98 protein-coding genes (2 of these 98 only partly in view) are annotated in these 115,343 nt (G+C 47.6%); 43 read left to right on the top strand and 55 right to left on the bottom strand.

Translation table 11 applies throughout. The features are described 5' to 3' along the window. The 6 genes from PRUB_RS24855 to PRUB_RS24830 form a co-directional block, all read right to left on the bottom strand. A protein-coding gene (locus PRUB_RS24855; protein ID WP_010380733.1) for an Nramp family divalent metal transporter crosses the window boundary here: on the bottom strand, positions 1 to 685 show its 5' portion. Its footprint begins 533 nt before the window's first position; 685 of the gene's 1,218 nt are visible here — the first part of the coding sequence; its start codon is at positions 683 to 685; the stop codon falls past the left edge of the window. A 49-nt stretch (positions 686 to 734) separates the two neighbouring features. Then, the gene (locus tag PRUB_RS24850) at positions 735 to 2,399 is read right to left on the bottom strand and encodes a methyl-accepting chemotaxis protein (protein ID WP_010380732.1); all 1,665 of its coding nucleotides are present in this window, start codon (positions 2,397 to 2,399) and stop codon (positions 735 to 737) included. 27 nt (positions 2,400 to 2,426) lie between these two features. Then, positions 2,427 to 3,248 (bottom strand): substrate-binding periplasmic protein, encoded by an 822-nt coding sequence (locus PRUB_RS24845; RefSeq protein ID WP_010380731.1) that lies wholly within the window; start codon positions 3,246 to 3,248, stop codon positions 2,427 to 2,429. A 98-nt stretch (positions 3,249 to 3,346) separates the two neighbouring features. Beyond that, complete coding sequence (locus tag PRUB_RS24840; protein ID WP_010380729.1) at positions 3,347 to 5,932, bottom strand: TonB-dependent receptor domain-containing protein; 2,586 nt, start codon at positions 5,930 to 5,932, stop codon at positions 3,347 to 3,349. Positions 5,933 to 6,186: 254 nt separating this feature from the next. Continuing rightward, the gene (locus tag PRUB_RS24835) at positions 6,187 to 8,055 is read right to left on the bottom strand and encodes a M6 family metalloprotease domain-containing protein (RefSeq protein ID WP_010380728.1); all 1,869 of its coding nucleotides are present in this window, start codon (positions 8,053 to 8,055) and stop codon (positions 6,187 to 6,189) included. A gap of 220 nt (positions 8,056 to 8,275) precedes the next feature. Further along, positions 8,276 to 9,316 carry a tetratricopeptide repeat protein gene (locus PRUB_RS24830; RefSeq protein WP_010380727.1) on the bottom strand — a complete coding sequence of 347 codons (1,041 nt, stop codon included), beginning with the start codon at positions 9,314 to 9,316 and terminating at the stop codon, positions 8,276 to 8,278. A 539-nt stretch (positions 9,317 to 9,855) separates the two neighbouring features. Between PRUB_RS24830 and nudB the strand changes: the two genes are divergently transcribed. Continuing rightward, positions 9,856 to 10,296 carry a dihydroneopterin triphosphate diphosphatase gene (nudB, locus tag PRUB_RS24825; RefSeq protein WP_040645658.1) on the top strand — a complete coding sequence of 147 codons (441 nt, stop codon included), beginning with the start codon at positions 9,856 to 9,858 and terminating at the stop codon, positions 10,294 to 10,296. Here nudB and PRUB_RS24820 read toward each other — a convergent pair. Then, the gene (locus PRUB_RS24820; RefSeq protein WP_040645656.1) at positions 10,283 to 10,903 is read right to left on the bottom strand and encodes a class I SAM-dependent methyltransferase; all 621 of its coding nucleotides are present in this window, start codon (positions 10,901 to 10,903) and stop codon (positions 10,283 to 10,285) included. The genes nudB and PRUB_RS24820 overlap by 14 nt on opposite strands. Before the next feature lie 287 nt (positions 10,904 to 11,190). Here PRUB_RS24820 and PRUB_RS24815 point away from each other — a divergent pair, with 287 nt between their 5' ends. The 7 genes from PRUB_RS24815 to PRUB_RS24785 all read left to right on the top strand — a co-directional run bounded on the left by PRUB_RS24815 (position 11,191) and on the right by PRUB_RS24785 (position 18,845). Further along, positions 11,191 to 12,300 carry an alanine racemase gene (locus PRUB_RS24815; RefSeq protein WP_010380722.1) on the top strand — a complete coding sequence of 370 codons (1,110 nt, stop codon included), beginning with the start codon at positions 11,191 to 11,193 and terminating at the stop codon, positions 12,298 to 12,300. 58 nt (positions 12,301 to 12,358) lie between these two features. Continuing rightward, positions 12,359 to 13,318, top strand: coding sequence for an SPFH domain-containing protein (locus PRUB_RS24810; protein ID WP_010380721.1), 960 nt, complete (start codon positions 12,359 to 12,361; stop codon positions 13,316 to 13,318). After that, positions 13,315 to 13,779: an NfeD family protein gene (locus PRUB_RS24805; protein WP_010380720.1), complete on the top strand. Its 465-nt coding sequence runs from the start codon at positions 13,315 to 13,317 to the stop codon at positions 13,777 to 13,779. Before PRUB_RS24810 ends, PRUB_RS24805 begins: the two co-directional genes overlap by 4 nt. 8 nt (positions 13,780 to 13,787) lie before the next feature. Further along, a complete protein-coding gene (locus PRUB_RS24800) occupies positions 13,788 to 14,243 on the top strand; it encodes a GNAT family N-acetyltransferase (RefSeq protein WP_010380719.1) in 456 nt (151 codons plus the stop codon). 242 nt (positions 14,244 to 14,485) lie between these two features. Beyond that, a complete protein-coding gene (locus PRUB_RS24795; protein WP_010380718.1) occupies positions 14,486 to 16,888 on the top strand; it encodes a hybrid sensor histidine kinase/response regulator in 2,403 nt (800 codons plus the stop codon). Beyond that, entirely contained in the window at positions 16,881 to 18,113 is a 1,233-nt protein-coding gene (locus tag PRUB_RS24790; RefSeq protein ID WP_010380717.1) for a hybrid sensor histidine kinase/response regulator, read from the top strand. Before PRUB_RS24795 ends, PRUB_RS24790 begins: the two co-directional genes overlap by 8 nt. Before the next feature lie 222 nt (positions 18,114 to 18,335). Further along, positions 18,336 to 18,845, top strand: a complete 510-nt coding sequence (locus PRUB_RS24785; RefSeq protein WP_242065305.1) for a 2TM domain-containing protein — start codon at positions 18,336 to 18,338, stop codon at positions 18,843 to 18,845. A gap of 37 nt (positions 18,846 to 18,882) precedes the next feature. Here PRUB_RS24785 and PRUB_RS24780 read toward each other — a convergent pair whose 3' ends face one another. From PRUB_RS24780 to PRUB_RS24760, 5 genes are all read right to left on the bottom strand, one after another. Further along, positions 18,883 to 21,141 carry an ATP-binding protein gene (locus PRUB_RS24780; RefSeq protein WP_010380715.1) on the bottom strand — a complete coding sequence of 753 codons (2,259 nt, stop codon included), beginning with the start codon at positions 21,139 to 21,141 and terminating at the stop codon, positions 18,883 to 18,885. A 213-nt stretch (positions 21,142 to 21,354) separates the two neighbouring features. Then, on the bottom strand, positions 21,355 to 22,650 hold the full coding sequence (locus tag PRUB_RS24775; protein WP_021032932.1) for a hemolysin family protein: 1,296 nt from the start codon (positions 22,648 to 22,650) through the stop codon (positions 21,355 to 21,357). Between the two features lie 81 nt (positions 22,651 to 22,731). After that, positions 22,732 to 23,469: an AraC family transcriptional regulator gene (locus tag PRUB_RS24770; protein ID WP_040645609.1), complete on the bottom strand. Its 738-nt coding sequence runs from the start codon at positions 23,467 to 23,469 to the stop codon at positions 22,732 to 22,734. Continuing rightward, complete coding sequence (locus PRUB_RS24765; RefSeq protein ID WP_010380710.1) at positions 23,462 to 23,902, bottom strand: carboxymuconolactone decarboxylase family protein; 441 nt, start codon at positions 23,900 to 23,902, stop codon at positions 23,462 to 23,464. The genes PRUB_RS24770 and PRUB_RS24765 overlap by 8 nt, the downstream gene beginning before the upstream one ends. Positions 23,903 to 24,005: 103 nt before the next feature. Next, positions 24,006 to 25,079: an SGNH/GDSL hydrolase family protein gene (locus tag PRUB_RS24760; RefSeq protein ID WP_010380709.1), complete on the bottom strand. Its 1,074-nt coding sequence runs from the start codon at positions 25,077 to 25,079 to the stop codon at positions 24,006 to 24,008. Positions 25,080 to 25,333: 254 nt separating this feature from the next. On the opposite strand from PRUB_RS24760, the gene PRUB_RS24755 reads away from it, so the two are divergent. Then, positions 25,334 to 25,924, top strand: a complete 591-nt coding sequence (locus tag PRUB_RS24755) for a hypothetical protein (protein ID WP_010380706.1) — start codon at positions 25,334 to 25,336, stop codon at positions 25,922 to 25,924. A gap of 156 nt (positions 25,925 to 26,080) precedes the next feature. Further along, a complete protein-coding gene (locus tag PRUB_RS24750; protein ID WP_010380704.1) occupies positions 26,081 to 26,272 on the top strand; it encodes a hypothetical protein in 192 nt (63 codons plus the stop codon). A gap of 420 nt (positions 26,273 to 26,692) precedes the next feature. Here the strand turns inward: PRUB_RS24750 and PRUB_RS24745 are convergent, their stop codons facing one another. The 4 genes from PRUB_RS24745 to ahpC all read right to left on the bottom strand — a co-directional run bounded on the left by PRUB_RS24745 (position 26,693) and on the right by ahpC (position 33,119). Beyond that, a complete protein-coding gene (locus PRUB_RS24745; RefSeq protein WP_010380702.1) occupies positions 26,693 to 30,028 on the bottom strand; it encodes a carboxypeptidase-like regulatory domain-containing protein in 3,336 nt (1,111 codons plus the stop codon). Between the two features lie 10 nt (positions 30,029 to 30,038). Further along, a complete protein-coding gene (locus PRUB_RS24740) occupies positions 30,039 to 30,572 on the bottom strand; it encodes a hypothetical protein (RefSeq protein ID WP_010380699.1) in 534 nt (177 codons plus the stop codon). 295 nt (positions 30,573 to 30,867) lie between these two features. Next, positions 30,868 to 32,439: an alkyl hydroperoxide reductase subunit F gene (gene ahpF, locus PRUB_RS24735; protein WP_010380698.1), complete on the bottom strand. Its 1,572-nt coding sequence runs from the start codon at positions 32,437 to 32,439 to the stop codon at positions 30,868 to 30,870. Between the two features lie 110 nt (positions 32,440 to 32,549). Then, positions 32,550 to 33,119, bottom strand: coding sequence for an alkyl hydroperoxide reductase subunit C (gene ahpC, locus PRUB_RS24730; RefSeq protein ID WP_010380696.1), 570 nt, complete (start codon positions 33,117 to 33,119; stop codon positions 32,550 to 32,552). A gap of 220 nt (positions 33,120 to 33,339) precedes the next feature. Between ahpC and PRUB_RS24725 the strand changes: the two genes are divergently transcribed. The 4 genes from PRUB_RS24725 to PRUB_RS24710 all read left to right on the top strand — a co-directional run bounded on the left by PRUB_RS24725 (position 33,340) and on the right by PRUB_RS24710 (position 36,797). Continuing rightward, positions 33,340 to 33,762, top strand: coding sequence for a DUF3429 family protein (locus PRUB_RS24725; RefSeq protein ID WP_010380695.1), 423 nt, complete (start codon positions 33,340 to 33,342; stop codon positions 33,760 to 33,762). 62 nt (positions 33,763 to 33,824) lie between these two features. Beyond that, on the top strand, positions 33,825 to 34,661 hold the full coding sequence (locus PRUB_RS24720; RefSeq protein WP_010380694.1) for a GGDEF domain-containing protein: 837 nt from the start codon (positions 33,825 to 33,827) through the stop codon (positions 34,659 to 34,661). 170 nt (positions 34,662 to 34,831) lie between these two features. Continuing rightward, complete coding sequence (locus PRUB_RS26670) at positions 34,832 to 35,914, top strand: methyl-accepting chemotaxis protein (protein WP_040645652.1); 1,083 nt, start codon at positions 34,832 to 34,834, stop codon at positions 35,912 to 35,914. 97 nt (positions 35,915 to 36,011) lie between these two features. Next, positions 36,012 to 36,797, top strand: coding sequence for a class I SAM-dependent methyltransferase (locus tag PRUB_RS24710; RefSeq protein ID WP_010380690.1), 786 nt, complete (start codon positions 36,012 to 36,014; stop codon positions 36,795 to 36,797). On the opposite strand, the gene PRUB_RS26535 is transcribed toward PRUB_RS24710, so the two are convergent. Beyond that, entirely contained in the window at positions 36,794 to 37,534 is a 741-nt protein-coding gene (locus PRUB_RS26535) for a metalloregulator ArsR/SmtB family transcription factor (RefSeq protein WP_010380688.1), read from the bottom strand. The genes PRUB_RS24710 and PRUB_RS26535 overlap by 4 nt on opposite strands. 260 nt (positions 37,535 to 37,794) lie before the next feature. Here PRUB_RS26535 and PRUB_RS24700 point away from each other — a divergent pair, with 260 nt between their 5' ends. Continuing rightward, entirely contained in the window at positions 37,795 to 38,643 is an 849-nt protein-coding gene (locus PRUB_RS24700; RefSeq protein ID WP_010380685.1) for an EamA family transporter, read from the top strand. 2 nt (positions 38,644 to 38,645) lie between these two features. Here the strand turns inward: PRUB_RS24700 and PRUB_RS24695 are convergent, their stop codons facing one another. Then, the gene (locus PRUB_RS24695) at positions 38,646 to 41,120 is read right to left on the bottom strand and encodes an alpha/beta hydrolase family protein (protein WP_021032930.1); all 2,475 of its coding nucleotides are present in this window, start codon (positions 41,118 to 41,120) and stop codon (positions 38,646 to 38,648) included. Positions 41,121 to 41,424: 304 nt separating this feature from the next. On the opposite strand from PRUB_RS24695, the gene PRUB_RS24690 reads away from it, so the two are divergent. The 4 genes from PRUB_RS24690 to PRUB_RS24675 all read left to right on the top strand — a co-directional run bounded on the left by PRUB_RS24690 (position 41,425) and on the right by PRUB_RS24675 (position 45,810). Further along, on the top strand, positions 41,425 to 42,438 hold the full coding sequence (locus PRUB_RS24690; protein ID WP_010380681.1) for a LacI family DNA-binding transcriptional regulator: 1,014 nt from the start codon (positions 41,425 to 41,427) through the stop codon (positions 42,436 to 42,438). Then, the gene (locus PRUB_RS24685; RefSeq protein ID WP_010380680.1) at positions 42,439 to 43,674 is read left to right on the top strand and encodes a glycosyltransferase; all 1,236 of its coding nucleotides are present in this window, start codon (positions 42,439 to 42,441) and stop codon (positions 43,672 to 43,674) included. A 135-nt stretch (positions 43,675 to 43,809) separates the two neighbouring features. Next, on the top strand, positions 43,810 to 45,036 hold the full coding sequence (locus tag PRUB_RS24680) for a threonine/serine exporter family protein (RefSeq protein WP_010380678.1): 1,227 nt from the start codon (positions 43,810 to 43,812) through the stop codon (positions 45,034 to 45,036). Positions 45,037 to 45,177: 141 nt separating this feature from the next. Further along, the gene (locus PRUB_RS24675) at positions 45,178 to 45,810 is read left to right on the top strand and encodes a hypothetical protein (protein ID WP_010380677.1); all 633 of its coding nucleotides are present in this window, start codon (positions 45,178 to 45,180) and stop codon (positions 45,808 to 45,810) included. A 179-nt stretch (positions 45,811 to 45,989) separates the two neighbouring features. Here PRUB_RS24675 and PRUB_RS24670 read toward each other — a convergent pair whose 3' ends face one another. Further along, a complete protein-coding gene (locus PRUB_RS24670; protein ID WP_010380676.1) occupies positions 45,990 to 46,466 on the bottom strand; it encodes a methyltransferase family protein in 477 nt (158 codons plus the stop codon). A 184-nt stretch (positions 46,467 to 46,650) separates the two neighbouring features. On the opposite strand from PRUB_RS24670, the gene PRUB_RS24665 reads away from it, so the two are divergent. The 4 genes from PRUB_RS24665 to PRUB_RS24650 all read left to right on the top strand — a co-directional run bounded on the left by PRUB_RS24665 (position 46,651) and on the right by PRUB_RS24650 (position 51,970). Continuing rightward, positions 46,651 to 48,714 carry a S9 family peptidase gene (locus tag PRUB_RS24665; protein WP_010380675.1) on the top strand — a complete coding sequence of 688 codons (2,064 nt, stop codon included), beginning with the start codon at positions 46,651 to 46,653 and terminating at the stop codon, positions 48,712 to 48,714. 233 nt (positions 48,715 to 48,947) lie between these two features. Beyond that, positions 48,948 to 49,463, top strand: a complete 516-nt coding sequence (locus PRUB_RS24660) for an SCO family protein (RefSeq protein WP_010380673.1) — start codon at positions 48,948 to 48,950, stop codon at positions 49,461 to 49,463. 11 nt (positions 49,464 to 49,474) lie between these two features. Then, positions 49,475 to 51,043 carry a methyl-accepting chemotaxis protein gene (locus tag PRUB_RS24655; RefSeq protein ID WP_010380671.1) on the top strand — a complete coding sequence of 523 codons (1,569 nt, stop codon included), beginning with the start codon at positions 49,475 to 49,477 and terminating at the stop codon, positions 51,041 to 51,043. A gap of 240 nt (positions 51,044 to 51,283) precedes the next feature. Further along, positions 51,284 to 51,970, top strand: a complete 687-nt coding sequence (locus PRUB_RS24650) for a LipL32 family surface lipoprotein (RefSeq protein ID WP_010380670.1) — start codon at positions 51,284 to 51,286, stop codon at positions 51,968 to 51,970. Positions 51,971 to 52,231: 261 nt separating this feature from the next. Here the strand turns inward: PRUB_RS24650 and PRUB_RS24645 are convergent, their stop codons facing one another. From PRUB_RS24645 to PRUB_RS24625, 5 genes are all read right to left on the bottom strand, one after another. Beyond that, positions 52,232 to 52,489 (bottom strand): hypothetical protein, encoded by a 258-nt coding sequence (locus PRUB_RS24645; RefSeq protein ID WP_010380669.1) that lies wholly within the window; start codon positions 52,487 to 52,489, stop codon positions 52,232 to 52,234. Next, positions 52,486 to 53,463 carry a sterol desaturase family protein gene (locus PRUB_RS24640; RefSeq protein WP_010380667.1) on the bottom strand — a complete coding sequence of 326 codons (978 nt, stop codon included), beginning with the start codon at positions 53,461 to 53,463 and terminating at the stop codon, positions 52,486 to 52,488. Before PRUB_RS24640 ends, PRUB_RS24645 begins: the two co-directional genes overlap by 4 nt. Positions 53,464 to 53,577: 114 nt before the next feature. Next, positions 53,578 to 54,777 carry a Bcr/CflA family efflux MFS transporter gene (locus PRUB_RS24635; RefSeq protein ID WP_010380666.1) on the bottom strand — a complete coding sequence of 400 codons (1,200 nt, stop codon included), beginning with the start codon at positions 54,775 to 54,777 and terminating at the stop codon, positions 53,578 to 53,580. 89 nt (positions 54,778 to 54,866) lie between these two features. Next, entirely contained in the window at positions 54,867 to 56,078 is a 1,212-nt protein-coding gene (codB, locus tag PRUB_RS24630; protein WP_040644823.1) for a cytosine permease, read from the bottom strand. Between the two features lie 85 nt (positions 56,079 to 56,163). Then, entirely contained in the window at positions 56,164 to 56,622 is a 459-nt protein-coding gene (locus tag PRUB_RS24625) for a DUF4920 domain-containing protein (RefSeq protein ID WP_010380664.1), read from the bottom strand. Between the two features lie 227 nt (positions 56,623 to 56,849). On the opposite strand from PRUB_RS24625, the gene PRUB_RS24620 reads away from it, so the two are divergent. After that, positions 56,850 to 57,368, top strand: a complete 519-nt coding sequence (locus tag PRUB_RS24620) for a hypothetical protein (RefSeq protein ID WP_010380662.1) — start codon at positions 56,850 to 56,852, stop codon at positions 57,366 to 57,368. A 298-nt stretch (positions 57,369 to 57,666) separates the two neighbouring features. Here PRUB_RS24620 and PRUB_RS24615 read toward each other — a convergent pair whose 3' ends face one another. Together PRUB_RS24615 and PRUB_RS24610 are read right to left on the bottom strand one after the other, a co-directional pair. Further along, on the bottom strand, positions 57,667 to 59,649 hold the full coding sequence (locus PRUB_RS24615) for a hypothetical protein (protein WP_010380661.1): 1,983 nt from the start codon (positions 59,647 to 59,649) through the stop codon (positions 57,667 to 57,669). 135 nt (positions 59,650 to 59,784) lie between these two features. Further along, a complete protein-coding gene (locus PRUB_RS24610; protein ID WP_010380659.1) occupies positions 59,785 to 60,246 on the bottom strand; it encodes a flavodoxin family protein in 462 nt (153 codons plus the stop codon). Between the two features lie 68 nt (positions 60,247 to 60,314). Between PRUB_RS24610 and soxR the strand changes: the two genes are divergently transcribed. The 4 genes from soxR (at position 60,315) to PRUB_RS24590 (ending at position 64,694) form a co-directional block, all read left to right on the top strand. Next, positions 60,315 to 60,842, top strand: coding sequence for a redox-sensitive transcriptional activator SoxR (gene soxR, locus PRUB_RS24605; protein ID WP_010380658.1), 528 nt, complete (start codon positions 60,315 to 60,317; stop codon positions 60,840 to 60,842). Beyond that, positions 60,839 to 62,626 (top strand): DUF885 domain-containing protein, encoded by a 1,788-nt coding sequence (locus PRUB_RS24600; protein ID WP_010380657.1) that lies wholly within the window; start codon positions 60,839 to 60,841, stop codon positions 62,624 to 62,626. Before soxR ends, PRUB_RS24600 begins: the two co-directional genes overlap by 4 nt. 172 nt (positions 62,627 to 62,798) lie before the next feature. After that, positions 62,799 to 63,773, top strand: coding sequence for a hypothetical protein (locus PRUB_RS24595; protein ID WP_010380656.1), 975 nt, complete (start codon positions 62,799 to 62,801; stop codon positions 63,771 to 63,773). Between the two features lie 459 nt (positions 63,774 to 64,232). Beyond that, a complete protein-coding gene (locus PRUB_RS24590) occupies positions 64,233 to 64,694 on the top strand; it encodes a GyrI-like domain-containing protein (protein ID WP_010380655.1) in 462 nt (153 codons plus the stop codon). Here the strand turns inward: PRUB_RS24590 and PRUB_RS24585 are convergent. After that, a complete protein-coding gene (locus tag PRUB_RS24585; protein WP_010380654.1) occupies positions 64,691 to 66,184 on the bottom strand; it encodes a DUF3612 domain-containing protein in 1,494 nt (497 codons plus the stop codon). The genes PRUB_RS24590 and PRUB_RS24585 overlap by 4 nt on opposite strands. A 308-nt stretch (positions 66,185 to 66,492) precedes the next feature. On the opposite strand from PRUB_RS24585, the gene PRUB_RS24580 reads away from it, so the two are divergent. Then, entirely contained in the window at positions 66,493 to 66,984 is a 492-nt protein-coding gene (locus tag PRUB_RS24580) for an aldolase/citrate lyase/malate synthase family protein (protein WP_010380653.1), read from the top strand. Between the two features lie 435 nt (positions 66,985 to 67,419). Further along, entirely contained in the window at positions 67,420 to 69,555 is a 2,136-nt protein-coding gene (locus tag PRUB_RS24575; RefSeq protein WP_010380652.1) for a cation:dicarboxylate symporter family transporter, read from the top strand. A 67-nt stretch (positions 69,556 to 69,622) separates the two neighbouring features. On the opposite strand, the gene PRUB_RS24570 is transcribed toward PRUB_RS24575, so the two are convergent. From PRUB_RS24570 to norR, 10 genes are all read right to left on the bottom strand, one after another. After that, positions 69,623 to 70,003, bottom strand: a complete 381-nt coding sequence (locus PRUB_RS24570) for a DUF1294 domain-containing protein (RefSeq protein WP_010380651.1) — start codon at positions 70,001 to 70,003, stop codon at positions 69,623 to 69,625. A 78-nt stretch (positions 70,004 to 70,081) separates the two neighbouring features. Next, a complete protein-coding gene (locus tag PRUB_RS24565; RefSeq protein ID WP_010380650.1) occupies positions 70,082 to 72,262 on the bottom strand; it encodes an exonuclease domain-containing protein in 2,181 nt (726 codons plus the stop codon). A gap of 78 nt (positions 72,263 to 72,340) precedes the next feature. Continuing rightward, complete coding sequence (locus PRUB_RS24560; RefSeq protein WP_010380648.1) at positions 72,341 to 73,033, bottom strand: hypothetical protein; 693 nt, start codon at positions 73,031 to 73,033, stop codon at positions 72,341 to 72,343. A 151-nt stretch (positions 73,034 to 73,184) separates the two neighbouring features. Next, a complete protein-coding gene (locus tag PRUB_RS24555) occupies positions 73,185 to 76,508 on the bottom strand; it encodes a response regulator (RefSeq protein WP_010380647.1) in 3,324 nt (1,107 codons plus the stop codon). Next, positions 76,505 to 77,719 (bottom strand): ABC transporter substrate-binding protein, encoded by a 1,215-nt coding sequence (locus PRUB_RS24550; protein ID WP_040644799.1) that lies wholly within the window; start codon positions 77,717 to 77,719, stop codon positions 76,505 to 76,507. Before PRUB_RS24550 ends, PRUB_RS24555 begins: the two co-directional genes overlap by 4 nt. 83 nt (positions 77,720 to 77,802) lie before the next feature. Next, positions 77,803 to 79,059: an adenylate/guanylate cyclase domain-containing protein gene (locus PRUB_RS24545; protein ID WP_010380643.1), complete on the bottom strand. Its 1,257-nt coding sequence runs from the start codon at positions 79,057 to 79,059 to the stop codon at positions 77,803 to 77,805. A 42-nt stretch (positions 79,060 to 79,101) separates the two neighbouring features. Continuing rightward, positions 79,102 to 79,938: an ATP-grasp domain-containing protein gene (locus PRUB_RS24540; RefSeq protein WP_010380641.1), complete on the bottom strand. Its 837-nt coding sequence runs from the start codon at positions 79,936 to 79,938 to the stop codon at positions 79,102 to 79,104. Positions 79,939 to 80,089: 151 nt separating this feature from the next. Beyond that, positions 80,090 to 80,575, bottom strand: a complete 486-nt coding sequence (gene bfr, locus PRUB_RS24535) for a bacterioferritin (RefSeq protein ID WP_010380639.1) — start codon at positions 80,573 to 80,575, stop codon at positions 80,090 to 80,092. 3 nt (positions 80,576 to 80,578) lie between these two features. Further along, positions 80,579 to 81,049 (bottom strand): bacterioferritin, encoded by a 471-nt coding sequence (gene bfr, locus PRUB_RS24530; RefSeq protein ID WP_010380638.1) that lies wholly within the window; start codon positions 81,047 to 81,049, stop codon positions 80,579 to 80,581. Between the two features lie 198 nt (positions 81,050 to 81,247). Next, positions 81,248 to 82,876, bottom strand: coding sequence for a nitric oxide reductase transcriptional regulator NorR (gene norR / locus PRUB_RS24525; protein ID WP_040644798.1), 1,629 nt, complete (start codon positions 82,874 to 82,876; stop codon positions 81,248 to 81,250). A 120-nt stretch (positions 82,877 to 82,996) separates the two neighbouring features. Here norR and PRUB_RS24520 point away from each other — a divergent pair, with 120 nt between their 5' ends. The 5 genes from PRUB_RS24520 to PRUB_RS24500 all read left to right on the top strand — a co-directional run bounded on the left by PRUB_RS24520 (position 82,997) and on the right by PRUB_RS24500 (position 88,101). Continuing rightward, a complete protein-coding gene (locus PRUB_RS24520; protein WP_010380634.1) occupies positions 82,997 to 83,221 on the top strand; it encodes a hypothetical protein in 225 nt (74 codons plus the stop codon). Further along, positions 83,221 to 84,438, top strand: coding sequence for an NnrS family protein (locus PRUB_RS24515; protein WP_010380632.1), 1,218 nt, complete (start codon positions 83,221 to 83,223; stop codon positions 84,436 to 84,438). Before PRUB_RS24520 ends, PRUB_RS24515 begins: the two co-directional genes overlap by 1 nt. 60 nt (positions 84,439 to 84,498) lie before the next feature. Next, the gene (gene hmpA, locus PRUB_RS24510; RefSeq protein WP_010380629.1) at positions 84,499 to 85,677 is read left to right on the top strand and encodes an NO-inducible flavohemoprotein; all 1,179 of its coding nucleotides are present in this window, start codon (positions 84,499 to 84,501) and stop codon (positions 85,675 to 85,677) included. A gap of 96 nt (positions 85,678 to 85,773) precedes the next feature. Then, complete coding sequence (locus PRUB_RS24505) at positions 85,774 to 86,262, top strand: low molecular weight protein-tyrosine-phosphatase (protein ID WP_040644818.1); 489 nt, start codon at positions 85,774 to 85,776, stop codon at positions 86,260 to 86,262. Between the two features lie 246 nt (positions 86,263 to 86,508). Continuing rightward, on the top strand, positions 86,509 to 88,101 hold the full coding sequence (locus PRUB_RS24500; RefSeq protein WP_010380625.1) for a polysaccharide deacetylase: 1,593 nt from the start codon (positions 86,509 to 86,511) through the stop codon (positions 88,099 to 88,101). A 55-nt stretch (positions 88,102 to 88,156) separates the two neighbouring features. Here the strand turns inward: PRUB_RS24500 and PRUB_RS24495 are convergent, their stop codons facing one another. Further along, positions 88,157 to 89,968 (bottom strand): ATP-binding protein, encoded by a 1,812-nt coding sequence (locus tag PRUB_RS24495; protein ID WP_010380623.1) that lies wholly within the window; start codon positions 89,966 to 89,968, stop codon positions 88,157 to 88,159. Positions 89,969 to 90,090: 122 nt separating this feature from the next. Here PRUB_RS24495 and PRUB_RS24490 point away from each other — a divergent pair, with 122 nt between their 5' ends. Beyond that, positions 90,091 to 90,441, top strand: coding sequence for a hypothetical protein (locus PRUB_RS24490; RefSeq protein ID WP_040644797.1), 351 nt, complete (start codon positions 90,091 to 90,093; stop codon positions 90,439 to 90,441). On the opposite strand, the gene PRUB_RS24485 is transcribed toward PRUB_RS24490, so the two are convergent. The 6 genes from PRUB_RS24485 to PRUB_RS24460 all read right to left on the bottom strand — a co-directional run bounded on the left by PRUB_RS24485 (position 90,403) and on the right by PRUB_RS24460 (position 97,772). Further along, the gene (locus tag PRUB_RS24485; RefSeq protein ID WP_010380621.1) at positions 90,403 to 91,719 is read right to left on the bottom strand and encodes a sensor histidine kinase; all 1,317 of its coding nucleotides are present in this window, start codon (positions 91,717 to 91,719) and stop codon (positions 90,403 to 90,405) included. The two genes, PRUB_RS24490 and PRUB_RS24485, sit on opposite strands and share 39 nt — an antisense overlap. Beyond that, entirely contained in the window at positions 91,720 to 93,057 is a 1,338-nt protein-coding gene (locus PRUB_RS24480; protein ID WP_040644815.1) for a sigma-54-dependent transcriptional regulator, read from the bottom strand. A gap of 196 nt (positions 93,058 to 93,253) precedes the next feature. Then, complete coding sequence (locus tag PRUB_RS24475; protein WP_010380617.1) at positions 93,254 to 94,459, bottom strand: ABC transporter permease; 1,206 nt, start codon at positions 94,457 to 94,459, stop codon at positions 93,254 to 93,256. 12 nt (positions 94,460 to 94,471) lie between these two features. Continuing rightward, positions 94,472 to 95,785 (bottom strand): ABC transporter permease, encoded by a 1,314-nt coding sequence (locus PRUB_RS24470; protein ID WP_010380615.1) that lies wholly within the window; start codon positions 95,783 to 95,785, stop codon positions 94,472 to 94,474. Position 95,786: 1 nt separating this feature from the next. Then, the gene (locus tag PRUB_RS24465) at positions 95,787 to 96,500 is read right to left on the bottom strand and encodes an ABC transporter ATP-binding protein (RefSeq protein ID WP_010380612.1); all 714 of its coding nucleotides are present in this window, start codon (positions 96,498 to 96,500) and stop codon (positions 95,787 to 95,789) included. Between the two features lie 15 nt (positions 96,501 to 96,515). Beyond that, positions 96,516 to 97,772, bottom strand: a complete 1,257-nt coding sequence (locus tag PRUB_RS24460; protein WP_010380610.1) for an efflux RND transporter periplasmic adaptor subunit — start codon at positions 97,770 to 97,772, stop codon at positions 96,516 to 96,518. A 336-nt stretch (positions 97,773 to 98,108) separates the two neighbouring features. On the opposite strand from PRUB_RS24460, the gene PRUB_RS24455 reads away from it, so the two are divergent. Then, the gene (locus PRUB_RS24455) at positions 98,109 to 98,582 is read left to right on the top strand and encodes a SixA phosphatase family protein (RefSeq protein ID WP_010380608.1); all 474 of its coding nucleotides are present in this window, start codon (positions 98,109 to 98,111) and stop codon (positions 98,580 to 98,582) included. Between the two features lie 31 nt (positions 98,583 to 98,613). On the opposite strand, the gene PRUB_RS24450 is transcribed toward PRUB_RS24455, so the two are convergent. The 3 genes from PRUB_RS24450 to pdxR all read right to left on the bottom strand — a co-directional run bounded on the left by PRUB_RS24450 (position 98,614) and on the right by pdxR (position 101,220). Continuing rightward, positions 98,614 to 98,985, bottom strand: coding sequence for a hypothetical protein (locus PRUB_RS24450; RefSeq protein ID WP_010380606.1), 372 nt, complete (start codon positions 98,983 to 98,985; stop codon positions 98,614 to 98,616). Positions 98,986 to 99,080: 95 nt separating this feature from the next. Then, positions 99,081 to 99,452, bottom strand: a complete 372-nt coding sequence (locus tag PRUB_RS24445; RefSeq protein WP_010380605.1) for a hypothetical protein — start codon at positions 99,450 to 99,452, stop codon at positions 99,081 to 99,083. Positions 99,453 to 99,780: 328 nt separating this feature from the next. After that, entirely contained in the window at positions 99,781 to 101,220 is a 1,440-nt protein-coding gene (gene pdxR, locus PRUB_RS24440) for a MocR-like pyridoxine biosynthesis transcription factor PdxR (RefSeq protein WP_010380602.1), read from the bottom strand. A 125-nt stretch (positions 101,221 to 101,345) separates the two neighbouring features. Between pdxR and PRUB_RS24435 the strand changes: the two genes are divergently transcribed. Both PRUB_RS24435 and PRUB_RS24430 read left to right on the top strand, forming a co-directional pair. Beyond that, the gene (locus PRUB_RS24435) at positions 101,346 to 101,921 is read left to right on the top strand and encodes a GNAT family N-acetyltransferase (protein ID WP_010380600.1); all 576 of its coding nucleotides are present in this window, start codon (positions 101,346 to 101,348) and stop codon (positions 101,919 to 101,921) included. After that, complete coding sequence (locus tag PRUB_RS24430) at positions 101,918 to 102,493, top strand: FMN-binding negative transcriptional regulator (protein WP_010380598.1); 576 nt, start codon at positions 101,918 to 101,920, stop codon at positions 102,491 to 102,493. Before PRUB_RS24435 ends, PRUB_RS24430 begins: the two co-directional genes overlap by 4 nt. Here the strand turns inward: PRUB_RS24430 and PRUB_RS24425 are convergent. Beyond that, positions 102,477 to 103,694, bottom strand: coding sequence for a serine hydrolase domain-containing protein (locus PRUB_RS24425; RefSeq protein ID WP_010380596.1), 1,218 nt, complete (start codon positions 103,692 to 103,694; stop codon positions 102,477 to 102,479). The two genes, PRUB_RS24430 and PRUB_RS24425, sit on opposite strands and share 17 nt — an antisense overlap. Before the next feature lie 105 nt (positions 103,695 to 103,799). On the opposite strand from PRUB_RS24425, the gene PRUB_RS24420 reads away from it, so the two are divergent. From PRUB_RS24420 to PRUB_RS24410, 3 genes are read left to right on the top strand one after another with little or no spacing between them, the layout of a single operon-like run. Next, a complete protein-coding gene (locus PRUB_RS24420) occupies positions 103,800 to 104,180 on the top strand; it encodes a DoxX-like family protein (RefSeq protein ID WP_010380594.1) in 381 nt (126 codons plus the stop codon). Then, positions 104,177 to 104,701 carry a GNAT family N-acetyltransferase gene (locus PRUB_RS24415; RefSeq protein ID WP_010380591.1) on the top strand — a complete coding sequence of 175 codons (525 nt, stop codon included), beginning with the start codon at positions 104,177 to 104,179 and terminating at the stop codon, positions 104,699 to 104,701. The genes PRUB_RS24420 and PRUB_RS24415 overlap by 4 nt, the downstream gene beginning before the upstream one ends. Beyond that, positions 104,698 to 105,102 (top strand): hypothetical protein, encoded by a 405-nt coding sequence (locus tag PRUB_RS24410; RefSeq protein ID WP_010380589.1) that lies wholly within the window; start codon positions 104,698 to 104,700, stop codon positions 105,100 to 105,102. The genes PRUB_RS24415 and PRUB_RS24410 overlap by 4 nt, the downstream gene beginning before the upstream one ends. A gap of 48 nt (positions 105,103 to 105,150) precedes the next feature. Here PRUB_RS24410 and PRUB_RS24405 read toward each other — a convergent pair whose 3' ends face one another. The 7 genes from PRUB_RS24405 to PRUB_RS24375 all read right to left on the bottom strand — a co-directional run bounded on the left by PRUB_RS24405 (position 105,151) and on the right by PRUB_RS24375 (position 113,925). Then, complete coding sequence (locus tag PRUB_RS24405) at positions 105,151 to 107,757, bottom strand: serine hydrolase (protein ID WP_162144648.1); 2,607 nt, start codon at positions 107,755 to 107,757, stop codon at positions 105,151 to 105,153. Between the two features lie 236 nt (positions 107,758 to 107,993). Beyond that, complete coding sequence (locus PRUB_RS24400; protein ID WP_010380585.1) at positions 107,994 to 110,522, bottom strand: ABC transporter permease; 2,529 nt, start codon at positions 110,520 to 110,522, stop codon at positions 107,994 to 107,996. Beyond that, on the bottom strand, positions 110,513 to 111,175 hold the full coding sequence (locus PRUB_RS24395; protein WP_010380582.1) for an ABC transporter ATP-binding protein: 663 nt from the start codon (positions 111,173 to 111,175) through the stop codon (positions 110,513 to 110,515). The genes PRUB_RS24400 and PRUB_RS24395 overlap by 10 nt, the downstream gene beginning before the upstream one ends. A 112-nt stretch (positions 111,176 to 111,287) precedes the next feature. Continuing rightward, on the bottom strand, positions 111,288 to 111,644 hold the full coding sequence (locus PRUB_RS24390) for a hypothetical protein (protein WP_010380579.1): 357 nt from the start codon (positions 111,642 to 111,644) through the stop codon (positions 111,288 to 111,290). A gap of 54 nt (positions 111,645 to 111,698) precedes the next feature. Then, on the bottom strand, positions 111,699 to 112,034 hold the full coding sequence (locus PRUB_RS24385; RefSeq protein ID WP_010380577.1) for a hypothetical protein: 336 nt from the start codon (positions 112,032 to 112,034) through the stop codon (positions 111,699 to 111,701). 103 nt (positions 112,035 to 112,137) lie between these two features. Then, positions 112,138 to 113,358, bottom strand: a complete 1,221-nt coding sequence (locus tag PRUB_RS24380; protein WP_010380575.1) for an ABC1 kinase family protein — start codon at positions 113,356 to 113,358, stop codon at positions 112,138 to 112,140. 195 nt (positions 113,359 to 113,553) lie between these two features. Next, positions 113,554 to 113,925 (bottom strand): VOC family protein, encoded by a 372-nt coding sequence (locus PRUB_RS24375; protein ID WP_010380573.1) that lies wholly within the window; start codon positions 113,923 to 113,925, stop codon positions 113,554 to 113,556. A 166-nt stretch (positions 113,926 to 114,091) separates the two neighbouring features. Between PRUB_RS24375 and PRUB_RS24370 the strand changes: the two genes are divergently transcribed. After that, on the top strand, positions 114,092 to 115,343 hold the 5' portion of the coding sequence (locus PRUB_RS24370; protein WP_422624871.1) for a coniferyl aldehyde dehydrogenase. The gene runs 239 nt beyond the window's last position; only the first 1,252 of its 1,491 coding nucleotides appear in the window; the start codon lies at positions 114,092 to 114,094; its stop codon lies beyond the right edge, outside the window.

Genomic DNA, 115,343 nt, shown 5'->3' with positions numbered 1-115,343 from the left:
CGGTATCTGCACGCGCTTGTGGAATATCCTCCGGATTTGTCCAATGCGCTTTGGCGGCTGATGCATGCAAAAACAAGTTGTAAGGCACCACAGTTGTACCTATCAGCGCAATGACTGTCAGCAAAGACCCCTCGGGCAATTGAGGGGTTACCATGCCCTTTAGCAACGCCGTTAAATCTGGGTCAACCAGGAAAAAGGTAACAACAAAAGCCAGCGCCATAATTGCCACCAGCGTGATCAAGATGCGCTCTATCTGTTTGTAAGTGCCGAGAATTAAAATCACGGCACCAACCGCCGTCAATGCAATAATAGAGCCACGAAAGACCCACTTGCCCGGCGTCGTTATAGCCTCAATACCCAGCGCAGCACCCACTAAATTGCCCGCCTCATACGCTGCATTTCCGACACAAATGGCCACAATGATTAAGATAAACAATGGCCATTTCCAAATCGAGTCGGCCAGCGATTGATGGATCACGGCCCCCAGCCCCTGCTGTGTTACTATCCCTGCACGGGCTGACATCTCCTGCAAAATGATGGTCGCCAGGGTTGCAAAAACCAACGCCCATAACAAAGCATAACCAAACTGAGCGCCGGCTAACGTACACGCGGTAATAGTGCCTGGACCTATAAAGGCAGCGGTCACAATCACGCCAGGCCCCAGGTTTTTAAGTTTCTTTAGCATGATTTCACTTTCCTAACAGGTACATTGACATCCGCTAAGTTCCTGCATTTCAGATCTTAAAGCGATTGACGATTGCGGCCAGCTCGCCCGCCTTTTCACTCAGGTTAGTACTGACAGCTAAATTCTCAGTACCAATCGACACCGACTCTTTACTGTGCTGTGAAATAGAGTCAGTGCGCTCTGATACTTCCTTGTCGACGATGTTTTGTTCCTTGGTTGCATCAGCGATATGCTCATTGACGCTGAGGATTTCATTGATAAATTGCACTATCTGTTTGAGCGACTCGGATGCAGAAGCTGCTTTATCAACGGTGGTCGCACTGTAGCTTTTACTCGACTCCATTGCGCGTACCGCGTCTTTTGAGCCGTCAGTGAGTGTGTTGATCACACCCAGGATCTGAGATGCACTTTTTTGCGTCCGGGTAGCCAGCTCTCTGACTTCGTCGGCCACCACAGCAAACCCTCTACCCTGTTCCCCTGCGCGTGCCGCCTCTATGGCTGCATTCAGCGCTAACAGGTTGGTTTGTTCAGCTATTTCCTGAATGATGGATAATGACCCGGAGATCCCCTGAACATCCCCTTCCAACTTTGAGATCACGCTACTGGCCTCATCCAGTTTTTCGGCCAGTGTATTCACTGAGTTCATGGCTTCGTCGACAGAATGCCGGGTATCATTGGCGCTGCTGTCGGCATTTTTAGCCGAGTTCGCGGCCTCATTGGCATTGCGGGAGATTTCCTCCGCAGACGCCGTCAGCTGAGTCATCGCCGTGGCTATCAGCTCGGTTTCCGTTTGCTGGCGCAGTAATATTGAATTGATGTCGCCCGACGCAGTGGAGATTTGGCGCGTTTCATCTACAACTTCATTGGTAAGCTTAGCCACCTTCTTGATGAGTTCATGGAGCTGCCCCAGGAAGATATTAAAATCCCGACTCAGACTATCAAATTCAGGCACGGTAAAATCCGGGATCCGCACGGTTAAATCGGCATCTCTGGCGGCATAAATGTGAATGGTGTCTTCAAATTTAGACAAAGGAACAGTGATGCTTTTACTGATCATCAACCCTAATCCGGCAACCCCGACAGACACCACTAAAGTAAACACCAGTATATTCGCGATACTCTCATAGAGCCGTACTTCGTTTTCGTCTCGCATTGACTTAACCAGCGCATCTACATCGTCCGTGTAAAAGCCGGTGCCCACAATCAGATCCCATTTAGCGATATAAATGCTGTAGGCCAGCTTAGGTAGTGGCTCGGTCTGACCCAGCTTTGGAAAATAGTAAACCGAATAACCATCTCCCGTTTGCGCCGATGTAATGATGTCTCGAACCAGGTAATTACCTCGTTTATCCTGTAAGTCAATGAAGTTTTTACCAATACCCTGATCGCTGTCGCCCTGCATTACGCGCGTCCCGTCGGGCTTAAAGCCAAATAGATAACCGGTCCCGCTGAACTTAATATTCTTAAGCAGTGCAATGGCTTCTGACTCAGCGTGGTCTCCCTGCATGAGTGGCGTCAGGACTGTTTTGGCAATTTCCAGATAGGCTTTTAGCTCAACGCGTTTCATTCGCATCATCTCTTTTCGGCTCAGGTCGACCTGCACTTCATTGAGCTTTTTGGCTTCCAGATACGTGATTAAGGTCACAACCGATGAAATGATGATCACGGGGATCAGTGACAATAAGATCAATCTGGATTTTATTTTGAGTTTCATGTAACTGAGCCTCTTTGTTGCGCTGGTTTAAGAGCGCTCTTCAACTGCTTTACCTGTTTGTGGTGACGTATCGTATATGGACTGTTCCTTGTTGTAGTGCTTCAGGTACTCTTGCAATATTTTGTCGTATGTACCGTCCTTTTTTATTTCTCGCAATGTCTGTTCTACTTCCAGCCTGGTTTTGTCCAGTGTGCGGGTTTTAGAAAACGCAATATAGCTGGGTATCTCATATCGGTAGCTCGGCACTTCTGCAACCAAGTCTTCAATCCCCAGTTGTTTGATGATTTCAAGTGCCCCCAGCCTGTTTATCACGACCACTTCAACGCGATCCGCAAGGAGCAACTCAAAACTCTTTCTGCCCGTGTCCGTTGTAACCACGTTCTCAAACACCCCCCTCTTTAGCGCAGTGTCAATTTCTGAGCCGTAGCTCACTTTGTGCATCACCGCTATCCGATAAGGAGCCAGTGAGTTAAGCCGGCCATCGAAATGAATGTTGTTTTTTCTCAACGTAAACAAGGCAATTGATTGCTCTATCAGGAGTTCGTCCGCATAATCCAAAAAGGTTAGTCTCTGTGGGGTTTTATAAATGGTGAAAATGCCATCATAGCGCCCAATCTCGACTTCTCTAATCGCTCTGCCCCAGGGCAGGATCTCAATTGTGTAGGGCTGCTCCATGCGCCTGAAAACCTCGCGCACTAATTCCACGGCTATGCCACTGGGGCCATTCTTTCCCTGGAATTCATAAGGTGGATATTCCAGTGTGACCAGCTTGATCACCCGCTCTTCTGGCACACTGGCACCCAGCAAACAGAGCATTATCAGAACATGAAACAGCCTGCGAACAATCATAGAGGCACGACTCTCTGCCAGGCTATATGCCACATAACCTGACAAGCAAACCTGACATTCAGTACGCGTTGCAGCCCCCGCACACAGTTAGTCATAGATCAAAAGCTCAGCTGGATTTTTATATAGGCCCGGCGCCCACGCGGATCGCCCGTTCTGGGGTCATAACTGCCGGCAATGGCCACATATGGCGGATCTTCATCGGTCGCATTGACTATGCCTGCAATGAGCCGGGTTTCTGAGTCCTCTCTGACCACTTCACCAAGATTGACACTGTATTGCAGATCAATGGTGTTGAAAGAGCTGATAGATTCACCACTTACATCATTTTCATAGCTGGCAACATGACGAAGATAGATATTTGCACTGTGCTCTCCGTCCGACCAGTTCATACCTATGCTGCCACGTAACCGCGGCGCCGGATTGCCGACCGTATTACGGTTGAGTTTACCCAGTCCATCACTGGTGTTGCCGGATGCATCCATTAAATCGTAGCTCAACAGATAAGAGGCCTTGAGTTGTGGCCTGAAATCACCCAGATCCGTGCGGTAAATGGTCGTTGCGCTGATATCCAGCCCGGAGGTATCAATCGCTTCTGCATTAATAAACTTGGTATTCACGATTGAGATAGTGCCCGCTGACGTACGGATCACCCGAGTCGGATCATTCGGGTTGGCATTCACCACGGCCTGATGGCTCTCACGAGTAAGGACATCTTCAAAAGAAAAATCCCAGTAATCTAAATCAACAGAAAGCTCGTCCAAAGAGAAGGATAAACCCAGATTTACGGCTTGTGAGGTTTCCGGCACCAGATCCGGGTCGCCCACAGTTCGGTTACCACCAAAAGTTGTGGAGCCATCCTCCGGATCTGTGATGTTGGCAAAGTTGGTCTGTACCCCCTGTAACTGGTGAACAGAAGGCGCTCTGAATGACGTACTGTAGGTTCCCCGGAAAGAAAACAAGTCATTAGCAAGCCAGAGGAAAGACACTTTTGGATTGGTCGTATCGCCGCCAAACTCACCGTAGTCCTCATACCGCACCGCTGCACCAATTTCCAAGTCCAGGGTCAGGGGCACCAGTACCTCAGCAAACAGAGCTTTCACATCACGCTCACCGTAAAAATTCTGATTACCAATCAAAAAGGCAAAGCTGTCTTGCTGGGTAAAGGAATCATAGACATTATTGATGGACTCATCCCGGTACTGAAGGCCGAGCGCATACCCAACATCTCCCCCACCGACTTCAAACAACGACTCTCCGGTTATCACGGCTTCGTAAACGCGCATTTCAGACTCGGCATCGCCCAGGTAGTCACCGATAATGAAGTCTCTCAGCAGCTCATTATCAGGGTCTTGAGGGTCAAAGGGGTTGAAGTAATAACACTCCCCTTGTCCAGCCTCAGCGGCGGTGGTGCCACTGCACTTTATTCCACCGAAGCCATGCAATGCAGCTTGAAAATTATCGGTAATGACATCTCTGGGGTTCAGTATGGCGTCATTCGCTGCTGCAACAAACGAGAACTGCCAATATACCCCTTCAGTTAACTCGCCATCACCGCCAAATGCAAACCGAGACGTCGTGTGATCGTAGTAGTTAATTTCGGTTGGTTTGCCTACGCCATAGGGGCGGCCGCGAAAGAAGATATCTTCGCCATAGGGGTTATCCGGATGACTGGCAAGCACACTGGGCGCATTCAACACCGGAAAGCTCGGTGAAACCTCGCGGGTAATTTTGTTTCTGGCATAACCAAATTCAGCCCACAAGCGTGTCGTATCGCTCCAGTCCCAGGTAGCCCGGGCGTAAGCCTGTAGTCGGTCTTCATTTGGGACCGCTGTGATTTGCGGACCGAAATCAAACAGACAGAACGAGTTGCCATTGCTCCCTTCGGAAAAGATCCCTCCATTGGCGACACAATTTGGATCCGCAACCGTTAAACCATTGGGGTTATTTTCATCTGCCATCGACGGAATAACAAAGCTGCCCGGATTACCAAAGCTACTGGTTGCCGGCTGCAGCCAATCGACCTCATCAAGTAACAAGCTTGAGCGCTCAAGAAAACTGACCGCAAATAACATATGCCCGGTATCACCGACATATCCGCCATGGGCAAAATCAATTTTAGTGTCATCCTGATCGCCATCGCTCCAGCGGGTTCGATATTCGTACTGCAGCTCAGTGCCTTCAAGATCATCCCGGGTAATAAAGTTGACTACACCCGCGACCGCATCCGAACCGTAAATGGCAGAAGCCCCATCTTTTAATATTTCGACCCGTTTAATCGCCAGCGTCGGGACCAAAGAGGCGGTATCAACAAAACTGGCGCCCTGGTCGGTCACCACCGCTGACGTAACTTGCCGGATCCCATTGAGTAGTACCAAAGTTGAAGAGACCCCCAAGCCCCGAAGGTTGACGTTTGAGGTCCCCACCGTGAAGTTTTGCGACAAGTTATCTGAGTTGTTCTGAGACCCGGCATTAAAAGGCAAAACTTCAATCAGGTCTCTGATGTTGTTCGCGCCGATATCGGTCAGGTCACTCAGTTCCGTGCTCGATATCGGAGAAGCGCTGTCAGATTGTATAGAACGCTTGATCCGCGTTCCTGTTACTGCAATCGTTTCAATGGCACTTTGGTCTTTAACTGGTGTGTTGGTCTGCGTTTCAGCGACAGCCAACACTGGACAGAGTAGCATAGGCAGAGTCCGCAATAGCACGGATTGGACTCTGAGCGAGGAGTTGCACATGATTTCACCTTATTGTCTCTGACGGTAAACTTCTCAGTGCTATGTGTCCCTGGAGTACAACTCCAACAGCATTTAATATTGCTGTTTTAATAATAGTCGCAGATTTCAAAGCCATGGCAAAACTGGCTACTTTTTTTGCCTGTTATAGCCAAAGCTTAACAGCTTGCCCAAACAAGCAGCCCGGACAAGCTCACAACCTGTGTTTATTTATTCACACGCAACGTATAACTGCCAGCGCCAGAGTAAGAATAAACAATAAATCGATAATAACCCGATGAGGCAGTGTAGTTGATGGACTCAGTAGACGTTGGTGTCTCGGATATGGCCACCTGTTGCCATCTGCCACTCAGCCACTTTTCTATTTTCAGATCGAAGTCAGCATTTGCCGGTCCGCTCAGGGTCAGCGCAATGGCACCGCCGCCATACTGAAACCAGCTGCCATTTGGCTCAATCACACTTTGCTTATCGCTCAGAGTCCCGGTATAGGTGTCCGGATCTGGCTGAGCCTCAGATTCAATGGTAAAAGAGATGGTTTGTGCCGGATCGGAAATGTTGGTAATTCTGAGCCCCGAATCGCTGCCATTCCACCACAGTGCATTGGTACCGCGAGACGTTTGAGAGTTAGGTAAAGCATGGGTAAACTCTCCGGCCACATCGAACAGATCGCTCCCATCGCCGCGATTGCGCTTGTATTCCGGGTCCCGATTACCATCGCCATGTTCCATCTGAATATACGGATACCACTCATTGGAATTGCTGCCACGACTGTCGACGTGCCAGACAGCTAAGCCCTGATCGAGTTGCTCAGAATTCTGACCTGACTTATGAATGGCTTCGATATAAAAGGCTTCATTGTTGTTTGACGGGTTGGTCCATTTGTACGAAGTACCGCTGTGCGAGGTATGACTTAATCGACCTGATGGTGCATTCGCGTTAATGGCCGGGTTTAGCTCTGTGACTGTGTCCCAGCCAGCAATGGCCCGGAAATGTGCCACTGGTGGCGTCGGCTTGTAACGATTCGTTGTCCCGATCGCGCCGTAGCCCATCACACCAAAACTGGCGACAGAGCCCTCGGAGCTGCCATCGTAGTCATAAAGATCAGGCCAGTTAGTGATCAGATGCCCAGACTCGTGGACAAACGTACCAATTGCCAGACTGGCGCGCATATCTGTGATCTGGTAGCGATCGGAGCATACCCCATCAGCGCAAAAACGTGGGCTAAGTCTCGCCATATGAGGCCATAATCCTTTAGACCAGGCACTGTCTGAGTTACCGGCATAAAAGATATTGAGACCACGGATCTGTTTACTACTGTTTGTCGTTAACTGAGAGAAGTCAAACCCCTGCTGATACTCCAGCCATTGTAATGCCTCATTGATGAGTTCCTGAGAACGCACCGTTGAGCTGAGGCTGGAATCGGCATAATATGCTTTGTTCTTTTTCGCCGTGTAATACTGAGTGACTGTATTCGTATAATCCAGTTTATTGCCGGATACTGAGCGAAAGTAGCCCCGGACCGACTGCGCATTACCAAACTCGTTATAATTGAGATCATTCAAAAAGCGCTCGACCTGAGCTTTTGAAATCGTTCCCCGCTCATCCGGAAAATCGATGATAATCGTCAACCCTTTTACCTGACCACTGATCTCCTCAACACTTTGAGTCTCAAACATCGAAGTGTGAAACGCCTCTTGGCTTCCGAGCATCCGTGCGCGCATTTTCTCTACCTGCGCTGCTCTGGCTGCATCCGTCAGGCCTGTCTGAGACTCACTGACTGTTTTTGCCGATATGTTACTCTGATTGCCAACCAGTATTCCGGTAGATACCAGCTCAGTGCCGTCATTACTGACCTTTGCATAAGCCATCCCTTTCAACGTTTCATCGTAGACCACCAAACGGCCGTCTGCGGTCCTTTGCTCTGCATAATAATCATTACCTTGCAGAAACAAGCTAATCACCTGACCGTCAGGCTGAGTGAATTCGTAAGGTGTATTGTTATAGGGTATTGCAGCCTGGACAAGTGCAGCAACGCTCAGTGCACCGATGGCACACAATGATTGTAGTGTTTTCATAATTAAGTTCCTTTACATGTGAGTATTCCTTTTTCATAACAGCAGAGATATGAAAATAGGAACTTAATTATTAACCGTAAATTTACAACTGATCAAATTTAAATTTTCGTTACTATCTCATCAGCAGTCTCACCAGGTGGCACACTCAGAACCAATACTTCTGGTAAGATCATCATAAGACTTGGGGTTTTTTTACATGCTAAGTAACACAGTTCTCTCTTTAACCCCAGCTCTGTGTTGCTGAACTGACACCGCGATTGCACCACCGCTTTATCACAATGCGTCCGCCTTCGGGCTTATTGAACTGCACTGGTTGGTGCTTTGCTTTTGCCTTTCGCCAGGCTTCACTAATGGGCGTATTGTTAAGCAGCTGAACGTATAGATCGACCGACGGAGTCAACTCTGAGCCGATCAGGGTGGGCATGGAAGCAATCAGCTTTTCTTGCGTAGTCGCTTGCAACTGCCGCTTTTCAACCACTGTATCAAATACAGCCAATTGCCATTGATAAAAGTCACTGAATACCGCCTGGCCACTGGCATTTACCTGAACAGCAACCGATGCCTTAAAACGCAAAAAACCGCCCCAGTCTCGTAAATGGATTTGGGTATTCAGCAAATTCAGGCCCGTACCGGCCGCATGGCCAAATTGCTCAGTCTCGGAATGGAATAGAAAGGCCCGAATATACATCAGCTGGGCATTTCGATAGCTGTTACCATCAAAGTAGAGGTTACCCAGGTTGTTTTTAATGTTGGCAATTATCTCCCTGTCATCCGATAACATCATAGCTTCTTTGAGTATGCCGGTTGCCTTTTTATGTTGTCCTGTAAAGCGATAAACCACCGCCAGGTTGTTGGCTATGCGTGCATATTGTTTCTCGTCGGCAACATAATTCAGCGCGCATTTGTTTAACTGCTCAGCATACTCGTAATCATGCATGCGACGATGATAAATGGCGACTGAGCCAATGACATGAATATGCTCTCCCTGTAAGTATGCCTGCCACGAGTCCCGGCTCAGCTGCGCGACAATATCAGACACCGCATCATAGTCGTGCGCCCGAACGCCCGATTCAAGCCCGGCGAGGTAAACCTGTAGCAGACCTTTGCTGGGTTCAGTCGGCAATTTTTCCTGTGCCTGATGAAACAGTGCAACCGCCTGAGCCGGGTTTTTATCGTTCAGCTCTTTCAACTGGTTAAGCGTTTTAAACAGCTCCGCTGGACTTAAGGCGACAGCGGCGGAAAACAACAAGCTTGTGAGCATAAGTCAGTGACACCTCATTACAATCTGGTTAAGCATGGTACAGATACAATTAATATACCAGAGAACAATTTCTCGGCAGATTGGTCAGTATTAATGCAATTCGGTCAAATAAGCCCCAAAAAACCAATACAAAAAAACAATATATGTTAACAATAGTTCTTAGCTACATTCCTACCCACTATGGATACAACTCAAGAAATTATTAATTTTACTGACAAAAAATAGGCAAAAAACACAAATATAAAAATATTAATATGAGAATTCTCATTTTCTTGTTTACATTTGGAAAACACTGCGATAGCATGTGGGTGTTCCTTAGGGCATGACTCATCACACAAGTCATTCCAATTGAACTCCCGAGAAGTAGAGCTTACCAACAAGGATGTTGGTTTATTGGGTATTTCCTGGCACAGTTTTGTTGCTATTGGAGGTTAGGCAGGACATTTCCTGCCTTTTTTTTTGCTTTGCTCCCGGCCCATTTTACTTGCCAACATGGCGTGTATTTGGGTAAATTTGCTAAAAACAGCATGACTAATACCATGACACTCAGACACCCCCACTCAGTACTCGTCATCATCTATAACAGCCACAATGAATTTTTATTGTTACAACGTGCCGACGACCCTGACTTCTGGCAATCCGTTACGGGTGGAATTGACCCCGGCGAAGCGCCCATTGAAACCGCATACAGAGAATTACTGGAAGAAACCGGTATTGACGCCAAAGCACGCGGCCTGGCTATTCAGGATCATCAAAAATGTAATCAGTACACCATCAGAGAGCAATGGCGACACAGGTATATAGCGGGTGCGAATATCAACACTGAGTATGTTTTTAGTGTTTGCGTACCGGTAAATTGTGACGTGCAGCTTGCACCAGGAGAGCATCTGGCCTATCGCTGGCTTACTCAACAAGGTGCTGCTGAGCAAGCCTGGTCAAGCAGTAACAGCCAGGAAATTTTATCGATTAAACTGGCTTAAACAGAAGGGTTTGCCAGGTCACGGATGCCCGGCCTTGCGCGTCCTCTTCAGGCTCGGTGACTTCGAGGCAAGTTAAATCGGCTTTTTGTGCAATATCCAATAAATAATCCACAGCGCAATTTTGCATGCCACGTAATTTGAGTGCTTCTTCATCATTACAGTGGCGCAGCTTAATCACCAGCAGCCCTTCGGGGCTCAGCAAATGACGTAAGGTCAGCATCGCTTGCTGGCCTGAACTGGATTGCAGATAGTTAAATACAGAGCTCACCAAAATCACATCAAAACTGCGGTGATTCTTGCGAACTTTATACAAACAAGGTAGTTCATCCTGATACCAGCTGATCGGCATGTCTCGTGTGTAGGCCTGCCCCAGGCGGTTTAACGAACACACGGGCTCTACTGCCACAACCTCAGCCTGCTCCGCCTGTTCAGCAAAAAACTTTGCGTCTCTGCCTGCTCCGGCACCGATATCCAAAAACTTTAAACCCGATTCTTCCATTAAAGGGGTAACAAATTTTAGCCATGAAGCATGCAGCAGTTCAAAGCGGTAAGACTGATACAATTTCGCTAATTGTAATGCGTTGTCTTCATAATATTGCATAGGCATAGTTGCTACGCTCCAACTAATGTCACTTGTTCCTGATTCAAAACCATCATAGACAATAATCAAGGCACAATTATGACAATTTGGTTAAACATGACTGAGATTCAGTGATGATTAACACTTTGATTTAGGGACAAATGCGTATACATTGGTTGCCACACCTCAGCGTAAATACACAGTGTTTACCAATACAAGTAACCTGGGTCCAGAACATCTGAAAACATGCAGGGATTAGTCCCTTTATAAGCCGAAGTAGTTTGCGTCAGTGATCCATTACACAAGGAGTTTTTATGTCACTCAATGCTTTACACACCCCCTGTTTGTTACTGGAAAAAAAGAAGCTGCTAAACAACATTCAACGACTCAATACACATCTGTCACAGTTTGAGGTTAGATTACGGCCGCACCTCAAAACCCTAAAGTCAGTAGATGTTGCGCGTCATATGCTGGCGGACCAATCAGCCCCCTGCACAGTTTCTACTCTGCAAGAAGCGAAGCAGTTCGCCCAGGCAGGCTTTAAAGACATCACTTATGCAGTGGGGATCAGTGAACATAAGCTTGTGGAAGTGTTGGATATACAAAACCAGGGAGTCACCTTACATATTCTGCTGGACAGTTTTGAGCAGGCACAATTTATCCATGCCTTTTGTCAGGAAAATGACTGTCAACTCAGTTGCCTCATAGAAGTAGATTGCGATGGCAAACGCGCCGGTGTCAAACCCAGGGATCCGCAACTAATAGCAATTGCCAAAATCCTGGACTCATCCGGGCTGTTTACAGGCCTTCTGACTCATGCAGGCGGTTCTTATGACTGCCATGGTTTAGATGAAATTCGTGCTATGGCACAGCAGGAGCAACGCGCAGTGCAAATAGCGGCCGACACGCTGCGCTCGCACCACATAGAGTGTTCCGTCGTCAGCGTCGGCTCCACCCCAACGGCTTTACTGGGAGACGGATTTGAGCACATCACAGAAGTACGCGCCGGGGTATATGCCAGTATGGACTTGGTCATGGCAGGACTCGGCGTGTGTCAACCGCAAGACATTGCTTTGAGTGTACTCAGCCGGGTTATAGGCCACAATCGCGAAAAAAACTGGCTGATCCTCGACGCAGGATGGATGGCGCTGTCGCGTGATATGGGACTTGTATCACAGCAATGCGGTTATGGCCTTGTATGTAATAGTGATGGCGACGTTTTGCCCGGGCTGTGCGTCACGAGTGTGAACCAGGAGCATGGCATTGTGGCGCTTCCGGATACGCTCGACACCAGCCACTTTGCAATCGGTACTTTATTGCGTATTTTACCCAATCATGCCTGTGCCACCGCTGCTCAACACCAGGGCTATCACGTTATCTGTGATGATGAAATGGACTACTGGCCACGCTTCTCAGGCTGGTGATGGTCCACTTTACGCATTGTTGCTATAGTAAATAAATGGATATAAATAGGGAATAAACATGGACCCAATTACGCTCACTCTCGATTACCTGCTAACGGTTGAGGCATTTCTGCTCATTTTTATCATTTTTGTGCTCAAAGGGAGCATTAAATTTGTCCCGCAGAATCGCGCCTGGATAATAGAAAGATTTGGTAAATACCAGTCAACCAAAGAGGCTGGCCTGAACTTTATTGTGCCTTTTATTGATCAGGTCTCTGCCGATCGCAGCCTCAAAGAGCAGGCCGTTGATGTCCCTTCTCAGTCAGCCATTACCCGTGACAATATCTCTTTAATTGTCGACGGCGTTTTGTACTTTCGGGTACTGGACCCCTACAAAGCCACTTATGGTGTCGACGATTACATCTTTGCCGTCACTCAGCTGGCCCAGACAACGATGCGTAGTGAGCTGGGTAAAATGGAACTGGATAAAACCTTTGAAGAGCGGGATATGCTCAATACCAATATTGTCTCTGCCATCAATGCAGCTTCTGATCCCTGGGGTATTCAGGTACTCAGGTATGAAATCAAAGATATCGTGCCCCCCAACTCAGTGATGGAAGCGATGGAAGCACAGATGAAGGCCGAACGTGTTAAACGCGCGCAGATATTGGAGTCAGAAGGTGACAGACAGGCAGCCATCAATGTCGCCGAAGGTAAGAAGCAAGCTCAGGTACTGGCCGCAGAAGCAGAAAAAGCTGAGCAAATCCTAAAAGCCGAAGGTGAGGCAAAAGCCATTATTGCCGTTGCAGAAGCCCAGGCGGATGCCCTCAGAAAAGTCGGTGAAGCAGCCAACACAGAAGAAGGACAAAAAGCCATCCAGCTTGACCTGGCCAGCAAAGCTATTGTCGCTAAAGAAGCCATCGCCCGGGAATCATCAGTCGTACTGCTTCCTGAAAGCGGCACTGACCCCAGCTCTTTGGTTGCACAGGGGATGTCAATTATTAACAGCTTGAATAAAAAACAAAAGGAGCAGCTGTGACACTCTTGGTTGAACACCTGAGTCAGATCCTGATTGTACTCGGATTACTGGCCTTAATTGTTGAAGTTGCCGTGTTGGGCTTTGCCACCTTTGTGCTGTTTTTTCTGGGTCTGTCACTGGTCCTGAGCGGCCTGATGATGTCAGTAGGTTTGCTGGACGCTACGCTGATGAATGCGCTGTGGGTCAATGCCCTGTTAACGGCCGCTCTGGCAGGCGTGTTGTGGCAACCACTCAAGCGCATGCAAGCCAAAACCCAGAGCACAGAAGTAAACAGCGATTTTGCTGATATCACCTTTACACTCAGCGAAGACCTAAACGAGCAAAGCCAGCTCACCCATGCTTACTCCGGGATCACCTGGCAGCTAAAAAGCGAAACGCCTATTGCAAAAGGCACCACAGTCAAAGTGGTCAAAAAAAGCGTTGGGGTGTTATGGGTGGCAGCGCAAGAGCGCCAGGATTAGACGATACAATGCACATAAGACCCGCAAAGCTCGGGGATTTAGATACCCTCAGTCAGATTTGTATGGAGGCTTTTAACACCGCGCTTGCAGCAACATTGTCGAGTGAGGGCTGTGACACCTTCAGGGCTGTTGCCTCGCCAGCAGCCCTAGCAACACGATTGGCAAAAGACAATCTGATATTAGTTGCCGAAATAGCTGAACAGCCCGTGGGCATGATTGAGTTAAAAGCAGGCCGACATATCGCGATGCTGTTTGTCTCACCATCAGCACAGCACAAGGGCATTGGCAAAGCTCTGGTTGCAGCAGCGCTTAAATTGACAACGGAGCCAGGGATTACGGTATCGGCCTCATTGCCATCCGTAGGCGCCTATCACAGCTATGGCTTTACACAGACAGGAGAGATTGCAGAGTCTGGCGGCCTTGTTTATCAACCAATGGAAGTCAGATTAGCTGAGACCCATTAATTGCGCTCAGGTGTTCACCCAGTGTGAACACTGTGAGTCGTTATACTCAGTCGCCTTTATCACTTCCTATGCCGACTAACCTGCTATTAGTGAATCAGTCTGCCCAGCTGATTTCACGTCAAAAATTACAGCGTCACTGATCTCAAAATTCATCCCCTTGTGAGCGAATACATGCAAATCACTGGTCGTTTTTGTTGATCATTCACTACACTTTAAGTTCAGTACGTTAAGTGGGATCTAATATGTTCGACGATGACACGCTCCTGTTTGGCTCAGATGACGAGCCTGAAGAGTCACCCAGCCTGCCACCCTGGAAAATCTTGTTAGTCGATGATGAAGAAGACATTCATCAGATCTCCAGGTTAGTGCTGGAACAAATGGAACTGGATGGCCGGGGTGTTACCTTTCTCAATGCCTACAGCGGTACTCAGGCGCAACAGGTTTTGGCAGAGCATGATGATATCGCTCTGATTTTGCTCGACGTCGTGATGGAAACAGCCGAAGCAGGTCTGGATTTTGCCAAATACGTACGTGAGGAGGCGCAGAATCATAAAGTGCGTATTATTCTGCGTACCGGTCAACCTGGCATGGCGCCGGAATCAGACATTACCCGGGAATATGATGTTAACGACTACAAAACCAAAACGGAACTGACCAGCAGCAAGCTCAAAGCCTCCGTGTTAGTTGCTCTGAGAACCTATTCGCACCTGGATAAAACACAGCAGGTACAATCCGGGTTAGACAAGATCATCACCTGTACTAATGCGCTGCTTAGCGACTCCGAACTGGCTGAATTTGAACTGCGGGTATTCCAGACCCTGACAGAAACCTTGCCGCTAAGCCAACAATTTGAGCCTGCTCCCATGAGTGTGTTTGTTGTCAAACTGGACCTTGCCACTGACACCTTTGAGCAGCTTTTTCCTCAGGAGGACGTAACCCTCACCATACCGGAATCCGTAAAAACACAGTTTATCGCGCAATATAATGCGCAGTCAGAACGCAGTGCCATATTAGAAAACTATGCCGTGTTATTTTTGGGAGATAAGGCAGACGGGTCCCCTATTTTTGCCATTGCCTGCTACAGCAATCCAATCGAGGCACAGGAGGCGCAACTATTACTGAACCTGGGCCATAATTTAGGCATTGCCTGGCGTAATACTCAGCTACAGGAAAGACTCAGCAACAATAATATTGAGTTGGAGAGCTTAGTTGAAGAGCGTACCGCAGAATTACAAGCAGCCCGGGAGCGCGCCGAGCAAGCCAATCTGGCAAAAAGCATGTTTTTATCAAACATGAGCCATGAGATCCGTACTCCACTCAATGCAGTGCTGGGTTTTGCCCAGCTGCTCGAACGGGCAAAAGATCTCAATGCCAGCCACAAAAACACCATGAACAAAATCATCAGAGCTGGCAACCACTTGCTGGACATCATCAATGACGTGCTGGATATCTCGAAGATAGAAGCCGGCTCTAGCAAGCTCAACCCCGTTGACTTTGAGCTCAATGCGCTGCTGGAAGATTTGGGAAGCATGTTCAAACTCAAGTGTGAGCAAAAGCAACTTGCCTGGCAATTAGACAGCACACTGAGTGAACCGACCGGGGTTCATGGAGATCAGGGTAAACTACGACAGGTACTTATCAATTTACTGGGTAATGCAGTCAAGTTTACGGACAGTGGCACGATTAAACTTCGCTACACACAACCAAAAGCAGGTTTACATCGCTTTGAAGTACTGGACACCGGGCCCGGTATCTTGCCTGAAGAACTGGAGAACCTGTTTAATAGTTTTACGCAAGGCAGTGCAGGCGTAGAGAAAGGTGGCACCGGGCTTGGGCTGTGCATTTCGTCCAGACAAGTTGAAATGATGGGAGGTAAGCTAGAGGTGAGTTCTGAGCCCGGCAAAGGCAGCTGCTTTTCTTTTACTTTGCCACTGCAAGCTGCACAGATAACCACAACCCACACTCAAAAACAGACATTACAGCAGATAAGTGTGCGGGCGGACAAAACACTGCGCGCTTTGTGTGTTGATGATGTTGCTTACAACCGCGAAATACTTGGCCAGACACTTGCGGCATGCGGTATTGAGGTCGATTATGCTGAGGATGGTAAACAAGCCATTGACCTCATTCAAAAAAGCGCCTTTGACATTGTTTTTCTGGATTTGTTAATGCCCGTCATGCGTGGTGATGAGGCCGTCGTCGTCATTCGTAATGAGCTGGGGTTGTCTGAACTAAAATGCGTGGCCATTTCAGCCTTTAGCTTACATCATGAAGTACAGCATTATCTCAGTATTGGTTTTGACCAGTTTATTGGTAAACCCTATACAATCGAACAAATTTTCGATTCATTGTTATCTTTCTTCCCGGAACATTTTGAAAGCGCTGAGTTAGCAAGTTCAGCGTCTCCAGATAGCGCGCCATCAGATGAGATTACACTTGCCGATTATTCGTTGCCCGCTGAACAACGGGCTCAGTTGATAAGTTATGCTCAGGTCAATAACAGCTCTCGTATCAAACAAACACTCAAAGAAATTGACGCACAACAGCCAAATAACAAGCAGCTTACGAAATATTTGGCTAAATTTATAAGTAGGTTCGATATGACAGGCTTTATTGCAGCGCTCGACGAGGTGCAAGATGGATGATGATCCGGTTTCACTGAACAATTGCAAGATTCTAATTGTTGATGACAAGGCTGAAAACCTTGAGTTACTGACTGATTTTCTGGAACCCGAAGGGTACGAAGTCGCATTCGCCACTTCTGGTAAAGAAGCCATCAATATCGCAACCATTTTCCTCCCTCATTTAATTTTGCTCGATGTGATGATGCCTGGTATCGATGGGTTTGAAACCTGCCGCCGACTCAAATCTCTTGGCAAAGTTAAAGAGATCCCGGTTATCTTTGTCACGGGTAAAAGTGAGCTCAGCGACATCGTCGAAGCATTCAGTGTGGGCGCCGTAGATTATGTAACTAAACCCATACGGCAGGAAGAGTTGCTGGCACGCGTGACAACTCACCTGCAGCTACAGGCTCTGATCAATTTACGTGACGAGCTCATCTCAACACTCCGAGATAAAACCCTTGAACTGGAAAAGCTCTCCAAGCTCAAAGAGCAACAACTGGAAACTTCTCAGCATTTTAGCCATATTGGCGAGCTGGTTGGAGAACTTACGCACGAGCTAGGCACGCCACTCAGCGTTGTCAAAACCGCTATCTCGCACTTGAATGAAAAACAGCAGGAGCTTGCGCTGCAAGTGCAAAAACAGTCACTGGCCAAGCAAGAGTTAAACGCCTTTATTGATAACACAGCACAAAGCTGTGAAATTGTGCTCTCCAGCATGGACAATGTCATGCACCTCATAGACAGCTTTAAGCACATTGTTGTGGGCGAATTCAGTGGCACAGTCTCAGAGTGTAACCTGCATGATTACCTGCACAATATCCAATATGTTCTGACACCCAAATTAAAACGAACACCGCATACGGTGTCTATCAACTGTCCACAAACATTGCACCTTATTTCTGATACTGGCGCGCTGTCTCAGGTCATCATCAACTTAATCAATAACGCGCTTATCCATGCTTTTGAAGACAATGTCGCCGGTACAATTGATATCCACGTTGAACATCAGGACGGCAACATAGCCCTGTATATAAAAGATAACGGTAAAGGCATTGAATGTGAGAGGACCAGTAAAGTCTTCGATAAATACTATACAACACGCGTCGGTACCGGCGGCAGCGGCCTTGGTTTATATATCGTCAAAAAGCTGGTTGAAACCCGGTTGAAAGGCAATATTGCTTTATCCAGCCAACCCGGAGAAGGTACGGTATTTAGTATTGTGATCCCGCAAACGTTGGAAAACTGATCCGTGTCTGGCTGTTATCTATCCAATGGGCTACCAAACTCGTAACTGCTGCCAAGCCATAAATAGGTCGGTGTACTTAAATTCGCAAATAATATTATACTGTGAAGACAATGTTCACTAGTTAGTGGCACAGAAAAAACATATCACCCTCTACTTAACCTATTGAAATATATACTTTGTCATTGCTATGTCGTTACGCTGACGTACTCTGTCGACGAGAATATGCGTAAAACAGGTGGCAGAGCAGCAAATGGGAAAACAATAATGATTATCAGGAAATTCAGATTACAACGCGGTTGGTCGCAGGAGCAGCTGGCAACGCTTAGCGGATTGAGTGTTCGTACCATTCAACGAATAGAGCGCGGTCAGAGTCCCAGCCTGGAGTCATTAAAGTCATTAGCTGCTGTTTTTGAAACTACTGTTGCAGATCTCAAAGAGGAGCCGGATGATATGAGCCATGAAACGATAATTCATCAGGAACAACGTATCATAGAGCAGGTACGCGCAATTAAAGATTTTTACTCGCACTTAATTACCTATGTTGTAGTCAACAGCGGACTTTTTGCCATAAATATGTTTACCAGCCCTGATTATATCTGGGCCTTGTGGCCTGCACTCGGTTGGGGTATAGGACTGTTCAGTCACTGGGCAAGCGCGTTTGAAGTCTTTGATCTGTTCGGTGCAAAATGGGAGAAGCGCCAGATTGAAAAACGCCTGGGGAGGAAACTCTGAATAAAGACAAACAGACCCAATCGCCGCCTGGTCTCAATTATGCCTGACCTGCGGCTTTGTCCACCAGCATTTTGAGCATTTCTGCTTGCAATAAGTCAGCCTGAATGGGCTTGCTGACATAACCACTCATTCCACAGGCCAGACACGTTTTTCGTTCTCCCTGCATCGCATTAGCAGTCAGCGCAATGATAGGCAGGTCCCGACAAGCTTCCAGCTCCGGGTGAGTACGAATATGCCGGGTTGCTTCATACCCGTCCATCTCTGGCATCTGACAATCCATCAAAATCAAATCAGGTAATCCATGTTCTGGCATTTCCCTCAGCATATCCACGGCTTGCTTACCCGATTCAGCCAGTTGCACTTCCACTTCCCAGGCAGCAAGCATCTTACTTGCAACCACCTGATTTATTGGATTATCCTCGGCGAGTAAAACACGCACGCCCCGCAAAGGTGACACCCCATTAGCAGGTTCTGGTGAGTTGGGTTTATGCTCATCTGTAAACATCTGTACCAAATCTTTGGCTGTGACCGGTGGGTAAACCACTGTAATCTGATGCTGAGCAAAAACAGGGTCATGTTGGATTTCGCATTGCATATTACACAGAGCGAGGATCCGCCGTTTACCCGGCAGATGGCTAAGCGCCTCAATCAGTTTGTGTTGAAACGATGGGTTGCTCAGATCCGCTACCAGTATGTCATGAGTTAACTCTGTTTTAAGTGGTAACATTAATGTCTGTGGCTGGCACCCAAGTACTTCGAGCTGCCTGCACAGGATGTTTGCCAGCCGGGACTGCATAGACAACACCGCCACCTGAGCGTTCTCAGGGGGGATCCCCCTGCCCCATATACCGCCCTTTTGCGCCTCAACCTGAAAATGAAAGCGAAAATGTGCACCAGGCTCGGTACTGTCAACCAGTTCAATATCGCCATTCATTAACTGACACAGTTGTTTAACGATAGCCAGCCCCAGTCCGGTTCCCCCATATTTGCGCGTTGTAGACGCATCACATTGACTGAATGAACTGAATAGCTTGTGCCTGACTTCAGGTTTTATGCCTATCCCAGAATCAATAACATCACACTGCAATACTGTAACCGGATGGCTGACGGCTGTGACATCCACTTCATCGCACTTAACGATAAGCCGGAGTGTACCTGACTCAGTAAATTTAACGGCATTACTCAATAAGTTGGTCAGGATCTGGCGTGCCCTGATCGGATCAAGACGCACAAACCGATGCTTAAGCCCATGACAGTCCACCAAAAGTGTGAGCTGCTTCTTGTCTAATGGAATCGCAAATGATTTTGCCACTGAATCAACCAGCTCATAGAGGTCAACAGAGTCCGGGGAAATCTCCAGTTTGCCAGATTCGATTTTAGAAAAGTCCAGAATATCGTTAATCACTCCCAGCAATGAATGCGCGCTGGCGTCTGCCAGTTTGGCATATTGTTTTTGCTGCGCATCCAGGTTGTGACTCAGCAACAAGTTCAGACACCCAATCACGCCGTTTATTGGGGTGCGGATCTCATGACTCATATTGGCAAGAAACTCTGATTTCATTTTCGAGTGTTGCTCGGCGCGCAGCTTTTCCTGCTGTAACGCCTGATTGGACTCCAGTAACTGGCGCTGAATCTCGCGGTTTTTGGCATTTCGATACTCTCCGGTCATGATCGCAAATGCGAAATTAAACACCAATTGGCTCATAAATAGAGACACAACAAACAACTGAGCCTTTAAAGTGTGATCTTGCTGGAGGCTGGTAGTCCCGGGGTGAGATAAAACATCAAATGCTTTTCCGAGCGCAAAAATAGTAACAAACCCCAGACTCAGACTGATCAGGACAAAAGACTTTGCATAACGAGGTCGACCAAAACGATACAAGCACGCCCAGATCCAACCTGAAGTGATGGTCAGTGTGATCATCCCCAAGATCAGTCGTGACGCGTAATTTGATATGACGTAAGTAAAGATACAATGGATGAACAAAAACGCCGCAAAATAACAGCTGATTTGACGTAGCGGCACCGTTTTCTCACACGCATGATAGCAGCCAATCAACACCAGTACTAAAGCAGCCTGGCCAAATAAGTTTGGCAGCAAAAACCGTACACTCAATGACAGCTCATTTTGCACCCCGAACAATATCATGCTCAATGCCAGACAGATGGGAGACAACGCCCAGTAAAGCGTCGCCTTGACATCTCGGTTTGCCAGCCACATAAACACCAAAGCCAGCGCTGAGGCAACCACCCCGGCACCAGCCATCAGCAGTAGAGAAGGTGTAGATAATTGCACTGCTCGCTCGACAGGGAGCCGGTGATACTGCGCAGCTCCACTAAAATTAACGGATATTCAAAACTCTAGAAGACAGAAGCGGGGTTGTAAAGGCAGTGAAAACGACCATTGCAACTACATTCAGGCGCTTTGATCTATCACAATGTCATGCGACCTGGGCAGATCTCGCGCTCAGACTTTGCAAGATGCCAAGCGCGAATAAAGCCCTGGACTTTACCCACGACTGACCTCAATCTGTTTGATGGCCAGACCTTGTATTTCAGTCACTTTAAACACAAAGCCCTCTATCTCAATGGACTCTCCCTGATACGGAAAGCGCTTACAATGATGAATTAGGTACCCTGCCAGTGTCTCAATACCGTCAACGGGCATAAATTCATACTCAACTACAGACAACTGGAAGTCTTTCATCGACATATCCCCTTGCACCACCCAGCGTGACGCATCTTTTTGGCGAAATTGCGCTTCTATCGCTTCACCATCTTTTAATGCGATAAAATTCAGGATACTGGACAATGTCACCATGCCCACCACAGTTGCAAACTCATTGATTACCACGCCAGTACTGCACGGATGGGCCTTTAACGCATTCAAAGCGTCAGATAAACTCAGTGTATCGAGCAAAATCACAGGTCGTAAAAAAGCCTCATGCTGCGTCTCAAGCAAGGGCCGGCCAGCTATCAGATTACTCAATAATTGCTTAGCCTCTACCACGGCGATCACCTGATCCAGGCTTTCATTACACAACAAATATTGCTGAAAACTGTGGCTTTGAATTTGCTGTGCAAGCACATGTTGATCGTCATGAATATTCAGCCATTCCACCGCATCACGGTTGATCATTGCCTGAGTGATACTAGTCTGGTCCAGGTCAAGTACATTGCCGATGATATTGTGCTCATGTGCCCCAAGTTCGCCCTGCTCGGCACTTTGGTCAACCACCGCAAACAGATCATCCCGGGTGATCAACTCATCGCGCTGAGTCGGTAACTTACATGCCCGGATTATGACATCCGCCAGCAGGTTAAATAGCCAAATCACGGGCTTAAACAGCCACACGCTTGCCAGCATCAGGCCAATAAAGCGCATGGCGATTGACTCAGGGATCACCATAGCAACCCGCTTGGGGAGCAAATCAGCAAACAACACAAACATCGCCGTGATCAACAAAAAAGACAGAACCGTGGAAACTTGCAATAGCAGTGTATGATATTGCGCCACCTCAGTGACAAACAACTGCATAATAAGCAATGATGCCTGATAAAGATATGGCGTAAAGACCGACTCACCGATCATCCCTGCCACAATGGCTAAGGCGTTTAATACCACCTGAACAGCAGCAAAAAACTGATGTGCATTTGCCTGCAAATGCATCACTTTTCTGGCTCGGAGGTCACCCGTATCCAGCCTGCTTTGCAATTTCACTTTACGTGCCGCAGCCAGAGATATCTCGCATAATGCAAATACAGCACTCATACTAATAAGCACAACAACCCATACTAGGTCCAATCACTCACCTGACGATTAACTAGAAATTTGAGCGCGATATATACGCCCAATTTGCGCTGCTGGCAATCGATAAATCGTGACTTACGCAGATAATTGGCGAGCATATTTGCCCGGCGTGATCTTCAGAATGTGTTTAAACTCACGAGTCAGGTGTGCCTGATCAGAAAAGCCGCTTAGCTGTGCCAATTGAGCCAAATCTATCAGTGGGTTATTTCTGAGTTGTTGTTGTGCATGCCGAACCCGGTAGATGCGTGCCAGGTACTTAGGCGTTAACTCAGATTGCGATTTGACTTGCCGTTCCAGCTGACGTATCCCCAGCGGCACGCCGCGATAAGCGTCTTCCAGGGGGAGCAACTGCATCAGCGCACTGATGAGCTGGTAGGTATGCTGCATTGCATAACTGGGGTCAGGCACAGCGCTCGACAAAGTTTGCAACCACTGCTTTAACGTATACAGGGGCGGCGCTTGGCGAAGTTGCTCAGCGAGCGTGCACAATCCGGGTTCAGATAACAAGGGATAAACAGCCTGCTGGAGCGCCTTCAATCTGGCTGGATACAATCGGATCCCGGCAAACTCGGCGTCAGCGCTGTAAGAAAGTTTAACAGCATGCTTTGAAGGTGGCTGAATGTGAAAAGGTGCTGTCAGTTTATGCTCATCCAGTGACACCTCACCTTTGAGCACAAAGACTATCCCTTGTGCGCCATCGCAAGGCAGCCAGCGAGTGCCGGAGTGCAGGCTGCGTGCAAACCATACAGCTTGCACATACCGCTGGGATCTGCCATCCGGTTGATGGCGCTGCAACATTAGTTCGTTATTCATCAGGCTCAGGTTTAAACATTTTGACAACTCGATTCCAGGCATTGATGGCATTAATGGCAACCGTCAGGGTCACCAGTGCATCGTCACTGAACTCCTCAGATAAAGCGCAGTATAAAGTATCATCAATCGGCTGAGCGTTTGTCAATTGTTCACACAAAGTCAGTGCCAGACGTTCTTTTGCAGTAAACCCTGTCATATCCCGCCAGGCATTCAGCGCAATAATGCGCTGGGCGCTTTCGCCCAGCTCCATTGCCTGTCGACTGTGCATGACAATGCAATAGCCGCACTGGTTTAACTGAGACGCTCTGAGTTTAACCAGTTCCCAGAGTTTCGTATCCAGTGTGCGTGTTACTTCTTCATTCAGTAATTGCTCCTGAGTAAACAAATGTTGCATCAGTTTTGGGGCACATTGTAAATAACTTGCTCTTTTCATCATTTTTCCTTAAGTGTCATTCATGGCTTACAGACTACCCAGAGACACCACAACAAGATTGAAGAAAAACGACTTTCGCGCCCCAAAACGTCAGGCAATACACTTAAAGCAAATTGTGCTGCTTAATAAATGTGACCAGTTCACCGGCAATACTCGCATGCTCCTGCGCCGTAGGGTGCCAGATACAACCTTCCAGTGGAGATACAAAAGTATTGGCATACACATCCTCAACCCCCTCATTGGCAAGCTGTCGCAATGCAGCGTGTGTTGCCGGAATAATAAAGTCATAGGGGTATGCAGGGCGAGGCATCACCACAATAGCAACATCCGGATAGCGGCTTCGCAGCGAATGAACAAACTCGACCATGGCTGCTTCCCAGGCCATTTTTACTTCCTCTATTGTTTGCCAGGGTTCGTGTGGCTGAGGATCGGTACTAAAATCATTGGTCCCAAATTCCAACACAATTAACTGAGGAAAGCGTTCCTGATATGGTAAATCATCCTCATATACTGCGGATATTTGATCAACATAATCTACCAAAGTGTGATGTGTTTGGTTGCCATTCCAGTTGCGGATCAAGCCCAGACCAGAATACGACACCTGTGTAAACGTGCTGTTTAGCTGTTGCGCTGCAACATAAGGAAAGGCCAGTCGTGCATTACTGGAATTAACTATCTCCTGCCAGTCACATTGCCGCTTAGTCGATTCGCTGCCGAATCCCGCACTGATAGAATCTCCGATAAACAGTATGTGTGGCTGTGTTTCCCATACCCCCTCCAAAGCCCCATCGACCTCAAATTGCAACAGTTGAGTACGTGCACCATAATGCTCCCAACGCTTCACCACTTCAATAAGCACCCGACCTGGCTCTGCCTGTTCAAACAACACAAAGCGCTGGGCTTCACCCGTTGATGCCGTCACGATTTTTTGGTGCAATCGACCATCGACCAGTACATCGAACTGGTCACCATTACCGACTAAACTAACTGCGATGGACTTACCCACCAGCTGAGTGTGGATGGCCGTACCTGGCCAGTTAAACTCCACACTCCCTTGCTGATAGTTTTTATGTACCCGGCCCTCATAAATAAGCGCATGGTGCGTAGCAGGCAAAATGGTAGCGAAGCAGCTAAGACTGATGCTCAGTCCGAGCAGGATAAGTATTAAGCGACACATAGACAGTTCCTTTTTTGTTAAAAAAGTAAACCTAGTGTTTAAATAGCAACTCCTCAAGCCAGGGAAGTTGAATTTTTCTAAATCGGGTAGGCGCAGCAGATTGCCTTTCTCATCCGTTCATCATGTTCAACGCGATAAATCGCTCTTGCGGACCAGACAGTAAGACAAAATCACTAACTTAAATTTACCAATACTCTTTTATTATGATTTAAAACGCCATATAGTTATTAAAAGTTCGCATTTAAGTTAATATAATGATTGATAAAATTCGAATTGGCGTAGCTGCGCCTCTCTCTTTGCTGATACTCACAGGCTGCAGCCAGCTGCCAGCCCCGACACCGTCGGCAAATGCCAGTGTCGAGACAAGCTGCCCGCTCGTGGAGCTAAAGCACCCAAACCTGGTCCCACTACCAGCCCAGAGCATACCTGAAAACGTGATTGCCCCGCCTGGTCAGGGTGGACTCTGTAACGCACGCAACTATGAAGTGAGCAAAGATCTCATTATTTGGCGAGCCTGGAACAGCACCTACGAAGGCTCTAAATTCGGCAAGTGGTGGTCACTGGAGAAACCACTCGGAGGGGTTGCGCAATACCGGGCCGAATTCAATATTTGTCCCAAGTACTCACCACTGGATATGCTGGTGCGTTGCACTTTGAAAGCAGGCACTCAGGTCGTGATCGGCCCAGGTCAAAGCGCTCAGTGTAGCGACTACTTTACTTATCCTCAGTCGGATACGGATCAGCTTTATCTGGCGAATGCCGCAGAGGTCACCCTAAATTGCACCAACTTTTACGACGAGTTCTCCTGGCATGAAGTCGCACCGGAGACGAACACAGCACAGTAACAGGAATTAATGCCAACCCGATTGATGGCTTACTTTCAAAGGTGGGTGCATTAACGTGCAGGGTTGGTATACATCCTCCAGCTCGCTTCGAAGTGCGCAGGAGGCCAACATAACGGAGCCCGGTATTGGGCTTTTCTCACTACAAAGGAAATGAGCATGAAACTCAATTTGAACAAGAAAAAAATCAAGTCACTGTCCCAAAACAGCCAGCTGTCCCCTCAGCAAACCCCTCAAATTGGCGGTGCTGCAACAGGCTTGCCCAACTGCCCGAATACTAACTTTTGCAATTCAATAAATGCTTGCTGGACATTTAAAGACAATCGACCGGATTGTATTATCTGGGGTTAATTGATGAGTCTAGATGTGTTGTAAACTGTGAAACCCGCCTCGCAATCTCAATTTATACCAATTTGCTTAATTAAGTGTTCTATTTTGAGGCGAGAAAATATCGTCGATAACACCGCTCTCGCGTCCTGCTATCGCTGAGGCACCTACGTCCATGTAGGCGAGGCAAAAATTTTGCTATTTAGTTGTTCTAAATGAGAAATTTTTAACGCCGTTAGCGTCATATTTGCTTCTTCAAATAGACCAGGTATTAAGTGAAATTGGTATTAGATGCAGGCACGACACAGACAAGCAACACATGCGAGGCGTTTGCTCAAGCCAGGCAACACGCTCGGCCTGAGCAAACTTTGGTTACTCCACGGATTACTCCACGGATTACTCCACGGATTACTCCACGGATTACTCCACGGATTATTCCATGGATTACTCCTGATTAAGCGCAGCAACTACCTGCATAATATCTTTGAGATCAATCTCTCCATCTTCGTTTAGGTCAAAGCGCGGATCAAATTGCGTATCACCTGTCGTAGCAGACCACCCGGTTACAATCGTCGTCACATCATCCGCGGATAAAACACTGTCGCCGCTAAAGTCAAATGGGCTGACTTCTTTTAGAACAAAAACCTGTTGTTCACTGATCACGGTTTTGTCCTCACTCAGCATAATTTGCACTGATACCGATGTATCGCCCGGTGCAGATACATCCCACAAGTAGCGACCCTGAGAGAACGCAACGCCAGTGGCAATCTCTGTCGTCTCATCTCCCACCTGATAAACAATATCGACGGTATCTGAATCAGCGATATGTAATCCCGACCAGTTAATACTAACCTGCTGCTCAGAGCCGATGGCATTCTCCACATTGATTAACAGAACCGGAACCGCCACACCAAGCTGACTCACCTGTTGACTCGCCTCGGTCAGATTAACTGCATCGTCTGACACGTCAAAACGGTAAGAAGCGTGACTATAACTGAGCTTATACAAACCTTTCGCCAAATTTGCAAAGCTAAATACGCCATTGGCATCCGTTAGCTGACGCGCAATTTCGACCTGACTCAGGCCAACGCCATTGGTCAACACCACTTCAACACTGGCGATCCCCATTTCACTGGCGTCTGCAACCTTACCGTGCAAGGTTGCCTGGTGCGTATCAACATAGATACTATTGGGCTCAGAAGTTGAATCATCAGCAACCGAATAGACATTGTAGTAATAGCGTGTATTGTCAGATGCACTGTCAACAAACTCCGACTCTAAACCGGTAAAGATCCTGACGCCATCATCTATAGATGTCGGTAAACTGTTCACCGTCCTGGTCACCACCACTTCCTTCAGGTTACTGCCTTGCGGGTTTTGCCAACTCAGCGAAACAACGCGTCCATTCACTATGGCTTTGAGTGCAGAAACCTGCGCCACTACAAAGCTACTTTCCTCAGCATACGTCGGTGCCTGAGCTACGCCGTTAATACTAATATTGGCATTCTCATTTTCCTGACCAACGGTCAGCTGTACAGTGGCACTGTCCTCGTCACTCTGAGTCAGTACATCTTCATAGTTAAGTACCAGTACCTTGCCATTGGTTTGTGGAATGGTGACATACACTTCAACTTCGGGATACTGGGGGTATTTCTCTACCTGAATTGAGTAAGTATCCGTTAAGGGCAAAATAAACTCGGTAACCAGCTCAGCGTTTTTCAGATAGGCTTGCATCGTGTCAGGCTCGTCCAGGATGGGCTGCAATACCACAGCACTTTGGTCACTCACTTTATTGACACCAACGAGCCGTCCCCCTGCGATTAACACCGTAATATGCTGCGGATGTTCCAGCTCAACCACACTGACAGGTGTCTCATCTTCTGCATTCTGAACATCATTGGCACGTTCACTGGCACCCGGTTGGCCATAAATACGCAGCTGATCAGTGACATCGGTATAAGCACCAAATTGCGCATAGCTCGACGCGCTATAGTAATTTGTCAGTTTAAAATCACCATGTTGATCATACTTTTCACTGTCGCTTTGTGGCGCACCTAAGAATATGAAATGCTTCAATGTCAGCCCATTGGTAAATTCCATCATGGTATATTCACCAGGGAAATTATTATCATGGGTAATGTACAAAGACACATCGTTATACTGGATCAAGCCGGCGGCCAGAATAGAATGTCCGCCCCGTCTTTTCGGACGGTTAATGCTAAAGCGCAGACTGGCAATTTTGTTTTCCATAAAATGCGGCGAATAAAACGCATTCATCGCAGATATCCCCGGAAATATGGTCCGCGGGTGAGAACCTATCCAGGCACTGCCTTTAAACGCAGACTGCGACAAAAAGTAATAACCGATTTTAGACAAGCCATGAAAAGCATCCGCAGCATCCGATTTCACATCGTAACTGCCCACAGCCTTAACATAGGGCTTGGGCGACTCACTATTGCGGTTGTCCCAGTGGCTCTGGAAGGTTGATGTTAGCTGAGCACGCGTTAATGTCGCATCAATATTGGCTCCCCAGGCAACCCCTTCGCTGGCATTGTTGTAATTAGCAATCGCTGACGCCGCCATACCATGGCATACACCAAGAAACCGCCGATCAAGCCTGTTCAGCCCCTGGGTATAATCTTCCAGCCGGTAATAACCAATCACATCATACGCCTTGCGTTTATTTGCCGGTGCCAGGAATTGTGCAAAAGACCTCGCGACTTTGCGCATAAAGCCCAGATAAGACAACTGGTCGGGTGTACAACGGTCAAACTTCCAGCACAAGAACGAAGACAAAGAAACGTCTTTTACTTCGGTGAGCATAAAACGGTTCCAGTCGCCATTTTGAAAAGAAAAGCCATCTGTCGACACGTTAAATGCCGTGGTGTACACATTCAAATTATTGACATCATCAATAACTTCACATTCTTCCTCTTTACACACCGAAACCTGAGCGCCGCTAAGGTTATAAGGCGCCTGGGTCAGGGAAAAATCAATTCGGAATGTCTTTTTATCCGTGCTGACATCACAGTTTTGCGCCGTGACTTTCAAACTGCTATCTTCAGCATGAAACTGATAGTTACACACATCTGCGAGCGCCGCGCCGTTAAGTGCTTCCAGGTTTTTAAAATACACAGAGAATTGGTTTGCGCTAAGAGAGCCCGGTGACAAAATCACCTTATCCAGATTAAAGGTATGGTCAAACGCGGCATCCATAAGATTAAATGCCACATTATCAATTGCATAACCGGCGTCTTCCTGGGCAATGATCTCTATCCGGAATGAGGCTATGTTTTCGTCCCGAATAGAAAAGTGCTCTATCCCAAACTGTGAGTCCAACACTTCTCGGATCAAATCACCTTCCGGGTTAAACCACTGTAACCGGGTCGAGCTTAAGTTATCAAAGTAACCGGCGTCCAAAGAAAAACTGTTTACGGTTGTCGGCTCGCCGGTTTGTGGGTCAACAAAACGCCCTTCAATGGCCCCGTTGAACCTCGGTGAGCCCGTTAACACAGGCGTTGTCGGATTAGCACTGTCTGATGTAATGAACGGCGCATCACCACCAAATATAATGCCCCGATCAGCATACTGATTGGTAATCGCTGTACCGTTGGGAAATTCACTGAAAGTAATCGGTGTCATGCCAACAGCCGCAGCTTGTTCAACAGGTACTGGGCGAGCCAGTGATTTGTCATAGTTTTCCCCTGCTGTCGACCCTTCAGTGGCCAAAGCGGGTGCACTCAGTAAACTCAGTAGCGCTATAATATAAAAATATTTCATTGTAACGCCCTCACTGTTCACTGACCGAAATGCTGCAACTTACTTGTTGCGCCAGTCGATTCATGCAAAGTGTTTTACTGCTGGACACTTCAGGCGTCGTACCTGAGTCGACACTGACTTCGAATGTCAACACTTCAGCAGAACCTGTAAAACCACTACTATTGCCATAAGTAAGTGCACCAAAATGCAGAGATTTGCCTTCCTGTGCCGATACAGGGCCCAGGGCAACCAAAGTGCCGTCAGACACAATAAAACTGTTACTCATTGACATTGACCCTTCATTGGGCGCAACGCTAAAGTCGAGTTTTAATTCATAAGCCGATATCGACTGAGTTGTACTCAGTTCTACCTTGTAGCCTTTTGTTGTCGGCGCATCGGATTGAGGTGGATCAGACTGTGGCGGATCTGATTGAGTCGGTGGAGTGTTAGTCGTACTTGAACTGGGGGAGTCAACCCCACATCCAGCCAGCGCAAGTAACAGTGACGAGCAAAAAACCAGACCTAAGGTATTTCGCGGGGCACCAGACGCGATTGAGGTTTTCATTGTTGCAGCCTTGTATACGTATGCAGACTGATATAGCACTGTACTGATACCTTGCTATATCACCATGTTCTTCAGGTGCTGTGCTCACTTTTACTGCATACTGTCCGACCTGCGCAAGCCCAATAATCAAAGTGACCTATCGTCAGCACATAGAAGTACATCCGCAAGTATAGTCGAACCTCAAGGTTGTAAAGCTCAGAGACAAAAAAGCCACAACCAGTGCAAATCCGGTTGTGGCTTAACTGTACTCAGATGAGTACAGGCTTGGGTGTAATTTGGGTTACCTTTGCGCCCTTCAGGCCGCCTCTTCAGCCAAATCAGACTGATGTCTGATCAAATAATCAAATGCACTCAGACTGGCCGTTGCCCCGCCGCCCATCGCAATAATAATTTGCTTAAAGGGCTCAGTGGTTACATCACCTGCGGCAAATACACCGGGCATACTGGTCGCTCCCTTTGCATCAATGGCAATTTCGCCAAATGGGGTCAATGCCATACCGCTGCCTTCAAGCCATTCAGTATTGGGGATCAAACCTATTTGTACAAATATCCCGGCAAGTTCAAGCTGATGTTGCTGGTTACTTTGTCTGTCAATATAGGTCAGCCCGGTGACTTTCTGCCCATCCCCTCGCACTTCGATCGTCTGGGCATTCGTAATAATGGTCACATTGCTCAGGCTGTATGCCTTTTTAATTAACACTTCATCGGCTTTCAACGTATCAGCAAACTCCAGCACAGTGACATGCTCTACCAGATTAGCCAGGTCAATGGCCGCTTCGATACCTGAGTTGCCACCACCAATGACCGCAACAGATTTACCTTTGAACAAGGGCCCGTCGCAATGTGGGCAATATGCAACACCACGCCCTTTATACTCCTGTTCGCCAGGAACATTCATTGTGCGCCAGCGTGCACCGGTCGCTATCACCAAAGATTTGGCCTTTAGTGTCGCACCATTTTCCAGCGTCAGTTCAAGGTTATTGCCCACAGACAAGCCACTGGCACGCTGGTTTTTCATCACGTCTACCTGATAATCGTTCACATGCTCTTCAAGCTGAGCAACCAGTTTGGGTCCCTGCGTGGCTGACACAGAAATAAAATTCTCAATACTCATAGTATCTGCGACCTGACCGCCAAAACGCTCTGCCACAACACCTGTATTGAGACCTTTACGGGCCGAATAAATGGCTGCCGCAGCACCTGCCGGTCCGCCGCCAACAACCAAGACGTCGAATATCGACTTTTGGTCAAGCGCCTGGGCTTGTTGTTCACTCAGCGTGCTATCTAGCTTAGCAAGTACATCACTCAATGTGATGGCGCCCTGACTAAACAGCTCACCATTTAAAAATACACTGGGTACCGCCAGCACGTTGCGCTGGGCAACTTCGTCAGGAAACAGTGCGCCGTCAATCATAGTCGCTTTAATCTTAGGGTTGTGCGCGGCCATCAGATTAAGCGCCTGCACAACTTGCGGACAAGTCTGGCAACTTAAAGATATATAAATTTCAAAATGCAGTTCATCTTGCAGTGACTGGATCACCGCCAGTTCCTGTTCAGACACTTTTGCCTTGTGGCCACCGCTGTGCAGCAGCGCCAGCACCAGGCTGGTAAATTCGTGCCCCATGGGTACCCCAGCAAACTCGATCCGAGTGTCCCGCTTCGGCGAGTATATGGTCATACTGGGTGTGCGCTCACTACTTTGCGCCTGATCCAGTGTGATCAGGTCACTCAGCGAGGCTAACTCCTGTGCCAGTGACGCCACCTCTGCTGACTTGTCACTGTCATCCAGCGCTAAAATCAGCTCAATTGGGTCGGTCAGTGCAGCAAAATGGGTTTGCAGCTGACTTTTAATTTGCTTGTCTAACATTCTGTACATCCTCGAAATTTACGCTAATAGACCGTTTTCTTCGACCACCAGGGGTGAGTTTGCTGCGGGTTAACAGAGTCGGGCCAACTCGGCCCGAACACCGTGACTGATTATAATTTACCAACCAGGTCTAATGACGGAGCAAGTGTCTCTTCACCTGGCTGCCATGAAGCCGGACAAACTTCACCGTCATGTGAGGCAATGTACTGAGCCGCCTGAACTTTACGAACCAGCTCTTTGGCACTGCGGCCAATACCCAGATCATGGGTTTCAACCACCTTGATTTCGCCTTCCGGGTTAATGACGAAAGTACCGCGTAACGCCAGACCCTCTTCTTCGATCATCACACCGAAGTTGCGGGTAATTTTGCCTGTCGGGTCGCCTATCATTGGGAATTGGATTTTCTTGATGGTCTCTGACGCGTCATGCCAGGCTTTGTGCGTAAAGTGTGTATCTGTAGACACGGAATAAACCTCAACGCCCATCTCTTGTAACTGTGCATAATGGTCAGCCAAATCGCCCAGCTCGGTAGGACATACAAAGGTGAAATCGGCCGGGTAGAAAAAGACAATTGACCATTTGCCAAGCAGGTCTTTTTCACTCACATCAACAAACTCACCATGGTGAAAAGCGGTCGCGTTAAAAGGTTGGATCTGGGTGTTAATCAAAGAGGTAGTCATGTTTTTTCTCTCTCAGTTTTTAGGTTAAAGGGTCACAGGCCTGATGCTGTATCAGCCATGTTGTCTCTGTGTGATTACTAAGATAGAGGGGATTTAAATATTATTAAAATGGATTGTTCGGATTACAGTAATCCAAAAAATTGATGAAACTTTGGCAAAGTTTATGCGTATATCAGATATAATTAAAACATTAGTCAGAACAAACTTTTAAGAGACTTGGATGCACTCATACTTTAACCACATTATGCTGGCCTACATTGGCTTTATTCCTTTCTTACTCTGTGTGGCACTCACATTAATGGTTGGCAGCTCAACGGCCGTTATCGACGCGTTTAGCTACTATAGCCTGGGCGTTTTGGCCTTTCTGGCTGGCAGCCTATGGCGCCCGGGTGAGCAATCGCAACAGCGTGCCGTAATCGCCATTCTGGTGATCGTCCCTTTCCCCTTGCTCGCCGTCGCTTCTCAAGTCGTGATGCTAAGCTACCTGTCAGTGGCTTATTGGCTGGTGTTAATTTTTGAACGCAGCGCCCCGGCCTGGCAGGAGACGCATCAGGATTATCAAAAAATGCGCTTCACGCTGACTTCCGTTGTCTTTGTCAGCCATTTATTCATGGTCGCACAGGCAGTCGAACTTGCCGGGTGAACTCACATCGCCACAGCCCGATTAAAACCTGCTATAACTAAAGGGGATACGGAGGGTTGCGTATGCGTCAAAAATTACTACTGGCTCTGATCTGGCTTGCAACAGCTTGTGTCATTATCTTACTCTACGGCAACCATGCTTCTTTTGGGGCAACGGTAGAAGAGCTGATATGGTTTGCCATTTCATTAACTGTGCTGGTGTTCAGCCTGCCTCACCTGCAACATAAGCTGCTGTTATACGCCTGGGGGATCTACTGTATTGGCCTGTTACTGGATCTCCTTGATGATCTGATGACCATTGAGCTCATTCCCGTCAACACCTTTGACACGTCGTTAAAGCATCTGGGCTTTATGTTGGTGTGCTACGGCATGCATACCATTATTAAGCAAAAACGCGAAACCATCAGTGCACTCAACCACGAAATCGAAGAGCGCCAAAAACTGGAACAAAAGTTAAAATTTGATGCAACACACGACGAATTGACAGGGCTGGGAAATCGACGCGCCTGCTTTGAACAATTTGAACGTTTGTGTACCTCCAGTGCTTACCTGTATTACTTCGATCTGGATAACTTTAAGCAAGCCAATGATAAATATGGTCACAATATTGGCGATAAGATACTAAAAAAAGTGGCTGAAGCGATGACGCGCGAATTCACGGCTGATGCCTGCTTTCGGATAGGTGGCGATGAGTTCGTGGCCTTTACCAGTGAAACAGTATTAAAAGAAGATGCCCTGCGGGCACAGTTGTTAGAAGAGGTCTTTGAATATGGTGTTGGGGTAAGCATAGGCAGAACTGCGGCCGACCCAGCTGAAGACCCGGATGTATTACTCCACAAGGCTGATATCGGTATGTATGAGAACAAAGCCAATAAAAGTATCCGCGCCTCCGTCAGATAACACCGACAAGTACTGAGTATTTACTATGTATTTTTCGGTGTTTTAGCCACGGTCAAACCCCGCTCTTTTTACTTATTTTTTATGTAGCTCATTGTTTATTTACATAAATCTAGCACTTTAGTGGCTTGACTGTTATGCTGCTGGCAGTTTTGATAGTCGAGGGAACCTCAGTGTTAAAGAATCTTTTTGCCAATACCAGTCAACAATCGGAAATCCAACAGTTGAAAGCAGAATTGGCCGCACAACGACAGGCATATGAGCAACTGGAGGCAGAAAAACAAGCAATGCAAAATGAGCTTGTTGAAGCACAACAGCAACTAAACGACAATACGGACAATCAGCTTTTGCAATGTGCACTTTCCGGACTTGGTCAGATCCACGAAGTACGTGACGCCGTGCTGCGCAGCCTGCATCAGATAGAGGAAGAAAGCAGCTCAATTTCTCAGGTCAGTGCCTCGTTTGAAACCTCAGAGTCATCATTGGAAAAGATCCTCTCAGGCATGTCCAGTCTGTCGACCAATATGGCCAGCATGACCGACAATATTTCTGGCCTGTCGCATATGGCAGATAACATCAATACTTTTGTCACCACGATTTCAAAAATCTCTGATCAGACCAACCTTCTGGCACTCAATGCCGCTATCGAGGCAGCCCGTGCCGGCGAAGCTGGTCGTGGCTTTAGTGTGGTTGCCGATGAAGTTCGGGCACTGGCAAACAACACCAACGAGTCGGCGAACGAAGTATCAGATCTGGTTAAAAAGATCATAGATACAACCCAGCTTACAGTCGATGGGGTGAATGTCATCCAAAACTCTAACAACGACCTATCCTCAAGTATTGCCCACCTCAACGATGAATACGGTAATATTGTAAGTTGCTGCGGCTCTATGAAGCAGACCATTGTCTCAGCATCGCTGCAAACTTTTGTACAAACAGCAAAGCTCGATCATGTTGTATGGAAGGGTGAAGTATACGGCGTCATTGCAGGCAATAGTAACAAACAAATCACCGAGTTTGCCGACCACACAAGCTGCCGTCTGGGCAAGTGGCTCAGCGGTGAAGCGGGCAAAGTAATGAATAAATCGGGATTACTCAATCGTATTGACGGCCCGCATAGGGAGGTCCATCGTGCCGGTGTCGAAGCAATGACTCTGTTTGTTGCCGGTGAAAAGCAAAAAGCCATCGGCGAGCTTAATCGCATGGAACAGGCCAGCCGTGATGTGCTCAGATTGCTGGATGAAGTAACACACTAGTTTTATCCCGGGTGGCTCAGATCTGAGTCGCCTGGTTTATCCCCCACTGTGCATCTGTTATCATCGCGCCTTTGTTATTTTCCTGGGTAGTAATGTTATGTTAATAGATGCAAATTGGCGCATTTTGACCGTTGGCGATGGTGATCTAAGCTTTTCCTTATCACTGAGCAGACAGTTAAAACCCGGTCATTTATGTGCCAGTATCTATGACGATGAAGCCACCCTGAGAAGCAAATACCAGCTTCATGCTTTGGACCATTTACGCGATTCAAATGTGACTGTGCTGAGCGAATTTGACGTCAATAATCCAAGCTGCTGGGAAGCCTTACAAGGAAAGCAGTTTGACGCAGTGATTTTCCAGTTTCCTTTGATCCCTGCATTTACCAGCAAACAGGCATTTGATGCTCAACCACTATCGACAAACACACTGAATCGACGTTTGTTACGTAACTTTATCGATTTCAGCCACCGCTTTGCACTTGACCCTGCGGGCCCAATGCTCACCCTGATCACCTCGAAAGATGTCAAACCTTATTGCGAATGGAATCTGGAGGACTCGCTATGTAACGGGCTGGACTATCATTATCTGGGCCAGAGTGAGTTCAATATAAATGCATTCGAGGGCTATCGGATCCGCAATGTCGACAGAGATAAACATGTTAAAGATACCAGCGGTATCACTTATTACTGGTCAGCAAAACCTCACACAGCTTTGCGTGAATCGCTTTATCTGCCGCCCTATTTAACACAAAATCATTGTGCTATGTGCCGTGCAGGACCCTTTCTGAGCGAGCAAGATAAACTCGCACATTTGGGGTCAAAAAAGCATGCTATGATGCTCAGGCATGAAAATGATTGGCTCACCTACCTCAAAACGGGCTAGGCACAACAACTTTGTTGACGCGCAGGCCTGTCTCCCATTAGATCTAGCCTGGCCAGTTCCTGCTCAATAATAGCGGGCTCACCAAGCAAAGTACGCTGTAAAACTTGCTGCATCCAGCCAGGTAACTCTGTATTCAATGCATAGTACACCCACTGACTTTGCTTTCGTATAGTCAGAATACCCGCTTTTCTGAGTTGTGCCAGGTGCCTGGACACCTTAGGCTGACTGGGCTCATCCAGTGCCACCATCAACTCACATACACATAGCTCCTGCTCCTGTAAAATCAACAGTAGCGTTTTCAGCCTTAACTCGTCACTCATCGCTTTATAAAAAGCCATTGGGGTAATTGGCTCAATGTGTTGCGGCTCAGCCAACAGATCACGCACTTTGCAATTTAACTCGTACAAAGCTTTACGATACGGATTAAAAGACGTATCAGCGTCCTCTAAATCAAGTTGCCAGAACAATGTTTGCTGTCTCTGTTTCCCTTCCTGTTCAGAGCTTCTCCCATGAGTAAGGTGAAGTATAATATCGCACTCTTCCTCATTAACATCGTTATGGCTGAAGCTCAGATTTCTGCTCAGACCAAACTCGGATAGCGCTTCTTTTGCCCCAAAACTGAGCTGTTGCGTAGTCACCGTATTGCCCAGCAAGACATCTGGATTGTGATGTTTTAATAAAGCACCAACTAACCAAATCAGGTCTGGATTTTCACCTTTCACATAAATACTTTTCACTGCACGGCTCTCCTATATACGAATATGATTATATAATGAAAGTGAGGGACAGTTAATATCCGGACACAAAAATACAAGGCTCTTAAAGTAAAACGAATACACCATTTATAAGAAAAAAATACAATTTGGTAATGATTTTTAAATTAAAGTCACCTCAATTTATTCAATATCGGAAATTACGGAATAATGTATACAAAACTATTGAGCAGTACCATTTTGATAAGTAGACTGGCGGCCTTAATTTATAGCGAGATTTCTCGATGCATGTTTTAAACAAAAGCTTTCTGTATGCCATCGCGTGCTTGTTACTGGCTATGATTACCATTCAGTCTGGTGCTTCAATTGCCAAACAGCTATTTCCTCATGTTGGGCCAGAGGGCACGACGGCTTATCGTCTGGGATTTTCGGCACTGATATTATGTCTGGTCTTTCGACCCTGGCGGCATTTACCCAAAAACTGGCGTCCAGTGATTTTATACGGACTGAGTCTGGGTATTATGAATCTGACATTTTATTATGCAATAGAGCGTATCCCGCTTGGCATTGGGGTGGCGCTGGAATTTACCGGACCTCTTGCGGTGGCATTATTCTCATCGCGTCGTAAACGAGATTACTTCTGGGTAGCGCTGGCACTTGCAGGTATATTGCTATTGCTACCGCAGATGGGCGAAGTAGATGGCCTGGACCCGATCGGCGTATTGCTTGCACTCACCGCTGGTGCATGTTGGGCAGGTTACATCCTGTTTGGCAAAAAAAGTGGCGGTCATGGCAGTGGTGGCGCAACCGTTGCAATCGGTATGAGTGTTGCGGCATTTGCCGTTGTACCGATTGGTGTCATATCACAGGGAGGGGCATTACTCGACTGGTCTTTGATCCCTCTTGGTATTGCGATTGGATTATTATCAAGTGCCCTGCCCTATAGCCTTGAAATGGTCGCGTTAAAGAAAATGCCGGCTCAGGGCTTTAGCATTATGATGAGTATGGAGCCGGCCATCGCAGCGCTAGCCGGCTTAGTGATCTTGGGAGAGCTATTGACTGCCTGGCAATGGCTGGCAATCTTTATGGTCATCGCCGCTTCATTAGGTAGCTCTTTGTCCGCCAAACAATAGAATTACATCGGCCAGGGTGCGACGGTCTCTGACGTCAGCTCAAATCGCAACGCCTCCGGCACCTGGTTGATTTCTTCAATCACTGGCAGGGGATCAAAATGGCGTTGCAGCCAGCTTTGCTGCTCCCACAACATGTGCAACACATCCTGTCGGTTTGTGTAGTCATGATCTGTCTCTGGCAACAGAACCAGGCGCGCGCGTTTACCCAAATCATTCAATGCGCTGAACAAGCGCTCACTTTGCACTGGAAAACGCCCGGGCTGCCTGTCCTGATAGCCATGAATGAGAAGCAGCGACGCGGTAATTTTATCCGCATACGCAATGGGCGACGCGGCCAGATAAGCTTGAGGATCTCGCCATAAAGTGCCGGCTTGTTGTTCATAGGTAAAAGGCGCCAACGTAAAATTATAAGTACCACTGCGCGCCATGCCGGTAACAAATAAATCCGTATGGGCCAGCAAATCAACGACCACAGTTGCACCCGCACCCTGCCCGCCAATGGCTACTTTACTAACATCTGCAATACCTTGTTGTGCTAATACCGCAACCGCAGCCTGAGCCGTAGACTGCCATTGCTTCCTTAACTGCACCGCATTACCCTGCTCACCTGGTAAAGTGAACCCATCAATCTCAAATACCGCATAGCCTTGCGAGAGGTGTGGCAAAGGACCAAGATGATCCAAAGGCACAAAATAATGAGGAGAGCTAAATGCCTCTTTTGTCTGTTCTGGCGACTTTACCCACATCAAGACAGGTATCCGGCCCAGACTGGGATCATAGTTTGCATTCAAATAAAGCGTACCGGTCATTTGTGTGCCATCCCCACGATCAAAACTCAGCACCTCACGGGACAAACCGCGTAACGCAGGGTACGGATGTCTGAAATGTGTGATCTGCTCCTGAGAATTAAATGTCCGATCGTGAACAAAGTAATTTGGCTGGTCCTGCTTCGATTGCCTCAACGTAATGAAGCGCATACCTTCATCATCCAGCAAAGCAACAAACTGTTCAAAATAGGGCGCCTCTGATTGCCAAATCCGGGTACGAGTATTAGCTCTGGCATCAAACCGATCGAGGAAAGGTAAATCCTCGCCCTGTACCCTTTCTACTCCCTGGATAAACAAATATCTGCTGCCCACGACTTTAAGAACCTCGGCACCCAAATCATTGCGTGTCATCAGCCACTGCTCAGACTGAGCATTAGTGACTTTATATCTGGCCACCTCCAGAGGATTGCGTTGCGGTGCCAATGGGTTGATCACAGAAGTTCGCCAGAAGCGCTCACTTTCTGCCTGAGTGAGTAAGGCAATATTGGCATCACCCCAGTCCAGAGACACCAGGGGCTCCTGAAGCGCCATAAACAATCGAGGAGCGCGCTTAAATGGCGACGAGATATGGTACAGACCATACGCGTTCTCAGCATCACCTTCTTGCGCCCACACAACAGTTGCACCTTTGTCTGCACGCCACTGGAAATGGCTACGCATTGGAGCAGCAGGAGGCGTTGAAATAGCCGCTAGCACATTTTGCTCTTCACTCAGCGATTCGGGGGGCATTGCCGGCCGGTAAAGTTCATATAACGCAAACCCAGTCATTCCCCAGACCTGCCAGACACTCGGGTGATTCGCCAGCGTTCGCTGTAACGGTTGTGACTGCTGTGGCGCTTCAAGTAAAGACATCGCCACCAGCAGGTTAGTCGCATCCGGTGAGGGTGTAAAATGGTGGAAATAAGCCGGGCCGCCAATGGCTACAGGCCGACCTTGCAAAGGCACTTTAATTAACTGCCCCTGAGCATAATGCGCAAACGCTTCTGTAGAGAGGTGTTTTGTGGTGTCGGTCACGACACTGAGTGCACCATGTGATTGCGCGACAACCGGTCCGCTCAGTCGAGATTGAAGAGTAGCTTGTTGTCGTTTACCGGTATGGTTTATGGCACTATTGACCACCAGTCCTGAGCTGTCTGGCAGCCAATGATAGGGAACTTCCGTGGTTACCCCATTGAGAGGGAAACGAGACACAGCGCGCAATTCTCGCTGCTTAATGTCATAGACCCATAAACGGCCATCCTGGTCGGTGCGCAAAATAAAGGCCAGATAGCGACCATCTGCACTCCAACGTGGGGCAAATACTTCACCAGATGGCAAGTTTTCTACTTTGACCTCAGCACCTGTCGCAACATGTTTAAAGCTCAGGCCTGAATAGGTCACCACGCCCAGTCGCATAAAGGTAGTGGGATCAAAGTGTAAATCGCCGTAACGCAGGCCAGCTTCATCTGGCTGTTGCACGCTTTTTTGCTTGGTTAGTAGCGCCATCCAGACATGTTGTTCATTGAGCAACACCTCTGGCATTGGCGGCACACCTACCAGTTGCGCCATTTCTTCTCTTGGCACCTGGTAACCATCAGATGCCGCCAGCGCAGTATTAACCCACAGACAACAAGCTAAAAAAAACAGCAAAGCCGGGCTTTTTTTCACCACTTTTCTACCCTTGAATTCTTATCTTAACCTCTCATGATATAACGAAATTACCTAAATGTGCACTAGTTTAATAGCAATCCACTCAATTCCCAGTTCAACCCTGAGCACTAAAACTTTTGTCACTAAAACAACAAAAATATCTGATACTTAGTTGTTCTGAATGAGAATTTTTTAATACCGTGAGCTACCAATTAAAGCCCTCAGATTGGTTATGCACTAATGTTAGTGGTATAACGTGCATCTAGGCGCGAAGTTACGGTAAACTTAGCGTTCGTCAACCGTTTGATCAGCTATTCAGGCCATTATGAACAACAATAAAAAGCCAGACAAAGTAACCATCTTCGATGTTGCCAGAGAAGCGCAAGTATCTAAATCAACCGTTTCCCTGGTACTTACCCATTCCGACAAAGTCAGCGACAAAAGCCGGGAAAAGGTACTCGCTGCTATAGAAAAGTTGGGGTATGTCTATAACCGTGATGCTGCGGCACTGCGTAGTAAGCGCTCCAACCTGGTCGCATTGGTGATCAACGACCTGACTAACCCTTATTCCGCGCAGCTGGCGGTGGGCCTTGAGAAACACATTTATGCACTGGGTATGGTGCCTATGCTGGTTAATACCAGTGAGGATTTGACGCGTCAGCAACAGGTCGTCAATACGCTCAAAGAGTACAACGTCAGCGCATTTGTCATGGTGCCCGCACCGGGCACAACCATGGAGTGGGTTAATAAACTCGTCGATTCTGGTTTCCCCGTTATTAATATCATGCGGGAGATCCCTTACAGTAACGCCCCCTGTATTCTGCCCGACAATCAGAAAGGCACACACCTGGCCACAATGCATTTACTCGAACAGGGAATTGAGCGCCTGGCCTTTGTCGGCGGTACACCCGAGATTTCGGATTATCATGAACGTTTAGCTGGCTTTCGCAGCGCACTCACGTTACGCAAAGTAACCGAGCCTATGCCTGAAATTACCGCTCAGACCAATCGCCAGGGAGGTCGGGAAGCGTTTAATACTCTATATTCGCAATCCCCGGATACTCAGGCCATCGTCTGTTTTAGTGACGTCATTGCTTATGGCGTTATGGAAGCAATGCGAGAGCATGGGCTCACGCCAGGCAAAGACATCAAAGTGGTCGGTTTTGATGATTTGGCCGATTCCAGATTAATGAAACCCGCTTTGTCATCCGTGCGAATTGATGCAGATGACATCGGTAAACGCACCTGCCAGGCACTGGCAGAAATTATGAATAAATCGCAACCTGCGGTACGGACCCTGGTGGATGTATCGCTACAACTCAGAGAATCTTCCATTTAAATGACACAAGTTTTAGTAATTGGTTATGTCTGGCCGGAGCCCAATTCATCGGCCGCCGGCAGTCATATGATGTCCTTACTGCGCTTTTTCCGCGCCCAAAACTGGCAAGTTGAATTTGCCAGCCCGGCCCAGCAAACAGAGCATATGGCCGATTTAAGCCAGGAACAGATCACCTGTTCCCCCATCACGCTCAATTGCAGTAGCTTTGACGACTATATCGCGCAACTTAAGCCTGATATCGTGATGTTTGACCGTTTTATGATGGAAGAACAGTTTGGCTGGCGGGTCGATAAATTTGCGCCCGATGCGCTTAAAATCCTCGACACCGAAGACCTGCAGTGTCTTCGCAATGCCCGCCATGCAGCACATCGCACTCAGCAAACTTTCACCCTGGACAGTCTGCTCGACAGTGAGCTGGCTAAACGTGAGATCGCCGCAATTTTGCGATGCGATTTGTCGCTGATCATTTCTGATTTTGAACACCAGTTGCTCACTACACAGTTTGGCGTGTCCGCCGACCTATTACATCACTTGCCATTTATGGTAGACCTGAGCGCACTTAATAACACAACGCCAGACTTTCAAACCCGCAAGCACTTTATGACCATAGGTAATTTTCGCCACGCCCCGAACTGGGATGCGGTACTTTACCTGCAGCAAATTTGGCCGAAGATCCGTAAACAACTGCCAGATGCGGAATTACACATTTATGGTTCCTACCCGCCACCCAAGGCAACCGCATTACACAACCCTAAAACCGGCTTTTTGATCAAAGGGTGGGCGAAAGATGCATTGAGCGTGATGGCACAGAGCAAAGTTTGTCTTGCCCCATTGCGCTTTGGCGCTGGAATCAAAGGAAAGTTGCTCGAAGCAATGATCACACAGACACCGTGTGTGACCACAGAGATTGGCGCAGAAGGCATGCATGGCGACCTGCCCTGGCACGGTGCGATAAGCAACTGCCCGGAAACCTTTGCAGCCGAGGCTGTGGCCTTGTACCAGGATGAAGTACGCTATCAGCAGGCGCAACAAAACGGGCTGACCCTGCTACAGACGCGTTATGATAAGCAACCTTTAGAGTCTCAACTAAAACAAAAGATTAGCAATCTACTGACCAATTTGGGCCCACACAGGCGGGCAAACTTCACCGGCAGTATGCTGCGACACCACACGCTTCGCAGTACCCAATATATGTCCCAATGGATTGAAGCAAAAAATGCAAATAAAATGCGTTGAATTTACGTGAGAAGTGGTTAGAATTCGCGGCAACTTAGGTTATTGCCTAAACTGGGTGGGGAGGCGAAACAAGCTGTTAGCTTCCTTACTCACTAAGTCGCTGTCGATTTTTACTTATAATTAGGTTACACGCCGTTGAACTCAGCCACCTTTACACAAAAGCGTAAGTTTATTGTTAAATTAGGCAAAATGCTTCATCAATACGGAACCCCGGCTTATCGCCTGGAGGCCCATCTGATGGAAGTTGCCACCCACCTGGGGCTTAAGTCGTCCTTTGTTATGTCTCCAACGTCCGTCACTTTTGTGATCTGGACTGAAGGACACGAGGATGAGTACACCCATGTTGCCCGCGTAGAGCCCGGTGACCACAACCTTGGTTCACTGGCCGATACAGATGATGTCGTGAATCGAATGCTGGCAGGAGAGCTCAGTGTCGAGCAAGCAGATCAGAATCTGGATGCCATAACTCAGGCAAAAGACCCCTACGGACGGCTACTCACGGGTATCGCGTTTGCGGTGTCAGGAGGTGCCTTTGCAATGCTAATGGGCACCAGCTGGAATGATGTGCTTTGGTCTGCTGTGTTGTCGATTCTGGTCTTTATCTTCGTCCTCTGGTCAACTCGCTCAAAGCGCGTAACGCACATGCTGGAGCCCGTAGTGGCAATCGCTTCTGCGCTGGCTGCCTGTGCGATTTCGTCGTATCTGGACCCTATGGTCAATATCCGGCTAGTGGTCCTTTCGGCGATAATCGTATTTATACCTGGCCTGGCACTGGCTCTTGGCTTTGCTGAGCTATCTGCACGCCACTTAGTATCAGGGACAGCTCGGGTCATGGATGCCATTATGTTGCTGTTTAAACTGTACTTTGGTGCGTTTTTAGGTATCAGTATTGGCTTTTTCCTGTTTGGACAGAGCGATTATGTGCAGCCCGATCCGCTCCCGAAATGGACAGCCTGGATGGCAATATTGCTGCTGTGTAACAGCCTGATTGTGATTTTCCGCACTAAGCTGAAACACGCCAGCTGGTCTATCGCATCAGGTTTTATTGCCTATGCTGCCAGCATAGGATCCGCCATCTACCTCGACTATTCACTGGGGACTTTTGTCGGCGCATTTGCTGTAGGTGTGTTCAGTAATGTATTTAACCGCACCGTCAACGCGCCTGCCTCGATTGTCGCGATGCAGGGGTTGATTGTGCTGGTGCCCGGGTCAAAAACCTATATTGGTTTAAACTCGCTAATTGAGGGGCAGAACTTTGTGGCAGCCGATCACATCGGCCAGCAGACCTTTTTGATCTTCATGTCTCTGATTGCCGGCCTTATCTTTGCCAACGTGGCACTGCCACCGAAGAAGAGCCTGTAAATCGTGTTTGGCAACACCTAAACAGTCAAGGTGTTGCCAAATGGCTTCTTTGCCTGTAGTTGCGACTACTCAATCTCTCCTTTGCTTCAAACGCATTTTGGGTGACAATCAAAGTCACACTCGGGTGCAAAGGAGCTCACCATGAACGACAACACAGAACAAAAACTGGCTGCCTATCGACTGGTACTCGATTACATCAAGGTCTTTCTGTGGCCCGCAATATTGATCCTCGCCTTTGCTGTCTATGGCGATAAGCTATTCAAAATCATTGAGCAACGAGAGGTTGATGCGTTTGGATTGAAGCTGGGTAAACAAATTGAAGATATCAGCAGCAACTACGAGGCACAGATAGCACAGCTCAAAAAAGACATTGAGGCCAGCCAGGAGCCGACAGCACTCCTAAAAAAGGTAGACGGCATCCAGGTTAACCTGACCAAGCAACTGTCCAATGTAAAACAAACCGCTTTACTGACAGAGACACCGCTTTTATCAGACACAAAAGCACAGGTAGACCAATATGAGCGGGCTGGATTTAATGCTATCCTGGCACGGGATGCATCCGAAGCGCTCTCACAATTTAGCGCAGCAAAGGCCATTTGGCCCGATTATCATAATGTGTCAGAAATTAAGCGCTTACTCAGCAAACAAATGAACCAGTTAAATGATAGCCAAAGCCCCGCCTGGCAAGCTGTGTTTGATACCATTTTGATGCAGTACTCCTGGGGCATGCCGGATGATATCAGAGCCCAATTCAGGCAAGTCGCAACAAAATAGTCATACCAATTTACTTAATTAAGTGTGCTATTTTGAGGCGAAAAAATAGGATCGATAACCAGACGAAAATTTGTGAATCTTTGTCTAAAGTATCAGATTCTAAAAGAGAAGTGTTTAGCGCCTTTAGCGCCCTATTTCCCCTTCAAATTGAACAGGTAATAAGTGAAGTTGGTATCATGCTAGAGCCAGCGTCGGGTTGTGGTCAGAAAATCTCTGTATGCTTGTCCATAGCTGTTAAGCAAGAAGCGCTCTTCTGGTTTGATTTGAAAACGGGTTAAATAAGCGATAAAACTCAGTGCTGTAAGCATCCCCACTGGCGCAGCGAGATACCAGTTAAAGGCCAATAGTAAGCACAGGAAGCCCAGATACATGGGGTTTCGGGTAATACGATATATGCCGCTGGTAACCAGGGTTGAGGCTTTATCTATATGTACCGGATCAACGCTGGTTTTGTGGCGGCGAAATGCAATCACGCCAGCCAGTGCGACTCCCACGCCAACAGAACTCAGTAGAAAAGCACCACACAGCCTTATCCCCTCACCCAACTCCACACGCCCGAATAGCTGAACCAGCCCCCAACTAAGGATCAGATGCAACAACAGTACAACTACAGGCGGGATCCGGGTATCTAACGGGTGAATCCTGGAATCTGACATACTGGTCTCGTACTCCTTATCAGCAAAATATGTCACTTGATTGATATACCGCAATTATTTATCCCATAAAGCAGACAGTTAATCGCAAACACTGGTTTTCAGTCAGCGCTAAAGTAAAATATTACTCACTAGCACTACACTTCGCGGTCTAGTTTATAAGAAAGCGTAATCCCAGAGAACATTTATGAAACTAATTAAAACCTCGCTCGCGCTTGCCATTGGCCTTGCCAGTGCCAGCACCTTTGCCTCATCGGCAAATGACACAATCACAGTTGAAGATATCCCTACAATTCAACGCGTTATCCAAACAGCCGTTAGCCCTGATGGAGAGTCAGTTGCATTTCGTCGCTCTGTCCCCCGTGAGCTGTATGTAGACAGCAACGGTAAAAACTACAGCGAGCTGTATGTTGTTGATGACGAAGGTAATGAAGTACCTTTCATCACAGGTAAAATCAACGTAGGTAAAATTGAATGGTCTGCAGATGGTAAATTTATTTACTTTACGGCCAAGAAAAAAGCAGACAAATTCACTTCACTTTATCGCATCGCAGTAGACGGTGGTGAGGCGCAAAAAGTGCTGTCTCTGAAAGGCACCTCTATCAGCAAGTATCGCCTGAGTCCCAACGGTAAGCAGGTCGCTATTCTGGCCATGCCGGCCAAAGATGCAAGCGAAAAAGAGCTTAAAAAGCTCGGTTTTATGGCTGAAGTATATGAGCTTGGCCTGAAAAACAAGCAGTTACACTTGGTCGACCTGGCAAAGACAAACAAACCTCTGACTCCTGCCGTGGTCCCTGTTGAAGGTTACGTGAGTGACATCAACTGGTCTGACGATGCCAGTAAACTATTGGTGAAGACACAGCCGACTGCATTGATCGACGACCAATACATGAAGTCCAAGTGGCACGTAATGGACGTAGCGACGCAGAAAATCACCACTTCGTTCAAAACCGAAGGGAAACTGGGTGAAGCTGAATTCTCTCATGATGGTAAGTACATTGCCATTTTAGGCGCGGAAGACAAGCACGACCCGGCCAAAGGCCGCCTGTTCCTGGCCAATGCCAAAACCGGCAAAGTGGAAGAATGGATCCCGAACTTTATGGGCCATTTCAAAGATTTTGAATGGTCAAATCGCAAAAATGTTCTGAACTTTATTGCCGATGTCGGCGCAGAAACCTTCATTGCGCAAGTGAAAGTTGGATCAAGCAAGTACAAAAAGCTGGTTAAAGAAGGTAAGTTTATCGCACAAAGCCTGTCAGTATCAGACTCAGACAAAACCATCGGCGTACGTGCAGAAAGCCCGAAACACCCAAGTGAAGTATTTATGGTTCGCTCTAAAAAGCCAACCCGTTTAACCAACTCAAACCCCTGGTTAGACAACAAACGCCTGGCAAAGCAAGAAGCGATTAATTTCAAAGCCCGCGACGGTGTGGAAATTGGCGGTGTGCTTATCTACCCACTGGACTACCAGGAAGGCAAGCGTTACCCACTCATCATGGCGGTACACGGTGGCCCGGAAAGTCATGACAGAAACGGCTGGCTGACCAGCTATTCAGATCCGGGTCAAATGGGGGCAGCACGCGGCTACGCAGTCTTCTACCCTAACTACCGCGGCTCAACAGGTAAAGGCGTTGACTACTCTAAACTGGGTCAGGGCGACTATGCCGGTAAAGAGTTTGACGATCTGGTCGACATGAAAGATCACCTGGTTGAAATGGGTCTGGTCGACAGCAAGCGTGTTGGCATCACAGGTGGCTCTTACGGTGGTTACGCTTCAGCCTGGGGCGCGACTAAACTGACCGAGCATTTCGCCGCCAGTGTGATGTTTGTGGGTGTGACCAACCAGCTATCTAAGTTTGGCACGACCGACATCTCAAACGAAATGTTCCTTGTGCATGCCCGCTCTTACCCGTGGCAGAAATGGCAATGGTACCTTGAACGCAGTCCGATTTACTGGGCTGGCCAGTCAAAAACGCCACTGTTGATCATGCATGGTAAAGACGACCCGCGCGTTCACCCGGCTCAGTCTATGGAGCTATACCGCTACATGAAGGTACAAGACAAAGACGTACGTCTGGTTTACTACCCGGGCGAAGGCCATGGTAACCGCAAAGTCGCCGCTCAGTATGACTACAGCCTGCGCTTGATGCGCTGGATGGACAACTACCTGATCCACGGCAACAAAGACATGCCGGCGTATGAGATTGACCACGCAGCTAAATTAAAAGCGGTGAAAGAGCAAAACAAGTAACCGTCTGTTTTTGCTATTTAAAAAGACAAAAGGCTTGCCAATCTGGCAAGCCTTTTTCATAAGGGTAAAACGATACAGATGGAATCACACAATCAGAAAACAAAACTTTTCGACAGATAGCAAACCTGGCTTAGAATCTCAGCCGAACAGCTCAAAAAGCTAAACTAAATTGCCGATTTCCCCTTTGCTGGCTACAGTTTAGTGATGGTAGACAGTCCTTTGTCGAAAACTTTATGCTGAAATCATCGTTTATGGTGTTGCTACTTTGCCTGTTACTGGGGATTATTTTTGGACTGCCGTTTTTACCGCTTGAAAGTAACCGCAAAGTAGAGGCGCCATTTTTAGCGCACTCGGGAAGCGATAGAGCCGTGGTATTTTTTGGCTTTAGTCACTGTGGAGGCGTTTGCCCTACGACCCTCCTCATTCTAAAAAGTTTATTAGACAACACAGAGCAGCAAACCCAGTGGCCACACATCGTGTTCGTTGATATAGACGAGAACAGTTCCACCCAACAAGCGCAGCGCCATGCCCGCTCTTACCATAGCGCTTTTTCAGGCGTCCATGCTAACGCAGAATTGCTAACTCAGCTTAGTCAGGATTTTGGTCTGAACATTCAACAAAGTGGTGAGCAGATCAGGCATCAGGGGCGTACATATCTGCTCAATCGCACTCAACAACAATGGCGAATAGTCAAGGCTTACAACCCAGAAACCTTTGACTTTACAACGCTAAAAGATGAGCTTTATTAAAGAGGCACACCATGCTAAAAAATCTGCTAATTTGCTATGACAACAATCTCAGCGATTATATGAAAGCCAGATTTACCGAAGACTTCAAGCGCGCTGATAAGATCGTACTGATGACCCTGCTTGCTTTCTATTTTATGGTGGCTCTGCTAACGCCATGGCAAAATGGCTACTTCACCCTTGGGATCCTGGGTGGCGGTGCGGTTTTTGCTATTTGCCTCGCAGCTTATAAAACCATGCCGGGAGCACTCATAACCCGCATCATTATGGCTGTTGGACTAACAGCGATGATGGCCATTTCGATCCAACAGGCAAACGGCCTCGGTGAGGGCCATTTTATATTCTTTCTAAACTTTACCATTTTGATCCGTTATCGGGATGTCGTTCCGCTACTGACGCTCATTGGTGTTACCGTTGCACACCACCTGACCATGACCTACTGCCAGAGCATTGGCGCACAATTATGGGGCACGCCAATTATTATATTCTCCTGGGGCGATCAAACCGACTGGGGGCTGATAGCCCCCTTGCTTTACCATATTGTTATTGCAGTGATTGGGGCAGCCATCGCCATCTACTACATACTGGATGGCAACATCAAATTCGTTGCCTCAACTCAGGTTATTGGCCTGGTTCAAAAAGGGGCCGATGGCGATCTGACTGATCGCATTGAATCAGCTGAGGAAACCAACTTGTCTCGGATCGTAAATGGCTTTTTTGACAGACTTCAAAATACCTTGCTCGATACAGCCAGTACGGCAAAAACACTAGCGCAACAAGCTGAGGACAGCACACAACAAGCGCACAGAAGCGCCCAGGCTGCGCAACAGCAACAATCTGAGATTGCCAAAATATCGACCGCAGTCGATCAGATGACATATGCAACTGGAGAAATCGCCAGTAATGCAGAGCAGACAGCCTCCGCACTGAGTGAAGCCGTTGAAAGCAGCCGCTCAGGGCAGGCAATGGCGGGCAAATTTGAACAAACTATCGACGCCTTGTCTTCTCGGGTCAAAGAAGCAACTCAAGTGTTAGACCAGCTGGAACAGAGTAGCCAGCAGATAAGTACAATAGTTGCCACAATTAGGGGGATCTCAGAGCAAACCAACTTACTTGCACTTAATGCTGCCATTGAAGCTGCCCGGGCCGGTGAGCAAGGTCGCGGTTTTGCTGTGGTCGCCGATGAAGTCAGAGTACTATCGCAGCGCACGCACGCCTCAACAGAGGAGATCTCGGCAATGATCAATACGTTGCAATCTACCTCTCATTCAGCCGTTGAAACCATGAACCAGTGCTACGAGCTAACCTCAGCCAGTGTCAATGACGCCAGCAATGCATCAAAGAGCTTTCGAGAAATCGCTAATCTGATCAGCGATATCAATGCCATGGCGTCACAAATAGCCACAGCTGCTGAGGAACAATCGGCAATGACAACTGACATACGTCAGAACACCGACAATATTCAGAGCGCCTCCAGCCAATTTTTAAGTAATTCGGAGGAAAATCTAAACTACGCCTCTCAACTCAGTGACATGTCAATTCAGCTCAATCATCAAATTCAACAGTTTAAACTTGTTCGTTAGGGGCCGAGGCTTTGCGCTGCTCATAACCCCCTCAAAGGCTGCGTCCCGGCTTCTGAGGCACCATCAATATGATAGCTGTCAAAAGCCAATTTTCACGGCCCGTGCTTCTCTACTGTGTAAAACTGCTCAGAAATAACATTGCACTGGCTCCATGATAAATGTGTAAAAAATTGTTTTACTTTCTGCAGTACATGCCTATAATTCGAACGAATTTAAAAATGGTGACATGGAGTCAACACAATGAAAATGAAGTTATCCGGAAAGATCCTCCCTCTAATTGCGCTAACCACTCTTGCAGGCTGTATGAGTACTGGTCCACATCTAAAGAGCTCTGTCTCTGAAGGTGTTGCTGGTATAGAAGCGCGTCTGCCTTACGCCAATTACAGTAACTACTTCGGTTACGTTGATAAGTCGGTTGTACCAGAAGGCAAATACAAAGGTAAAGATACTTACTACCTGTATGTCTGGGTCCCTGCAGCAGTCGATGAAATTGGTGTTTCTATGATTTCACCTGCGGTTGCTACGCCAGGTGACGACGACTTTGTTCACGCAAACTTTAAACCAGGTATGGCAAAGGATGCCAATAAGTTTTTCGATACTTATATCGTACTGGATCGCATGAACATCATAGATAGCAACAGCATCTCTGATGGTGGTAAAGTGCTACAAAACCTGGGCCGTAATGACGACAGCAGTGAGCTACCAGCTAACCCAAGTGGCGCAAGCTACAATTCTTTGCTGCGTAAAACAACCTCTATGAATAACCCAACTGAAGCACTGGTCCGTGGTGTCTATCGTATCGGATTTACCTCGTTCCGCTCTTCTGTTGAAGGCTCGTTTGAAGCAACAATCGGTACCAATATTCCGGGCGTAAAGATTGCAGCTTCTCTGTCCGAGCTGGATGCACTGGTAAACAAAAAGCTGTAATCCAGATACATCCCTAGCCAATTAAATTATGCCAGCCGCTGTTTCGTTTTGTCAGGGCTGGCATTTTAGATACCAATTTCACTTAATACCTATAATATTTGAAGGAGCAAATATGACGCTAACGGCGTTAAAAATTTCTCATTTAGAACAACTAAATAGCAAAATTTTCGCCTGGTTACCGACTATATTTTCTCGCCTCAAAATAGAACACTTAATTAAGCAAATTGGTATAATCACCCTCGTACTACTTTATCTTTATGCTCAGGCCTGACATTTACTCAGACCGAACCAGCTATCGACATGACGTAAAACCGCCGAGCAGCCCCCCTGTTTGACCAGTGAACTTCCCGCGGCACGGTTACCATTTGCCCGAGAACGGCCTGAACTGAAGTTTTCGACCCCATAATTCTCAACCACATTTTGTTTGCTCACAAAACTGTCTGCACTGCGCTCAATTTTGCCACTTAACATCAACCCAAACGCTGCGACAATGGCTGTGCCTAGCACTATTTTTTTCATCTTTCCTCCTGTTTAATCATATTGTTACCAAAAAAAAAGGCGTGAGTGCTCTGTTGCGTTCGGTTGTGTTGTGACAATCCAAACAACACTGGCTCCGCACTATCTGGCAAATATAAGGTGCCAAACATCCAATCCCAGATGGCCAGATTACTGCCATAGTTTTTGTTGCGATGCGCCGGCTTGCAACTATGGTGTACCTGATGCATAGCCGGACTCACGATAAGATAGCTAAGCCAGCGAGGAAATCGCAAAAAGATATGTGAATGGACTAACGTACCGCCAAGCAGTAACACGCTAAACGCGAATAAATTGGTGCCCAGAATCAACATTTCTGATGCATCTTGCCCCAACGAATAACTGCATAATCCTGCCACCAGCATGCTGGCAAAATAAGTGACTGGCAAACGAAATATCGCTTCGAGAGGGTGAGCCCGGAAATTGGTAAAGGGCGTAAGATTGGTCGCACTGTGATGGCGGCTGTGAATGCGCCATAAATATGGATACTGGTGCAAAATTCTGTGATACCAGTAGTTGAAGAAGTCGAATACCACAAAAGCAATGAGGGTGGTCACGGCCACCGAGGTCTGCGGTGCCACACTGAACTCACTGGGACCAGCGATCGACTCCAGCCATGCAGAAACAAACAGACTGTCTTTTATCGCTCCCCCGCTCAGATACCTGTCTACCAGCAGCGCAGCACTGGCCAGGCAAAAAGAGTTGACCATCAAAGAAACATAATCAATGCGACTGGATTGACTCCACCAGATCCGGGAGGAAAGAAAGGCCCCCTTCAGAGTTTTCCAGTTAACGCGTCTGTTTTGTTTGCGCTTTTTGTAATACAAGAACACAATCGCAATCAATAAATTGGTTGCGACAAACACACTCTCGTTAGAAAGAATTTCGGCTACAGGGTAGACAAGTAGTAGTTCAATAGCCCGAATAAATTCAAATATCAGCTCCGCCATGTATTGCATTATTATTGTTTTTTTAGCAAAAACATGAGAAAAACGTTACACAAAAAGCATTAGCTTGTCCACAATAATCATGTTCAGGTGAGTTAAGTCTTGGCTTTATCTAACTTTAGTTATCTAACTTCGGACAGCCCTTGTATTGGCAAAACGCCCGTATTGCACCATTGCTGTCAGCAAAATAGCCGCAAACATTATTCCGGCAAAAGGCAATGTGTTATCTGCATGCAGAAGCGCAAGCAAGAGTCCAACCAAGGCTCCACTGCCAAAACGTAAAGTACCGATAACCGCCGTTGCTGTTCCACTGTTTTTTTCAAATTCCAGTAACACCAGGGCATCTGCATTTGCTGCAATGATCCCCAGACTCATCATCAGCGGCGCTATACTAAACACCATATAATACAAGGATAAGTCAAACAGACTGAATACAAGTAACGCAGTGGCACTTGCAACACCAAGCCCTAATCCGAGATAGAGCACCTTTCTGGAACCTAACTTAGGCACCAGACGGGTATTTGCAAAGCTCCCCAACATCAGGGCAACCACATTAAAGGCAAAGAGCACACCAAACAGCTGCTCTGAGACATCAAAATAATCAAGATAGATAAAAGGTGCAGAAGTCAGAAAGCAAAAAAAGCCAAACGAGACCAGCATTGAGCTGGCAATGTCTGGTAGTGCCGCCCGATTAGAAAGCACAGTGGCGTAACTGTCAAAAAATAGATGGAGCCCACGTTTATCACTTTTATAGATGGGTACTTCCACCAGATAGAGATAGGCCAGAACCATAATCACAAGCGCGTAGCTTGCCAGGGTCAGAAAAATCCATTGCCAACTGGCCAGGCCCAGAATAGCCGACCCAACACTGGGCGCAACCAAAGGCGCCAGCATCATGATCATAGAAACATAAGACATACCTTTGGCTGTATTAGCCTGATAGATATGACGAATAATACCAGGGACCACAACCGTCGCAGCAGCACCGGTAAAAGCTTGAGTCGCTCTGAGTCCCCAAAGATGCAAAATATCACTGCTGAACGCCAGCAAAAATGAACTCAGCGCAAAGCCACCCAGTCCAAATAAGGCTAGCTTACGTCTTCCAAGCTGATCGGCCAGGGGGCCATATATCAGCATGCCAAGCGCATAACCTGCAAGATAGATACTCAGCGAGAGCTGCACTTGCGGCATGCTTGTGCCCAAACCGTTTGCAATTACCAGCATTGCTGGTAGATACATATCGATTGCCAGCGGCGTAATTGCCACAATACTGGCAAGCAGAGGGAGTAGAATTCGGGTGTTGAAAACGCGTGCAGAATCGTCCATGAATTTCCAAATACAAAGTTAGGAGGCGTGGATTGTATCAGTTTACGTATCAATCTGCACCTCGCCTCCCGCTGTACTCAGCGCATTAACTACTTCTCCCAGCGAGAAAAAATGCCATAACTCACGGCAGCTCCTAACACTGCGTTTAGCGGAACAATCCCAGGCAGAAAATGACCTGCCAGCACGCCCAAAGCGACCGCAGCAATGGCGCTCCAACGCACACTTTGCCACTGCATGTGCTCAAATGCGTGATAACGCTCCCTGTTGAAAACATAATCTGCGATCAACACCCCCCCAACTGGGGGGATGGCGGCAGACAGAAAAGTCAGCCAGCCAACGAAGTGATTGTATAACCACAATGCGCTAAGCGTACCAATAATGCCGTTAAGCACTGCCAGATGACGACTTGACCAGCCTGTGATATTGGCGAATCCGAGTCCAGATGCATACAGTGCATTATCATTGGTGGTCCAGATATTCAGGCCCAGCACGACAATTGCGGGCAACAATAGGCCTTGTAACATTAATACCTGTGCGATATCGGACTCTCCGGTTGCCGCGCTACCTGCCGCACCAAAAATGAACATCAGACTGTTTCCGAGGAAAAACGCAATCAGCGTTATTAACACGGCACTGGCAGGCTTGCGGGCAAAGCGAACAAAATCAGCAGTTAATGTGCCCGCGGAGATAAACGACCCAACTACCAGTGCAATTGCAGCGCTGATGGGCAGCGGCGTTGTCGGCACAAGCGACTGCAATTGACTGATCCCACCAACATCTTGCACCGCCAGCCATACAGAGTACCCCCCGAGTAACGCAATAGCCGGCACAGCAATCACAGACAACGCCATCAACGCTGAAATACCAAAATACACCGTCGTTGTCATGGCAAGACCCGCCACGACGATCAACACATTGGTATCTATGCCAGTTGCCTTGTGAACAGGAATAGCGAACATGGCTACCCCAACGCCAAACCAGCCAACCTGAGTGCCGCCCAAAAGCAAAGAAGGCAACCAGGATCCTTTAACACCGAATGAAAATCGTGCGAGTAAATGTGTAGACAGCCCGGTCGATGCCCCTATATAACCGAGCGCCGCAGTGTATAAACCGAGTAACAAGTTACCAATGAAAACTGCGAGAAAAAAATCGTTAAATGAGAGCCCGGTACCCAGGGTTCCCCCTGTCCACATACTGGCGGAGAAAAACGTCAACCCCAGCATCAACAAGGATAACGCTACGCCGCCTTTTCTGGCTGAGTCTGGAACGGGCTTGAGTCCATAATTACTGTCTTCAGTCACTTTGTGGCCTTTTTGGTATAACAAACTATTCCCTTAATTACAGCACACAACAGTGGAAAAATTATGGAGTATATCAAGCGCCTGTTCAGAGAATTGTCACTGCACTGGGTTTCAACCGGTATACCGTGATTGGTTTTTTCAAAGCTTTAGAATCAAACACTTCACCGTTTTCTTCCGCTTTATGAGCCAGGTAGCGACGCGACTTTTCTAACGTCAACTTAAACACCTCAAACCGGCCTGTTGCCAGCGCTGTTTTACCAACCGCCGCCATAGGAAATACCATCTCACCATCACGTACTTTCACCGTGATCTGTTCTCCCTTCTCCACCTTGAGTGTCATCCAGCAGCCGCGCTTTTTACACACTTTCGTCACCACCCCTTTCACCGTGACATCAGTTTGATGATATTGCTGCGCCTGAGCTAACAAATGTGTGGCATCAATGATATTAGTTTTGTCAGCACCACCGGCAAACTCTATCGGCTGCGCCTGACCAGGCATAACACACAGCAAAGCAAACAAGCTCAGACCCAATTTAATTAACATACTGTTCTCCGAGTTAGACATTTTTGGAAATCGCTGTTGAAGGTAATCCAATCATAACAAGCCCTTACTAAAAATAAAGCAAAAAACCCCTCAATATACACAGGTTAATTACATATGAAAACACCCCAGATGCAACCCATTTACAATCCATTACATAGCGTCTTGCATCTTAAAAAAGATGTAATTACCTTGAATGGGTAAACCACACTAACAAAAAGGAAAATAGTATGAATAAGATGATTAAATCTTCTCTAGCACTCTCGGTTTTGGCAATGCTGAGTACAACGGCCCAGGCTTCACCTGAGCAATGGCAAGGTTATTACAAGGGTCAGTGTGAAGTGATCTCGCCGGCTCGCGGTACGCTTTATCAATTTCCAATGTCACTTGAGGTTGGCGCATCAATCGATAACAAGGCAGACTGGATAGTGACCTATGGAGAAGGCGCACGCAAAAACGTTCGCAACTACAGCTTGCTAACACTCAACGAAAACCTGGGCCATTATGCAATTGATGAAAACAATGGCGTTGTCATTGACCAGTACCTGCTGAACGATGAGTTTTTGAGCCTGTTTGAAGTCGGCAGCACCAAGTTGCAAGTGTCCTATAAGCTGGATAGCAACGGGACAATTGACGTTAACATGAATACGTTTAGCTTCGACCCAATCCGTGAGTCAAAAGTTGGGCATATTGTTGTTTCCAATTATCAGGGTAATACCCAGCAAAGATGTAAACTGTTTAAGTGGTAATCGCACCAGACAGTCGGCCTGTTTATACCAATTTTCTTAATTAAGGGATCTATTTTGAGGCGAGAAAATAGGCTCGATAACACCGCTCTCGCGTCCTGCTATCGCTGAGGCACCTACGTCCATGCAGGCGAGGCAAAAATTTTGCTGCTTAGTTGTTCTAAATGAGAAGTTTTTAACGCTGTTAGCGTCCTATTTGCTACTTCAAATAGACCAAGTATTAAGTGAAATTGGTATTAAACCAGGCCAACACATAAAAAGATAAAGCGGGCCCTCACCCGCTTTATCACAGTTTGCATGATTAACCACCGCCTCCACCAGTAACGGTACCTTCAACCGTCACCATGACATCTACCTCATCTGTTCGGATACGGTATTGGATGCTAGTGATGGAGTTGCCATCAGCTGATAAGAATAGATTAATGACCGGACCATCATCGTCTGCGCCATAATTAATCTGTATACGTTTCTCTTCCTCAAGGTTAGTACGATCAAATATGGCCATAATATCACCCTGGGCATAACTGATACCTGTGTCAAAATCGATAGCGCCATCTGCGCCAATCATCACAGTGCCACGAGAGTGACCGTCACCCACAACTCTATATTCCCCGGCTCTTGCTGTGACTAATTCAAGACCAGCGATCGCGTCTCCCCCATCAGCAATGAACGAACCAAGCAACGTGTTTTCCATGGTAAACAGGTTGATTTCATTCAGCCCCGATGCGGTCACAGACACTTTGTAGACAAACCCACCATCGTCATCTTTATATACGTATTCGCTACCTTCCATCATGACATCGTCAAGCGACATTTCGTCACCATTATTGGCATCTGGATCTGTGTCTATAAACATCATGCCCGAACTGGAGAATGTGAACCGTACTTTTTGCCCATCGGCATAGCTGCTGCCACTGTCCGAAAGCTTAAATACCATATCAAACACCTTACCTTTGAGCACTTCAGGCAACATGACATCATCATCCATATCATCGTCGTCATCGTCTTTTCCGGTCAGTGTCCAGGTGTAGGTCAGATCTGATGTCACCGTGACCCCCTGAGTGGTGACTGAGTAACGCACTGAAACCACAATCTCAGTATCGGAGCTGCTCACCAGCTCAAATGCCAGGTCATTCACCGTCAGCTGTTGCTGAACAAATGAGTCTTCAATCTGTTGTTTAATGGTTTCAAGGTCGTTGGGATCCGGCGCAGGTACGTTCTTAATAACAATTTCTGTGATTTCGGTCGTAATACCCGCCACAGTAGTAGAACCAGTAATAGTTAAAGTATTACCTTCCCCGTCATTGCCGTTATTATCATCATTGTCGTCATCATCATCAGAATCTCCGCCGGAACCAGATGATAACCCGCCGGGAACAAAATCCAATTCGAGTGACCCAAGATCCAGACTAGCAAAAATATCGCTCAGCCCTTCCAGGGTTTTTTTGATGTTATCCAGCGAAAACGTGGTGCTCAGGTCTTCGGTTAACCCCACTTGCTGCGCGTACGCCTGAATTGCACTGGTGTACTCACTGATAAAATTGCTGGCATTATACAAAGGGGATTCAAAAACCTGGTCGCCTACCTTGCCATCTATGGTGAGATCTAAAAAGTCGGCACGCAATGCGTCAACAATAGCCAGCGCAGGTGAACTCGCAGAGCTACCCATTTGTGCCAGTGCAGCCAAAGAAACCGCGTATATACCGGCCTGATCGCTACTCGCAGTGACCCCGCTGGCAGCATCAATCAGTTGAGGGGGCACGGTAATATCTGTCAGAGCCGGGGCCAATGCCACACGAACCTGTTCATTAACAAGGTTAATTGCTTCAGCACTAGTCGCACCGGTATTTAGAATGGCTGTTGCAGCAATTTCCGTGAGTGTCGTCACGCCCACTTCAGACTTAAAAGAACTCAGTACAGCGCGGAGCGTCGTATCGGCGCCAAGGGCCAGAAAAACGCCTTTAGCTTCATCGAAGTACTCAGCGTCGCCTCCACCCAATACCTCAACAATAAACGGCTCGGTAATGGCAGAAGCCAATGTAATGGTAGCAACACCTGTCTCTCCGGTGTTGCCCGTAGCCCCTTCAATGGGCGTATTAGTGGCGAGTAAAATGAGCCTGACATTTGCATTTTTGGTTAATCCCAATGCCGGGCTCACTTTGATTTCAGTGGTTTGTGCGGTTTGATCTGGCGTGTTGTTATTGTCGTCATCATCTCCCAGGCAGGAGGCAAGTATGAAAACAGACAATATGACAAGCCAGTTGCGCAGCTTGTATATCTTCATGGTAGTTCCTGGTTTAGACGGTTACTGATAGTTACTCTGGCACAGCAAGGAGCGACTCCGTCACCATGCCATAGCATCAACAGTTTAGTTTAACGAAATAGTTAACGCCTATTTTTTAACCAAAAAATTCCATTTTTATTTGTCCCCCTCATAAGGGTATTGATGGTGAATGCGGTCCCGACAGGTCATCCCGAGATACTCACAGGTTTTCTGGATCATCTCAGTGAAGCAAGCTGGTGCAGTCTTGTGAATCGAGTTGGATAATATGGAGAACTCTTTGGTACGCAGCTTTCTCAGCTCAGGCCGCAATGTTTCATCATCCATAAAATCGGTGATGCGATCGAAAAAAGCCTTCATTCTCGGTGTAACGGCATACCAATATACTGGAGATGCAAAAACAATATGATCATAGCTCAGCAATGTGCGAAACAATGAACGAAAGTCATCGCCCTTATTGGTGTGATTATAGCAATAATCCTGAATATCATAGTCATCGAGGTACAAAGCATCAGCCTGTAATTGTTGCGCTAGCGCTCGCACCGACTGTGCAGTATTGCCCTGCTTGTTTGAGCTTGAATAAAGAATAATGGACGTCATCGCGGTTCTCCTTTGTGTTATTTGCTGCTAGTCTAAAACCTCAACCAAGATTGAGGTAAAGCATTCAAATGAGCGTAATCGATACACCGGAACGAGATGAGCCCAGACTCAGCGTTGGACAAGTTGCTAAGCGTGCAGATGTTGCCGTCTCTGCACTTCATTTTTACGAAAACAAAGGGCTGATCCGCAGCTGGCGCAATAACGGCAATCAAAGGCGTTACAAAAAAGATGTTTTGCGACGTATCGCCATTATTAAAGCAGGCCAGAAAATGGGCATCACACTGGCTGAAATCAAACAAACCTTAATGTCTCTACCACACAGCGACACGCCTAGTAAAGATGACTGGACCAGAATGTCCAGTATTTGGCGCACCCAACTAGATGAAAAGATTGCTTATATGCAGCGGGTTCGCAGCATGATTGACGGCTGTATTGGCTGTGGTTGCTTATCTATGAGCCGCTGTCCAATATATAACCCGGACGATATGGTGGCCCAGGCGGGCAATGGCGCAGTACTCATAGACAGCCCTGAGCAGGCAAAAAATGCGAAATCTTGTTATGATATGGAAAATCACAATAAAGGAACAAGCGAATGAAAAAAACGGCGCTCAGCCTTTCTCTGGCAGCCATTTTTGCACTGGCAGGTTGTGCTCAGACAACGACTCAAACAGATGCCAAGCAAGCCAGTTCAGTAACCAGTCAACAAACCAATGAAACCGCTTTCAAAGCATTCTCAGAGCAGTTTATTGAACAATTCTGGCAACAGTATCCCGAACAATCTATGTACTATGGCTATGGCAAATATGATGATGTCATCACCATCCCGGATGCTGCGAGCCGCGCAGCCAGCCTGGCCTTTATAGAGGCGCAGCTGGCAAAACTACACGCATTTGATTTAACAAAGCTCAGTGCCAGCCTTAAAATTGATTATCACCTGATAGAAAACAGACTCAAAAGTACCCGCTGGGAAATCGAAAAGTTCAAAAGCTGGCAGTGGAACCCCAGTCGCTACAATGTCTCGTACGGCTTCGCGACCATTCTGAACAGCCGTTTTAAGTCTGAAGATGAGAAACTTCGTCTGGTCTTTAATCGACTCAATTATGTACCTGGGTACTATCGCGCTGCACAGGCAAATATCAAGGATCCGACTTTGGAATATACCCAACTTGGGATCCAGCAAAATAATGGGGCATTTAGCGTTTTAACAGACGACTTATTGACCCGGGTCGATGCGCTAAGCACCTTTAGCGAAAAAGAAAAAGCAGAGTTCAAACAACGCTTTGCTAATGCCAAAACAGCCATCCATGGCTACATAGATTTTCTGACTGCGGTTGAGAAAAAGATGCAATCAACTGGCGAAGCCCGAAGCTTCCGGATTGGTGAGGAACTCTACGAAGAGAAATTTGCGTTTGATATTCAATCGGGTTACACCGCAAAGCAAATGTACCAAAAGGCACTTGCAGACAAAGCCCGCGTAACAACACAAATGATCAAGTTAACCGAGCAACTTTGGCCCAAGTATTTTCCGAATACAACACGCCCCGAAAATGATGCCGAAGCCATAGCTACACTAATCAAACACCTGTCTCAGCGCCATATCGAGAAGTCTGAATTTGTTAACGAAATCAAACGCCAGATCCCCGAACTGGAACGTTTTGTGATGGAAAAAGACTTACTGACATTAGATCCTGAAAAACCGCTGGTTGTGCGCCAGACACCGGATTATATGCGCGGCTTTGCGCTGGCGTCGATTTCTGCACCGGGACCTTACGAGAAAAAAGAGAACACCTACTATAACGTGGAGCCTCTGGATGGACTGACGGATGAGCAGGCTGGCTCAATGCTACGTGAGTACAATCACTGGATTTTACAAATTCTGAATATTCATGAAGCAGTTCCAGGTCACTACACCCAGCTGGTTTACTCCAACACTTCTCCTTCATTGGTAAAAAGCATCTTTGGTAATGGTGCCATGGTTGAAGGCTGGGCTGTGTATACAGAACGCATGATGCTGGAAGAAGGATACGGCAATTTCGAACCAGAAATGTGGCTTATGTACTACAAGTGGAACCTGCGTGTTATCTGCAACACTATCCTGGACTATGGCATTCAGGTTAAAGGATTCAGCAAAGAACAAGGCCTGGATCTGCTAATGAATGGGGCGTACCAGGAACGAGCCGAAGCCGAAGGAAAGTGGCGCCGGGCAACACTCAGTCAGGTTCAGCTTACCAGTTATTACAGCGGATTCCGCGAGATTTACGATCTGCGCGAAGAGCAAAAGAAACAATTGGGCCAGGACTTTGACCTCAAAGCCTTCCATGAAGAGTTTCTCAGCTACGGCAGTGCGCCTGTTAAGTTCATACGTCAACTGATGAACTAAACCCTAATGCCGGGTCGAAAGATCCGGCATAAACAATTGATTTTAAGAATAAGATTTACTAACTATTGAGTTATAATGCTTTCCTGCCGAATAAATTAGTAAAAACAATTGACCAACAATATCACTGGCGCTACATTTTATTTTCATTAAAACAACATGTAAGGCCACAGGAATGACCCCAATAAATACACTTATCCGAACTATGATCCCGCTATTTCTCAGTGCGTGTACTATAACGGCACATCCAATCAACGCGGAAAATATCCCTGAATTAGCGCTCAATGGCACCCATCACACAATCACCGTAAAGTGTGAACATGATCCGCTGGCACTCAGGCGTATGCTCGACTACCTTCATGCCCTGTCATTTGACATGACAGTCGAATTTTCAGGTCAGTGCATGGGGCCAATTCTCATCGAACGCGATGGGATCACACTAACGGGCCAGGATCAGCAGGCAGCGTCGATCAAGCTCGGCGACAGCGATGAACAGCAAAGTGTAATACGCATAAAATCCGCGGTGTCCACACTTAGAAACTTTGCAATAGACACACCTGAAAACGCGCTGTCATTGCACGTTGACGCCAATGCAACCGTCACAATAGATGGCCTTAAAACAACGCATATTTTTGACCCCAAAGCCCCTTTTTACCCCTTCCTTGCAGATGAAAACAGCACGCTTTATGTGAAAAACCACAAAGGGTTACAGTTGAAGGTATCCGGTAGTTCAGCGGCAAACCTCATGGAGGGCAATCGTCAGGTGGCATTGAATGTCACCGATACCTCCATGGCCCGCTCAACCAGCAGCAATCAATTTGATGATGTTGAAGTGTCTGGTAACGGCTATTTTCTGGGTGACAACCAATCCAGCATTCAGCTGCTTAAAATCTGGAGCAAAGGCGTGGCTGAAGTAAACAACCAAAGCTCGGTTAAAGAAATCATGATGGGTGGTCAAACTCTGTTCGCAGCATATAGACAGTCGAACATCACAGGACCCTACAGACTATGGGGTAATGTGGTATTCGAGCTGGAGCACTCCTCAGCGACCGGGTGGCAGCCCGTTGACAAGCCAAACTCTATCATCTCGGGTCACAATGCAACGGTGAACGGCGTTTTTTATCCAGATTGGGATTGGCGTGGTCAATAGTCTTGAGTGACAAAATTATCACTATGGGGACCCTTGCGGTCCCCAGTCAAATTATCATTATGGATATTTTATTTCCCAGTTGCTTGCCTAAAACCCACACTATGTTACTATTCGACCGCCTTATTAATAGTCTAAGTGACTATTAAATATACATATAATACTAATCTATCTTAATGTGCGACCAATATCAGGGATTAAATCTGCTGGTCACTGTGTAAAAGCGTCCCAGTTTTAACTTGTCTTACAAGCCTGGATTCGCCACATTTTTACCCGGTTATCACAAAGGACGTCTTGGCTAAAATTGGTTATTTCATTATGTGGATTGGTTTAAATTGCACTCTCCGCCTCTCTTGGGAAAGGCTAATAGTCATGCAGAATGGGTGGCTGTGTCAGAAGACAAGGACAGATATTCGGAGTAAAGCAATTTTCGCGACATACGACGAGTTACCAGGGAATCTAATGGAAGTTAAAACATTCACTTCACGCCAATTAGTGGGGATCAGTACCCGCACCAATAATCATCATGAGCAGACCGAAGGAGAAGGTCAAATAGCCCAGCTGTGGCAAACTTTTAGCCAAAAATATGCCCCTTTATTATCAGAAGGCAGCACACTCTATGGCATCTATTCAGGCTACGAGTCAGATCATCATGGAGACTTTGATGCTATGGTTGCCTGCGATGCAGCTGGATTGATGGCACATGCTGATACGGATAAAACACTGCAAATTCAACAGCTAGATGGCGGGCGATACCTGAGTTTTGCAGCCCAGGGCGAAATGCCGCAAACAGTTATTCGCCTGTGGGAGCTTGTCTGGCGCTACTTCGAGCATAGTGATTGCCCATATCAGCGCGCCTACCATCAGGATATAGAAATCTATCACCAAAGTGATGAAGTAGAGATTGCTATCTCTATCCGCTAGTCATAACAACCAGGTTGTCGGGGGCAAGCTTTACCGCGTGTACAAATCACACGGACATCATTCGCTATTCCCCGCTCAATCCAGTTGATATTTAAGATTTTAGCCACGCTTTGCAATTGCTTTTTCAAATGCCAGGGTACCACACTCGCACCGCCCTGCTTAATACACAGTGCCTGTAACTCTTGTACCACTTCATTCGCATCCAGCCCCTGTGCTGCGATCGCCGGGTTTAAGTCTATTCCGGCACAAAGCACATGGGGATTATCCGCCACGTCATTCACCTTGATAGACTCACAGCAATAAAGCCGGGGTTGATTGTTCACATTAAGCACAGACAGTTGCGCGCTGGCTTGCATGGCCTGCTCCTGAAATTTACGGAACACAGCCCAGTGCTGGCATGGATCTGCAACGCTACGCATATTTCCCCAGGGCAAGGGGATGCCGTTACCGCGATATACCGCTTTAAGCTTACCGGGTAAATAGGCATCAAAGTAATGCCAATGTGGGTAAGGCGAAGCAACCGTCATCCTGCGCATTGCTACCGAGGGAGAGATCCCCAGCGCCTGATGTATGTGCGTTTCATAACCATAAGAATCTAACAATTGTCGATAAGCTACTTTAGGGCACAGTAACGCACCTGCAAAAAAGCTGGACTCAAAGTCATGCCACGCAGAGAGGATATCCTGCGCATTTGGCGCAGATTCATCCGCGTTTGTTCCGCCACTCACTCCGCCTGAGCCGAGCACACATTGCAGTCCATCTCTGTTGTGTAACACCGCATGACCCAGATGCACGGCCAAATCGTATTTAAGTCTGGGCTGATTTTGCAGCAACATACGATTGACATGGACCTGATTCGGCGGCGCAAAATATGAGGTAATGACACGCTGAAACATGTGCCCACTTTCATCGATAATCTCTCCCGGAGCTTCATCGAACCAATGCACCACAAGACCCTGTGCTTTAAGCATGCTCAGCAGAGTATCCGCATTCAAATAGAGATCTTTGCCACCCACTTCTTCTGCTGCCCGTTCAAGATCGGGAAAGTGATTCTGGTGATGTTCCTGGTGGGCGCGGATCAACAGGTGAGCAAACTGACGTCCACTGATCCCGGTCTGAGACAACATTTCCGGAATGGCTATTTGCAAAATGTCATTATCAAATAAAAAGTTAGGCTCTAATGCCATGCCGCTGATCCCGCCATGACGCCCTTTTTGTGGCGTGATTTCGGTTACTTCAGGCTCATTGTCCAAAAACCACTCTACTGGCTTCTGAAACACCTCAGCCAGATTCTCGAGCATATCACTGCTGGGCGTACGTTTACCGCGCTCGATCATGGACAAATAGGATACCGATGGCGCCGATTGTGGATCAAAGCGGATACATCGGGCAGACAAATCCTCAAGTGTTAAGTGATTTCGCTTGCGTAAATTACGAATTTTGGTGCCCAGAAAGTGTGACTTTCTCATGAGTTCTGAATTTTTTTTCACCGCTTCATTCCTGTTTACGTCTGTAAGGTGCCTGAACGCTTATGCCTCACTACTATGCCACAGCGCATGGTCAGACCAGTTTTTGTAAAATTTACACTGTAAAATTCTTTTTGTGAAATTTATCGATTTTTTTTCATACACTGAATTTGTCAACAGAAGCTTCTGCGCCCCACCGGGACTAAGCAGGTAATTAATAATAGTAGCGATATTTTGTATTGTGACGACAACAGGTGAATTGACCGGCAATTAAGCCATCACCGCACATTGGCAGCTTATATCGGGTAACATTGGTAACTGGGAATACACACATGAAAGCACAAATTCAGCAAACAGAATTAGAAAACACCAGCACAGAATGTCAAAAGCTGACCGTCGCAAAGCAGTACCTGGATCAGCATTGTCCTTTAGAATTCGGCTCTCATAAAGAAGTAAGCTCTTACGTCGTTTACTACAACCATTTAATGGTGTTCTTTGCCGATGGCCAACATTGTGGCCTCAAAAACTCCAAGCAATTCGTTGCTTTATGCGGTCATCGTGAATCTCCCAGTGCACTATTATTGAAAAAAGCAGATGGCATGCACATTGAACTGAGTTTTGACACGGGCTGTGAGCCTCGCCATCATGACCGCGCCCACCTGAACGATGTTCAGTACGAAACCCCCCTCAGTGCCGTAACTGGGGAAGGTGAAGCAGGCAGTCGTATGTGGATGAGTTTTGTGTCGGGCGTACAATATACCTTAGTGACACAACAAGACCGTAAATGTTATCGCGCCAAAAATGGCGAGGATTATCAGCTGTAATCCAGCGAGGTTAGACTTTCTGTCAGACCAAGCGTCAGTAAAAAGTGCTCGTAATCATGCGAGCACACAACCGATAGCCTTTATTTCTAATGTCAAAAGCCAGACGACCAAAATTGCTAATAACTCTTAGCCAAAGCACTGTAATATATGCCGCTTTTAACGTTCCCGATAACGTAATGGTTTACCATTATCGCACTTAGTTTATCGATCTTTCGACTCATCAAATAGGCCTTTTCCGCACTATTCTTGGTGGCAAAGTCATAGAAAACCTGCCGATAGCGTTGCGCTCCTCAGCCAGTTACATTTACAAAAACCTCAGATGTCAGTAAAGCATTCAGATTAATTTCAGCTAACCTCAATATAATCTCGCTCTTTTTTATTGCGCACATGGGGATTATGAAACTCGTTATCGATTGGTTAAGGGGCATTAACTGGATGCTCTGGGCATTGTTATTAGGTATAGTGTGTGGCCTTATTTTTGGTGAACGGGTGGCATTTTTAAAGCCACTCGGCGAGGGGTTTGTCAAACTCATGCAGATCACCATTTTCCCTTACATCGTCGTCAGTCTGGTGGTCGGTCTGGGCAAATTTAACCCGGATCAGGTTAAGTCTATTTTAATTAAAGCGACCACAGTCATGATCAGCCTTTGGCTGGTTGGTCTGGCTGCTATCTGGGCGTTTTCACTTACCTTACCCAGCCATGATGCGGGCACTTTTTTCTCTCCTGCATTGGTCGCCAGTGCCCCCGACGTTGACTTTGTCAGCCAGTACATTCCTGCTAACCCTTTTGCTTCTATGGCTGAAGGCAATGTGCCAGCACTGGTCATATTCTGTATTGCACTGGGGCTGTCATTAATTTCTAACGGGAAAAAGAACAGTCTACTAGATGTGTTGGAAGTTGTTGGCCAGGGGTTGTCCTTAATTTCAAAGAAAATCATTAAACTCTTTCCTATCGGGATCTTTGCAATGACCGCCAGCACTGCGGGCACCATCAGCATGGAAGAGTTAAACAACTTGCAGATTTATCTGGTTCTGGTCACCTGCCTGGGTGTTTATCTGATGTTCGCCTTGCTGCCCATGCTAGTCGCGGCGTTAACCCCGGTAAAATATCGCGACCTCATTATGGTGATGCGCAATGCCTGGATAACTGCATTCAGTACGGGCAATGTCTTTATTGTCCTCCCAGTGATCACTGAAGGAATAAAAACACACCTGGCAAAGATAAAGCGCAGTGATGAAGAGTCAGATCACATTGCAGAGGTGCTGGTGCCCATCGCCTATACTTTTCCGAGTCTCGGCAAACTAACAACATTGATGTTTGTTACCTTTGCATCCTGGCTTACCGGCAGCCCGGTTACCCTGGAACAGATCCCCAACGTCACGCTGTCTGCCATGCTGAGCTATTTTGCAAACGTCCATATTGCCATCCCTTACCTGCTGGACAGCCTGAAAATTCCGGCAGATAGTTATCAGCTCTATCTGTCGATGTCAGTGCTGACGGCTAAAATAGTGTCACCAACGACTGTGATTTACATTTTTTCGTTTGTGCTACTGAGCATCTTTTACACCAAGCGTCAGCTCCATTTGAAGCGGATACGATCTATCTATTACCTGACTTTGCTTAGCGCCCTGCTACCCGCTTTTATGCTGCTGAGCTTCACGGCCAACAACCATCTGGCCCGTGATACACAGGCAGCGGATGAGATCATTGCCAATATGGTGGTCTCTGATCGGGTTCCCGCCGAAGTACTGAATCATGTACCTAAAGCCTACCAAAGCGGCGAACTGTCTTTGACGAACATAGAGGTGATCAAAAAACGGAATTTACTGAGAGTGGGTTACCTGGTCGATAACGTTCCATTCAGTTACTTCAATCAAAAAGGTGAACTAGTCGGATTTGATATCAGTCTGGCACACAAACTGGCGGCAGATCTGAATGTCAAAGTTGAGTTTATTCCCTTTAAAAAAGCGCAGCTTGCAGAATACCTGAACAAAGGCTTCTTTGACATTGCTATGTCCGGGCTGGAAATCAACGTGGCAGACCTCAGCCAGATCAGGTTTAGTGCTCCCGTCCTCGAGCTACAATTGGCCTTAATTGCCAAGGACCACCGGCTTAAACAGCTAGCAACCCGGGAACAAGTGATAAACTACAGTGGACTGCGTCTTGCACACGTAGAGTACACCCCGTTAATGCAGGATTTGGCAAAAAAATATTCGCATATTCAGGTATCTGCGCTATCTAACCACCAGGCCTTCTTCGAGTCTGACGGGCAGTTCGATGCCATGGTGATCAGCGCGGAGGCGGGATTTGCCTGGAGCATGTTCTACCCCGAATTTGGTGTGGTCGTGCCTAAGGGTGCACAGCTAAAATATCCGGTGGGCTTTGCTGTTGCGAAGCGCAATCTGGATATTCTGAGCTATGTTGATGCTTGGCTGACCATACAGAAAAGCCAGGGACAAATAGACAAAAGCTATGACTACTGGATCCTCGGAAAAGGAACCCAAAACAAACAGCATCGCTGGTCTTTAATGGATGAGCTGGACTACGACTTTGACTTAAAACTCAATTGACCAACTAGTGACAGGCTTTTGCCTGTCACTCTCCTGACCACAGACAAATTCAATTCAGCGCTTGTCATTACATCAAATAGCTGATCAGCACACACACAAAGGCAATCACCTGAAGCAGATGCAGGGTCAATAACTTTAATAAAAATGGAAGCTTGATGGTTTTATGCCTTAAAACCAACATGATTTGCAAAGTCGCCATGTGTAATGCACTGGCAGACACGATTAAAAGCACACGTTCCGAAATGCGCTCTGTGCCTTTTTTAGACAACGCTTTGTCTCTTCCATACACAGCAAATGCGATGGCACTGGAGAGCAACAGATACACAGGGATAGACCAGGCAGGTAAGGACAGCGCAATTAAACTGGGCGTAATGGCGAATACCATCAGTATTGCAGACAACCCCCAGGACACCTGCAATAAAGAATACACAAAATACTTTTTATACATGCTAGTGAGAGCTCACTCAGAACATGGCGAGAAATGTACACGAAACATCTTAAACAAGCATCCCCTGCACGCCTTTTGTTATGAAGACTGCTGTTGCTGAGCAAGCCGTTGAGCGTTAATCATCATAAATAACTCTGCCGTTGCCTGCGCGTCGGCCATGGCTCTGTGATGTTGAGTCAGCGAAATCCCCAGTTCAGCACAGACTTTATTTAGTGCGTATGATTTCAGCCCCGGCAACCACTTCCTGGCCTGCTGAACAGTGCACAACTTAGGCTTTTGAAAGGATTGTTCAAGACGGGCAAATTCCGCTTTAATAAAGCCCATATCAAAATTCACATTGTGCGCCACAAATATCGCATCCTGCATAAAGTCATAGACCTGCTTTGCAAGGTCAGAAAAATAGGGCGCATTTGCGACCATCTCGTTACTAATACCCGTTAATTCAGTGATGTATTTAGGGATCCGACGTGTTGGATTAACCAGACTCTGCCATTGATCAACGACCTGACCATCAACGACTTTCACCATCGCAATTTCGGTAATACGATCAAACTCTTTCTTACCTCCAGTGGTTTCAACGTCGATCACGACATAAGCCTGTTGTGGTGCTATCTGCCAGCAAACTTGTTGAATATCCACCCTAAACCCGGATTCCATGAGCCGCCTTATTGTCACCAGCTGATTGCGTCTGAGGCTATCTCCGGGAGCTTTGATCTCAACAAATGAGACATCATCGCCATTAATACAGATCAGATCCGGATAACCATCCCTGAGCATTTTAAAATCTTTACACATTGCAAGCAGATGTGTTTTGAGTGCAGTGACAGGAATAACCCGGGCCACCATCAACACGAGGTCCAGTGTTGAGCGATGCCAAAAGACCAACCTGTTCGGCTTGCCAAAGTGCGCAGTGGCCTGACGCAGCAGCCAATCGAATAAACTCTGATTATCCGCCATTGCGTCGAGGATCTGCTCAATCTCCTCGCTATGTACCTCATAAAACTGATTGTATTTTAAACTTCTCGGCATTAAATCAAATTCATTACTCGCTGCACTGGCTGTAGATTCATAAAGCACAGGCCAGAAGGCTAAAACAAATAACATGCGCCAGAACTGATTTTCACCATGATAAGCACTGCTGCCCTGGCGGTGATACCAGGCAATTGCCCCTTGCTCTGGATACCCGACATAGGCCTCATCGAGTGCGATAGGGGGGCCACTTTGGCGCAGCATATCTGTCAATACAGAGGTACGCTTGGTAGTAAACTTCAGCGCCGAGAAATCTTCGGCAAATAACAGCAATTCTTCATTTTGTGGGCAGGACAACACCGCTTCCAGCTGAGTCCGGCAAGCATCATGTTCCCCGGCGGCATATAAGGCACGAATATACTTTTCTTTTGATTTTGGATGATTACTGAGCGCAAGCATGGCCATTGCGAGCTCAGGTTTATCTGGCTCCAGCTGACAAGCCAGCTTGTGTGTCAGATCATCTCGCCTGGCATGGGCCATTGGCCCCTCAGCAACTGGCACCCGCGCTTGGCAGATCTGCTCAGCCAACAGCGCTTTACCCTCTATGTCTAAATTATTCAGATGTTTACATTGGCTTAGATAAAAATAGGCACTTTGCGCCTCTGCCAGTTCAGAGAAATGTGCGTTGCCCGTCGAGATGCCCTCACGTGTTTGCATAACACCCAGATCACGTAATGAAAACTGTTGTAAAGTGCCTCCGAGCTTGCCAAAAAACAGAAACAACCAGTATTCAAAATCCGCTTTGATTGGTGCACATAGGTGCGCTTCAAATACCGATGTGCCAGTCAGATCAAAGCTTGAACTCAGTGTCTGGACGAACTCTATCCATAGCGCTTTTTTTGCAGATTTAGTCGGAGTAGCACCCGTTATATTTCCTGATGATGTCAGCTCGGCGACAATGCTCTGCAGCTGCTCTTTCGTCAGCTCATTCAGCAGTACACTGGTATCGCCCGCTTGTGCTGTACTAATCAACCCCTTGTTCTGCAGGTCTCTCAGCGCTGAACCCGTATCCTTAATTTCTGAGTAGTTCAGCTGCGCTCTGGTTACAAATACCCGCTTGCGATTAATAATACGCAGCAGCAAACACAAGCAATTCTCATCAAGCATGCGCAGTTCAGTGAACAACGCCTGCTGCGATGGAGTTAACAAGTGAAGACTGGTTTTTGAAATAAATTCCTGCAATTCATAGAAATGAGTGAGGTAATACTTTTCTGGTAACGCTTTTAACATAAACTCCCTACCCCAAATAACCTCGGCGCGATTCCATTTATATGCTGAGGAAAATGGCGCTTCAAAGATAAGTAATCATCAAAAGAGTTCGTTAAAAACGTCCTCAAATTGTTCTCCATTATTCAATCTTTCTAAGCTACTGTACATAGTCTTTGGATTCATCGGTTTAACGGCCATAAGCGATGCCTGGTAGTACTCAACCTGAGTGTTTGGGAAGTCACTAAGATAAAACACCGACTTAATCTCAGCGAGTTCATCATGTTTCAGGTCGATGTTTTGTGCTAAAAACGGAGCACGATAATCTACCAGGATCCCCGTCCCTTCAATAAACCACGCAGGTAATTGAGTGAGCTCGACAAACAGATTTGTTCTGTGTCTGACTTCAGCATGGACAAGCTCATCGGCGACAACATCTGCATTGAGCCCCTTGGGACCCAGAAAGATACACTCTCTAAAAAAGCCAGTAATTTGCATGCCTGTCGGGTTAAACCCAAATTTTGCATATTTGGTTTGGGCGGTCGCGATAATTCTGGGGTCAGAAGTAGGTGCACCATAAACATGGGGCACTCTTTGTACAGCAGTCTGAATAGCATGAGCCAGGTTAACTTGTTGCTGGCTATCGATGCTTTGATCAATATATAAATTGGGTGATACTTCATTGAAATGGGTACTGCCTATGAGTTCACAAGCAATCGCCTCTTTCTTAAAAAACCCACAGGCGGCAACAAAAAATGAGATCAAAACAACAGCGACAGACCTAACTATGTTCACTTATTTTCCCAAAACTGATTGCAATATCGTCACCAGAGTAGCCACTTTAAAAAACTGCCCAATGCTCCTAAGCCGTATACTATTCAGGTAACTTAACAAGAGTCAAATCACCATGTATGATACGTAAGTATATTGGCAGGAGGCTATTACATTATTCTTCTACCACGATATGTTCATAGTCGAGGTGCTTTTTCAGACAAGTCAGTAAAGCCTCTATTGATACAGGTTTACTTAAATAATCATTCATACCCGCTTCGAGACACTTCTTCTCATCACCCACCATCGCATTGGCGGTGAGCGCAACTATGGTAATGTCTGTGTTTGATTTACCCGCCTGCCCTTTACGAATGGCTTTGGTGGCATGAAACCCGTCCATTTCAGGCATCTGACAGTCCATCAGAACCAGCGAATACCCCTCTGAGTATTGGTATTCTCTTAAATTGCGCAACGCCTCATTCCCATCACTGACAACATCGACGGATTCAATGTCGAGCTTTTGCAACATGCTTACTGTCACAATCTGGTTAACCTGATTGTCTTCTGCTAACAAGATACGTGGCTTTGGTGCCCATTTTACCGGTGTTGTATCCTGGTGCGGATCTTTCATGCTTTTTAAATAATGCGTTGTAACCAAAGGCTTGGCATTAGCGAGCGCCTCACCATCATCAGCAACCACTGACAGCGCATTAAACAGATCTTCGGTTGTTGCTGGCTTGGGAAAATACCCCGAAAAGCCTAAATCAGCAAAAAAGGACGCATCTCCCTGATGACCTATCGAGGTCATCATGATGAGTTTGATCCCCTGAAAGCGTTTATCTTCTTTGATGGTTTTGCCCAGTTGCGCACCGTCCATATTGGGCATCTGCATATCCAGTAATGCAATATCAAACATTCGACGCTCACCATCATGATGGCGTTTTTCGCATTCAGCTAACGCGGCTATTCCTGAAGAGGATTCAAATACCTGGGCACCCCAGTGCCTGAGCTGCTGACCTAATACTGTGCGGTTGGTCTGGTTATCATCCACAACCAGTAACTCAAGCTGAGACATATCCAGGTCCGGAAGCACCTGTTTTGACTGAGCACTTTTCTCCAACAGTACAGTAAAAGTAAAGGTACTGCCTTCACCTTCGATGCTCTGAACCGAAACATCACCGCCCATCAGCTGACACAGTTTTCTGACAATCGCCAGTCCGAGGCCTGTTCCACCGTATTTTCTCGTCGTGGACGAATCAACCTGAGAAAATGAATCGAACAAGGCGGCGCTTTTTGCTTTAGGGATCCCTATGCCGGTATCTGTAATAGCGCACTCAAGGCGCAGCACATTATCACCCTGCTCAATCAGTTTCCCCTGAATGATGACTTCACCCTGCTCAGTAAATTTAATAGCATTGCCGACCAGGTTAGCGAGGATCTGGCGGATCCGACTCGGATCGCCTTTGGCCATGCTTTCTTCAATGTCTAGCGTGTCCAGCACGAGTTCAAGCCCCTTACATTGGGCCTGTAAAGCCGCGGCTTCGGCGAAGTCTTCAAACATACCTCGCAAATCAAAGTCGAGCATTTCCAGTTCAAGCTTACCCGCATCTACTTTAGAAAAATCAAGTATGTCGTTGATCAGGTTAAGCAGCGAATTGGCACTGCTCATAGCAAGTTTTACTCTGTGTGTTTGTTGTTCGTCGAGCTCATTGCTGAGCAGTAAATTGAGCATACCCAGCACCCCGTTCATTGGGGTACGGATCTCATGGCTCATAGAGGCAAGGAACTCACTTTTTGCCCGACTAGCCTGCTCTGCCTGACTTTTAGCCTCGGCAAGCGCCCTTTCTTGTGCAATTTCCTCAGAAATATCCTGAATAATCCCCACATAAGCCACCAACTCTCCCTGATCATTGCTCACCGGGGCAATGTGCAAATTGTTCCAAAATGGCTTACCCAGCTTAGTGTAATTAAGAATAACGGTGCGATGTGCTTTACGCTCTTTAATCGCATCCACCATATTGGCGACCACTTCCGGCGCCGTTTCTTCACCTTGTAAGAACTTGCAGTTAGTCCCCAATACTTCCTCGTCATAGCCAGTAATAGAGGTAAACGCGCTGTTGATGAAGGTCAGTGGCAGACCCGGTACTTTGGCATCCGAAATAATAATACCCACATCGCATGACTCTATAGCATAAGCCAACAGATCATTGTGTTCTTTTGCCTGACTTAATGCCTCCTGAAACATTTTTTGGTCTGTAATGTCAGTCAAAGAACCGGACATACGAATGGCTTTTCCTGAATCATTTCTCAGTGCCAGCCCCTTCGAGCGAAAATAACGGTAATCGTTCTGTTTAGTCCGCAAACGAAACTCTACATCAAAGCCGCCATTGCCATTCAAATGCTCCTGCAATGCAGAAAATGTGGTGCTTCTGTCTTTTGGGTGTAAATGCTGCTCAAGCACTTCAAAACGATCGGGAAAACCTGTGTGATCCGACGCGCTGTAACCCAGTAACTCCCTGTAGCGTGGTGAATAAAATACATCGCCACTTTCAATATCCCAATCCCAAATCCCATCGTGGCTGCCTTCAATTGCTAACTTAAAGCGCTCTTCACTTTTCTTAATCATTTGCTCTGACGTTTGAAGTCGCTTAAACGGATTAAGGAGTAACTGACGACCAAAAAAGAGTAACAGCAGAAATGACAGGGACAAACCAATAAAAATGGCCTGACCCAGCTCAACGATAAAATCAAAGACGCTATCATCTATGGTTGACTGACTGATCATCAGACTGACATGAATATCCGTGCCCTGTATTTGTGCATTGTGCAGCTCAACGTATTCAGCACCGGGCGCAGCATTACTGTATCCAACCCATTGCCCGGACAACTCAACCGCCTGCGCCTGATTACTCAGATCCAGCGCAAGAAGATTGGCCAGATCTGTATCAAACTCAGCAACCAGCACCCCCTCCGTAAATCCGTTATATTCAATGGGCACAGCAATCACAAAACTAAATAACTGCTCATTTCGATGCAAAATCACGGCGTGAGACAGCCGGCCATCAAGTAACTGCTCCAGCCATTCACGCTCTTCTTTCTCTGCGGTTAACACCTGACTGCTACGATACACAGGCTCACCAAGGACATTGTATAAAGAGATCGGCTCCTTTTTGCCCAGGATACGATACTCAGCCAGAAAGTCAGACAAAGAAGCCCGAGAGATGTCTGACCCCATAACGCCATTGGCAAGGATAGGATATTGCGCCAGATCTTTAAGGAGTACCAGGCGAGTACGTAAAAACTGTCCCAGATTACTAACCCCTAACCGTGCTTCGGTCTGACGGACCTCAGTTTGCACCTGTCTAATGGCGGTATCAGCATGGTTACTGAGCATAACCAGACTTAAAGACACAGACAAAACCAGGCTACACAACAAAAATGCATAGAATGCTTTGTCGGAGCTCATTTTAAATAGCGACTTCACGGCATTATTCTTCATTGATTGTTTAGCACCTTGATACTACCGTCAGCGTTATAGCTGGCCATACAGATATCATCCAGGCCCAATGCTTCATGCGCGTCAGGCTGTGACTTTGTCCAGCGAGAAAAAGGCTGCTCATACACTTTGATCAGACCCTGAACTGGCTTCTTCAGATTCTCCAATGCATCACGCAACGCCGCCCTGTCTTTTTTGACATCACCACTTAAGGCAATTTGATCGAGCGCGCTAAGCATTACCCGGCCCAGATCATAGCCATGAATGAAACCGGCGGGTGACTGAATAAACTCACCATTGATCACCTTGTCAGGATATGAAACCACTAACTGCTGCCAGACCTTAGCGGCAAACTCAGAGTGTGGCTTTTGTTGAAAAGAGAAACAACTTTGCAAAAAGTGTAGGTCAGTACCAGTGCGTAACTCATCAGCTACCTGCGTAAAAAAGTTACCGCCCGTTATGCCCCAATGGCTGATAATGGCCGGGCGCTGCGCTTGCGGTATTTGCGCAACGGCTTTAACCAGCTGTTTGCCTTCCAGTGCATTACCCACAAAGATGACACAATCATGGCCTGCTGCGACAATCTCTCGCACCATGATCTTGGTGGCATTCATTTTCATATTCCAGTTAAACCAGGTCACGGGCGCTTCGGATTGCCCCAATGTGCGGGTTATGGTCTGATAGTTTGACTTACCCCAGGGCGTACGCTCTAGCAACATATGTGATGAACGACACTGCTTTTGCTTGGCAAACTCTACCAGCCTCACACCGGCTTTGGTGTCGTCAATCGATAATCTAAACACCCAGTTAGTGGCTTGCGGATAACGCGTTACCGGCCCGCCTGCGGCCCAGGGGACCAACAGCAAAATGCCCTGCTGATTAATGAATTCACGATGCTTAATGTAGGGAGGGGAATGTAAGCCACCAAGTACCAGTAATGCACTGTCGTCCTGCAAAAAGCGCCGCATAGTTAATAAACTGCGGTTACTGTTGCCGCGGTGGTCTTTTTCGAGCAACTGTAGCTTAAACCCCTGAACCTCAAAATCACGCTCCCTGAGCGCACTATTAAAGCCCATCTTCATGGCCTCAGCCGACACGCTATGGCTACTGTAGTCTGAATCATGATAAATACGCAGCACTGGCCGCTCAGCCGCGTTTACACACGTACTGACAGACAAGATGCAAAGTAAAATAGCTAACAGTATCCGTCCCATATAAATTAGCGCGTTAAGTAACTGATTATTTAAAGTTAGACTATTTCAAAAAGATTGCTTAGTGCAACACCTTATCAATCTTTTTAGTCGGGATAATGGTATACCTCTATCGGCTGACTGCGCCCACTGAGTTCCACCTTAGCAACCCGCTTGAGTTGCGTGAGCTGCGACTGCTGAACACTTTGCTCGCTGATAAGCAGTGGATGCTTCAATTCTTTGGTTTTACTCTCAATGCGTGCAGCCACATTCACGGTATCGCCAATTACGGTATAGTCCATACAACTGCTGCTCCCGACATTACCCGCTATGGCAACACCACTGTGAATACCAATGCCAATCTTAATAGCAGGCAGTCCTTCTGCAATAAACTCCTGGTTTAGCAGCGCCAGTGCCTCAAGCATTTCCCTGGCGGCCTCAATGGCATTTTTGGCATTGTTCTCTTCCTCCTGAGGAGTACCGAACACGGCCATAATCGCGTCACCAATGAATTTATCTATCATGCCTCGATGGATAAAAATCACACTACTCATTCGGGAGAAATAACGATTTAGCAGCCGTGTTATCACTTCCGGATCGTGCTGTTCGCATAACCGGGTGAAGCCCCGAATATCGGCCATTAATACGGTAACATTACGCTTCTCTCCCCCAGGCTCAATGTCTATATCACCGCGCTCAACGGCTTTAACCAATTGCTCAGGCAAATAGCGCAGGAGCCGCTCACGATGGCGTAATTTGGTATAAGTTCCGGTGATATAGCTAGACAGAGACCAGGCAAGAAAGCCGGAACAGATCATGATTACTTGTTCATGGATCTCAATCGCTCTGGCAGTGTGGCTGTGCTCCAGCACCAAGGTTCCGGTGACGACACAGCACAAAGTAGAATAGTAGATAATCAACTTACCTTGACGAAACGCACTCATTATATTGAATAGCAACAGTACGCTCACCAGCATTAGTTCGAATTCGGTCTGGTGAAGGTCTTGCAAAAAGTGCTTAAAAACGTCTAAAGACTCAACCTCCAGGGAAACGACGAGAATGATCGCGTAATCAAACAGAATAGACACATATTTTAGCCAGGGTTTATATCCTTCAGAACTGGCCCAGCGCACCACCAAGCCACACCAGCAGATCACCACCGCAATGGTGACTAAATCGACTACCACCAGCGTCGTGTCCCAGCCAATACTGTATAAACCAATCACCAGCTCTGTAACAAACAAAGCAATCAAGCCGTAAAAACGCAGCTTGTTCACATGGAGTTCCATCTCCATTTCGCGTCTTTGATAACAATCGGTCAGCAGCTTGTCAAAACTGCTGTCTATGTCCTTTAACCATTTCATCAATCAGCTCGGCACGTTGACAGGATTACCAACAGTTTAGACTCAAGCGACGCGATTATTTAGCTTAAGCAACATGTTTTTATACATACTGGCGACCGCCGAGGGACCAAGCTCTGGATTGTCTATGATCAAGTGATTGAATTTAGGGGAGGAGTTCAGCTCAATCAGATAAAATTGGTCATCCTGACCGAGAATAATATCAAAGCCAACAAACCCGATATTTGCCAATTCAAACACCGGCTTAACAAACTCGAACAAAGCGGAGATCAAGGCCTCGTCTTGCTCAAGCGTAGCCACTTCATTCTTTTCCCAGTAGCGCACATTAAATGTCTGCGCCATCCCTCTTTTATATGCCAGTAAAGGTTCACCAAAACCGCAAACCAGACGATATTCGGCCTTGTTCTCAACATACGCCTGCGCCAGCGCAAGGTAATCATAATGCTTTGACTGGTCATTAAATATCTCGGTAAAGGCGGCAATAAGCGATGTTTGATCGTGACACAAATGGACATTTATCCCCAGCGCACCACTGTTACTTTTCACCACCACGGGGTAACCAAACTGGCGCTCAACGGCCTCAACAATCTCATCCATGGTTTGATATTGCAGATAGTGCTTGTACTCATCTGGTACATTTGGATCGAGAAATGAAAGTGTTTCAGGCATGGCGACAGCTTGATTAAACGCCTGATATGAGTGCATTTTATCCCGGCATATACCGTAGATGGATTCGGAGTTAAACGGGGTTTTATTTAGTTCAAAGTACTCGACGCCATGGTTAAAGTACACCCGTACCAGGTTTTGTTCCTGGTCGATACATTCATATCTTAACCCCAGCTGTTTACATGCCTCAATCAGGCAGGCGACCTGTCTCTCCAATTTACTTCTCCGTTTCGGGGCACCAAGCCACCTGTTGTCATGGCGGCAAGTATCCCTGCGAATACGCCGTTTGGCAAGTCCAAGACTGTGTTTAAATCGGCATGAAAAAAGGAGGCAAAGCCTCCTTATAAATAGCGTTGTGGCCTTATGCTCAGGTAGGATCCCCGCCTGACATCTGGCTCTGAATATAATTAGGTAAGCCGATTAGTTTAATCAGGCCAATATGTTGTTCCAGCCAGTAAATATGATCCATTTCCGTGTCATCAAGCAGCGCTTCAAGCATCTCGCGAGATACATAGTCCTGCTCTTCTTCACATACCGCAATCACCTTTTTCAGGTGATCTTTAACGGTAATCTCTGCTGCCAGGTCGTTTTCCAGCATTTCCTGTACATTTTCACCGACTTTGATCGGTGCCCTTGAAGCAGTATCGGGTGTGCCTTCAAGGAATAAAATGCGTTCTGTAATGCGCTTTGCATGATCCAACTCTTCTTCGTATTCATGCGCCAGCTTATGGTGCAACCTCGACAGGCCCCAGTCTTCGTACATTTTAGAATGAGCCAGATACTGGTCCATTGACGATAATTCCAGGGTTAGCTGCTTGTTGAGTAAATCAATTACTTTTTGAGAACCTTGCATGTCTTACTCCTCAATTTGCGATTGCAGATAGTTTTCTATGCCGCAGTTTTTAATGAGGAATTGCTGGGTTTCCAGCCAGTCAACATAGTCTTCCTCATATTCCAGAATATCTTCGAGCAGCTCACGACTGACATAGTCCTGCTCTTTTTCACACAACTCAATGGCGCTGCGTAATACCGGAAGCTGTTCCATTTCAAACGCCATATCACAGCTGAGCATTTCTTCGGTATGCTCACCAATACGAAGTTTTTCCAGGTGTTGAAGATTTGGCAGGCCCTCGAGGAACAAGATCCGCTCGATCAAATCATCAGCCTGCTTCATGTCTTTGATGGATTTTTTATAGGCTTTCTCATTGAGCTCTTCAATGCCCCAGTTTTTCCACATGCGTGCGTGCAAAAAGTACTGGTTAATAGATGTCAGCTCGAGTGTTAAAACCTGATTTAGTGCTGCTATTACTTGCTTGCTACCCTGCATAGGGCCCCCTCAATAAGGAATAGTTAGACGCCTTATAAAACTAGAACAAAATCACAACTTAGCAAGACCGATTAAAACTAATAAATTACTTAATATATTCTTTTAAAATAAACAACTTATAAACTTAGTAAGAACAATTTTCATTGCGAATAACAGTCCTTATTCTGTTACTTCATTTTTAAAAACACCCGTAGATGATTAATTCAACTTTTTGACTGTTTCTATTCCAAGACGTTTTGCCAGACGCACCAGGTTTGTCCGATCAACCGACAGCTCACGCGCAGTTGCAGCCCAGTTGAGTGCATTGGCCTGTAAACGAGCCTTGATCAGGCTCTTCTGAAACGCTTCTGTGGCTGCCTTAAGCGTTTGTGCTGAGGAGAGTTGCACAGATGCAACGCCCTTATCCTGAGCGACTACCAACGCATTCGTGCCATTGTCACGCCACTGAACACTATGCATGACATCAACCTCGACAATATCCTCCTCCCGGGCAACATGCTTTGCTTTGAGCGCAGCACGGCTGAGGACATGTTCCAGCTCACGTACATTGCCAGGCCAATCATGCTCTCTTAATTGCTTGAGAAAGCGCGCAGAGAGCACTAACTGGCGTACACCAAGCTTTTTACGCAGTTGTTCAATAAAAAACCCCGCCAGAGGCTCGATGTCCTGCGCTCTGCTTCTAAGAGGCGGAACTTGCAACGGATAGACGCTCAGGCGATGATATAAATCGGCCCGAAAGCGGCCTTCCTCGACTTCCTGACGCAAGTCCCGGTTGGTTGCAGCAACGATCCGCACATCAACATACTGGGGCTTGTCCGTGCCAACGGGTTGAATTTCGCCGCTTTGCAGTGCCCGCAGCAATTTACTTTGCATACTCAGAGGCAGCTCTCCTATTTCATCAAGAAATAAGGTGCCGCCATGGGCAACCAGAAACTTACCTTCGCGGTGTCTGTCAGCACCGGTAAACGCCCCTTTGCGGTGACCAAAAAATTCGCTCTCGGCCAGATTTTCACTTAAAGAGGCGCAGTTAACCTGTACAAACGGACCCTGACAACGTGACGAGTGCTCATGAATACGCCTTGCCACCAGCTCTTTGCCTGTGCCGGTTTCCCCCTGGATCAACACACTCAATTCAGAATTAGCGACCAAATCAATATCCTGCTTGAGCCTTTGCATCACATCACTCTCACCTACCATAGTAAAGCGCTGATGGCTTATCTCTCTGAGCATCGCCATACCATGTCGGGCCCGCTCAGAGAGGGTTGCCAGGTTCAGCGCAGTTGCAAAATGCGCCGCAACCAGCGATTGCAACATCGCTAACATAGGCAATGCAACTCCTTCAAAGGCATTGGGGGTAAGGCTATCAAAGGTGATCATACCCAGTAACTGTTCATCCTGATAAAGCGAAAAGCCCATACAGGCGTGTACGGGCAAAACCCCGGTGGTGGCCAGTAACAGTCCGTCATAAGGGTCCGGCAAGTCACACCCTGCTGTAAATACCTGAGGCAGTGTCGCGCTAGCTATGGCCGCTAGCCTGGGGTGGTCATTGATCACAAAACGCCTTCCCATAGCCTCAGGTGCTAACCCCGAGCATGCAAGCGGAAAAGCAACCCCCTGCTCGCAGCGTAATACTGCGATGGCATCGGCTGTGACCACCCCCTGTACTGCGCGTACCAAAGCGTGGCTAAACACGCTGACATCTCCCTCATTCAGACGGGGAAGTTGCTGTGCCAACTCGGTACTGATACCGAGCAAATGCGATAACGTTCTTTGATCCAAGTCAAAATGACCTATTAGAGCTTTATAGACCCATATAGTGTAGGTCATTTTGACCCACAAAGGCAAACAACAAATCAACAAGCCATTGTTTTAATTGAAAATTAAATCTGGCACGCTTCATGCCCTTTATATAACCAGTTTGACTCACTCTGCTATGTAAAGGTAACTATGAAACATTATCGCCAAACACTTCCCTATGCCAACCAGTGCCTGATACTCAGCCTGACTGGTTTTTTACTTGCAGTACTTGCCAGCTATGGATTTGATCACTATCTATCTTTGTCAGCACAAATTACGGCGCACGTCAGTACAATTGTTTTCGCAACCCTGCTTAAAATCAGCTACGTAATACGCTGTTTGTGCCAGTACAACCTTGGACTGGAGGTGCGCTAATGGCCCTGCTTAACCTCGAAGAGCCAATGTCGGACACGGCAAAATGGTACCAGCTTCAGCATGCTCCTTTGCTTATGCTGGCATTTAGGCCGCTGTTTTTACTTGGCAGCCTGTGGGCCTGTATCGCTATGCTACTGTGGTTTGCCATACTAAATGGCAACCTTAGCTGGTCTAATTCCTTCCCGGCTACGCTTTGGCACGCGCATGAAATGCTGTTTGGTTTTGCCAGCGCCATTGCAATCGGTTTTCTATTTACGGCGGCAAAGAACTGGACAGGCGTCAGCACACTGAACGGCTGGCCTTTGCTGGGGCTTTGCATGATATGGATCAGCGCCAGAATTGTCGCATTCAGCGCTGCTCAGCCACTACTGTGGCTGATCATCTTACAAGGTGCATTCTGGCTGATTGCCATCTGCCATTTTAGTTGGGTGGTGCTTCAGGTACATAACAGCAAAAATTACCTGTTTGTGCCTGTACTGGCAATGCTGGCAACACTGAACTTGGTGTTTATTGTGATGCTCAGTCAGCACGCTTTTGAACTGGCGGGCCTGCTTAGTCAAATGGCTGTGTTAGGTTTTACATTGCTTATCAGCATATTGGGTGGCCGCGTCGTGCCATTTTTTATCTCTCGCGGTTTGGGATTACCGCAACAGCAGCGCACACCAAAGCTCGATAAACTACTCATGCTCGTGTCTGTGGCTGGGATTTGCGGCTTTTTTGCGCACCATTTTTTTCAGCTCACAGTTGTGCCAGGCTACCTGCTTATTCTGGCGGGACTGTTACACCTCACACGCGCTGTCATGTGGTTTCAGTACCGCATATTCACGGTGCCCTTGCTCTGGTCCCTGTATCTGGCTTATCTAATGATGGCTTTAGGCCTGGTTGGCTTCGGCGCAGCCTACTTTAGCAGTAGCTGGCACGCCAAAGATGCCCTTCATCTGATCACTGTGGGCGGTATGGGCATGATGATCCTGGCAATGATGTCTCGGGTAGCACTGGGCCATACCGCCCGCCCTTTAACACCACACCCTTTGATGTCAGTGGCATTCCTTCTTATCGCACTCAGCGCACTGATCCGAAGCCTGCTTGGCGAACACATAGGCCCACATATGGCCTGGCAACTGAGTGCTCTGATTTGGTCTGCCGGTTTTGCGCTGTTTGTCTTTATCTATGGCCCCATGCTGATGCGCAAGCGCGCAGATGGACGTCGCGGTTAATTTTCTCATTTTTATGTATCTATACCACTTCACTGCAAAGTGATTTCATTAGGAGTTTTTATGCTTTCTCAACGAACAATTACCCTGGTTAAACAGTCAATTCCCTTACTGGCTAACGCTGGTGTTGAGGTTACAGAACACTTTTATCAGCGTATGTTCGCTCACAATCCCGAGTTGCTCGATATTTTTAACCTCAGCAACCAACGTTCAGGCAAACAACAGTTTGCGCTGTTCAATGCCCTGGCCGCCTATGCAACCTACCTGGATCAACCTGAGGTCCTGACTGAGGCTATTGCCCGGATCAACCATAAACATGCCAGTCTCAGCATACAACCACATCACTACCCCATTGTTGGAGAGCATTTGCTCGCCACTTTACGTGAGATGTTCCCGCACCAATTTACAGCAGAGGTAGAGCAAGCCTGGGCTGAAGCCTATGCGTTCCTGGCCGATTTGTTCATTACGCAGGAAGAAGGCATTTATCGACAAGCTGAACAGCTCAATGGCGGTTGGCGAGGCACACGTCGTTTTTGCATCAGTAAAATTGTCAGCGAATCTGAGCTGGTGAAGAGTTTTTACCTAAAACCCCTCGATGCACGGCCTGTAATGCCCTTTAAGCCAGGACAATTCCTCGCCATTCAATGTCGTATCCCGGGAGAAAATCATCAGCAGATCCGTCAGTACTCTTTGTCGCATACCTCCAATTCGCAGTTTTACCGCATTTCCGTCAAACGGGATAATCTGGTTTCAGGCTATCTGCATCGTTTGCGTGAAGGAGATGAGCTGGACGTTATGCCGCCTGCGGGGGACTTTGTGCTCAGGCAAACCCGCTCACCTAAAGTTCTGATCAGCGCAGGGGTTGGTATTACGCCCATGATGTCGATGTTACATACACTGGCAGAACAAGCGTTTAATCAGCCATTGTGCTTCCTTCATGCGTGTCGCAACCCGGCACAACAGAGTTTTCGAGCTGAACTGACAAGCGCGGCTCAATCACTCTCCATGCTCACCATCCATACCTGGATGGAAGAAAATGAGAACGACCTTGTCTGTGCAAACAATCATGCAGGGCGTATGCGCCTTGCGCCGCTGAGCACCTCACTGCCCCTTGAGCATGGAGAGTTTTACCTGTGTGGTCCAATGCCTTTCATGGCTGACATTAAACAACAACTGATTACGCTGGGCGTTGATAACTCACGGATTTTGTATGAAGTATTTGGCCCGCATGAGAGCCTGTGATTGATCCAGGTATTGCCATAAAAGTCTGATATGATGAAGGACACTTGGGGCTGCAGTGATCTGGCAGCCCTTAATCAACTGTACAAGGACCCTTCTATGAGTGATTTCCTTCATGATACTAAGCCGGCCAAAGTATTAGTCGTCTGTATGGGCAATATCTGCCGCTCTCCCACAATGGAAGCGGTATTAAAGCACACAGCAACGCAACAGGGACTCAATCTTGAGGTCGATTCTGCAGGTACCATTGCCTATCACCAGGGTAACCCACCTGACAGGCGCAGTGCAGCGGCAGCGCATAAGCGTGGCTATAACCTGTCATCAATCAGGGCCAGGCAAGTTCAGCCACAAGACTTTGAGTATTTTGATTTGATCCTATGCGCCGATGAGCAAAACCTGGCCGATCTACACGCTAAATGCCCCGGGCAATACCAGCACAAACTGGCATTGTTTTTACGCTACGGTGAACAGCCTCATGACGAAGTGCCCGATCCTTATTATGGCGGCGGAGACGGATTTGAACTGGTGCTCGATTTGGTTGAACAAGCCAGTAATAATATTATCACCAAGTTAAGCAAGCTCAGTTAAACAAGCACACGTATTTACCCCATCAGCAAAGTGCACCGCCCGGTGCCTTTGCTGCCATTCAACGCGCAATTTCTTCCCCATCCGCATTGACTTAAATCAATGATTAATTTGATTATATTATTTCTCATCGTAAGTTTGTGGCACATCAAACAGAGCGCTGAATCAAGACGAAATCACTCCACAAAATACCCTTTTTGAGTACACTGAATACAACTCTTAGCGTTAACTCATTAAAAGGAAATCGCCATGAAATTTACACTTTCAGCACTGACGTTTGGCATTTTATCGGGCTTGTCTTTTTCTCATCCTTCAATGGCCCAGAACACCGGCATTGAAGCTGCGCCTTTACCCTACACAGACATAGCCCACAGCGCAGAGACACAAAATTATGACTATTCAGACAACCAACCATGGAGCCAGATGCCACCCGCGGCGCTGCGCCCGGTTCAGGTCCCTTTGTTTGTGTCTATCGGCTTTGATGATAATGGCTCTAAGGAAGGGATGGACTGGATAACCGGCTATACCCGTCACCTGCAAAATGCACCGGGCAGTAATAATGCCGCCACCTATGATGGGGCGCCAGTTCGCTTTAGCTTTTTTAACACCGCGGCCTACATTCACTCTTCTGCCAATGATCCTGTGGGTATAAAACACGCCTGGCGTAATGCCTGGCTGGATGGTCACGAGATAGGCAATCATACTTGGAGTCATCATGATGGCGGGCCAGATACGGGGAACTTTTCAGAACAAATGTGGGAAGAAGAAATCCTCGTGACACGAACCTGGCTTAACAAACCTTTTGATCCTGATGAGCAGGATGATGCACCAAACGACAACGCAGGCCCCGGGATCCCCATTAGCGATATGACGGGGTTCAGAACGCCGTACCTCAATCACAATAACGCTTTATTTTCTGTATTAAAAGCCAACCAGTTTGTCTATGACACCAGCATCGAAGAAGGCTGGGGGCAACAATATAATGGCACCAATAACCCCTGGCCCTATACATTAAACCAGGGGACGCCAACCAAACGCGTAGGCAAACCCGATGTTGGCCACTTCGCCGGACTCTGGCAATTGCCATCCAATGTCTTTGAAAAGCCACAGGGCGGTAAGATGGTGGGCTTTGATACCAATATGTGGGTCGGTGGCGCTATGAGTAAGCAAGAGGTACTGGAAATACTCAAACATAACTTGCATTTGCGCCTGCAGGGCAACCGGGCGCCATTAATGTTTGGTGCCCACGCTGACATCTATGCATCAGCCTATGACAATGGTGATCGCGCCACGCTATTTCGTGAACGCCAGGAAGCGATCGAGGAGTTTATTCAGTACGCCTTGAGTCTGAAAGTAAACGGCCAGCCTGTTGTGCGGATTGTACCATTTAAAGACATTGTTGAATGGATGCGCAACCCCGCACCACTCAATGAGGGTAAGGTGGTAACAGTACTAAGCGTGGGGGCCAGCCCAACGTACAGCGCAGGCACCATTTACTACAAGGGCGACCAGGTTTACCACAACGGACAATATTTCGAAGCTAAATGGTACGCCAGCAGCGCGCCTGGCACGCAGGAGCCTGACTATGATCCCTGGAAACTGATCACACGCGCACAAGCAACTAAAGTTAAACACTTAGGTGAAGTGTCACCGCACGGAGACACCTATGGCGACGTCCTCATCGCGCCAAACGAAGGACAGACCTTCTACTTTACGCCGGCAACCGGTGCGCACATCAGCAAAGTCACCATCAACGGTGTTGATATTGGCCCGGTCAGTGAGTACACCTTCCGCGCATTGAGTGCCAATCAGACACTACGCGTAGAATTTGCGGCAAATTAAACGCTAACCAATCAGGCAATACAAAATGAGTCGCTGTCAGACAGCGGCTCAACATTCAGACACAATTGGTGGTTAGTATGGTATCTGTCAGTTCAGACTGAGAAATGGGTTTGGCCACAACGGCGTCAAAGCCCAGATCCGCATAGTGTGAAATATCGCTATCAAACACATTGGCGGTTACCGCTATCACGGGCACGATTGGCCACTGATTTCTGATCACCTGAAATGCCTCTATGCCGCCCATCACTGGCATCTGAATGTCCATCAGAACCAAACGAACTTCTGAATTCATCTTATCTATTGCATCCTGACCATTACTTGCCACGGCCGTTTTGGCCCCCTGGGTCACCAGCATTTTCTGAAGGATAATTTGATTCACCGCATTATCTTCAACAATCAGCACCGATAGGCCCTGCAACAAGCCTTCTCCATTCACATTCTGGCCATGACTACGGCTCACATCTTCCTGAGCATCAACCAGCTGCAGTGGCAAAGATACTTTGATACTGGTACCCACTCCAGTCTGGCTGGTAATGTCAATTTTCCCCTCCATGGCATCGACCAGAGACTTAACGATTGCCAGGCCAAGCCCAGTCCCCCCGTTAAGCCGGGTAGGTGATGCATCACCTTGTTCAAATTGCTCAAAGAGTTTAGTGATCTCGTGCTCGCTCATACCAATCCCGGTATCACGGATCACAATATCAACCCATTGTGAATCCGACACTGCCACCACAGACAGAGAGATACGGCCCTGCACAGTAAACTTAACGGCATTACTGAGCAAGTTTATCAGCACCTGCTTAAGACGCAGTTCATCACCCACTCTTAGTGTTTGCGCTACGTCGAACTTGTACTCAAAGCGCAGTTTTTTCTGCTCACATTCGTGGCGAAATATATGCTCCACAGCTTTGGTTACTTTATTCAGTTCAAATTCACCGACATCCAATTGCAACTTACCTACTTCCATCTGAGTGAAATCTAGAATGTCATTTACCAAGGTTGAGAGCATTTCACTACACATAGTCGCCGTATCCAGCAACGAGCTACTTTCAGCTGAAAGTTTTTCTTTACGTAACAGCTGAAGGGCCCCATACAGACCGTTGATTGGCGTTCTGAACTCGTGCGACATATTAGCCAACAGCTGCGACTTCGCTTTATTTGCCAATACCAACTCTCCCGAAGTCGCCTTTAACTGCGCTATCGAGCCGTTAAGTGATTTCAGCAGATCTGCCATCGTCTCGTCGGCTTGCTTATTGTGACGATACAAATAAGCGATGAAAACCAAGAATAACAGAGTCAATACAACCAAAGAGGAGAGCAAAATGCTGGTTTTCACTTCATTTTGTTTTACCAGTTCAGTCTCACTGAGTGCCCTTGTTTTGTCCAGTGCGGCAAAAACGGTTGCCTGATACTGCGACTTAAGCGCAAAGTACGTGTCATCCAGTAGTATTTTTTGAGCCTGAAGCTGCATACCGGCACGGCTCAACGCAAAAGCCTGAGTCTCTATTTCTATCAGTTGTGTGTTTATCTGAACGGTTTGTGCTATCGCGTCAGCAATCGCTGGATCCAGCGCCCTGGCTTCTAACAAGGTTTTATCGAGCGTGTTGGCAATATTAAGATAACGCTGCGACCATTTTTCATCCCCGGTAAAGGTATACATACGCGATGACATGGTCAAAACTTCATCATAGTAGATGATTTCACTGGTTATTTTTTTGATTGAATCGATATGTAAATTCAGGTCATTGCGTTCATTTAAACTGGAGATCACAAACGGTACGATGGCTGTCAGTGCCACAAACACAACAACTAATAATAACAGCAACTTGACTCTGAGTTGCTTTACCTGTTTGAGCGGATCAACCATAATCTGTCAAAACGTCATTCATACCCTACTTATTTGAGTATGTGCATTTTTCAATCTAGTTCAAGCTTGGCAATGCGATTCCTGCCATACTTTGGCATGACTTTCACCCAATAGAGGTCCACGTGACACGTTTAAAACCCCTTGCGGGCTTGTGGTTGCTGAGTACATTATTTGTCAGTGGTTGCATGTTTGCTCCACAGGATACGCAATATTACGACCCAAAATGCAAAATGATGTTGCGCAAGAAAACACTAACCAGCACACAAATGCACGCCGTCAGTCAGTGCCGCGGGGATGCCTGCGCGCTGGTTTTAGCTGGTTTCGGGTTAGCAAGTGCAGCCAGTCTGGTGGTATCGGGTACCATAGTCATTGCCGCTAACACAGTATCCTGGCTGGAAAAGGTAAAGGGCTGCCCGGCGCGCCCTGCTTCCCAATCAGATGGTCGTGAGCGGCAAACGGATCTCGACACTTAAACCGCCTTGCGCACGGTTTTTTAACTGGATGTGGCCATGATGTGCTTCCACGATTTCGCGACATAATGCCAGGCCTAAACCTGTGCCACTTGATTTGGTAGAGTAAAACGGAATTAAGGCATTAGCCATAATATGTTCTGTCATACCCTGCCCGGAATCAACAACACGGATCTGAACATGCTGAGCCGTAAAGCCCACCTCAATTCCGACCTCATCCGGGGCACTACCCGACTCATGAGCATTCTTGAGTAAATTAATCAGTAGCTGTTCCAATTGAGCTGCATCAGCAAGCAGCTGCCGGCTCTGAGGCAGGGTATCCGCCTGCGTGTAACTAAATTGCCAATGGGCTTGCAATTGTGTCAGTAGCTCAGGCAATGCGACAGGAGCCAGTCTGGGAGAGGGCAATTTGGCAAATTTTCCATACCCTTGCACAAACTCGGTCAGATGGCTGATCCGCTCGTCTATAGTCGAAAACACCCGCTCAAGCCGCGTATCTTCCAACTTATTGGCCAGTATTTTACCACTGTGCAGCATTGAAGAAATCGGCCCCAGCGAGTTATTTAGCTCGTGACTGATGATACGGATCACCTTCTTCCATACCGCGACTTCCTGTCTATTTAATTCACGAGTAAGCTGCTTAAAGATGTAAAGCCGATGAAACTGATTATTGAGTAATAACTCACCGTTGGATAAATGCCAGGTCTGCTTGTCGTCTTGGTTGCATTGCAACTCAAACAACCCATCCGTGGCTTCTGACAAAGCATTGTACAAAGCCGGGTTTGCTTGCCGAGCAAGTTCTTCCAGTTTCATACCTTCCAGGTTGTGCTCACAATTAAGCAAGGCCTTTGCACTGTGATTAGAAAACACCACAATGCCCTTATCATCAGTCAGCAACAATACCTGAGGCGCGCTATGTAGCACTTTATCCAGCATTAACTCACGTTGATAAATCCACTGCTTTTCATTCCTGAGTTGTGCTGCCGATTCATTATATAACTGACACAATCTGCCCAGTTCATCGTCATTCTGATACGCCAGCAGAGTCGAAAAGTCGCTGTCTTTAAAGTTCAGTAAACCACTTTCCAGTGCCTGCAAACCGGCAAATAGCTTTCGGGTTAGCAGTCTAAGTATGGCGAACCCCAGCAAAATTGCCGCCAGTAAAGCCGCCATCCAGGTTTGCCATGCCACCAAGCTCAACAACGGCAAACTGACGACCAACAGGGTCAGAGCCAGCGCCAGATAAAGTTTATGTGCGATAGAAAGTCCAGGCATCTTCATTTAATAGTCAATACCATGTTTTTGCAACCGTCGATATAAGGCCTGTCGGCTCATACCAAAATGACGTGCAACTTTCGCTATCACCCCTTGAAATTGCCTCATCGCCGCCTCAAGTTCAGCTTTTCCCGGCTCTTGCTTGCCAGAGTCTGGTGTTTGAGCAGGCGCGCTTATGGGTTGTAAGCCAAAGTCATCGACTTCCAATACACCCTGCGGGTTAAGCACTGCGGCACGCTTACATGCATTTTCCAGCTCCCTGACATTACCGGGCCAGTCATAACTCAACAGCGCGCTTTCCGCACTCAGGCTCAGTTCACGATCAGGTAAAAAATGTGAGATAAGCGGAATAATATCGTCACTACGCGATTTCAGCGGGGGCAAATTCAGTTCAATGACATTGAGTCGATAATATAAATCCTGGCGAAACCGGCCACTTTGGATGTCTGTCAACAAATCTGCATTTGTGGCCGAGATAACCCTGACATTCACACGACGGGTTTCGACTGACCCCAAGCGTTCAAATTCACCTGTCTGAAGCACTCTAAGTAACTTCATCTGACCCGATAAAGGTAAGTTACCAATTTCATCCAGAAACAAAGTACCTCCATCGGCGGCTTCAAAGCGCCCGATACGTTGTTTATTTGCACCGGTATAAGCGCCCGCCTCTGCACCAAACAGCTCAGCTTCTATCAGCTCCTGTGGCAGCGCACCGGCATTTACTTTAATAAATGGCGCCGTTTGAAGCGCTGAGTTGGCCTGAATAATCTCTGCCACTTTTTCTTTGCCACTGCCGTTATCTCCGGTGATCAACACCGCCACATCAGATTTCGCAACTTGCACCGCCATGTCCACAACACGCTGCATCGCGCCACTGCGGAAAATTAAACCACGCAGGTCGGCACCGGCGTTGAGGGCTTCACGCTGTTGCGCAATACGTTCATGCTGTTCATTTTTTTCTTTTGCCTTACCCAAGGCAATCAGGTTGGCAACCGATGTAATGAGCTTTTGGTCATCCCAGGGCTTGGCCAGATAATCCGCAGCGCCAGCTTTAACCAGCTCAATGGCCATTTCCAGCTCGGTCCAGGCAGTGATCAGAATCACAGGTAAATGCGGATTAATCGCCCGCAACTCCTGAAACAGCGCTTTGCCTTCCTCTCCGGACGTTGTATCGGCAGTAAAGTTCATATCCTGGATCACCAAAGCGATGCGCTGATAGCGCACTATCTGTAGCGCTTCAAAGGGGGTTAAAGCCGTTTCGACCTGATAGTCATGGAGTTCCAGTAACAGTGAAAGTGCATCTAACACAGCCTGGTTATCATCGACGACGAGTATCTTATTCATCATTATTATTGTGCTCGCATAATATCCGTAGGGTCTGTCATTTCCATTATTGTGACACCTGTTGCCAGTGTATCATGTTCCTTTTTAATATCAGCAGGTAATAACGAAACATATGGCTATGTGCGTTGTCCTTTATCCAGGCTCCGACAATCCGCCTCTGATTGCCGGAAGCCTGGTTTACTGCATTAGGCCTTAATCAAACACTCCGTGTCGCGATGCTTGGGGAGATATTAGCCGCTCGCAGCGCGGGCATAAGTACCGACAGCAAACTCATCACTAACAATAAGCTTGCCGTTACGACAATGAATGAGTAACCCAGCGCCGGTACGGAATACCACTGCATTAACTTCTGTCCAAGGAGCACTGCCGCAGCGCTTCCCAGCATGAGCCCTACTGTACATATCAGCGCATTCTCTACGACAAAATAGCGCACAATCGCTGACTTTCTGGCGCCCAGCGCTCGACGTGTGCCAATCTGCTTGGTTCTTTTGCTGATATTAAAGGTCGACAAGCCGAAAATACCTAACGCGGTGACTACCACCAATACCACAATCAGCGTCATCAACATGCGCATCATCAATACATCCTTGGCATCGTAACGTGCTTTTTTCTGATCTAACCCTGTGATATCACTCACCACCCGGTCGCGATGACTGGACAACATCAACTCTTCAATCTGACGCATTACCTGAGCGCGCGATCCCGGTGCAGTTCTGACCAAGTACTTTTGGAAATTACCCACTCGGATCATAGGAATAATGGCCGCTTTCTCGCCAAAGCTACTTTTAGGCCACTGATTAGCCATAGTTTCGACAATGCCTATTATGCTTAGCGGATCGGCGCCCCAATAAATGGTTTCACCCAACCCCTTACCTGCTCCGAATAGCTCATCAGACAGCGCACGACTGACAATAACTACGGAGGGGCGGGCATCGCTTTCATCAATCACCACCACATCCGCCTCGTTAAAATCACGTCCTTCTGAAACAGACAAACCCAATGTATTAAGGGTATGCTCGTCGCCCGTAACATAGCCCATAGTAGACCTTTTACTCTCTTGTGGTTCGGGTTTGAGCTGAAAGCCACCGGAACTGCCACTGCCTGACAAGGGTACTGAGCTAATGGCAACGGCGTCGATAACACCGGTAATACCACGCAAGCTTTGCTCATCCAGCTCCACCTGTTGCAGCAGGTCTAATTGCTTATCAAAATTCAGTGAATTGAACTTAAAAATGTCGTCTTCCGGATAACCCGTCTCTTTATTAAGATAGGCCATCCGGTCCTGAATAATGGATACCGCGTTACTGACAATTGCCAGTGTGATTGCAAGCTGAAGGATTAACAATACAGCCCCCAACTTAGAACGCATCAGTGCGTTAATGGTCGGTTTTAATTCAAACATGTGACACTCCTTTTATTGCACTTTCAGATGGGTAGCAGGTGTGGTTCGGCAAACAAGCCAGGCTGGATAAAGCCCCGCCAGAATACAGGCTGAGATTGCGATAGCAGGCGCGCTGAGCAACATCACCCAATCCATATTGGCCAGGCCTTCGTAATAGTTATAGGTCTGACGTACTCCCAGCAAGCCCAACTGCGCAAATAATACCCCCAGCGTGCCACCGAGCAGGCCTAATAAGCCAACTTCCACCAGATGTTGATAAAATACCTGACGCTTACTGGCGCCCAGCGCTCGCCTTACACCTACATCAGCAGCACGGCGCATGAACTTGGCCAATAACAAGCCCAAAATATTAGCCACACACACGGCGAGAAACATAAAGCTTAATCCGACCAGGATTTTATTGTCTTCACTGATGACATCGTTGTAGTTCATCCAGGCGTTTACGTCCTGCAATGAATACGCCAGCGAGTCTCGATTAAAACGCCCCTGATTTTGTTGCTGTTGCATATAGGCCATCAACATGTCGCCAAAAGCCTGACGTTGCTGCGGTGTGTCTAACTGAACCCAAAACTGGATCCACAGCATTTCTGAGTTCATTTTGTCGTTAAAGTCCCGAGTTTCTTCAAATTTCCAGCCATTGGTATTACCCCAGGTATCAACGTCATAGGCCTTAACATGGCTGAAGGGGACGAACAGTCGCTCTGCCTTACCAAAACTGCCATTGTTCAGGTCATAGAATTTAATGGTTGGTCGCCATTTTTGCGTCACGCCCACGATTTCCTGACGACGCTCACCAAGAAACAGCGACTCCCCCACAACGTCTGTCTTACCAAATAGCTGTTGTGCCATTTCCTCGTCTATAACAACCACAGGAGCTGCATCACGTGACTGTGCTTCTGTCCAGGCTCCACCATGAATGAAAGTCAGGTCAAACATGCTAAAGAAGTCACGACCGGTCACCCGTGCATTTTCAATAAAGGGCTTACTCCTTGGTGTATTAAGATGAACGGAAAACCCGGCGCGGATCATCGCCGCGCGCGCAAACTCTCCAGGCAACGCTTGAAGATTAATGGCATCCGGATAAGTTAACTGATACGGAATATCGTCGTCTGTCAGCCATGTTTCACCGTCATCCATCGTTTGCAATTGCACCGCAAATAAACGATCGCTCTTATGCGGGATCGGATCCATAGACATCATGTGATAAACAGACAAAGTCGTCATCGTCACCCCAATGCCGATTGCGATGGCTAAGATCATCAAGAAGGTCACCATGGGCGTTTGGCGCAAACTGCGCCAGGCCAAATCAATATAATGAACAAACATATTAACCTCCTGCTGCTATCGGCGCTTCAGATGAACGGCCCTGATACAGGGTGAAATCTGTCACCCGGCCATCTACAATTTGAATATTGCGTGGTGCCCGGCGTGCCAGTTCAGGGTCATGGGTCACCATTACAATGGTTGCACCCTCGCGGTTAATTTGCTCAAGCAACTCCATTACCTGACGAGCCATCAGACTATCGAGATTACCAGTCGGTTCATCCGCTAATAGAAAACGCGGTCGTCCTGCCAGCGCTCTGGCAATCGCAACACGTTGTTGCTGACCGCCTGATAATTGTTGAGGTAAATGCTTAGCCCGCCCAGCCAGGCCTACCAGCTCAAGACACTCCTCTACCCGACGTTTACGTTCTGCCGACTTAATACCACGGTATCGCAAAGGTACTTCCACATTTTCGTATAGGTTAAGGTCTGGAATAAGGTTAAAGCCTTGGAAAATAAAGCCAATTTTTTGGTTTCGTAAATCGGCTCTGGCGTTATCATTGAGTTTGCCGATATCGACGCCGTCCAGACTATATTGCCCGCCACTGAAAGGCTCCAGCATGCCCGCAATATTTAAAAAAGTGGTTTTGCCTGAGCCCGACGGACCGGTCACAGCCACGAACTCTCCTTCAGCCACATGCAGATTAAAATCCCGAAGTGCATGAGTCTGTACCATGTCAGTTTGATAAACTTTACTGATCGCTTTCATATCTAGCATTGTTGTTATCCTTTTTTATCTCAGTTGCACTAAAGGTGCTTGTTCAAATTGTTCGTAATTAGATACTATGATTTGGTCGCCAGGTTTCAGGCCATCCAAAATTTCCACTTCATTGACACTGGATGCGCCAGTGCGCACATCCAGACGCGTCGCGACATCACCTTCAATACGGTAAACGACGTTTCCGCCTGCATTCATAAATGAACCCCGGCGCACTTTCATCACACCCTCTTTGTGATCCAACAGGATGCGAGCAGACAAACGTTGATTCTGACGGATCCCACCAATATCGCTTTGATCAAAACGTACTCTGGTCGTCACTTCCCGATTGCTGACCTCCGGAGAAATCGCAGAGAGCTTACCATACACTTCACTGGCACCAACTTGCAGTACTACACTCATGCCCAGACCGAGCTCATTAGCATAACTTTCAGGCACTTGCAGTTGTGCTTCATAGGCGGATAAATCAACTAAAGTCATCAGTGCCTGCTGGGCTGAGACCGCAGCCTTAGTCTGAACCAACAAGTTGCCGACTAATCCACTTACCGGTGCATTGATATCCAATGCATTCACCTTACGCTGTAGTTCATCCACAACCAGTTGCTGTCGCTCTACCAGGTTGCTCGCCGCGGCCAGCTCAAACGCCAGGGTATCTTTACCCAACGCAACTTCCTGCTGAGCATGACGGTAGTTCAGCCGGGCACGCGCTAAGTCATCCACCGCTTCTTCAAGGTCAATTTGGCTGATCAGGTTTTTCTTTATGGAAAGCTGGGCCCGGCGATTCTCACGCTCGGCGGCATCCAGTGTCACCTTAGCCAGTTCCAGGCTGCGATTGAGTGCCAACGTCTCGCGTCTGACCTCCAGTTGCTCTCGTGCCAGGCCATCGCTCAGACGAGCCAGCTCAGCCTGCTGTTGTTTTAGCTCATTAGTCAGCGTCGGACTGACGACCCTGGCAATGACGTCACCGGCTGCCACGGTATCACCCGCTTTTACCAACAAATCAACAAAGCCTTCTTCGGGGCTATAAACTTGCGGTGCATTCGCGGCAACAATTCTGCCACTGGCCAGGATATCGCGTACAAAATCTCCTTGCGACACTGTTGCCACCTGCAAAGCGCTGAGTTCAAATGAACGACCGGATGTATCAGCCATAGAAATGGCACGTGCGGTGGCGCCTAAAGCACCAATTAGCACAATCGCACCGATGGCCTTTTTCCAGCTCACTCTCCCGGGTTTCACCACTAAATCCTGTTGACTGGTGTCTTTAATCATGAGTACTCCTTAGTCTTATTCACTTCGTCATTGTCAGGTTCTGCTTTCAACATTGCTCAATGGCAAAACCATAACCCTGTGCATGTCGAAGTGTCCTGTCATCGGTTTAGTAAAATGAATACCAGAGTCGTGCCAATTTTTAACTTATTGTTTTTATTAAACTAAGTAATTTTCAGGTCAGAGTAAAAGTGTCCGCGGACGGAAAAAGTGTCCGCTATTTTGAGCAAAACCGGACAGATCACCGAAAGCGGACAGGACGACCCTGGCTGGCGCCATTTGCTATCAGGGACAAAATTAGACACACTGTTGGCTTTCGTTTTTAGGATAAGAAATACAATGAAAACCCTACTCCTGATACTGATAACGCTCGCTTCGGTTACTGTATATGCGCAGCCAGAGCAGATTGTTTTGCTGCGCCACGCAGAAAAAATGAAGGGCAAGGATCCTGAACTCACGCCACAGGGCCAACTAAGGGCACAAAGACTCGCCACCTTGCTGGCCCCTTTGAACCCTGGCCTTTTATTTTCAACAGATTACAACCGGACAAGACAGACGCTGGCACCTTTAAGCACTGCGACCTCAGTGCCAGTGCAATTGTATGACCCACGGGCATTGGCCGATTTTGCTGCGCAACTCAAAACCTACTCGGGGACCATTGTGGTTGCGGGTCACAGTAACACCACACCAGAGTTGGTAAAGTTACTGAGCGGACAAGCTGTCAGTATTCGCGAGGATGAATTTAATAAGGTGTTTATCGTTAGCTGGCAGGATGGTAAAGCCGTATTGGAAGAGCAAGATTCAAATGAATGAGGCCCAGCAGCACTGGGCCTCTCATCAGTGGTTAATGACCTGTTTCGTAGTATGCACTGGCAGTCTTGGTGCGCTCCCAGGTACCATCTTTGTACAGGATCAATGCCGACGCAGACGTGTTGCTGTATGCACGGATTGTGACATTACAACTTGTGCCTCCAGAACAACGGGCATCTCCACTCCAGCTTACTTGTTCGATAGGCTTAGTGACATTTTTCAGGTAGAAGCGTCCACCCGTAGAGCTGCCGAACGAGAAATCTATGCCTGAGCAGTTAGCTGTGCCGTTACCCCAGCTATGACCGCCACTTTTTGGATATACGTCACATACCAGTTGTGCAGAAAATGCAGAGCCCGCAAAGAATGTTCCCGCTACCAGAGCAAAGGCTTTTATTGTTGTTTTCATTGATATATTCCTTATTTATATAAAGTAAGACAAAGCTATTAATTGCCGCGCCGACGGGCGCTAACCGCACCAGAGCGACAATGTCAGGCAATACCCTAGTGACCCGTTTCGTAAAACGCACTTGCCGAATTAGTTCTTTCCCAGGTGCCGTCTTTGTATAGGATCAATGCTGATGCACTATTACTGGTGTACGCCCGAATAGTCGCGTTACAGCTAGTACCGCCAGTGCATCGCGCATCACCTTCCCAGCGTACTTCCTGAATAGACTTAGTAACGTCTTTCAAGTAATAGCGGCCATTGGTTGATCTGCCGAATGAATAGTCAAAACCAGAACAGTTAGCTGTACCATTACCCCAGCTGCTGCCATTGGATTTAGGGTAAACGTCACATACAACCTGTGCAGAGAAGGCAGAACCAGCAAACAGGGTACCGGCTACGAGCGCGAAAGCTTTTATTGTTGTCTTCATAGTTATTGTCCTTATCATTATTGTGAACCGATTGATATTGAAATGAAACAATCATTGCAACATTCGTTAATAAAGCTAGCTGCACCGACACGTAAAAGTCAACATTCAAAAAACCAAAAGACACAATAAAAACAAAATGGTTACACTTTGGTTATATTTTTACTCACCTATTGCACCCCTTCAAACATTTAAGATTGGTGGAAATATTTTTCGTTAAATTACTGTTTAGTATTAATATATTAATCGCACCACGAACAATTGAACGCTCCGTTCTGTGATCCGGGTCTGAATATCAAATGCCAGCGATGTATTGCTTGTCATTCAGCATTCAAAGTAACGAGATTATGCGCGACAACCCTGAACGCATTTTATCTTCATTCTGACCGGCAAAACCAAGACGAATATGGGTATAGTGTTGTTGTGGAAATCGCCAGAATTCAGCCTCGGTCTGAACATAAACCCCCAGCTCTGCGGCACGGGCACTCAAAGCAGATACATCCTGATGTGTATTCACCCAAAATGCCATACCGCCATCTGGCACAGTAAAGGTCAATGGATACCCGGACTGCTGATAGCGTTGGAGTTCAGATGCCAATGCATCACAGCGAGCCTGATAACGCTTGGTCATGCGTCTTAAATGACGTTCAAACTCACCGCTGGCCATCCAGTTCGCTAAAGCCATTTGCAGTAGGATGTCGTTTTTATGATTCATCAATTGCTTCAGTGATATCAATTCACTCAGTACATCCGCTCTGGCCACCAAATAACCCATTCTGGCGCCGGCAAACATGATTTTCGAGAACGTCGAGACATAAATCACAATCCCATGAGGATCACTCGCCGCCATTGGCTGCAACGGTGGGCAGCGATAATGGAACTCATGGTCATAATCGTCCTCAATGATAAACACACCATATTCTGCACATAGCTGATATATCGCCATCCGACGTCCAATAGATAAGGTCACCATAGTCGGATACTGGTGCAAGGGCGTTAAGTACAGCAGCTTAATGCGGTTCTGTTCAAAGCAAGTGCGCAGGCTGTCGACATTCAGCCCTTCTTTATCCTGGGCGATACCATGCAGTGTCGCACCGCATGCCTCAAACGCCCGGTGCGCCGGTGGGTAACCCAGTGATTCCACCGCCACGCCCTCGCCGCTTCTGATAAAAGCTTTAGCAATCAAAAACAACGCTTCCTGAGAGCCATTACACACCAGCAGATCATCACATTCTAAAGCTCGGGCACGGCGCAGGTAGTGCTGAAGTTGCTGCTTCAAAGCCGGCTCACCGCTACAATTACCGTAGTGCAGCTGTGCAACATTCACAGCACGGCAAGCCTGACTCAGGTGACGACGAAACTCATCGTAAGGGAACTCCATCAGATCGGCCAGGCCACCGGCAAAACTATACTCATACTGAGTATTTTCTCTATCACTTAGCTCACCTGCCGACAGCGATAGTGCAAAGTCAGCTTGTATGTCCCTGACCTGTGCACTGGGCCTCACAATGTGCAGACTGGACTCAATCGGCAAGGCCTGATTAACCCGGTAACCACGTCTTTGCTCGGAGGACAGCCAACCCTGAGCCACCAAATTTTGCAGTGCGGTCATCACCGTGTGGCGATTAATGCCATATAACTGCGCAAGCTTTCTGGCCGAGGGCAGCGGATCGTTGGGCCGCAGATGTCCCTGCTTAATTGCAGCACAAATCTGCTCGGCCAACTGTATGTGCTTGGGTGAATCCTGAGTCAGTGGTACGCCGGTCAACATGCTTTCTCTCCCGACCAGGCCTGGAACACTCTGGTCTAGTTAAAAATGTAATTCTGGTTGTTTATAACCTACCAGAAAAGACTAAGCTGAGCCTAGTTGGAACACAGTTATTGGAGTAAAGACTTATGCTGAAACAAATTACGCTGGGATCAGACAAAGTACGACTAGAGCCGCTTTCTCGTGAACATCTGCCACATTTACGTGGCTTTGCTGAGCAGACCAGGCTATGGACCTGGGTACTAGACAATTACTGCAAGTCAGATGAAACGCTAACACACTGGTTTGAACACTCGGCGCAATTTGACCCAGATGTTCAGTTGCCCCTGGTGATCATCGACAAACACAGCAACCAGGTGGCAGGCAGTACCCGCTTATTCAGATTGCACAAGACCAACCTCAGTGCTGAAATAGGCCACACCTTTATTGGCGAGCAATGGCAACGTAGCCATATCAATACCCATGCAAAATATCTGTTACTGAAACATGCCTTTGAAACGCTGGGTCTGGTGCGCGTGCAACTGCGCACACACGAGCACAATCAGACATCGCGAGCGGCGATTACCCGCCTGGGTGCACAGTTTGAAGGGCTCATACTCAAAGATCAGCGCATCGCGCCTGATGCCTTTCGTAACACTGCCCAGTTTGTGATCACAGATGACATGTGGCCTGACGTAAAAAGTAAACTGGAGGGCTGGTTATGAGTTATCCACGCAGCGCCTTTTCGGAGCAAAATACCGAACGCCTTTGGCAATTGATAGATGAACATCCACTGGCAACCCTGATTGTGCCAAACTCTGACACCCCTTTTGTCCACATGTCTTTGAGTTTGAACCATGACAAAACCCACTTGTTAGGGCATGCCAACCCAGCGAACCCGCTCACGCAATTGGATAAAGCACAGCTACAGGTGTTGTTCAGAGGGCCGGATGCATATTTATCTCCCAGTGAGGTAAAAGGCCTGCCGCTGCCAACCTGGGATTACGCCACGGCGCATATTCGAGGACAACTCACACAAATCACGGATCCTGAAGAGAAACGCGCAGCATTGTGTCAGCAGCTAAAACAATTCGAGTCGCCCGTTAACCCCTGGGATATGTCGGTGCTCAGTGACAATCAAATCTCGAAATTATTTTCGCAGCTGTTTTTTTTCAAAATTGAGATTGAGTCGATCACAGGCACATTTAAGCTAAGCCAAAATAAAAGTGATGAAACCCGGCAGAGCATAGCACACCTGCTGGAAACTCAGGGGAATCCACTTAGTCGCTATTATTAGCGGTAAAACGTGTGATCAGTGCCTGAGTCAGCGCAATAACCGGTTCATCACACTCATCCTGAGCACCACAATTGGCGATCAATCCGATCGCCACGTCCTGCTCGGCTAGATAAACACTTTGCGTGTTATAGCCAAACTCATTGCCGCCATGGTGGTATAAAACGCCGTCTTCATGCTTTTCAACCATCACCCCTAAACCATAATACAAAGCCCCACCCATAAAACCCGGCAACCAGCGGGCCGTTTGTAGATGCTTATCACCGACCATATTACGGTAAATACGATCGTTAACAGGCTGCGCTTTAACAAAGATGGCTTTAAGTAGCTTGGCCATGTCCCTTGCACTTGCCGCAATCGGCGCATCTGCTAATGCCGTATTCACAATCAGCTGTTTGGTGTTGTATCGCTGGCGGTATGGCAGCACAAAATCAGGCTCATCCATATTAAAAAAATAGCCAGACGCCACGTCATCAGCCGCACTGTCATACCCTTTAACAAAGGTTTCGCTCAACCCCAGCGGCTCAATAACTTGCTCCCGAAGCAGCGCCCCCAGTGGACGTTGGAGTTTGTTTTCTATTGCCACAGCAGCCAGCACATAACCAGAATTGGAATAAGCAAAGTCACTTCCCGGTTCAAAATAGGTTGACTGACCAAAAACAAACTGCAGTGCGAACTTATTCCCCTTACGATTCGCCTGCTGAGCCAGTTGCGCGCGTATAAAGTCCAGTTCGCCCACATCATTGTATTCAATTACGCCTGAACTGTGATTCAGCAGCTGACGTAGCGTCATTTTGTCTATGTCTTTTATCTTCCTGGCGATATCGTGCGGCAACCAGGGCATCACAGGTTCATCGAGACTGAGCAACTGTTTATCATCCAGAATCGCCCCCAGTAACCCAATCAGCTTTTTTCCGGCGCTCCCATTGGGGATCCTGCTCTGGCTGGTCATAGGTATCAGTGTATCCAGATCTGCATATCCTGCACTGGCAGCATATCCGCCATTCGGCGTTTCAATGTAAATGCTCACGCCGGGAATAAAGTCCGATACTAAACCCGCGAGCAAAAGATCCACGTGTTGATGTAAGTCACTGTCAGCATCTTCTGCTTTGACAGGCCCTACTGGCTGACTCCGGCTGCAACCGCTAACTAACAGGAGCAGCATGACAAGGCAGGCGCTGATAAGTAACTTTTTAATATCCACTTAATTAGCTCTTAGCGTAGTAATGTTGATACAAACTACTTTAAATTTCGGTACAAAAACATACACTGGGCAATATATCTATATAAATCTTATACGTTACTGCCAATGCCCATTATTCAGCTAGCCCGTTTAACAATCGCTTTCGCCTGGTTTTATCACGGCTTAGTCCCCAAATTACTCAGCATTGCCCCACTGGAGTGGCAGATCTCTGCCAGTCTGGGACTGGAAGATGATTTAACGCACCTGCTGATACGCTCTGCAGGCATAGGAGAAATCATCTGGGCTGTTGTGTTCTACATCTGGTATCGAACACCAGCCATTGTCTATCTGAATATTGTGGCATTAGTTGGTTTACTACTGGCAGTTGCCGTATTGCAACCTGTGATTTTGTTTGAAGCATTTAACCCGGTGACCACCAACCTGCCCCTGATTATGCTGAGCGTTTTGTTATTGCCCACCAACCCCTCGCAACAGGTCAAGGAATGAATAAAGACAACAAAACTGTCCTGATGATCCGCAGTGCAACAGTGCAGGACTGTCAGAAACTGGCCCAGCTGTCTGCTGAGGTTTGGCTGGACACTTACGCCACAGACGGGATCCGTTCAGAGTACCTTGAATACGTGAACAGCACTTTCACAGTGTCCTATTTTCAGTCATTACTCGAACAAGAGGATCACCGGCTATTCGTTGGTGAAAGAAGTGGCCTGTTACAAGGCTATATCCAGCTTAACCTGGCCAGCCACTATCAGACCCCGCACAATGGCTATGAAATTGACAAGCTCTATGTGCATAAGTCGTGTCAGGGCACAGGTGTAGGACGTGCCTTACTACGGCACACTGCAAGACAATTTGGCACACCTATATGGCTTTACACCTGGACTGAAAACGCCGCGAATCAGTTCTACCATCGGCTTGGTGCAAAACAAATTGGCACACTCAGTTTTGAAGCATTCGGCAATACAATCAATAACAATGTCTATAAGATCACCACAGGAAACCTGATATGAAATACGCACTCCTCATTATCTTTTTCGCCCTGTTAAGCGGCTGTCAAAGCACCCCATCCGAGCCCGGCATTCAGGGAGAGGCTGCATTGACTGCAACCGATCCTGAATATGGCTATGCCACCCATAAGCCTGTCAAACTTGGCGGCTTTTTGCGTGGCTCTAAGTATGAAGGCAGCCATATTGAGTATTTTCAGAGCCTGACGGGCCCCAATGGCGAGCCTGTGCAGGTAAAACGGCTTGGCAGCTGTTGCCCGTTTGAAGATAAATCTATGCCATTTGGCGGTGGTATGTTGGATAAGTATGAACTCAGCTATCCGGGCCAGAAAAAGCCGGTGATCATTTATGTCAACCTGTATCAATTTGAAGCGCCAAAAGCACCACAAGGGTTTACCCTGTTATAGTAATAAGGAGGGCATAAACCCTCCTTATTTAGATGTCACTATTATACGTTACTCCTGATGTGCCACGCCGGCGCGGTAAAACGCTGCCAGGTGCGTCTGTAAACGCAGCATATTTGAACCATCTCCATAGTGACCATCTTCAGCATTCGACAGGGCCACTATCCCAGTTTTGGTGTAGGGGTTGTAGGTCATGATAGTATGGGTGCCCGGATCTCCCCCGTCATGGCCTACAAATGGACCTTGCCAGAACCAAAAGAGCCCTTGTGTGTCCATCCAGTACGTTGGTACGTCTGTTTGTACAGACAGCATAGTTTCAACACTTTGCTCACTCAACACCCTGACATTGTCCAGTGTGCCTCCCTGACTGATAGCAATTAACAAGCGTGCCAGGTCGTGAGCAGACGAATTCAGATCCCCATCAAAAAAGGTCGGATAGCTGAACTCAGGCACGTACTGCGCAACCCCATCGCCATCTATCGTATACTGAGGCGTTTTCGGGTTTTCTTCTGGCAACTGCGTGTAGTCCCAATGGGTATTATTCATGCCCAAAGGCGCAAATAAGTTCTGCTTCATCTGGTCCACCAGACTGATATTAAGCAGATGTTCAACGGCATACCCCGCCAGTCCAGCGCCTACATTGGTGTAGCTATGAATGCTGCCCGCCGGCACACTACCTTCACCAAGATAGACATCTTCCGTGAAGTACTGACCACCTGGCAGCAAATAGGCCTGGTAGAACTCAGTCGCACCTGTCAGCGTAGTTTCTTCACACAACTCATGCCCGCCCTGCGCATACAAAGACAGGTTGGTGCCGTGAATGTAGTAGCTGCAATTGTATAACTGTGTATCACTGATACCTGAAGTATGCGTTACTAAGTGGCGCAGAGTGATATCGCGCTCTGTATTCGGGTGCGTAATTTCAAATGGCAAATTCATTTGCGCCAGCGGCGTGTCCAGACTGAGCAGGCCTTGCTCTATCAACTGCATGAAGCCTGTTCCCATCACTGCTTTACTGGTTGAGCCTACATTCATTGGCGCGTGGACTGTCATGGGCTGATTGGTCTCTAAATTTGCGATACCGTAGCCTTTTTCAAAAATGATCTGGCCGTCTTTAATAACCGCCACAGCAACCCCAGGAATGTCCATATCCGCTAGGCCCTGCGTAAATGCCTGGTCAACTGAGGTGAAATCGAAACCCCGGCCGGGCGTCGCGCCCATTGCCTGAATGGCGTAATCGAGCACGTTATCCGACGACCATTCAACTTCTTTTGTCGTATAAACGGGCACCGCGATATCCGGCATTACCCCTGCGCCTTCAAGTCCCTGGTTATTGAGGTCGGAGTAGGTTTGGTGGCTCAACGAGCCGGTCCACCCATTTGGCAGCATAAAATCCAACGCATCAGATACCGCGCCGTTAGTCGCACCGCCGACTAGCGTTACATGCTCTAAGGATTTGAGGGTTTGAGTTAACACTTCACCAGCGCTGTAAGCCAGCTCGCCAGTCAGTACATAAACGGGTTTAGTGTAAGCCTGATCGGGTGCGGCTTTAAGTGTTAGAGCCTGTTTATCCTGCTGATGATCGCCATTGAGGATCTGCTTGTATGCCACTGTCTGCTCTTTGGCATTAAAGAAGCGTGCGATTTCCAACGACACGCCATCAAATCCCCCATCGTTAACCCGCAGGTCAATGATGATGCCATCGCTGTCAGCCAGGTCTTTCATCACTTCACGCATTAACGTTTGGGTGTCTTCGATATCCTGCTTTGCCTGTGAAATGATATCAAAGAAACTGTCTACATCGGTTTCTTCACTGGCCAGCATAGCAGACTCACGATCTATGCGAATATAACCCAGGTTGCCATCCAGTTTGCCCCAGCCCAGCGCATTGCTGTTTTCATAACGGGTTAGTTGTTTATCGGTCAGATACAAACTCGTTATTTCAGCGAAAGCATTTAACTGATTGTTGTAGGCCTGCTCAATGTGTGCCTCCCAGTCGTCTCCATGGCGTTGTACCATAAGCCAGGCCAAATCTTCATACAACTCTGTCTCACCTTCACCGGAGATCTCAAAGCGCTTGTCATCCGTTAGTGACACATGCACATCATCAAAATCTTCGAGCATAGCCTCAAACACGTTTGCAAGCTGCTCTGGCGTAGTATCAGCATTGATCTGTGGTCGATATGCCGAATACGCCGCCTGCCAGTCGATTTCTCTGAGTTCAAAAAATGCATAATAATCATTAAATGTGTGCCAGAAGTACTCAAAGTTGGCAATAGGGTCGTCACCGCTGAGGCGCTGCTTCGGTTTACATTGCTCGCGCATTTCAGATTGTTTCGCAAACACCCAGTCATTCGTCGCATGGGTGGTCAACGTCAGTGTGCTCTTGTCGCTTTTAAGATATTCATCCAGAGCATCCAGATCCTTGTATGGATGCGTCTCAATCAGCACACATCCATGGGTGTTGTACTGAAAACGCCGCAAATTATCTGTATCAAACTGCCACAGATTACCCGTGCCCTGTTGCACCCACACACCCCGATGCTTAGCAAGCGCATGATTATCATTACTATTACCACAACCAGCCATAAGTAAAGCTGCACTCACCAGGCTCAGTGGTTTCCACCCCGTCATTTTCTTACCCATCAAGTCAAGCATACCTTCGTCCTTTTCCATTTGATTGTCTTCCAGCCCGGCCAACCCGGGCTGGTCCTTATGAGGAGACTTAAGGCTAGATGAATGCCTTGCTCGATTCTGTAGTATGCTTGTCCAAGGTTGTTTAACCCTGTTGCGAACTGTCAGTAAGTGTACCTAAATGTGGGGCTTCCTCTGGTTTGCTTGCATTTAATCACGTTTTGTTCATCTTTTTGCCATGGCCGCTGCCAGCCATGGAGTTAACCGCCTTCGTTTAGTAATTCTATGGCGCTGCTACGCAATTGCTTACGACTGAGTAAAATGCCACTGATGGCAACCACCAGTGCAATCGCGAGGGCCTCAGCCAGCATCCGTATCAGACTGCCCTGATAAGGCATAGCCAAATTCTGTTGATAGAATGCGTCTATAAAGCTGTAAATTGCGCCAACAGCGCATAAAGCGGGGATCAAGGTCACCGTCAGCCACTCAAACAGGAAGATCTTCAGGCCTTGTGTTGGAGACAGCCCAAAGCTAAGCAGCAGTCCATTGCGTATCTGGTCTTTTTCCATATGGGTCTGGATAGCCGCCACCATCAGCAAGTTGCTGAGCAACACAATAAACGCAGCGTAACTCAGAACCAATGTGATCAATGCCTGAACCTGCGCCCGGATCTTCTCCAGCAACGCATCCACAGTGACCAGGCGCAACTGAGGATGTGCACGCCACACCGTACCGATTGCCGCTACACCCTGCGCATTTAGCTCGATACTGCCCATATGATAGACGGGCTCTGCAACACTGGGCGGCCTGCTTTGTTGTAACACAAACCAAAATGTCACTGAGCTGGCACCAGGTTTATGCCGATGAACGGCCGTAACACTGGCTTCGACAGATTCACTGCCAACGACAAGCTGTACCCTATCACCCATTGAGAGCGCCAAATCTTCGAATACCTCCTGATCGACAGAAACCCCCGTCCGGGCAAGTGCATCAGGCCATGCCCCCTGTGTGATCCGCACATTTTCAGGTGTTTGCGCCCGCCAATGCAAGTTTACAGGCTGCTCCAGACGGCGCAGAGTATCACTGGGCTGAACATCACGCTCTAGTATTGCTATGCCATTGATGTGGGTTACCTGCGCCAACTGAAAGGGCTTCATCTCTTTAATGTGGCCCTGATATCGACTGACAAAAGATTCCAACGCTGCTTTTTGCTCATCATTCGCCCGGCTGACAAACACATTACCCTGATTCTGATAGAGATACAGTGACAGCATGCTGGTCACATCACGCCCCATGTTGAAGCACAGCAGTAACAAAGTGACGCTCAGGCCCAGCGCCGTGATTTGCACCAGCTTGACCGACATGCGCTTACGTAACAGCAACAGACTAAACCTTGACAGCACCCAGGCACTTGGCAACAGATAACCACCAAACCGCAACACCAGCCAGGTCACGAAAAGCACCAGTAGCACGCACACCCCTAGTCCACTCAGCAACATGCCACTGAGCAACCAGTTGTCTGTGTAATTAACCACCAGGGCTGCCAGCAGACCCACTGGGCTTAGCATGGCAAGCCAACGCCAGCGCTTTGGCTCAGTACGTTGCGCCAGAAGCAAACGAATGTCTCCCTGAAGCAAAGACAACCACACAGGTAACGCGATGAACACATACACAACCGTGGCCAAAGCGCAGGCAGCCAGTAAATCTTGCCACTGCCATTGCAAACTAAACCCGTCAATGTATGCCTGCGCGATATAGCTGACCCCATGACTTGCCAGTAACGACAAGATGAGCGCTGGCAGCAAACTCAACAATAATTGCATTGCGCCTGCCACGATCGCCAGCACCGGCAACATGCGCCGCGACATGCCGCAGGTCAATAAAACCGATACGCTTTTCTTCAGTGGCTGCATTTGTACCTGACTACACAACCACAGGATCAACACGCTCAATAAAACGATGATCAAGCTCAGCAGTCCGAGAAAATTCTGCACCCGCTCCCAGACTTTTGCCAGTGGATAATTATTAAGAGACTTGCTGACTATCTGCGCGGTGGGAGAGCTTGATTGAAATCGGGTAATTTCCTCTTCAGACAACCTGGTGTGCAACATTAACGCTCTGCTGAAGTGGGGTGTAAGTTGTTCAGGGCGCAAACTGGCGTCGGATACCATGGCACGCATATCGCTGCCAAAGCCTTCCAATATTCGGTCGGGCTCAAGTTGCAACAACGCAGAGACACGTAATTGCGTGCCTCCCAACATGATGGTATCACCCAACTCAACCGCCAGAGCCACCGCCAGCCTGGGTTCCAGCCAAACTTCTCCGCGTGATGGCCCCTGTTGCACACGCTGTGTATTAAGCGCTTTACTAAGACTAATATGAATGTCGCCCTGAAGCGGGTAATGGCTATCAACGGCTTTGAGAAGCACGGGCTGATGATGCGATTGATGACTCAGACTAACACGGTATTGAGACTGTAAACTATGGGAGTCGCTGTGCGCCCTAACCCAGGTTAACTCCGACTCATGCCAGGTTCGCCGCACCGTCACTTGTGTATCGGCACCCAAAGTAGCCTGGAGATTGTGTGCCAAAAACCGCTCAACGCCCTGACCCAGTAAACTGCTGAACAGTAAGTAAAAAAATAATATACTCAGCGCTCCTAGTGTGAGCCAGTATTTACCTTGCATGATCTGCCGCCAAAGTATCAAGGCAAATGCAAACACAGCGTAGCCGGGCGAGACTTCTTGCTGCCTGAGGGGGTAACTTGTTGCTGCCTGCTCTATTGACATAACATGAGCCTCCCGTGACTTAGACGAAACGCTTTGTCTGCCCGCTTTGCCAAAGCCATATCATGTGTTACCAACAGCAGTGTAGTGCCGCTCTGTCTGGCGCCACTTAGCATCAAGTCAATCACGTGCGCCGCGGTGGTTTCATCCAGATTGCCGGTGGGTTCATCCGCAAACAGCACCTGCGGCCTGACACATAAGGCACGGGCAATAGCGACCCTTTGTTGCTCGCCACCACTTAACTGAGTCACGTTGTGCGTGAGTCGCTGCTCCAGCCCCATTTGCGCCAGCCAGTGTGTTGCCTGCTGAGCCGCATCACAATGGCCTCGGAGCTGCAAAGGCAGTGCAACATTCTCAAGCGCATTGAGCTCAGGTAACAAATGAAACTGTTGAAATACAAAGCCGCTGTGCGCGGGTATATTGGTGGTATTCAGCGCCTGGTTTTTAGCGCGATAAGCGACGTGTCCGGACTGAACGGGTGTCAGGCCAGCTAATAAAGACAGCAATGTTGATTTACCGCACCCGGACGCCCCCACAATTGCAATGTGCTCGCCGGCTTCAATGCGCAACGATAGAGCATCTATTAATGCCAGCTGTGTACCATTGTGCAGTTTTATACTGTGATTAAGGTCACTGACCTCGAGTGACAGAGCCATATCTGGATCCCTGAATGATTTATCATGGGATCCAGCTTGAACTCATCGCTGTGAAAGGAACGTGAAATAGTAACAGCACTTTGTTTTGCACTCGCGCTGCTATGAAACACGCTTACTCACTGATAATGGACTTTATTTTACACTCTTTGGAACGCAATCCGCTCCAGTCAGCAGTTTCATCCGCATAAATAAGTACTTTTGTATTTGCATGATAAGCCGCAAGTGCAGCACTGAAAACATTACCATTGGTCGTGGACGACTTGTCCAGCCAGTACCCAAACGGGCAATTTTCTTGTGCAGAGGCACTTTGCGATTCTAACGTGATTAAAAAAACGTTGTCAGTGTAGTCTGCCCACGTGTAAAGCTTATCAATTTTATAATAGCCACCACTTGTCACTGTAGCCTGAGCCCCCAGAGACAAAAACGCCAGCATACCTGCAACCACAGCGCTTATGTTCATTGTTTTCATCTGTCGTACTCCTATTTACGAAAAACTACACACTTGTCATTTTAAACAAAAAGACTAGAAACGCGATTCCTGAAGCGACATCAGACTTACTTCACAGGTATCTGAAGCCGATGTCAGACGAACTTTTTTACCAGACATGTAAGCAGCTAAAGCCAGGCTCAGAAAGTGGTTCATTTTATCCGCACTGTGCTTGCTGTACGTTATTGTTGCGGTTTTGTTACATCCAGTCATCTCATACTGTACATCGTTGCCAAAATACAATCGAATCTCTTTGCTGCTGGCAAAGTCATATACTTTCACACCTTTTAATGTGCCAAGCCCAATATCAGTTACCGCTGAAGAAGCAAATGAGGCAACCAGCAGGGTCGCTCCCAACATCCGTTTGATCATAATCGTTCTCTTTGTTGTTAAAGTGTAAACTATAAAATATCTACAGAATGGACTCAATTGTTTCTTTATTACAAACAACACGGAAACAATAAAGAGAGGCGTGTTAGTACTCCAGAACACTTAGCAAAGGTCGAAGATCAACTCGTGCCTTCAGCCTGGCAGCTATCAGATACAATCCCGCCAGCTTGCGATGAATAAACAAGGCATCAACCGGCGGCGTATGCCACTGACTGGACTGCATACTCAATTGCCTGCCCTGTTCACTGATCTGCTTTGCCAGTCCACTGGCAGCAAAGTCAAATGGTGCTTCGGCTCGCAGTGGTGAAATGGCCAGTTCAAACAAAGACAACACGGCGTGTTGGTAATTCGGATCTATGTCCTGAGAAAAATACCCGATCTCGCAGGCAGCTTCCTTCAAAGCCTCTCGGTTGCCTTCGGCACCAGCCAGAAGCAATGCTTTGTAGCTCTGACTCAATGCCGGTGAAATGACTCTGGTTGCACCGAAATCAAGCAGAATAATCTGCCCTGTATCTGGGTTGTACTGATAATTTGCCAGGTTAGGATCGGTCTGGATCATACTCAATTCAAACATCTCAGTAAAAAACAGCTCAATTAAACGAAATGCCAGCTCATCACGGGTGTTCTGAGGCAAGGATGCCATGTCTTCAAGGGGTTTACCCTCTACAAACTCCATGGTCAGTAAATGCTGAGTACTCAGATCGGGATAGCTGTTTGGCACCTTAAAGTGCGGGTTACCCGCCAGCGCGGTTGCAAACGCCGTAAGTGATTTGGCTTCTTGCTGGTAGTTAGTCTCAGCCAGCAGCTGTACTTTGGCTTCTTCGACTAAAGGCGTTATGTTTAAGGTTTTTGGCAACAAACCAGACAGTTTAATCAGGCTCACAACATTATCAACATCACTATGAATGCTGTCGGCAACGCCAGGGTACTGCACTTTAATCGCCAGCGCTTTCCCCTGCTCAGAAGTCGCCTTGTGTACTTGTCCTATTGAAGCGCGGGCGAAACTATTCAAATCAACGTGACTGAATTTGTCCAGCCAGTCGGCTCCGAGCTCTTTTTCAAACGTTGCAACCAGCTGTTTATGTGGCATTGGTGCGGCATCAGCTCTGAGTCGCTCCAGCAAAGCGGATAACTCCGCAGGTAACAGCTCCCCGGCATCCATTGACAGCAGCTGCCCCAGCTTCATAGCCGCACCGCGCAAATGAGACAGTTTATCAGCAACAGCCTGAACGTTGCCGGGCTGGAGTAACAACTCGGTTCGGTTGGTTTTTTGTCCACTCAAAGCCTGTTTGGCACCGGCAATCATGACATTGGATGCTACTTTTCCTGCCAGCCCGCCAAAGTGTGCCAGCCTGCTCAGGCGACTGGACGGAACTCGTCGCGATTTGTTGTTCAACACGCTACCCCTGTATTTGAATTTATCCTTACAATACGTACAGTTTACTCATTTCGTTCAGGATAGCAGGCAAAATCGGCCTATTACTTGATACATCTATCGCGCTTAAATTGGCGATGAGATGTCACAGAGCGTCCCTTCGGGGGCTAAAAGTAACAATCGCATTTGCCCATACTCTGTTGCCTCGGGAGCCTGAACGACCTCATAGCCAAGCGCTTTGACTTTATCGTAGATGGGGCTAACCTTGTCGACGACAAAAGTCAGATACATACCAGATGAGCTCTGTCGTGCCTGCTCCGGCACGATGGGGTGAGACTTTAAAATAATCCCAAGCTCAAGGCCCGACTCCTGTGATACCAGATGAATAAACCAGTCACTGTCATACCTGACATCAAACGCGAACAACGACATATAGAAGTCACGGGATTCAGTCAGGTTGGTTGTACAGACGTTAGTAAATAGCCGGTTTATAATCATTTTACCTCGCTCAGTGCATAGTTTGCAGACGTGCCGTCACACCTACACTAGCACCCATTCGTGAACGCTAAATTAAACCCATCCCGGCGCGATCTGGTTTGTCTCTTTAGGAATACAAATCCCCTAAAAACCTCAATGATTTATTTTGGCCAATTTTAGTACTTTTATTTCCACATCTTCATATCGGCGTTATTATCATGTAAATCACTTTGCAAAACTCGCCAAAACAAGGCCTGCAACCATGACGAATATGAGCACAGTTTCTGAACATACATTGCTGGAGATGAACTTTCAGGCAATGCAGTCTGCCTATAGCCGTGATCCGGCACCCGACTATGCGCAACGTATTGCTGTACTAAAAAAGCTGAAACGTGCACTCATCAATCATGAACAACAGATCTATCAGGCTTTGTCAGAGGATTATGGCTACCGCAGCGAGTTCGATACGTTTTTTGCCGACCTAATGCCAACCATAGCAACCATTAAATATGCCATTAAACATCTGAAAAAATGGATGCAGCCTTCAAGGCGTCATGCCGGGCTCATGCTCGCCCCCTCGAAAGTGAGAGTGCATTATCAACCTTTAGGCGTGGTGGGTGTTGTCACCCCCTGGAACTTTCCGCTTTACCTCGCGCTGGGTCCTACAATTCAAGCCTTGGCCGCGGGAAATCGTGTGATGATCAAAATGAGTGAGTTTACGCCTAATGCAAATCAGGTACTGCGCACCATTCTGGAGGACATCAGCGATCATGTTCACCTGGTAGAAGGGGATGCAGACATTGGCGCGGCTTTCACTGCCCTGCCATTCGACCACCTGATCTTTACCGGCTCAACCGCAGTGGGCAAGCTGGTCGCAAAAGCGGCCGCAGACAACCTGACCCCAATAACTCTCGAGCTAGGGGGCAAATCGCCTACTATCATTGACCATGACATAGATATGAAGGTAGCCGTGGATGCGGTGATTATGGGCAAGTCTGTTAATTCCGGGCAGATCTGCGTAGCCCCGGATTACATTTTTGTGCCCACCTCGCGCCTGGATTCATTCATTGATACCTTTATCGCCTGCTATAGGGAATATCATCTGCAAAGCAACAACAGCAATCGGCAAAGCCACATCATTAGCGAGCGCCAGCATGCCCGCCTGTTGCAACTGCTGGATGATGCTAAAACCAAAGGGGCGACAGTGCATACCGTCAAAGATGCTGAGCCTGGGGATGGCAAACGCATTTATCCGCACCTGCTCACCAATCTTTCTGACGATATGGCGGTATTAAAAGAAGAGATATTCGGATCCTTGCTGCCTGTGATGACATATGACACATTAGATGAGGTCATAACCTACATCACGGCTCGGCCGCGCCCGCTGGCACTGTATATTATGTCAAACAATTCAGTACTGATTGAGCGCTTGATCACCC

Source organism: Pseudoalteromonas rubra, from assembly GCF_000238295.3.
Classification (GTDB): Bacteria; Pseudomonadota; Gammaproteobacteria; order Enterobacterales; family Alteromonadaceae; genus Pseudoalteromonas; species Pseudoalteromonas rubra.
The sequence above is the reverse complement of the archived record's forward strand: the minus strand, read 5'-3'. Positions and strand labels throughout refer to the sequence as shown.

Bases quoted from the DNA above. Each gene is read 5' to 3' on its own strand.
- PRUB_RS24850 (WP_010380732.1), bottom strand. From the start codon at position 2,399: ATGAAACTCAAAATAAAATCCAGATTGATCTTATTGTCACTGATCCCC.
- PRUB_RS24845 (WP_010380731.1), bottom strand. From the start codon at position 3,248: ATGATTGTTCGCAGGCTGTTTCATGTTCTGATAATGCTCTGTTTGCTG.
- PRUB_RS24840 (WP_010380729.1), bottom strand. From the start codon at position 5,932: ATGCTACTCTGTCCAGTGTTGGCTGTCGCTGAAACGCAGACCAACACA.
- PRUB_RS24835 (WP_010380728.1), bottom strand. From the start codon at position 8,055: ATGAAAACACTACAATCATTGTGTGCCATCGGTGCACTGAGCGTTGCT.
- PRUB_RS24830 (WP_010380727.1), bottom strand. From the start codon at position 9,316: ATGCTCACAAGCTTGTTGTTTTCCGCCGCTGTCGCCTTAAGTCCAGCG.
- nudB (WP_040645658.1), top strand. From the start codon at position 9,856: ATGACACTCAGACACCCCCACTCAGTACTCGTCATCATCTATAACAGC.
- PRUB_RS24820 (WP_040645656.1), bottom strand. From the start codon at position 10,903: ATGCCTATGCAATATTATGAAGACAACGCATTACAATTAGCGAAATTG.
- PRUB_RS24815 (WP_010380722.1), top strand. From the start codon at position 11,191: ATGTCACTCAATGCTTTACACACCCCCTGTTTGTTACTGGAAAAAAAG.
- PRUB_RS24810 (WP_010380721.1), top strand. From the start codon at position 12,359: ATGGACCCAATTACGCTCACTCTCGATTACCTGCTAACGGTTGAGGCA.
- PRUB_RS24800 (WP_010380719.1), top strand. From the start codon at position 13,788: ATGCACATAAGACCCGCAAAGCTCGGGGATTTAGATACCCTCAGTCAG.
- PRUB_RS24795 (WP_010380718.1), top strand. From the start codon at position 14,486: ATGTTCGACGATGACACGCTCCTGTTTGGCTCAGATGACGAGCCTGAA.
- PRUB_RS24790 (WP_010380717.1), top strand. From the start codon at position 16,881: ATGGATGATGATCCGGTTTCACTGAACAATTGCAAGATTCTAATTGTT.
- PRUB_RS24785 (WP_242065305.1), top strand. From the start codon at position 18,336: ATGCGTAAAACAGGTGGCAGAGCAGCAAATGGGAAAACAATAATGATT.
- PRUB_RS24770 (WP_040645609.1), bottom strand. From the start codon at position 23,469: ATGAATAACGAACTAATGTTGCAGCGCCATCAACCGGATGGCAGATCC.
- PRUB_RS24765 (WP_010380710.1), bottom strand. From the start codon at position 23,902: ATGAAAAGAGCAAGTTATTTACAATGTGCCCCAAAACTGATGCAACAT.
- PRUB_RS24760 (WP_010380709.1), bottom strand. From the start codon at position 25,079: ATGTGTCGCTTAATACTTATCCTGCTCGGACTGAGCATCAGTCTTAGC.
- PRUB_RS24755 (WP_010380706.1), top strand. From the start codon at position 25,334: ATGATTGATAAAATTCGAATTGGCGTAGCTGCGCCTCTCTCTTTGCTG.
- PRUB_RS24750 (WP_010380704.1), top strand. From the start codon at position 26,081: ATGAAACTCAATTTGAACAAGAAAAAAATCAAGTCACTGTCCCAAAAC.
- PRUB_RS24745 (WP_010380702.1), bottom strand. From the start codon at position 30,028: ATGAAATATTTTTATATTATAGCGCTACTGAGTTTACTGAGTGCACCC.
- PRUB_RS24740 (WP_010380699.1), bottom strand. From the start codon at position 30,572: ATGAAAACCTCAATCGCGTCTGGTGCCCCGCGAAATACCTTAGGTCTG.
- ahpF (WP_010380698.1), bottom strand. From the start codon at position 32,439: ATGTTAGACAAGCAAATTAAAAGTCAGCTGCAAACCCATTTTGCTGCA.
- ahpC (WP_010380696.1), bottom strand. From the start codon at position 33,119: ATGACTACCTCTTTGATTAACACCCAGATCCAACCTTTTAACGCGACC.
- PRUB_RS24725 (WP_010380695.1), top strand. From the start codon at position 33,340: ATGCACTCATACTTTAACCACATTATGCTGGCCTACATTGGCTTTATT.
- PRUB_RS24720 (WP_010380694.1), top strand. From the start codon at position 33,825: ATGCGTCAAAAATTACTACTGGCTCTGATCTGGCTTGCAACAGCTTGT.
- PRUB_RS24710 (WP_010380690.1), top strand. From the start codon at position 36,012: ATGTTAATAGATGCAAATTGGCGCATTTTGACCGTTGGCGATGGTGAT.
- PRUB_RS24700 (WP_010380685.1), top strand. From the start codon at position 37,795: ATGCATGTTTTAAACAAAAGCTTTCTGTATGCCATCGCGTGCTTGTTA.
- PRUB_RS24690 (WP_010380681.1), top strand. From the start codon at position 41,425: ATGAACAACAATAAAAAGCCAGACAAAGTAACCATCTTCGATGTTGCC.
- PRUB_RS24685 (WP_010380680.1), top strand. From the start codon at position 42,439: ATGACACAAGTTTTAGTAATTGGTTATGTCTGGCCGGAGCCCAATTCA.
- PRUB_RS24675 (WP_010380677.1), top strand. From the start codon at position 45,178: ATGAACGACAACACAGAACAAAAACTGGCTGCCTATCGACTGGTACTC.
- PRUB_RS24670 (WP_010380676.1), bottom strand. From the start codon at position 46,466: ATGTCAGATTCCAGGATTCACCCGTTAGATACCCGGATCCCGCCTGTA.
- PRUB_RS24665 (WP_010380675.1), top strand. From the start codon at position 46,651: ATGAAACTAATTAAAACCTCGCTCGCGCTTGCCATTGGCCTTGCCAGT.
- PRUB_RS24660 (WP_010380673.1), top strand. From the start codon at position 48,948: ATGCTGAAATCATCGTTTATGGTGTTGCTACTTTGCCTGTTACTGGGG.
- PRUB_RS24655 (WP_010380671.1), top strand. From the start codon at position 49,475: ATGCTAAAAAATCTGCTAATTTGCTATGACAACAATCTCAGCGATTAT.
- PRUB_RS24650 (WP_010380670.1), top strand. From the start codon at position 51,284: ATGAAAATGAAGTTATCCGGAAAGATCCTCCCTCTAATTGCGCTAACC.
- PRUB_RS24645 (WP_010380669.1), bottom strand. From the start codon at position 52,489: ATGAAAAAAATAGTGCTAGGCACAGCCATTGTCGCAGCGTTTGGGTTG.
- PRUB_RS24640 (WP_010380667.1), bottom strand. From the start codon at position 53,463: ATGCAATACATGGCGGAGCTGATATTTGAATTTATTCGGGCTATTGAA.
- PRUB_RS24635 (WP_010380666.1), bottom strand. From the start codon at position 54,777: ATGGACGATTCTGCACGCGTTTTCAACACCCGAATTCTACTCCCTCTG.
- PRUB_RS24625 (WP_010380664.1), bottom strand. From the start codon at position 56,622: ATGTTAATTAAATTGGGTCTGAGCTTGTTTGCTTTGCTGTGTGTTATG.
- PRUB_RS24620 (WP_010380662.1), top strand. From the start codon at position 56,850: ATGAATAAGATGATTAAATCTTCTCTAGCACTCTCGGTTTTGGCAATG.
- PRUB_RS24615 (WP_010380661.1), bottom strand. From the start codon at position 59,649: ATGAAGATATACAAGCTGCGCAACTGGCTTGTCATATTGTCTGTTTTC.
- PRUB_RS24610 (WP_010380659.1), bottom strand. From the start codon at position 60,246: ATGACGTCCATTATTCTTTATTCAAGCTCAAACAAGCAGGGCAATACT.
- soxR (WP_010380658.1), top strand. From the start codon at position 60,315: ATGAGCGTAATCGATACACCGGAACGAGATGAGCCCAGACTCAGCGTT.
- PRUB_RS24600 (WP_010380657.1), top strand. From the start codon at position 60,839: ATGAAAAAAACGGCGCTCAGCCTTTCTCTGGCAGCCATTTTTGCACTG.
- PRUB_RS24595 (WP_010380656.1), top strand. From the start codon at position 62,799: ATGACCCCAATAAATACACTTATCCGAACTATGATCCCGCTATTTCTC.
- PRUB_RS24590 (WP_010380655.1), top strand. From the start codon at position 64,233: ATGGAAGTTAAAACATTCACTTCACGCCAATTAGTGGGGATCAGTACC.
- PRUB_RS24580 (WP_010380653.1), top strand. From the start codon at position 66,493: ATGAAAGCACAAATTCAGCAAACAGAATTAGAAAACACCAGCACAGAA.
- PRUB_RS24575 (WP_010380652.1), top strand. From the start codon at position 67,420: ATGCTCTGGGCATTGTTATTAGGTATAGTGTGTGGCCTTATTTTTGGT.
- PRUB_RS24570 (WP_010380651.1), bottom strand. From the start codon at position 70,003: ATGTATAAAAAGTATTTTGTGTATTCTTTATTGCAGGTGTCCTGGGGG.
- PRUB_RS24565 (WP_010380650.1), bottom strand. From the start codon at position 72,262: ATGTTAAAAGCGTTACCAGAAAAGTATTACCTCACTCATTTCTATGAA.
- PRUB_RS24555 (WP_010380647.1), bottom strand. From the start codon at position 76,508: ATGAAGAATAATGCCGTGAAGTCGCTATTTAAAATGAGCTCCGACAAA.
- PRUB_RS24550 (WP_040644799.1), bottom strand. From the start codon at position 77,719: ATGGGACGGATACTGTTAGCTATTTTACTTTGCATCTTGTCTGTCAGT.
- PRUB_RS24545 (WP_010380643.1), bottom strand. From the start codon at position 79,059: ATGAAATGGTTAAAGGACATAGACAGCAGTTTTGACAAGCTGCTGACC.
- bfr (WP_010380639.1), bottom strand. From the start codon at position 80,575: ATGCAAGGTTCTCAAAAAGTAATTGATTTACTCAACAAGCAGCTAACC.
- bfr (WP_010380638.1), bottom strand. From the start codon at position 81,049: ATGCAGGGTAGCAAGCAAGTAATAGCAGCACTAAATCAGGTTTTAACA.
- norR (WP_040644798.1), bottom strand. From the start codon at position 82,876: ATGACCTACACTATATGGGTCTATAAAGCTCTAATAGGTCATTTTGAC.
- PRUB_RS24520 (WP_010380634.1), top strand. From the start codon at position 82,997: ATGAAACATTATCGCCAAACACTTCCCTATGCCAACCAGTGCCTGATA.
- PRUB_RS24515 (WP_010380632.1), top strand. From the start codon at position 83,221: ATGGCCCTGCTTAACCTCGAAGAGCCAATGTCGGACACGGCAAAATGG.
- hmpA (WP_010380629.1), top strand. From the start codon at position 84,499: ATGCTTTCTCAACGAACAATTACCCTGGTTAAACAGTCAATTCCCTTA.
- PRUB_RS24505 (WP_040644818.1), top strand. From the start codon at position 85,774: ATGAGTGATTTCCTTCATGATACTAAGCCGGCCAAAGTATTAGTCGTC.
- PRUB_RS24500 (WP_010380625.1), top strand. From the start codon at position 86,509: ATGAAATTTACACTTTCAGCACTGACGTTTGGCATTTTATCGGGCTTG.
- PRUB_RS24495 (WP_010380623.1), bottom strand. From the start codon at position 89,968: ATGGTTGATCCGCTCAAACAGGTAAAGCAACTCAGAGTCAAGTTGCTG.
- PRUB_RS24485 (WP_010380621.1), bottom strand. From the start codon at position 91,719: ATGAAGATGCCTGGACTTTCTATCGCACATAAACTTTATCTGGCGCTG.
- PRUB_RS24480 (WP_040644815.1), bottom strand. From the start codon at position 93,057: ATGAATAAGATACTCGTCGTCGATGATAACCAGGCTGTGTTAGATGCA.
- PRUB_RS24475 (WP_010380617.1), bottom strand. From the start codon at position 94,459: ATGTTTGAATTAAAACCGACCATTAACGCACTGATGCGTTCTAAGTTG.
- PRUB_RS24470 (WP_010380615.1), bottom strand. From the start codon at position 95,785: ATGTTTGTTCATTATATTGATTTGGCCTGGCGCAGTTTGCGCCAAACG.
- PRUB_RS24465 (WP_010380612.1), bottom strand. From the start codon at position 96,500: ATGCTAGATATGAAAGCGATCAGTAAAGTTTATCAAACTGACATGGTA.
- PRUB_RS24460 (WP_010380610.1), bottom strand. From the start codon at position 97,772: ATGATTAAAGACACCAGTCAACAGGATTTAGTGGTGAAACCCGGGAGA.
- PRUB_RS24455 (WP_010380608.1), top strand. From the start codon at position 98,109: ATGAAAACCCTACTCCTGATACTGATAACGCTCGCTTCGGTTACTGTA.
- PRUB_RS24450 (WP_010380606.1), bottom strand. From the start codon at position 98,985: ATGAAAACAACAATAAAAGCCTTTGCTCTGGTAGCGGGAACATTCTTT.
- PRUB_RS24445 (WP_010380605.1), bottom strand. From the start codon at position 99,452: ATGAAGACAACAATAAAAGCTTTCGCGCTCGTAGCCGGTACCCTGTTT.
- pdxR (WP_010380602.1), bottom strand. From the start codon at position 101,220: ATGTTGACCGGCGTACCACTGACTCAGGATTCACCCAAGCACATACAG.
- PRUB_RS24435 (WP_010380600.1), top strand. From the start codon at position 101,346: ATGCTGAAACAAATTACGCTGGGATCAGACAAAGTACGACTAGAGCCG.
- PRUB_RS24430 (WP_010380598.1), top strand. From the start codon at position 101,918: ATGAGTTATCCACGCAGCGCCTTTTCGGAGCAAAATACCGAACGCCTT.
- PRUB_RS24420 (WP_010380594.1), top strand. From the start codon at position 103,800: ATGCCCATTATTCAGCTAGCCCGTTTAACAATCGCTTTCGCCTGGTTT.
- PRUB_RS24415 (WP_010380591.1), top strand. From the start codon at position 104,177: ATGAATAAAGACAACAAAACTGTCCTGATGATCCGCAGTGCAACAGTG.
- PRUB_RS24410 (WP_010380589.1), top strand. From the start codon at position 104,698: ATGAAATACGCACTCCTCATTATCTTTTTCGCCCTGTTAAGCGGCTGT.
- PRUB_RS24405 (WP_162144648.1), bottom strand. From the start codon at position 107,757: ATGCTTGACTTGATGGGTAAGAAAATGACGGGGTGGAAACCACTGAGC.
- PRUB_RS24400 (WP_010380585.1), bottom strand. From the start codon at position 110,522: ATGTCAATAGAGCAGGCAGCAACAAGTTACCCCCTCAGGCAGCAAGAA.
- PRUB_RS24395 (WP_010380582.1), bottom strand. From the start codon at position 111,175: ATGGCTCTGTCACTCGAGGTCAGTGACCTTAATCACAGTATAAAACTG.
- PRUB_RS24390 (WP_010380579.1), bottom strand. From the start codon at position 111,644: ATGAAAACAATGAACATAAGCGCTGTGGTTGCAGGTATGCTGGCGTTT.
- PRUB_RS24385 (WP_010380577.1), bottom strand. From the start codon at position 112,034: ATGATCAAACGGATGTTGGGAGCGACCCTGCTGGTTGCCTCATTTGCT.
- PRUB_RS24380 (WP_010380575.1), bottom strand. From the start codon at position 113,358: ATGATTGCCGGTGCCAAACAGGCTTTGAGTGGACAAAAAACCAACCGA.
- PRUB_RS24375 (WP_010380573.1), bottom strand. From the start codon at position 113,925: ATGATTATAAACCGGCTATTTACTAACGTCTGTACAACCAACCTGACT.